The following is a 94880-nucleotide window of genomic DNA, read 5'->3' as shown; positions in this document are numbered from 1 at the left end:
GCCAACCGCTCCGCAGGAGCGATCACGACCTCCATCAGACCCTCGTTCCCTCGTGCACCGTGCGGTGCTCCACCGCGACGACGTCCCCCACCTCGACCGAGCGGTACGCCGCGTCGATCACGGCGAGCGTCGCGCGCGCCTCCTCGATGCCGTAGTCCGGCCGGTCCCCGGCCAGCAGCGCGTCGACCACGTGCCGCAGGTACGCCGCCGCGGCGACCTGCCCGGCGTCGGCCGCGATCGCCGTGCGCCCGCCCGGCCCGAACCGCGAGACCGCCGGGGCGTCGTCGTCGGCGACCGCGTGGCCGTGCGAGCCGAGCATCCGCACGGACGACGTCGTCGGCGTGCCGCCGGGCGCGAACGGGACGCGGCCGAGCGTGATCGTCGCGGTGACGCCGCGCTCCATCTCGAGCGTGACGACCGCCGTGTCCTCGACGTCGGCCGCGCGGTGCGGCTCGAGGAAGAGCGCCCCCGCGAACGCGTGCACCTCGACGGTGCGCAGGCCCGTGAGGTGGTGCGCGGCGTCGGCGCAGTAGCCGAGGAAGTTGAGCAGCTCCCCGCCCCCCGAGAGCGCGCGGTCGACCACGAGCTCGGGCCGCTCGACCGACGTCGCGAAGTGCGCGCCGGACGCGAGGAGCTCGAGGTCGAGGTGGCGCGGGAGGCCCACGTGCCCGGCGTCGACCCACGCGCGCAGGCGACGCAGCGCGGGCGCGTGCGTGCGGTTCACGACGGCGCACGTGCGGCCCGTGCGGGCGGCGACCTCGGCGAGGCGGTCGGCGTCGGCGAGGGTCGTCGCGACGGGCTTGTCGACGAGCACGTCGAGGCCGGCCTCGACGAGCGCGGTCGCGAGGCGTGCGTGCCGCGTCGGCTCGGAGCACACGACGACGAGGTCGACGGGCGACCCGAGCGCGTCCCCGACGGACGCGACGTCCGCGACCTCGGCCCACGCGACCCCGGCGCGCTCGGCGACGGCGCGCGAGTCGTCGCGCACCCAGCCGGGCGCGCCCGCCTCCTCGACGACGCCGACGAGCTCGACCCGCTCGTCCGCGGCGAGGATCCGCAGGTAGTCGGCGGCGTGGCGCACGGCCGAGGCGAACGCGACGCGCAGCGCGGCGGTCATGCCACCACCTCGGCGGGCAGGGGCTCCGCGTAGCCGGGCACGTCGGCGACGCGCTCGCGGCGCCCGGAGAGGAGCGAGCGCTGCGCGGCGAGCGCCGTCGCGAGCGCGGCGCGGACCTGGACCGTCGTGACGACCTGCGCCGCGTCGCCGCGCACGACGTCGAGCCAGTGCGCGAGCTGGAGGCCGAGCGCCCCCTCGACGGACACGGGCGGCGCGGTCGTCGCGTCGGAGTGCAGCCCGTCCTCCTCCGTGGTGGAGTGCGCCAGCGTGCCCTCGGTGCCCACGAGCACCACGCGCCGCACGAGCTCGCCGCGGCTGCGCAGCGCGTAGCAGAGCTCGAGCGTCGCGAGCGCGCCCGACGCGGTGCGCAGCTGCACGTGGAACGAGTCCGGCGACTCCATCTCGGGCGAGAACGTGCGGAAGCCGCGCGCGAAGACCTCGACGGGCTCGTCGTCGAGCAGCCACGTCGCGGCGTCCATGATGTGCGTGCCGTTGTGCACCGGGTGACCGCCGGAGAGCTCCGGGTCGAGCTGCCAGCCGCGCCACCCGCCCGGCCACGCGTGGCCGGTGTACCAGGAGATGTGCGCGAGGCGCGGGGTGCCGATCTCGCCGCGCCGCGCGGCCGCGGCGAGCGCGGTCACCGCGGGCTGGAAGCGGACCGTCTGCCCGACGACGAGCGTCGTGCCGCGGCCCTCGGTCGCGGCGACCATGGCGTCGAGCTGGGGGAGCGAGAGCGCGGCGGGCTTCTCGACCTGCACATGCTTGCCGGCCTCGCCCGCGGCGATCGTGTCGGGCGCGTGCGTCGGCGTGGCCGTCACGACGTCGACGGCGGACACCGCGTCGTCGGCGAGCGCGTCGTCGAGGCGGGTCGTCGCCCGCGCGCCGGGGACGAGCGCGGCGAGCGCCCGGGTCCGTGCGAGGTCGTGCCCGACGACCCAGCGCACGTCCGCCCCGGGGAGGGCGGCGAGCGCCGTGAGGTGCTCGCGCGCGAACGCGCCGATGCCGACGACCGCGACGCCGACGGCCGGGCGGGTCTCGCGGGGCGCCGGGCGGTCCGCCGGGAGGGGAGGTCTCACGCCGTGGTCACCCCGAGCGCTCGGTCGATGGGCTGGTAGTGCGACGCGACGGCGGCGCGGAACGCCTCGACGTCGCCCGCCTCCGCGGCGTCGAGCATCGCGCCGTGCGCGCGCGCCGTCTGGTCGAGGTCCGCGGCGACGGAGATCCCGAGCTTCGGGATGACGGCGGTGTGGACGTCCCAGAACGCGGCGACGAGCTGCCCGACGAGCGAGTTGTCGAGGCGGGAGAGCAGGCCCGTGTGGAACGCGCGGTCCTGCGTCGCGAACGACAGGCCGTCGGCGGCGGCGTCGACCATCTCGTCCACGAGGGCGTGGAGGTCCGGGTTGGAGGTGCCGGCGAGGCTCGCGACGATCCGCTCGGCCATCGACAGGTCGAGCGCCTGGCGCACCTCGACGACGTCGCGCAGCGCGCGCAGGTCGTCGCCGGGGGACAGGACGCCGCGGAAGACGAGCGCCTCGACGAGCGCGTCGAGCGACATGTTGCCCACGAAGGTCCCGTGGCCGTGCCGCACCTCCACGATGTCGAGGGTCGAGAGGGTGCGGATCGCCTCGCGCACGCTGGAGCGCGAGACGCCCAGGTGCTCGCACAGCTCGGCCTCGGTCGGCAGCGGGTCGCCCGGCCGCAGGCCCTCCCCGAGGATGAAGTCCTTGATCCGGTCGGCCGTCGTCGTGCGCCGCGGTGCGCTCGAGCCGTTGGTGCTCGTCGTGGAGGCGTCGAGCGTCGCGAAGCTCCTCCGCCGTGGTGTCGCCATCTTGACCCCTTCGGTTTCTGGTCCTAGTGTCATGCTACACAACGTCAGACATCAGACATCTTCTCTCTGAAGAGTCGTCGTCTTTCCTGTCAGGAGAACCAATGAAGCTTCATGTCAGCTCGCCTCCCGGTCGCAGGGGTGTTGCCGCCCTGGCCGCAGGCGTCGTCCTCGCCCTCGGCCTCGCGGCCTGCTCCACGGGCGGCGCCACGCAGGACGAGGAGACCCAGGGCAGCGCGGCCCAGGGCGAGATCGACCCCGACGGGGTGATCGAAGCCGGCATCTCGTACGCCCTCTCTGGTGGTTTCGACCCGATGACGACCAGCGGTGCCGTGACAGTAGCCGCCAACTGGCACGTCTTCGAAGGCCTCACGGAGATCGACCCCGCGACGCGCGACGTGTACGCCGCGCTGGGCACCGACCTGCCGGAGCAGGTCGACGACACGCACTACGAGGTCGACATCCGCGAGGGAGCACTCTTCCACGACGGCACGCCCGTCACCGTCGACGACGTCGTCTACAGCTTCGAGCGCGTGCTCGACCCGGAGAACGCGTCCCTCTACGCGGGGTTCATCGACTTCCTCGAGTCCGTGACGCCGGTCGACGAGGACACGGTGTCGATCAACCTCAAGTACCCGTTCAGCCTCGTGCCCGAGCGCCTCGCGGTCGTCAAGATCGTGCCGCAGGCCCTCGTCGAGGCCGACTACGAGGGCTTCAACGCCCTCCCCGTCGGCACCGGCCCGTTCACGATGACGGGCGCCACCCCCGAGGACAAGATCACCTTCGAGCGCTTCGACGACTACAACGGCCGTCGCCCCGCGCTCGCCAAGGGCATGGTCTGGAACCTGCTGTCCGACCCGGCCGCGCGCGTCACCGCCATGAGCTCCGGCACCGTCAGCGCGATCGAGGACGTCCCCTACATCGACGTCCCGACGCTCGAGGGCACCGTCGACGTCGAGTCCGTCCAGTCGTTCGGCACGCTCTTCATGATGTTCAACACGGACCTCGCGCCGTTCGACGACGTCCGCGTCCGCCAGGCGTTCTTCCACGCGCTCGACATGGACAAGATCATCGAGAACGGCCTGCTCGGCAACGGCGCCAAGGCGACGAGCTTCCTCCCGGAGAGCCACCCGAACTACCACGAGGCCTCCACGCAGTACGACTACGACCCCGAGAAGGCCAAGGCGCTGCTCGCCGAGGCCGGCGTGTCCGACCTGTCGATCACGCTGCTCACGACCGACACCGGCTGGGTCGCCGACATCGCGCCGCTCATCAAGGAGAACCTCGACGCGATCGGCGTCGACACCACGCTCGACATCGGCCAGTCCGCGGGCCAGTACTCCAAGGTCGACAACGGCGACCTGCAGGTGATGGTCGCCCCCGGTGACCCGTCGGTCTTCGGCAACGACCCCGACCTGCTCATGCGCTGGTGGTTCGGCGACAACGTGTGGTCCCAGTCCCGCTACCGCTGGAACGACGACCCGAAGTTCGCCGAGCTCCAGACGATCCTCGACTCGGCCGTCCGCACCTCGGGCGACGAGCAGCAGGAGCTGTGGAACCAGGCGTACGACCTGATCTCCGAGGAGGTGCCGCTGTACCCGCTGCTGCACCGCAAGCTGCCCACCGCGTGGGACAGCTCGCAGATCCAGGGCTTCAAGCCCCTGCCCGTCACGGGGCTGTCCTTCCTCGACGCCGGCGTGGTCAAGTAGCCGGACCGCAGTAGCCCGACCACCGGTCCCCTCGCCACGCCCCTGGCGAGGGGACCGGTCCCCAGAACGGAAGCCGTCATGCACCGCACCACCGCCACCCCGGGAGGACACCCGTGAGCGCGATCCTGCGCCTCGTCGGTCGCCGCCTCCTGCAGCTGCCGATCATGATCCTCGGCATCACGTTCCTCGTGTTCGTCGTGATGTCGTTCTCGAACGTCGACCCGGCCATCACGGCGCTGGGCGAGAGTGCGTCGGTGGAGGCGCGCGAGGCGTACCGCGAGGCGAACGGTCTCAACGACCCGCTCCTCGTCCGGTACGTCGCCTTCCTGGGCGGTCTGCTGCAGGGCGACCTCGGCACGTTCAGCGCGCGCCAGATCCCCGTCTTCGACGAGATCGCGCGCGCCCTGCCCATCACGCTCCAGCTCACGTTCCTCGGCCTCGCGGTCGCGGTGGTGTTCGCGCTGGTCCTCGGCGTCCTGGCGGCGCTCTTCCGTGACCGCTGGCCCGACAAGGCGATCCGCGTGGTCTCCGTGGCCTCGCTCGCGACGCCGTCGTTCTGGCTCGCCGTCCTCCTCATCCAGGCCGTCACGCTCGGCCTCGGGTGGCTCCCGGCGAGCGGCCCCCTGCCCGAGCCGTCGGAGGACCTCGGCGGGTACCTCGCGCGCATGGCGCTGCCCGCTCTCGCGCTCGCCGTGCCGGTCGTCGGCCAGCTCACGCGCGTGGTCCGCACGTCCGTCGTCGAGGAGCTCGACAAGGACTACGTGCGCACGGCGATCGGAGCCGGCGTCCCGCGCCACACCGTCATCGGGCGCAACGTGCTGCGCAACGCGCTCATCACGCCCATCACGGTGCTCGGCCTGCGCATCGGCTACCTCATCGGCGGCGCCGTCGTCATCGAGGTCATCTTCGCGCTGCCCGGCATGGGCACGCTCATCCTCAACGGGGTCACGAACAACGAGCCCAACCTCGTGCAGGGCGTGACCCTCACCGTGGCCCTCGCCTTCGTGCTCATCAACATCGTGGTCGACATGCTCTACGTGCTCGTCAACCCGCGGATCAGGACGGTGTGACGTGCGACGCCAGCTCACCGAACGACTCTCCCGCCCCGGCCTGCGCCTGCGCGCCCTGCCGCTGGGCTCCAAGATCGCCCTCGCCTTCGTCGCGCTGGTCGCGCTCGCCGCGGTCTTCGCGCCGCTCGTCGCGACCCACGACCCGCTCACGACGGGGACCCCGGTCCAGCCGCCGAGCGCCGAGAACTGGTTCGGCACCGACCGCCAGGGCCGCGACATCTTCGCGCGCGTCGTCTACGGCGCCCGCTACTCGCTCGTCATCGGCCTCGGCGCCACGGCGATCGCCCTCGCGGTCGCGGCCGTGCTCGGCTCGATCGCCGCGACGGCGAACAAGAAGGTCTCCGAGACGCTCATGCGCGTCCTCGACATCATCATGGCGTTCCCCGGGATCGCGCTGGCGGCGGTGCTCGTCTCCGTCTTCGGCCGCTCGCTCCCGGTGCTCGTCCTCACCATCGCGTTCCTCTACGTGCCGCAGCTCTCGCGCGTCGTGCGGGCCAACGTGCTCGACCAGTACGGCGAGGACTACGTCGCGGCGACGCGCGTCATGGGCGCGCGGACGTCGTGGATCCTCGCGAAGCACGTCGCGCGCAACTGCGCCGCGCCGGTGCTCGTGTTCACCACGGTCCTCGTCGCCGACGCGATCGTCCTCGAGGCGTCGCTGTCCTTCATCCAGGCGGGCGTCCCGGACCCCGAGCCGTCGTGGGGCAACGTCATCGCCGCGGGCCGCGACCTCGTCATGGGCGGCTACTGGTGGGCCACGTTCTTCCCGGGCCTCGCGATCATGCTCACCGTCCTGTGCCTCAACATCCTGTCCGAGGGCATGACGGACGCGATGGTCGCCGCCCCCCGCGCGACCCGCGCCACGCCGGCGAAGGCCGCCGCGACGGACCCCACGGCCGTCGCCGTCTCCGCCGAGCTCACGGCCCTGGACGCCGACGAGCCCGTCGAGACCGCCGACGAGGCGCGCCTCGTCGAGTCGGAGCCCGTCGTGCAGGACGTCGAGCCCGAGGTCGAGCACGTCGGCCGGGCGATCCCGCTCGCGGAGCGCCTCGCCGTGCTGCGCGGGACCGAGAGCGCGCGCGCCGACCGCCACGTGTACACGGGCGACGCCGAGCCGCTCCTCGAGGTGCGCAACCTGTCCATCCGGTTCCCCGCGCGCCACGGCGACGTCGCGGTCGTCGACGACGTGTCGTTCTCGGTGCGTCCCGGCGAGACGATGGCGCTCGTCGGCGAGTCCGGCTGCGGCAAGTCGATCACGTCGCTCGCCGTCATGGGCCTGCTCGACTCGTCCGCCCAGATCAGCGGCGAGATCCTCTACGGCGGCAAGAACCTGCTCGCCATGGGCAACCGCGAGCGCGCGTCGCTGCGCGGCACGGACATCGCGATGATCTACCAGGACGCGCTGAGCTCGCTCAACCCGTCGATGCTCATCCGCGCCCAGATGAAGCAGCTCACGCGCCGCGGCGGCACCCGCACGGCCGAGGAGCTCCTCGAGCTCGTGGGCCTCGACCCCGAGCGCACCCTCAAGAGCTACCCGCACGAGCTCTCGGGCGGCCAGCGCCAGCGCGTGCTCATCGCCATGGCGCTCACGCGCGACCCGAAGCTCATCATCGCGGACGAGCCGACGACGGCCCTCGACGTCACCGTCCAGGCCCAGGTCGTCGCGCTGCTCGACGAGCTGCGCGAGAAGCTCGGGTTCGCGATGGTCTTCGTCAGCCACGACCTCGCGCTCGTCGCGGAGATCGCGCACCGCATCACGGTCATGTACGCGGGCCAGGTCGTCGAGCAGGCGCCCACGGGCGAGCTGCTCGCCGACCCGCGCCACGAGTACACGCAGGGCCTGCTGGGCGCGGTGCTGTCGATCGAGCAGCGCTCGACCCGACTGCACCAGATCCCCGGCACCGTCCCGTCGCCGCGCGACTTCCCGACGGGCGACCGGTTCGCGCCGCGCTCGTCGCAGCCCGACCGCGGCCTCGACGTGCGGCCCGTCCTGCGGGCCGTGGACGACGACGGCCAGCACCTCGTCGCGATGCCGCCGGCCGAGCCGGTCGGCGCCGGCACCGCTCCGATCACCACGGGAGGGACGCGATGAGCGCCACCGACACGACCCCGCGCACCGGGGACGGCGCCGCGGGCGACCGCGAGACGCCCGTCGTCGAGCTGCGGAACGTGCACGTCGTCTTCACGTCCCGCACGGGCTCGCTGTTCCGCGCGAACCGCGTGCACGCGGTGAACGACGTCAGCGTCCAGGTGCGGCGCGGCAGCACGCTCGGCATCGTCGGCGAGTCCGGCTCGGGCAAGTCGACCATGGCGAAGGTGCTCGTCGGCCTCCAGGCGCCGACGGAGGGCGAGATCCGCTTCCGCGGCACGGCGGTCTCGAAGTACACGGCCGACGTGCGCCGCCGGGTCGGCCGCGTCGTGTCCGTCGTCTTCCAGGACCCCGCGACCGCGCTCAACGCGCGCATGCGGATCCGGGACGCGCTGCGCGACCCGCTCGACGTGCACCGCGTGGGCGACGCGGCGTCCCGTGAGGCACGCGTGCGCGAGCTCGTGCACCTCGTGGGCCTGCCGGAGTCGGCCCTCGACGCGCTCCCGGGCCAGCTCTCGGGCGGCCAGCGCCAGCGCGTCGCCATCGCCCGGGCGCTCGCGCTCGAGCCCGACGTGATCGTCGCCGACGAGCCGACGTCCGCCCTCGACGTGTCGGTCCGCGCCCAGATCCTCAACCTGCTCGCCGACCTCAAGGCCGAGCTCGACCTGGGGATGGTCTTCATCTCGCACGACATCCAGACCGTGCGGCACGTGTCCGACGAGATCGTCGTCATGCAGGGCGGCCGGATCGTCGAGTCGGGCCCCGCCGCGCGCGTGCTGGACGACCCGCAGGACGACTACACCCGCACGCTGCTCGCCGCGGCGCCCGCGCTGCTGTGAGCGGCGCGCCCCTCGCGGGGGCGGGACCCACCCAGACCCACACACCGCTGAACCCAGAACCGGAGCACCTCGTGACCAGCCCCACCTTCCGCGGGATCGTCCCGCCCGTCCTCACCCCGCTCACGACCGAGGGCGAGGTCGACGTCGCGTCGCTCGAGCGCCTCGTGGACCACCTCGTCACCGAGGGCGTGCACGGCCTGTTCGTGCTCGGGTCGACCGGCGAGGTCGCCTACCTGACCGACGAGCAGCGCGACCTCGTGGTGCGCACGGTCGTGCGCGCCGCCGACGGCCGCGTGCCCGTCATGGGCGGGGCGATCGACCTCACGACGGCGCGCGTCGTCGAGCGCGCGAAGGCCCTCGTGGCGGCCGGGGCGGACGCGGTCGTCGCGACGGCGCCCGTGTACGCGCTCAACGACCTCGACGAGATCGAGCGCCACCTGCGCGCGGTCGCCGCCGCCGTGGACGTCCCGCTGTTCGCGTACGACATCCCGGTCCGCGTGCGCACCAAGCTCCCGGCCGACCTCCTCGTGCGCCTCGGCGTCGAGGGCGTCCTCGCGGGCGTCAAGGACTCCTCGGGCGACGACGTCGGCTTCCGCCGCCTCGTCGCCGCGAACGCGGCCGCGGGCTCGCCGCTCGCGCTGTTCACGGGGCACGAGGTCGTCGTGGACGGCATGCTGCTGCTCGGCGCCGACGGCGTCGTCCCGGGCCTCGCGAACGTCGACGCGGGCGGCTACGTGCGCCTGTGGGACCTCGCCCAGGCCGGCAAGTGGGACGACGCGAAGCTCGAGCAGGACCGCATCGCGGCGCTCTTCGAGATCGTGTTCCAGGCGAAGGGCCGCTCGGGCGACGCCGCGGGCGTCGGGGCGTTCAAGATCGCTGCGCGCGCGCAGGGGCTCATCGACACCCCGACGCTCGCGTTCCCGGTCGAGGCGCTCGACGCCGACGTCGCGGCCCGCGTCGAGGAGATCACGCGTGCCGCAGGGCTCCTGGGTGACTGACGTCGTCGTCGGGGTCGACCTCGGCGGCACGAAGACCGCCGCCGCGACCGTCGGCCCCGACGGCGCGCTCGGCCCGGTGCGCACGGTGCCTACGCCCGGCCCGGCCGGTCCGGACGCCGTGCTCGACGCCGTGGCGGGCCTCGTGCGCGAGGTCGTCGCCGCCGTGCCGGTACGGGCCGGGCACGTCGCGCGCCTGCGCGGGCTCGGCGTCGGCACGGCCGGCGTGATCGACGTCGGCCGCGGGGTCGTCGTCTCGGCGACCGACACCCTCCCCGGCTGGCCGGGGACCGACGTCGCGGGCGGGCTGCGCCGCCGGCTCGCCGACCTCGCCGTCCCGGACGCGACCGGGGATCCGGCCCCCCTGCCCGTGTTCGTCGAGAACGACGTCGACGCGCACGCCGCGGGCGAGGTCTGGCTCGGCGCGGCCGCGGGCGCGCGCAGCGCGCTGCTCGTCGCGGTCGGGACGGGGATCGGGGGCGCCGTCGTGCTCGACGGCCGTCCCCTGCGCGGTGCGCACCACGTCGCCGGCGAGCTGGGCCACGCGCCCGTGCCGGGCGCCGAGCTCATGCGCTGCACGTGCGGGCGCGAGGGTCACGTCGAGGCGATCGGCGCGGGCCCCGCGATCCACCGCCGCTACCTCGCGCTCGGCGGCGACGCCGCGAGCCCGGACACGCGCGACGTCGTCGCGCGCGCCGTCGCGGGCGACGAGCTCGCGGTCTCGGTCGTGCGCGACGCCGCCCAGGCCGTGGGCCGGGCGGTCGCGGCCGTCGTCACGGTGCTCGACCCGGAGGTCGTCGTGGTCGGCGGCGGCATGGCGGGCGCGGGGGACCTGTGGTGGTCCGCGCTCGAGGACACGCTGCGCGCCGAGGTCGTCGACGTGCTCGCCGACCTGCCGCTGCGACCCGCCGCGCTGGGGAACGCGGCGGCCGTGGTCGGCGCGGCGCGCGGCGCGTGGAACCTGGTGGAGGACGTCACGACCGTCGGAGGGACGCGATGAGCACCGAGCACGAGACCCGGACCTGGACGCGCGAGAGCGTGCTCGACGCGATGCGCGGGCGCCTCACCGTGTCCTGCCAGGCGTACCCGGGCGAGCCGCTGCGCGACCCGCGCACGACCGCGCAGATGGCGCGCGCCGTCGTCGCCGGTGGAGCGGCGGCCGTGCGCGCGCAGGGCCTGGAGGACGTCGCGGCGGTCGTCGCCGCGGTGGACGTCCCGGTCGTCGGGCTCTGGAAGGACGGTGACGGCGGGGTCTTCATCACGCCGACGCTGGAGCACGCGCGCGCTGTCGCGGACGCGGGCGCGCACGTCGTCGCGCTCGACGGCACGCGCCGCGCGCGCCCCGACGGGCTGACCCTCGCGGAGACCGTCGCGCGCCTGCGCGAGACGACCGACGTGCTCGTCATGGCCGACTGCGGGTCGCTCGACGACGCGCTCGCCGCGCAGGACGCGGGCGTCGACCTGCTCGGCACGACCCTCGCGGGCTACACGGGCGAGCGCCCGAAGACCGAGGGCCCGGACCTCGAGCTCGTGGACGAGGTGGTCGCGGCGTGCTCGCTGCCCGTCGTCGTCGAGGGCCGCGTGCACACCCCGGCCCACGCCGCCGAGGCCATGGCGCGCGGTGCGTTCAGCGTGTGCGTGGGCACGGCCATCACGCACCCGACGACGATCACGTCGTGGTTCGTGGGCGCGGTCGAGCCCGGGGGCCGCTGACCGGCGTCACGCGCGTCCGCGGCGTCCGAGCACGCCGCGGACGTACGCGGCCTGGCCCGCGTGCTCCAGGCTGTCGACGGCGACGCTCACGAGCCGCACGCCCAGCGTCACCGGCGGGTCCCACGCGTCGTCCACGACGCGGTCGAGGTCGTCGTCCGTGAGCGCGGCGAGCACGTCCTGCGACTCGACCTGGACGGCGTGCGCGTAGCCGAGCAGGAGGTCGTCGCTCGCGCGCACGCGCCCCACGTCGGCCGCCGACTGCCCGTAGCCCGTCGCGTCGTCGTCGAACGGCAGGCCGAACCGCGCGGCCCAGCCGTCGCGCGTCCACACCTGCTCGCGCCCGACGGCGGCCGCGACCTGCGCGTCCTGGCCGCGGGCCAGGTGCCACGCGAGCCACGCGATCGAGTTGGCACCCGGGTCGAGGCGGGCGGCGAGCGCCTCCTCGCCGAGCCCGTCGACCGCGCGCGTCACGGTCGGGCCGATCCGTCCGAACAGGTCCTCCAGCAGCGTGCGGGCGTCCACGTGTCCCCCTCCGTCGTCGGTCACCTCCCGGCAGCCTCCGACGAGCCGCGCGCGGACGCGACCCGAACGGGGTCACCCGAGCGTGACGACGACCGTGCCCGCCTTGTGCTCGTGCTCCACGTGCCGGTGCGCGTCGGCCACGCGGTCGAGCGGGTACGCCCGGTCGACGACGGCCCGCAGCGTGCCCGCCGCGCCGCGCGCGAGCGCGTCGTGCAGGGTCGCGCGCTGGAGGTCGGTCGGCCGCAGCCCGGTGAACGCGACACGACCGCGCCGCCCGTGCGCGCGGCGTGCGGTCCACAGCGTGCGCCACAGGATGCCTGCCGAGGGCACGGTCGTGAGGTACACGCCGTCGTCCGCGAGCAGGTGCCGGCACCGCCGGTACGACGACGCGCCCGCGACGTCGAAGACGACGTCGTAGCGCGGCCGTCCCGGGTCGTCCGTCTCCGGCGCGGTCACGTCCCGCACGGTCCGGTCCACGACCTCGGCCGCGCCGAGCGCCCGGGCCAGGTCGAGGCCGCGCGGGCCGGTCACGGCGGTGACGTGCGCGCCCGCGTGCGCGGCGACCTGGACCGCGGCCGTCCCGACGCACCCCGACGCGCCGACGACGAGCACGCGCGTCCCCGGGCGCACCGTGGCGTGGTCGGTGAGGAACGGCAGCGCGGTGAGCGGCCCCGCCGCGAGGACCGCGGCCTCGACGTCGGTGAGCGCGTCGGGCGTCGGGACGACGGCGCTCGCGTCGGGCACGAGGACGAGCTCGGCGTGCGCCCCGGCGCCCATGCGCGTGAGCGCCGTGACCCGGTCGCCGACGGCGAACCGCGTGACCTCCTCGCCGACCGCGACGACCTCGCCCGCGACCTCGCCGCCGAGCACGGGGGAGCGCGGCCGGCGCAGCCCGAACGCGAGGCGCGCGAACCACGGCGAGCCCGCGCGCGCCGCGACCCCCGCCGCGGCGAGCGTGCTCGCGCGGTTGCGCACGAGCAGGTCGTGCGGCCCGGGCACCGGGTCGGGGAGCGTCGAGACGCGCACGACGTCGGGCCCGCCGTAGACCGGGGCCGTCGCCGCCCTCATCGGGTCGCCCTCCGCCTGCGCGGTCCGCGCCCGTCGGTGGCCTTGTCGGTGGCCCCGCCGACGTCACCGGCGGCGGGGCCGGCGGGGGCGTCGGTGTCGTCGTCGGGGTAGGCGAACACCTCGTCGAGCGTCGTGCCGAGCGCGCGGGCGATGAGGAACGCCGTCTCGAGCGACGGCGAGTAGCGTCCCTGCTCGATCGCGATGACGGTCTGGCGCGTGACGCCCACGCGCTCCGCGAGCTCCGCCTGCGTCATCTCGCCGCGCGCGAAGCGCAGCGCCCGGATCACGTTCGTGACGCGCGTCGGCTTGCCGCCCACGTCACACCCCCCGCCGGTAGGCCACGAGCGTGACGACGGACGAGACCACGGCCATGACGACGAACCCGAGGTAGATCGTGTTCGCGATCCAGAACGTGTCCGCGTCGGCGAGCGCGAGGACGAGCGCGCCGAGCGCCCCGCCGACGACGCCCCACTGGCCGGCGAGCGTGCCGCGGCGCGCGAGGTCGCGGTCGCGCTCGTCGGTGCGGAGGCTCTCGCTGGGGCGGGCGATCTCGACCAGGATGCGCACGACGATCCCGGCGACGACGGCGCCCGCGACCGACCACAGCAGAGGGCCGACGTAGGCGACGTCGGCGAGCGGGCCGCCGTCGGCCCGGGACAGCACGACCCCGACGTACGCGGCGTACACGACGACGCTCACGACGAGGTAGACCCACGTGCCCTTCTCCTCGTAGGACATGGCCGCTCCCGTCTCGACGTGACCTCGAAGTCAAAGATTGCTGACATCACGACGGTAAAGAAGAACGGACATCGTGTCAAGAGTTCTTGACATATATTCCTCGGCGCGGGACGGTTCACCGCCGTCCCGCTCGGGGAGCCGTCAGGGCCACGACCAGGGTGGTGGCCGCCCTCGTCGCGGACGTGGTCGTCCGGCGCCGTCGCCGCGCCCGTCCCGGTCGGCAGGCGGCTAGCGTTGTCCCGTCCCCGCGCGCCGCACCGGGCGCGCGGCGCCGTGCCAGCCGGAGGTGCCGATGGAGTTCCCGTTCAGCCTCACCGAGGAGCAGATCCTCTCGCTCATCGTCGTGGGCACGGTCGCGGTCGTCGCGATCGTCGTCGTGAACGCGCTCGCGCCCAAGGCCGGCGTCGCGGCGCCCCTGGTCCTCGTGGCCGTCGGCGTCGTCGTGAGCTTCGTGCCCGTCGTCCCCGAGATCGAGATCGAGCCCGAGTGGATCCTCGCCGGGATCCTGCCGCCGTTGCTCTACTCGGCCGCCGTGAGCCTGCCGACGATGGACTTCCGGCGCGACTTCACGGCGATCAGCGGGCTCTCGGTCGTGCTCGTGGTGCTCAGCACGGTGCTGCTCGGGTACCTCTTCACGTGGCTCATCCCCGGCATCCCGCTCGCCGCCGGGTTCGCGCTCGGCGCGATCGTCAGCCCCACCGACGCCGTCGCGACGTCGATCGTCAAACGGCTCGGCGCCTCACCGCGCGTCGTCACGCTGCTCGAGGGCGAGAGCCTGCTCAACGACGCGTCCGCGCTCGTGCTCCTCCGCTCGGCCATCGCCGCGATCGGCGTGTCGCTCGCGCACGACGGGGACCACGTGCCGGTGTCGCTCTGGGCGGTCGCGGGCGACTTCGTCTTCGCGGTGGTCGTCGCGGTCGCGATCGGGTTCGTCGTCGGCTTCGTCGGCCTGTTCGTCCGGCGGCGCCTCGCCAACCCGGCGCTCAGCACCGCGGTCTCGTTCGTCGCGCCGTTCCTCGCGTACCTGCCGTCCGAGGAGCTCGGCGCGTCGGGCCTCGTCGCCGTCGTCACGGCGGGACTCGTCACCGGCAACGGCGCGGCCAAGTACCTGCGACCCCAGCACCGGCTCGCCGAGGAGTCGAACTGGCGCACGGTCGAGCTGCTGCTCGAGGGCGCCGTGTTCCTCCTCATGGGCCTCGAGCTGTTCGCCCTCGTCACCGACGTCCGCGAGGCGGACGGGAGCCTGTGGCGCGCGGCAGGCATCGCGGCCCTCGCCGCCGTCGTCATCCTCGCGGTCCGCTCGGCCTACGTCACCACGCTCCTGCGGTCGCTCGCGCGGCGCGCACGGCGCGGCGAGTCGCTGCGCGGCGTCATCGCGGGCATGCAGGAGAAGCTCGACGCGAAGTACGGCCCGCCGCAGGCGCCGCTCGCCGCGGTCGACCCGTCGGGGCAGCGTCAGGACGTCGCGCGCACCGGCGGGCCGGGGGCGGTGCCGGAGGCCCGCGTCGGGCGCATCCGCCTCTCGCTGCGCCGCCGCGCCGCGGACATCGACTACCTCACGGCCGAACGGCTCGGGTGGCGCGAGGGCACGCTCCTCGTCTGGGCCGGGATGCGTGGCGTCGTCACGCTCGCCGCGGCCCAGACCCTCCCGCTCGACACGCCGCAGCGCTCGTTCCTCGTGCTCGTCGCGTTCGGCGTGGCCGCCGGGACGCTCGTCGTCCAGGGCGGGACGCTGCCGTGGGTCGTGCGCCGCCTCGGGCTCTCGGGCGGTCACTCGCGCGCCGACGAGGACCGCGGCGCCGTGCGCGCCGAGCTCGACGCCGCCGCGGTCGCCGTCATCGACGCGCCCGACCTGCGGCGCCCCGACGGCACGCCCTACGACGGCGACGTCGTCGCCCGCGTGCGCCGCGACGTCGTGCGCGAGCTCGAGAACCGCGACACCGACGCCGCGACGTCGGCCGACCTGTTCGCGCAGTACAAGGAGCTGCGCCTGCGCGCGATCGCCGCGCAGCGCGCCACGCTGCTCGAGGCCCGCACGTCCGGCGCCTACAGCTCGCAGGCGCTGCGCCACGCGCTCGACCTGCTCGACGCCGAGCAGATCGACCTCGAGATCCGCCGCGGCCCGTACGTCCCGGGCGACGACGACTGAGTCACCGGTGGTCGAGCGGGGGCGAGCTCAGGCAGAAGGGGTGGCCCTCCGGGTCGGCGTAGACGCGGAACAGGTCGTCGGGGTGGCCTTCCTCCGCCGGGGTGCCCGTCAGCGGGCGTGCCCCGCACGCGAGCGCGTGCTCGTGCGCCGCCGCGAGGTCCGGCACGTCCAGGTCGACGTGGACCCGGGCGCCGCCCGGCCACGGCGGCACGGCCGCGTCGGAGCGCTGGAACGCCAGGCGTGACGCGCCGCCCGGGACCTGGAGCGAGAGCCAGTCGTCGCCCTCCGGGTCGACCTCCTCGTGGCCGGGCGTGTACTCCCAGCCGGTGAGGCCGCGGTAGAACTCGGCGAGCCCGCGCGGGTCGCGCGCGTCGACCGTGACGTTGCGCAGGCGCAGGGGCCGCGGGTCGTGCACCGTCAGCCGACCTGCTCGCGCAGCCACGCGACGTCCGCGGGGACGTCCGCGTGCGTCTCGCACACGACCGACGTCCCGGCGGCGTGCACGACGCCGAGCAGGAGGTCAGGGTCGATCGAGCCCGAGGTCAGGCCCGCGTGCCGGTCCGCGCCGGAGCCCGCGGCGTCGCGGCTGTTGTTGAGGTGCACGAGGTCCACGCGGCCCGTGATCGCGCGGACCTGCTCGACCGCCGTCGTGAGGTCGATGCCGCCCGCCCACGCGTGGCACGTGTCGAGGCAGAACCCGACGTTCGCGGCGCCGTCGGACTGCTGGATCGCCGCCCACAGGCCCTCGATGCGGTCGAGGCGGCGCGCCATCGAGAAGTCGCCGCCCGCGGTGTTCTCGACGAAGACGGTGACGTCGGTCTCCAGGGCGTCGATCGCCTTGCGCCAGTTGTCGAACCCCTTCGCCGGGTCGTCCTTCGCGGTGACGTGCCCGCCGTGGACCACGACGCCGACCGCGCCGACCGCCGCCGCGCCGTCGACGATCTGCTGCAGCAGCTTGCGGCTCGGGATGCGGATGCGGTTGTTCGTGCTCGCCACGTTGATGACGTACGGCGCGTGCACGACGAGCTCGAGGCCCGCCGCCGCGGCGGCGTCCTTCAGGGCCTCCGCGCCGCCCGGGAACGTGAACTCCGGTCCCTTCCAGGACTGCGGGTCGCCGAGGAAGATCTGGGCGACGTCCGCACCGATGCTCGCGGCCTGCGCGATGACGTCCGACTGGTCGAGGTGGGCTCCGATCCGCATGGGACCAACCTACGCGGCCCCGCCCACGCCGCGTCGCGGACGGCCACGTCGCGCCGCCGACGATCACGCCGGGTCACCAGCCGGTGCTGCCCCGGCGGATGACGTCGCGACGCAGGTCGAGCAGCGCGGCGCGGGCCCGGCGACGGCGGTCGGCCGGGTCGATCGTGAGCTCGTCGCCCGCGTTCGCGCGACGTCGCGGCTCGCCGTGCGTGTTGAGCTCGCCCGCGCCGTGCTCCGGGCTCGGGGTGCGCGAGGCGACGGCGCCGACGGTCGGGCCCGTCACGGGGGTGCTGGGCGCGGGGGCGGAGAAGAGCGGGCGGTGGTCCGGCACGGTGGCCTCCTCGGCCGCGGTCGCGCACGGCGACCGCGGAGGTCGGGACGGATGTGGTGCGCCGGGCCCGGGGCCCGGCGCACCTCCATCGTGCGACCGCGACGTTTCCCCGTGCCGTCCGCGGCGTTTCGGTCGTGTTGCGCCCACCCGCCCCGCGCCGAACACGGGGTTGCTGTCGTTATCGGGGCGATAACGACAGCAACCCCGTGCTCGACCGCGAGGAAGGTCGTGCTCGGGTCAGGAGGGTCCGCGGCCGCGGCACGCGGCGACCGTCTCGCCCTCGACGTCGACCGACGCCGCCCAGTGCCACGCCGGGGGCAGCGCGGCGAGCGCGGCCGCGGGGACGTGCACGGCGTCGAGACCCGACCCGTCCGGCGTCGGCGGCACGACCTCCCACGAGATCGCGCCGTCCGCCGTCCGCTCGACGCGGAACGGCGACCGGTACGCGCCCAGGTCGCTCCCGTCCCAGGTCTCGAGCCGCAGGACGAGCGCCGCGTCGAGCGGGCCGTCGACGGCGGTGCCCGGCGCGACGTCGAGCGCGAACGAGGCGTCGAGGCCGGGCTCGTCGGACGCGCCCGCGGGGAGCGGCGACGGGCGGGTCACGCCCCACCGGGTCACCGTGCCGGGCATCGTCCAACCGGTCAGGTGCACGTCGTCCACCGTCAGCGGCGAGCCCGCGGTCGTGGTCGGGGTGCACGACGACGTCCAGACCTCGCCGCTCGTGACCGTCGCCGGGCCGAGGACGAACACCGCGCTGCCGACCGAGAGCACGGTGGCCGCGCCCGTGACGGCGCGCGACGGCGTCGGGCCGCCCGGACCGGTGCCCGGGCCGAGGAACGGGACGGGCGGGCGCACGCGCTGCAGAACGACGGTGTCGCACAGCGAGTCGGCGAACGTGCGCCGCTGCGGGTGCCACAGCGGCCGGAGGAACCCGAGGTAGAGCAGCGCGTCGAGGACGTGCGCGAGGTCGCGCAGCACGGTGCGCACCAGGCCGGCGGGGCGCTCGGTCGTGGCGTGCACGACGACGATCCCCACCGTCCGCTTGCCCGGCGACGCACCGGTCCACGCCTGCAGCGCGAGGAGGGCGGCGGTGGTGCCGAGCGCCCACCACGTGCCTCCGGGGACGGGCTGCTCCGTGGTGACGCCGAACGTGATCACCGGGATCCAGGCCACCTCGTAGGCCGGGCCGACGGCGACGAACAGCACGGCCGCGACGATCGCCGTGTCGAGCAGCGACGCGACGACGCGGCGCGACCAGCTCGCGTACACGTCGCGTGGCACGGGCGGCTCGAGGCCGGGCAGGCTCGGGTCGAGGTCTCCGGCTCCGACGCCGTGCGTCGGCCCCCTGCCGGTCGGGGCGTCGATGGCCACGCGCCGATCCAAGCACACCCCGCCGAGAACGGGGTTGCTGTCGTTATCGGGGCGATAACGACGGCAACCCCGTGGTCGACCGCGAGGAAGGTCGTGCTCGCCGGGTCAGCGGAAGGCGTGCCGCCTGCCCGCGACGACGGTCGCGAGCACCGGGACCATGAGCGCGAGCGAGACCCACGGGAGACCGGCCGGCCCGGCGACGGCGAGCGCCGCCCCGCCGACCGCCCCGCCGAGCGCGACGGACGTGTTCCACACGGTCACGAGCGCAGACTGAGCGACGTCGGCCCCGTCGCCCGCGGCCCGCGCCGCGGCGGTCGTGTAGAGCGTCCCGGCGCCGCCGAACGCGAAGCCCCACGCCGCGACGGCGAGCACGACGACCACCGTCGACGTCGGCGCGAGGCCGAGCGCGAGCATGGCGAGCGCGAACACGACGACGGACCCGAGCGTCAGCGCGCGCAGTCGCCGGTCGATGAGCGCGCCGACGAGCACGAGCGCCCCCGCCGAGGCGGCGCCGAGGACGAGGAGCAGCGCGCTCGTGCGCGACTCCTGGCCGAGGTGCGCGAGGTGCACGGCCACGTACGTGTACAGCGACGTGTTGGCGAGCACGTTGAGCCCGGTGACCAGCAGCACGGGCCGCAGCCCCGGGCGGGGGAGCACGGCGCGGATCGTGAGGCGGTCGTCGCGCGAGGTGCCCGCCGCGGACGGCACGCCGAGCCGGACCCACGCGAGCAGGGCGAGCGCGACGAGCGAGAGGAGGCCGAACGTCCAGCGCCACCCGAGCGCGGCACCGAGCACGGCGCCCGCGGGGACGCCGAGCGTGAGCGCGAGCGGCCCGCCGGCCATGGCGATCGTCATCGCGCGCCCGACGCGCTCGGCGGGCACGATGCGCCGCACGTACCCGGGCAGCAGCGCCCACGTGAGACCGGCGACGAGACCCGCGCCGAACCGCGCGACGAGCGTCAGGGTGAACGACGACGACACCGCCGTGACCGTGTTCGCGACGACGAACCCCGTGATCGTCACGAGGAGCAGCGTGCGGCGGTCCCACCGCGCGGTGGCCCGCGTGAGCGGGATCGCGGCGACGATCGCGCCGACCGCGAACGCGGTGACGGTCTGCCCGGCCGCGCCGGCCCCGACGCCGAGGTCGGCGGCCATCGCGGGCAGCACGCCCGCGGGCAGGATCTCGGTGAGCAGCGTGAGGAAGCCCGACGCCGCGAGCGCGAGCAGCGCGCCGACGGGCAGCGTGCGTCGCAGGCGGGACCGGGTGTGCGGAGCGCCGGACGAGGGCGTGCCGGGGTCCGGGACGGAGGCGGTGACGTCGTGCGTGGGTGTGCTCGTCGTGGACATGGGGTTAGCATCGATGTCTGACATTGATGTGAAGGTCAAGCACCCCGCTGAGATGAGGTGGATCACGTGCGGATCGGCGAGCTGTCCCGGCGCACCGGGACCCCGACGCGGCTCCTGCGCTACTACGAGGAGCAGGGCCTGCTGACCCCCGAGCGGGCCGAGAACGGGTACCGCGAGTACGGCGAGCACCTCGTCGACCGCGTGCTCCAGATCCGCGGGCTGCTGGAGGTCGGCTTCACGACGCGGATCATCAAGGAGTTCCTGCCCTGCCTCGGGAACGCCCCGGAGATCCACCTGCACAACGCCTACCCGGACAAGATCGCCCTCCTCGAGACCGAGCTCGCGCGCCTCGAGGACCGCATCCGCATCCTCGAGAAGAACCGCGACGCCATCGCCGACTACCTCGAGCGCATCCGCCCCTTCGCGCAGCGCCCCGAGGACCGCGTCCCCGCCCGCGCTGCCATGAGCGCGGGTACCGCTTCCCCGCCGAACACGGGGTTGCTGTCGTCATCCCCGCGATAACGACAGCAACCCCGTGCTCGACGGCGCACAAGCCCGTTCTCGGCGGGCATGGCGGGGCGGCAGTGGCTCCGCGGGCGGCGGGGCGGCAGTGGCGGGGCGGTGGCTCGGCGGGGCGGCGCCCTACGCTGACGCGCATGGACCTCGCACGCTCCGTCCCGCTGTTCGTGCTCGCCGCGCTGCTGGAGATCGGCGGGGCGTGGCTCGTGTGGCAGGGGCTGCGCGAGCACCGCGGCTGGCTGTGGATCGGCGCGGGCGTCGTCGCGCTGGGGCTGTACGGCGTCGTCGCGACGCTCCAGCCGGACGCGCACTTCGGCCGCATCCTCGCTGCGTACGGCGGGGTGTTCGTCGCGGGGTCGCTCGCGTGGGGCATGGTCGTGGACGGCTTCCGCCCCGACCGGTGGGACGTCGCGGGTGCGCTGCTGTGCCTCGCCGGCGTCGCCGTCATCATGTACGCGCCGCGCGCGGAGTAGACGTCGTTCGAGCCGCGCGCCGTCGTCGAGCACGACGTTCCTCGCCGTCGAGCACGGGGTTGGTGACGTGATCGGCGGGATGACGACACCAACCCCGTGCTCGGCGGGTGAGAGCGGTCAGCGCAGCGGGTCGAAGGGGCGGATCTCGTCCGGGGTCTCGCCCGTGGTGACCAGGTGCGCGAGCGCGCGGCCGGTCGCGGGGCCCAGGACCATGCCCCACATGCCGTGGCCGCCCGCGACGTACACGCCGCGCGTGCGGGTCGCGCCGACGAGCGGGAGGCCGTCAGGCGTGACGGGCCGCGAGCCGACCCACTCGTCGTGGCGGTCGTCGAGGTCGACGCCCTGGAAGAGGTGCCGCACGGACGCGAGGATCGCCTCGATGCGCCGGGGCTGGAGCGGCTCGTCCGGGCCGCGGAACTCCATGGTCCCCGCGATGCGGAAGCGGCCCTGGTACGGCGTGCACGCGACGCGACGCGCGGGCAGGTAGATCGGCGTGTCGACGGGCTCGTCGGTCTTCACCGTGAACGAGTAGCCGCGCCCCGCCTGCACGCGCGTGCGCACGCCGAGCGGCGCGGCGAGCGAGGGCAGCCACGCACCGGTCGCGAGCACGACGGCGTCGCCCCGCAGCACGACGCCCTCCTCGCGGTCGGCGGGGGAGCCGGCCCGGCGCGGCGCCCCGGCGTGCGGCCCGACGCCGTCGGTCACCCCGGGCCCGTCGCTCGCCCCGGCGCCCACGAGGGCGGGGTGCCGGGCGGCGTCGGGGTGCACTGCGCGCGCGAAGACGCACGCGCCGAGGCGGCCGGGCTCGACGTCGAGCACGTCGAGGCCGGTGAGGATGGTGCCGCCGCGGGCGCGCACGGAGTCGGCGAGCGCGTGGACGTACGGTCCGGGCTCGAGGAAGCGCTGGCCCTCGAGGGCGTAGACGGTGGAGACGCGGTCGGTGAGCTGGTAGGCGCGCTCCCCGGCCTCGACGCGCCGGACCGGGACGGTCTGCCCGGCGGCCGCGACGTGCTCGAGCTCGCGCAGGAAGGGTCGGGCCTCGCGCGCGTGCTCGAACGCGACGGTGAACGGCCCGGGCGTCGTGCCGGCCTCGACGCCGTGACCGAGGCTCCCGCCGGCGGCGAGCTCGTCGAACGCGTCGAGCGCGACGCGGTCGATCGGGGTGAGCGCCGCCATCGCGCGGTCCCAGCGGCGCTGCGTCGCGTGCGCCATGAAGCGCGCGAAGAACGACCACAGGCGCGGGTCGAACCGGACCGGGACGTGGAGGGGCGCGGCCGGGTCGAGGAGCGCGCGCGGACCGTAGGTCCACAGCGACGGGTCGGCCAGGGGCATCGCCATGCCGGGCGTGAGCCACCCGGCGTTGCCCCACGACGAGCCGGCGGCGACGCCCTCGCGGTCGACGACGGTGACCTCGACGCCCTGCTCCTGCAGGTGCCACGCGGTGGCGAGGCCGACCATGCCGGCGCCGACGACGACGGCGGTCCGGGGTGCGGGGTGCCGGTCCGACGCGGACCGGCCGGGACGGGGACGAGAGGTGGTGCTCACGCCGGGCTCCTTCGACCGACGCCCGCCCCGCGGGTGGCGGGGCGGGCGCGTGGCTGGTGTGCGGCGGGATGGTGCCGCACACCTTCAGCGTGGTCGATCCTTCGGTGTGCGGCAAGATGTGACGCAGGATCGTCGTCGACGGCCGCCATTGACGACGACTCTTCGAACCGCGACCGGAGGAGACCCGCCGTGCCGAAGGATCTTCGACCCGCCGTCCTGGACGACGTCGACCGCCGCATCCTCGACGTCCTCGTCACCGACGCGCGGGCGACGAACGCGGCGATCGCCGCCCGTGTCGGGATCGCCGCCTCGACGTGCCACGCGCGCGTGCGCTCGCTCGTGGACCGCGGCGTGATCCGCGGCTTCCGCGCCGACGTCGACCCGGCGGCGCTCGGTCGCGGGCTCGAGGCGCTCATCGCGATCCGCCTCCAGGCGGGCGCGCGCAAGGGCCTCGAGGCGTTCCGGGACTACCTGCTCACGCTGCCCGACGTCGAGGGCGTGTTCTTCGTGACCGGCGACCGCGACTTCCTGCTGCACGTGGCCGTCGCGGACTCGGACGCGCTGCGCGACCTGGTCTCCAAGACGCTGAGCGTCCGGCCGGAGGTCGCGGGGACGAGCACGACGGTGATCTTCGAGCACGCGCGACCCTGACGGCGCGTGTCCCGGAGCGGCCGGGTCCACGGTCCCGCCCTCGCTGCGACGGGACGCGTGCCGGGGCACGGCGCTGTGAGCACCCCGGTGAACCGTGCTTCACTTCTTCGTGGGAGCCGCCCCGAGGCGGCCCGTGCGACGACCACGGAGGCACCGTGCCCTATCGCGAGACCCCCGCCACGCGGGCCGCCCGCGAGCGCAAGCGCGAGGCGCTGCTCGACGCGGCGCGCACGATCGTGGCGGAGCGCGGGTTCGCGGGCGCGAGCGTCCAGGCGCTCGCCTCGCGCGCGGGGGTCAGCACGGGCGGCGTCTACTCGTACTTCCCCACCAAGGCCGACCTGCTCGTCGCCGTGTTCCGGCAGGCCGTCGACGTCGAGCTCGACGCGGTCCGCGCGGCCGCCGCCCCCCAGGGCGACGACCCGCCCGACGGCAGCACGGTCGCCCGCCTGTCCCGCGCCGTCGACACGTTCGCACGCCGCGCCCTGCGCGGCCCGACCCTCGCGTGGGCGCTCCTGCTCGAGCCGGTCGACCCTGCCGTCGACGTGGCGCGGCTCGAGTACCGCCGCGCGTACGCCGCGACGTTCGCCGACGTCGTGCGCGACGGCGTCGCGGCGGGCGAGCTCCCCGAGCAGGACGTGGACGTCGTCGCGTCGGCGCTCGTCGGCGCGATCGGCGAGGCGCTCACCGGTCCGCTGTCCCCGCTCGCCGCCGGGGGAGAGGACGGCGACGGAGCGCCCGTCGACCCCGACGCGCGCGACGCCGTCGTCGCGACGATCCTGCGCGTGTGCCTGGGTGCCGTGGGCGCCCGGGTGCCGGCGCGCGAACCGACCTGACCGAGGCACCGCCCGCACGAGTACCGCCCGCAGCGCCGCAGGAGGACGCCGTGACGACCACCGGACCGCGACCCGCGCCGCACGTGACGCACCGCGTGACGAACCAGCCGCCCGAGCGCGTGGGCGTGAACGAGTACCTCGACCACCCCGTGCTGCGCGAGGCGGTGCGCGCGTACGGGGGAGCGTGGGGCGAGGAGCGGCTCGTCGAGGTCGGGGCGCTCGTCGGCACCGAGCGCTTCCAGCGCGCGGCCGAGCTCGCGAACGTGCACCCGCCGGTGCTGCGCACGCACGACCGCCGTGGGAACCGCGTCGACGAGGTCGAGTACCACCCGGCGTACCACGAGGTGCTCGGGGCGGCCGTCGCGCACGGCGCGCACACGAGCGCGTGGGCGGAGCCCGGGCCGGGCGCGAACGTCGTGCGCGGTGCGCTGTTCTCGCTGTTCGCGCAGGTCGAGCCGGGCCACGCGTGCCCCGTGTCGATGACGCACGCCGCCGTCGCGTCGCTGCGGCGCGCGCCGGCGCTCGCGGCGGTCTGGGAGCCGCGCCTGCTCTCCCGCGGGTACGACGGCGCCCTCGCGGCGCCGGGCAGCAAGCCCGGCGTGCTCGTCGGCATGGCCATGACGGAGAAGCAGGGCGGCTCGGACGTGCGCGCGAACGCGACGACGGCCGCGCCCGCCGGGGCGGACGGCACCTTCCTGCTCACGGGGCACAAGTGGTTCTGCTCGGCGCCGATGTCCGACGCGTTCCTCGTGCTCGCCCAGGTCCCGGGCGGGCCGGGCGGGACCGCGCGGGGCGGCGACGCCGCGCCGTCGTGCTTCCTCGTGCCGCGCGTGCTGGAGGACGGCACGCGCAACGTCTTTCGCGTCCAGCGCCTCAAGGACAAGGTGGGCAACCGGTCGAACGCGTCGTCGGAGATCGAGCTCGACGGCACCGTCGGGTTCCTCGTCGGGGAGCCCGGGCGCGGCGTGCGGACGATCATCGAGATGGTGTCGCGCACGCGGCTCGACTGCGTGCACGGCACGGCGGCGGGCATGCGCCAGGCGGTCGCCGAGGCGCTGTGGCACGCGCGCCACCGCAGCGCGTTCGGCGCGGCGCTCGTGGACCAGCCCGCGATGACCGCGGTGCTCGCCGACCTCGCGCTCGAGTCCGAGGCCGCGACGCTCACGTCGGTGCGCCTCGCCGCCGCGCACGACGGCGAGTCCGAGCACGACCGCGAGTTCCGCCGCCTCGCGACCGCCGTGAGCAAGTACTGGGTGTGCAAGCGCGGCCCGCACCACGCGTACGAGGCGATGGAGTGCCTGGGCGGCAACGGGTACACCGAGGCGTTCCCCCTCGCGCGCCGCTACCGCGAGCAGCCGGTCATGGCGATCTGGGAGGGGTCGGGCAACGTCATCGCGCTCGACGTGCTGCGCGCCATGGGCCGCGAGCCCGCGTCCGTCGCGGCGTTCGAGGCGGAGCTCGCCACGACGGCGGGCGCGCACCCGGTCCTCGACGCGCACGTCGCGCGCACGCGCCGTCTGCTCGCGGAGGTCGCGGGGGCCGACGCCGGGGCGCAGCAGGCGCAGGCCCGTCGCGTCGTGGAGTCGCTCGCCCTCGCGCTCCAGGCGTCGCTCGTGGTGCGGCACGCGCCGTCGGCCACGGCCGACGCGTTCGTCGCCGCACGGCTCGGCGACGACCGCGGCCACGGGTACGGCGTCCTGCCGGGCGGCACCGACGCGCGCGCGATCCTGGCCCGGCACACCGGGACGCCGTGAGCGGCTGGGCCCGGGACGACCGCGGCACCCGCCCGGGGGCGGGCGCCGCGGGAGACGGCCTCAGACGCGCCAGGCGAAGAGCCCGGTCGGGTCGTACGCCGAGCGCACCGCGGCGAGACGCGCCGCCGTCTCGGGCGACCACGCCCGCGCGAGCGCCTCGTCCGTCCACGGGCCGGGCAGGAAGTTGATGTTCGTCTCGCTCGCCGCCCACGGCTGCGACCACTGCGTGAACGACGCCGCGGCCTCGACCATGTCGGGGAGGCGCGGGGGGTTCACGCCGACGAGGCTGAACAGGTAGCCGGCCGTGCGGCCGCCCGCGGCCGACCCGCCCTCGACGTCGCGCGCGCCCGCCCCGCCGAGGTGCCGGATCTCCGCGGCGACGAACGGCGAGCCGCTGCCGGGGCCGAGGTCGGCGAGGAAACGGTCGAGGAACGCGCCGTCGACGTCGCGCAGCCCCGCGCCGAACACCCACGACGGGGACGCGTCCTCGGGGTCGGAGTGGATCGAGGCGACGGCCGTCGTGGGGATCTCGCCGAGGGCGTCGGCCAGGACCGGCGCGAGCGCCCGCAGCGGTGCGGCGAGGCGCTCGCCCTCGGCAGCGTCGCCCGGGTACGCGAAGCGCAGGTTGAGCACGGTCTGCCCGCGCAGGTGCTCGGGGATGAACGGGAGGTCGGGCAGGGCGAGCACGACGGCCGAGGTCGTGACGTCGTCGGGCGCCGACGCGGTCCACTCGACCCACCCCCGCAGGACGTCCTCGACGTGCTCGGCGGCGAACGTGAGCGCGCCCGCGTACAGGGTCCGCAGGGGCGCGAGCTCGACGTCGACGCGCGTCACGATCCCGAACCCGCCCTTGCCGCCGCGCAGCGCCCAGAACAGGTCCGGCTCGGACCCGGCGTTCGCCTCGACGACCGAGCCGTCGGCGAGCACGACCCGGAAGCCGCGCACCCAGTCCGCCGTCAGGCCGTGGCTGCGGACGAGCGGACCGAACCCGCCGCCCAGCGTGTACCCGACGACGCCGACGCCCGTCGACGAGCCCGTGACCGGCGCGAGCCCGTGCTCGCCAGCCGCCTCGACGACCGTCTTCCAGCGGGTGCCGGCGGAGATCCGCGCGATCCGCGTCCCCGGGTCGATCTCGACGCCCGCGAGGTCGCTCGTGCCGAGCACGAGCCCGTCGGACACGTCCGACGCCGCGCCGTGGCCCGTCGCGTGGGCCCGCACGCGCAGGCCCCGGGCCGTGGCGAACCGGACGGCCTCGGCGACGTCGGCCTCGGTCGCCGCGAGCACCGCGACGTCCGGGTCGTGCGTGACGAGCGTGCTGTGCGGGGCGACGGCCTCACCCGCTGTCGGGCCGCCGTCGGGCAGGTCGTCGCGCGCGAGGACGCGACCGGTGACGCGGTCGCGCAGCGCGGCGACGTCGGTGCTCGAGATCGTGGTGGGCGAGGTGGTCATGGTGCAGGTTCCCTTCGTCGCGAAGCGCGTCCGGACGTCCGGTGCGGTCACCGACATGACGACGCGCGGGCGTGGTGTGTGACACGAGCCCCGGGGGTAGGGAGGGGCGTGGCGCGTGTTCCTGCCATGTCCCGCGACGACGCGACCCGCACCGACCGTGCGGTCGACCGCCGACCGTCGGTCAGCCGCGGAGCGCGTCCAGGAGCCGCTGGACCGAGGAGCCGAGGTTCCAGCGCTCGGCGAGGTCGGCGAGCGCGTCGGGGTCGGCCGGGCCGGCCGGCAGCGCGTCACGGACCTCGCCGACCGGGGCGTCGCGTGCCACCTGCACGACGAGCGGCGCGACCTCGAGGTAGCCGGCCGCCTCCGTGAGCCGACGCCGCTGCGTCGCGGTGAGGCCGGGGTCGCCCTCGTCGCGCGCCGCGAGCACGCGGGCGAGGCTCCCGTACCGCGCGAGGAGCGCGGCCGCCGTCTTCTCCCCGATGCCCGGGACGCCCGGCAGGCCGTCGCTCGGGTCGCCGCGCAGGACGGCCATGTCCGCGTACGCGGCCCCCGAGGGCACGCCGTACCGCTCGGCGAGGCGCGCCTGGTCGACGACGTCGAGGTTCTTCACGCCCTTGGTCGGGTAGAGCACGCGCACGCCCGCCGCGTCGTCGACGAGCTGGAACAGGTCGCGGTCGCCCGTGACGACCTCGACCGCGGCGCGCCCGGACGGGTCCGGCCCCTGGCCGGCCGCCGCGCGCCGCGCGACCTCACGTGCCGTGAGCGTGCCGATGACGTCGTCGGCCTCGTAGCCCGCGGCCCCGACGCGCGTGATGCCGAGCGCGGCGAGCACGTCGACGATCACGGGCACCTGCGCGACGAGCTTCTCCGGGACCTCCTCGACGCCCGTCGAGCCCGGGACCTTCTCGGCGACGCGGTGCTCCTTGTACGACGGGATCGCCTCGACGCGGAACGCCGGCCGCCAGTCGACATCCCAGCACGCGACGAGGCGCGTGGGCCGCCGGTCGGCGACGAGCGTCGCGATCATGTCGAGCAGGCCGCGCACCGCGTTGACCGGCGTGCCGTCGGGGGCCCGGATCGAGTCCGGCACCCCGAAGAACGCGCGGAAGTACAGGCTCGCGGTGTCGAGGAGCATGAGCTCCCCGCCCGTCGGGCCGAGGTTGCCGGAGCGGGCGCCGTCGTCCGTGCTCTGCGTCATGGCGCCATCCTGCCGCACGGCCCTGACACGGGCAGGTGCGCGGCCGCGGGGGCGACGGCGAGATCGGCAGCCCCCTGCTGGATCGGCGGTCGAGACTGCCGAACCCGACCGGGGCTGCCGATCTCGCGCGCTACATCAGCAGGTCAGCGCGTCGTACGGCGCGACGACCCGGGTGCCGTCCACGACGACGGCCGCCTCGCCCGCGACCTCGCGCGTCCCGAACGGCGTCTCGAGCACGACGTCGAGCGGGGCGTCCCCGTCGTTGTCGGCACGGACGGTGACGTACGCGGTGCCGGCGAGGCACCGGGTCGCCGCGGTCGCGGTGACCGGGACGTCCCGCACCGGCACGCCGCCCACGCTGATCTCCGCGGCGCCGCCGAACTCGTTGCCCGCGATCGAGCTCAGGCCCACGAGCCGCAGGTACCGGCCCGTGCCCGTGAGGTCGACGGTCTGGGGCGCGAGCGTCGCGGTGAACGACCCGGTCGCCACGGGCTCGCCCCACTCGACGCCGTCGGCCGAGACGTAGACCTCGTACGCGGCGATGCGGCCGTTCGCCGCGTTCTGGCGGGTCGTGTACTGCAGGCCCGTCACGTCGTACTGCGCCCCGAGGTCGAGCGTGATGTGGTGCGGGTAGGGCGCCGACCCGTTGGCCCACCTCGTGTGCCAGAACGTGTCCGGGTCCCCGTCGATCGCGTTCGTCGCCGGCGCCTGCTCGCCCACGGTCTCCTCGCTGGACACGTCGTGGACGGACAGCAGCGACCGGTCGATCGGGTTCGCGAGCGGCCGCAGGTCGGACTCGACGTCGAGCGTGGTCGAGACCTCGCGCTCGCCCTGGCGCGCCGTGAACACGCGCTCGCCCGCGTACGTCGCCGCCGGGACGGGGACGTACCCGGTGAAGGTGCCGTCCGCGAGCGCGCGGACGGTGAACCGCACCGCGCCGTCGACGAGCACCTCGACGTGGCCGGGCTCGAACCCGGCGAGGGCGAACGGCTCCCAGCGGCCCGCGGCGACGCTCCCCCCGTCGCCGAGCGACACGGTCGGGTCGCCGGGCTCGACCGTCGGGTCCGGCGGCAGCGCGTGGGCCGGGTCGGTGTCGACGGTCACGGGGCCGCGCTCGCCGCGCGACGTGACGAGCTCGCACGCGTCGTCCGCGTCGAACGCCGCCGTGACGGTCGCGGTGTACACGCCCGAGGGGTGCAGCGCGTCGCGCGGCGCGTCGGTCGTGAACGTCACCGGCAGGGTGCGCGCCGGGCAGACGAGCTCCGCGGTGAGCGGCTCGGTGAGCGCGCTGCGGGACGCGGGGTCGCCGTCGTCCGCGGTGAGGTCGGGCTCGACCCGGGCGCCGTCGGCGGCGAGCTTGGTGCCCGGCGCGGCGACGTAGCCGACCGGCCAGGCCGCCGTCGCGCCCGTGCGGGCGTCGAGGTCGGCGGACGCGCTCGTCGCGGCCCACGTGGTGCGGGGCGACTCGTAGTAGCCGCGCCCCTGGACCGTGAGGTGCGCGCCGTAGTCGCCGAGGCGCTGCATGAACGAGTCGACGTCCTTGTCCTCGCGTGCCGTCCACCCCGTCTCGAGGACGGACGCCGCGCGCGGCAGGAGGAGGTACTCGAGCTGGTCGCCGCCGCGGACGGTCTCCGACCACAGCGGCGCCTCGACGCCGAGGACGGACTCCTCGTCGATGCCGCCCGGCACCGTCGTCGTCGGCTCCCAGTCGTAGTACCGGTCGGCGTCGCACGTGCCGCCGCACGCCCAGCTCAGGCCGATCGGCGTCGCGGACGTGTACTTCTGGTTGCGCGACGCGTGCCGCGGCGCGACCGTTGCGGCATGATCCGGTTCCTGCTGAGCTTCGCGATCAACGTGGTCCTCGCCGCCGTGGGCCTCCTCGTGGCGTCGAGCCTCTTCGACGGCGTCACCGTTCACGCCTCCGGCTTCGTGGTCGCCGTCCTGGTGCTCGCGGTGGCCCAGGCGGTCCTCGCGCCCTTCGTCTTCAACGTGGCGCGCAAGTACGCCTCCGCGATCCTCGGCGGGATCGGTCTCGTGTCGACGTTCCTCGCGCTGTGGGTCGCCACGCTCGTCGGCGACTCGATCGAGATCACGGGCGCCGGGACGTGGGTCGGGGCGACCGTCGTCGTCTGGGTGATCGGCGCCCTGGGCGGCTGGTTCCTCGGGTGGCTCGTCCTCAAGCGCTGGTGGGACCGACGTCAGGAGCAGCGCACGATCCGCCAGGCGACGGCGAAGGGCTGACCGGGGCGCGACCACGGCGCTCGCCGCGGTGGCGCAGGAGCGCGTCGACGCGCTCGACGCAGTCCGGCCCGCTCATGGCCTCGGCCACGACGAGCCGCGCGAGCTCGCGCAGCGGGACGTTGCGGTCGTTCGAGGCCTGCGTGAGCCGCGCGAACGCCTCCTCGGGGTGCACGCCGTACGCGACGGCGAGGACGCCCTTGGCCTGCTCGATCGTGCCGCGCGTCGCCGCGGCCGCGGCGATGTCCCGGCGCGCGCGCTCGTGCGCGTGCTCGGCCACGGCGCGCGTGACGTCCACGAAGCAGCCGACGACCGCGACGACCGCGCCCGTCGCGGAGTCCCGGCGCCCCTTGCCGGCCATGACGAGGACGCGCTCGGCGCCCCGCGCGTCGACGACCCGGTGCACGCTCGAGAACGGCGCGCCGGTGGTCCGTGCCCGCTCGAGGGCCCGGCGCACGCGGTCGCGGTCGTCGGGGTGCTCGTGCGCGTGGACGAGGGCCGTCGTGGGCACGACCTCACCGGGCGCGAAGCCGTGGAGGCGGTAGGTCTCGGGCGACCACCACCAGGTGCCGGCCGGGAGGTCGAGGCGGAACTCGCCGACCTGCGGGTGCGCGCCCTGGGCGAGCTGCTGCTCGATCGTGGGGTCGTCGATGGACATGGTGCTCTCCACATCGTCGTGCGTGGCGAGCCAGGTCCAGACTCGGGGTGCCGAGCCTACCCGCGAAACCCGGGAGACCGGGCCACGCGGTCCGGTGGCGGTGCGTCCGGCGCCGCCATAGCGTCGAACCGCTCGCGCGTCGAGCGGCCCTGACCGGAACGAACCGTGGAGAGAGGCTGACCGTGGCAACGCTGACCGTGTGGAAGTTCGACACCCCAGAGGGAGCGCAACGCGCCGAGGACGCGCTGCTCGCGCTCCAGAAGCAGGAGCTCGTCCAGGTCCAGGACGCGGCCGTCGTGTCCTGGGAGGAGGGCCGCAAGAAGCCGCGGACGCGCCAGGGCACCAGCACGACGGCGGTCGGGGCGCTGGGCGGGACGTTCTGGGGCCTGCTGTTCGGCCTGCTGTTCTTCGTCCCGCTGCTCGGCGCGGCGATCGGTGCCGCGTCCGGCGCGATCGCGGGGGCGCTGACCGACGTGGGGATCAACGACGACTTCATCGACTCCGTGCGGAGCAAGGTCACGCCGGGCACGTCGGCGCTGTTCGTGCTCACGTCGGGGGCGGTGGTCGACCGTGTGCACGACGCGCTGCAGGGGCAGGGCATCCACGGCGAGCTCCTCCAGACGAACCTCTCCGCCGAGGAGGAGGCGAAGCTGCGCGCGGCGTTCGACGAGAACGCCTGAGCCGTCCGCCCGGCGACGCGGTCGGTCCTACTCGACGCCGTCCTCGTGCCGCCGCTCGACCTCCTCGGCCGCCTCGCGCGCCGCCCGTCGGTTGGCACGACGGCGGCGCGAGGCGCGGTCCGAGGGCTCCGCCTCCGCGTCGTCGGGCGAGCCCCCGTCCCGCGGCGCCCCGTCCCGCGGCCCGCGGCCCGGGTCGTGGAGCATGTGGGACTCGATGAGCTCGTGCCGCTGGAGGTAGGTGTTCGCGACGGCCTGGATCGTCGCGGCGACGGGCAGGGCGAGGAACGCGCCGAGCGCCCCGAAGACGGCGCCGAAGGCGAGCACGACGACGAAGCTCACCGCCGGGTTCATCTCCAGCGCGCGCGCTGAGACCTTGGGGGAGAAGTACAGGTTCTCGAGCTGCTGGTACCCGATGATGAACCCCAGCACGCCGAGCGCCTGCGGGAGCCCCTGGGACGTGAGCGCGACCGCGACGGGAAGCGCGCCGCCGAGGTAGGTGCCGATCGTCGGGACGAACTGCGACACGACGCCCGTGAACACCGCGAGCGGCAGGGCGTAGGGCGTCTGGAGGATCGCCAGGAACACGAAGGTGAGGACGCTCGACAGCGCGGCGAGCACGATGCGCGAGGTGATGAAGTCGGACACCTTGACCTGCGTGATCTCCCAGAGCCGCAGGACCTCCTCCTGGCGGTTCGGCGTGAGCCAGCGGCACACGGCCGCGCGGAACGCCGGCCCGGCGGCGAGGAGGTAGTAGGTGACGAGCAGGATCGTCAGGCTCGCGAAGATGCCGCCGAGGATCGTCGTGCCGACGAGCAGCGCGCCCGACGCCACGTCCTCCCCGAACTGGTCGAACGCCTGCCGCAGCAGGTCGTCGGAGTCCGGGATGACCACGTCGAACCGCTCCGCGACGGACACCTGGACGCTCGCGTAGAGGTCCGGGAGCGTCTGCACGAGCTGGACGAGCTGCTGGACGAAGAGGTTGCCGAAGAGCGCGAGCACGACGAGCGCGACGACGATCGAGCCCAGGAGCGCCACGGCCGCCGCCGCACCGCGCCGCCAGCCGTGGCGCACGAGCCACACGACGACCGGCTCCAGGGCGAGCGCGAGGAAGAACGCGATGAGGATGTTGACGCCCAGTCCCTGCAGCGCGCGCATCGCGTCCCACGCGAAGAGACCGACGAACACGGCGACCACGGCCATGGCGAGGGCCCGCGGCACCCACCGCGGCGGTCGCCGCGAGTCGTGCTGGACCGGGCGCGTGCCGCTGTCCGGCACCCCCGACCAGGGGTCGTCCGAGCGGGTCGGCGTCGTCATGGCACGAACCTAGCGGCGCGCTCGGGGCGGCCCGGACCGGCACGCCGGACCCTTCCGGATGCCGAACCGTGCCGCCGGTGCCACGATCGACGCGCACCCTCGTCCGGTCGTCGCCGACGGTTTCTCAGGAGGACTCGCATGGCACGCTCGTCGCAGGTCACGGCATGGGTCGGCTGGGTCTGGTTCGCGGGGATCGTCCTCGTCACCATCGGGTTCTTCAACGCGATCAGCGGGCTCGTCGCGGTCTTCTCCCCGAAGAGCCTCGTGGGCGTGAGCGACGCGGGGATCGTCGTCCTCGACGTCTCGACCTGGGGCTGGATCCACCTCCTCATCGGCGTCCTGCTCGTGCTCACGGGCTTCGCGCTCCTCGCGGGCAAGGGATGGGCGCGGATGGTCGCGATCGTCCTCGTCGTCCTCAACGCGATCGCCCAGTTCACGACGCTCCAGGTCACGCCGTGGTGGTCGCTCGTCACGATCGTGCTCGACGTCTTCGTCCTCTGGGCGCTCGTCGTGCACGGCGACGAGGCCGAGCGCGCGGCCCGCGAGGTCTGACACCCGCAGCACCGAGGGCACCCGGGCCCGACCAGGGCCCGGCCCGCCGGCAGACAGGAGCAGCGCATGGCAGGATCCACGTTCGGCCCCGTCGAGATCGTCGCGGTCGCCTTCCCGTCCGACCGGGTCCCCGTCGACGTGCGCGCCGCCGTCCTCGACGTCCTGGTCGAGGGCACGGTCACGCTGCTCGACCTCGTCGTCGTGCGGCAGTCCGAGTCCGGGGACGTCGAGATCCTCGAGGTGTCCGACCTCGGCGACGTCGTGGAGCTGACCGACGTCGAGCTCCCGGGCGCCGGCCTGGCGGGGCAGGAGGACCTCGAGCACGTCGCCGGGGTGCTCGCACCCGGGACGACGGCGCTCGTGCTCGTCGTCGAGCACACGTGGGCGCGCGGCGTGGTGGCCGCGACGCGCGCGGCCGACGGGATCGTCGTGCTCAGCGAGCGCATCCCGGCCGAGGTCGTCAACGAGGTCGCGGACCTCGCCCTCGCCGAGGGCTGACGGCCCGTCGCACACCAGCACCGGTGCCCCGCACGACCGCGGGCGCCGACAGACCCTCAGGAGGAACCATGCCCATCCGTCGCATCGGGCGCCCGGGCCTCATCGGCACCGCAGCCCGTACCGCGGTGATCGCCGGGACCGCCCAGGCGACCGCCGGGGCGGTCTCGCGCCGGCAGAACGCCAAGGCGCAGCAGTCGTGGGACGCCCAGCAGGCGCAGGCCGCGCAGGAGCAGGCACGCATCGAGGCGGCCGCCCAGCAGGCCGCCGCCCAGCAGGCGGCCGCGGCACCGGCCGCGCCCGCCGCCCAGGAGGACCTGCTCGGCCAGCTCGAGCGCCTCGGCCAGCTCCACGCCTCCGGCGTGCTCACCGACGCCGAGTTCGCGGCCGCCAAGGCCAAGCTGCTCGGCTGAGCGGGGAGGAGAGCGCGATGGCCACGTTCACCGTCTGGAGGTTCGACTCGCCCGAGGGCGCCGACACCGCGTCCCGGATCCTGCACGACGCCGCGTCGGAGCACGCGGTGCGGATCATCGACACCGCGGTCGTGTCGTGGCCCGAGGGTGCGGCCAAGCCGACGACGCGCCACGGGCACCAGGACGAGTGGCGCGGCACCGGCTGGGGCGCGTTCTGGGGCCTGCTGCTCGGGTCGCTGTTCTTCGCGCCCGTGCTCGGGGCCGCCGCCGGCGCCGCGATCGGCGCGTCGAGCAAGGCGATGGCCGCCGTCGGGATCGACAAGGACCAGCTCGACCGGATCCGCGAGGGCGTCACGCCGGGCACGTCCGCGCTGTTCGTCGTCACGGAGGACGGCGACCTCGACCGCGTGGGCGAGCGGTTCCACGGCGTGCACGGGACCCTCGTCGCGACCAACCTCACCGAGGCCGAGCGCAGCGCGCTCCTCGAGACCTTCGGCTGACGAGACCTCCGGGTGCCGCGGCGCCCGGAGGCTCAGTCGTCGAGGCGCGCGGGGAGCCCGAAGAGCGGGAACCAGGACGCCGTGTCGAGGAAGGCGTTGATCGCCGTGACACGGCCGTCCTCGGTCTCGATCACCTGCAGCGCCCACGGCTCGTGCCCACCGCCCGCGGCGGGGCGGTACTGGCCGAACCCGAACGTGCCGTTGACCGCGACGGGGATCATGCGCGAGCCCGCGCACTCGTGGCCCGGTCCTGTCATCCACGCGACGATGTCGTCCGTCCCGCGCATCCACAGCGGGTACGGCGGCATGGACAGCGTGGCGTCCTCGTGGAGGATCGCGACGAGCGCATCCATGTCGTACCGCTCGAACGCGTCGAGGTAGCGCTCGAGCAGCGCCTTCTCCTCGTCGCCGAGGCCCTCGTTCGACGCGACCGGCGCGGGCTCGGCGTCGGACCCGAGGCCCGAGCTGTCCCAGTGCGCGCGCGCCGCGAGGGTGGCGCGCGCCCGCTGGAGCGCGCTGTTCACCGACGCGACCGACGTGTCGAGGAGCTCCGCGACCTCGCTCGCCTGCCAGCGCAGCACCTCGCGCAGGAGGAGCACCGCGCGCTGGCGGGGCGGCAGGAACTGCAGCGCGGCGACGAACGCGAGGCGGACGCTCTCGCGGCCCACGGCGACCTGCGCCGGGTCGCCGTCGTGCGGCAGCACCCGGTCGTCCGGGACGGGCTCGACCCACGTCTCCTCGGGCAGCACCTGGCCCAGGTTCTCGGCCTCCGGCGCCTGCGGACCGCCCAGCCCCATCGGCCGCTCACGCCGCTTGCGCGCGCCGAGCGCGTCGAAGCACACGTTCGTCGCGATGCGGTACAGCCACGACCGCAGCGACGACCGGCCCTCGAAGCGGTCGTACGAGCGCCACGCGCGCAGGAACGTCTCCTGCGTGGCGTCGTCCGCCTCGAACGCGGAGCCGAGCATCCGGTAGCAGTAGCCCGTGATCTCGCGACGGAAGCCGTCGAGGACCGCGTCGAGGTCGGCGCGGTCGGGCAGGGGAGCGGGGCCGGTCGCGGTGGCGTCCGCGCGCACGCTCGGGGGGCTGGCGAGGTCGGTCATGGTGCTGCCTCTCAGGACTCGATGGTGTCGACGTTCGCGAGGGGTCACGGGATCGCACGGGCCCAGGGGGAGTGGCCCACCTCACACACGCTACCTCCGGCCTCCGACACAGCACAGGGGCGGCCGCGCGAGGCCGGGCGCGCGGGCCGGGAGGCGCGCTCAGTCGGCGAGGTCGAGCTCGAACCACACGGTCTTGCGGAAGCCCTGCGGGTCCTCGCCGTCGGCGTCCAGGTCGACGCCCCAGCGCGCGGCGCAGCGCTCCAGGAACTGCACGCCCCGACCCCCGGTCTCGTGCGGCCGCGGGGACCGCAGCACGGGGAGCGCCGTCGAGCCGTCGCGCACGCCGACGCGCAGGACGCGGTGCGCGACCTCGACCTGCACCTCGACCGGTGCGGTGCCGTGCTGCACCGCGTTCGTCAGCACCTCGCTCGTGAGCAGCATCGCGATGCGGCGCACGGCCGGCGCGACGTCGCAGCTCTCGAGGAGGTCGTCGACCCACCGCCGTGAGGGGCCGATCGCCGTCGACGCGTGCTCGACCGCGCGGGCGAGGACGGCCGGGCGCCCCGGGCCCGGCGGCCGCGGGGCCGTGTGGCGCACGCGCAGCGCGAGGACGGCCACGTCGTCGCGCTGGCCCGACACGAGCCGGCGCACGAGCGCGTCGGGGAGCGCGGACGTCGCCGTGCTCGACAGCTCGGCCAGCGCCTCGCGGAGCCCGGCGAGCCGGTCCGCGTACGGGCTGCCCCGGCGCTCGACGAGCCCGTCGGTGTACAGGAGCAGCGTGTCGCCGTGCGCGAGACGCGCGCGGTGGTCGTGGCGCGGCGTGCTCGGGAGCACGCCGAGCATGAGGTCGGGCGGCGCGTCGAGCGTGTCGATGGTGCCGTCCGCGCGCAGGACGAGCGGCGACGGGTGACCCGCGTTCGACCACGTGACGTCGAACCCGCGCGGCGTGCGGTCCAGCCGCACGACGACGGCCGTCGCGGTCGAGTGCAGCGCGAGCCCCCGGTTGGCGCGGTCGAGGAGACGCAGCAGGACGGCGGGCGGCTCGTCCTGGCACCACGCGAACGTCCGCAGCATCGAGCGGAGCTGGCCCATCTGCGCGGCCGCGCCCATGTCGTGGCCGGTGACGTCGCCGATCATGAGGACGCACGCGTCGTCGTCGAGCACGACCGCGTCGTACCAGTCGCCACCGACCTGGTCCGTGCGCGTCGCGGACGCGTACGTCGCGGCGAGCTCCGCGGTGCGGACCGAGGGCAGCTCCGTGAGCATCGCGGCCTGGAGCGTCGCCGCGACCCGGTGCCGCTCCTCCAGGAGCCGGACGCGGTCGAGCGCGTGCGCCACGTACGACGCGATGGCCGTCTCCGTCTTCACGGCGTCCTCGTCGAACTCGCGCGCCGTGTCCCACGCGAGCGCGACGACGCCGACGAGCCGGTCCTCCGCGAGCACCGGGAGGAACGAGCGGGCCTGGACCTCGTGGTTCACGATGAGCGCGGCGGCGTCGGGCAGGCGCTCCGCGTACTGCGCGTGGTCGCGGAAGAACAGGGGCTCGCGGGTCCGCGCCGCGATGGCGCTCGCGCGGTCGGCGTCCAGGCGCATGCGGCGGAAGGACGCGGGGATGCCGGGCTCGAGGTGGTCGAGCGTCGTGTACTCGAGCCGGGTGCCGCTCGCGTCGAGCGTGGCGAGCCCGGCGTACCGCGCGCCGATCACGGCGCCCACGGCCGCGAGCCGCTCGGCGACGTCGCGCACCGACGTCGCGGCGGCGAACGACTCCGAGAGCTCCAGCAGGAGGCGCGAGCGGCGGTTGGCGGCGAGCGCGACGCGCTGCATGCGCCGGGCCCGCGCGCGGGCGAGGCGGAGCCGGAGCTCCGACGTGCACGCGGCGGCCAGGTCGGCGAGCGTCGCGAGGTCCTCGTCCGACCACGGGCGGGGCTCGCCGTCGAACGCGCACAGGGAGCCGACGGCGTGACCGTGCGGGTCGAAGATCGGGAACCCGGCGTAGGAGACGACGCCCACGTCGTCGACCGCGCGCAGGGACGCGAGGTGCGGCTCCGCGCGGGCGTCCGCCACGACGAGCGGGCGCGCGTCGCTCGTCACGAACTGGCAGAACGTGTGGGTGAGGGGCGTGCGGCGCTCCGACTGGTACGGCTCGGGGAGGCCCTGGGCGCCGGGGAGCACGGCCTCCTCGTCGAGGACGAGCGTGACCAGCGCCGACGACACCCCGAGCTGGCGGCGCACGAGCCGGGCGAAGCGGTCGAACGACTCGTCGGCCGTCGCCTCGGCGAGGCCCGCCTGCGCGAGCTCGCTCATCGCCTGGGCGTCGGTCATGATCCAGTATCACCAGGACGAGGCCGGTCAAACAGTGCAAGCGGCCCCTTCCGGGTACCCCGGCGGGTGAAATCGGGACGGACGGAACGTGGGGCGGGGGACGTGCGTGCCACCGCTCGTGAGACGAGACCACGACCGCGGGTCCACCGCAGGCGGCGCGGGTCCGGTCAGGCGCCGCCGCGCGACCTGAGGTCGCCGAGCGCGTGCTCGGCGCCGTGCGCGTCGAGGTAGGTGCCACCGCGGACCGCGGGGACGAGCGTGCCGCCAGGCCCCGCCGTGAAGCGGTGGACGAGCGGGTGCCCGGTCGGCACGTCGAGGTCCTGGACCTCCTCGGGCGTGAGGTCGTCGACGAGCACGGACAGCGCGCGCAGCGAGTTGCCGTGCCCGACGACGAGCACCGCCTCGCCGTGCGCGACCCGCGCACGGGTGGCCGCCCAGAAGGGACGCAGGCGCTCGACGACGTCCGCGAGCGACTCGGCGTCCGGGCGCAGCGCGGCGCGCGCGTCGTCGGGCAGGCGCAGGAGGGTGTCGTCGACCAGCGCGCGTGCGGGGTCGTCGTCGGCGAGCGGCGGCGGCCGGTGCAGGTACGAGCGGCGGTAGCGCCAGTACGCGGCCTCGCCGTAGTCGCGGCGGACGACGTCGCGCGGCTTGTCGGTGAACGCGCCGTAGTGCCGCTCGACGAGGCGCCACTCGACCGCGAGCGGCGGCGGTCCGGGCAGCGCGTCGGCGACGATCGCGGCCGTCGTCGACGCGCGCACGAGCGGGGACGTCACGACGCGCCGGGGCGCGAGGGCCGGCTCGCGCGCGACCGCGTCGGCGAGGAGCCGTGCGGCGTGGCCGGCCTCGGCGACCCCGACGTCCGAGAGCGGGACGTCGAGCAGGCCGGTGAAGCGGTCGTCCGCGTTGAACGTGCTCTGCCCGTGCCGGACGAGCACGAGCGCGCCCGGCCCGCCGTCCCGACCGCCGGAGGGTCCCCGGGGCGCGCCCGGCGAGGGCTCCGACGGCGCCACGCGTCAGACCTCGAGGAGCCCGCGCTGGTGCGCGAGCGACACGGCCTCGGCGCGCCCGGACGCGCCAAGCTTGGCGAGGACGTTCGACACGTGCACGCTCACGGTCTTCGCGGAGATGAACAGGCGCTCGCCGATCTGGCGGTTGGTCAGGCCCTGGGCCACGAGCAGCAGGACCTCCTCCTCGCGCTCGGTGAGGACCGCCGTCGTGGACCGCCGGACGCCCGGCAGGTCGAGGCGCCCGCGCCGGCCCAGCGCGCGCACGGCCTCGGCGAGCGGCGCCGCGCCCATGACCTCGGCCTCCTCGAGCGCCTGGCCCGCCTCGATCTCGGCCGCGTTGCGGTCGCCCGCGCCGAGCAGCGCCTGGGCCCACCGGAAGCGCGAGCGCGCGACCTCGTAGCGGTAGCCGTAGTCGAAGAGACGCGTCGTCTCCTCCCACAGGGCTGGGTCGTCCTCGCCGGTGAGCCGCGAGTGCTCGGCGGCGGCGCGCGCGAGCCACGCGCGCCCCTCGGGCCCGAGCCGGCCGCCGCGCGGGCGGCCGCGCTCCGCGGTCGTGCGGGCGGCGTCGAGCAGCTCGGCGCCGCGCGCGACGAGCTCGGCGACCGCGGCCGACCCCGAGGCGCCCTGCAGGCGCGCCGCGTCCGCGGCGTCGGCGAGCGCGGCCAGCGCGAGCGCGGAGATCCAGATGCGGCCGAGGAAGTAGTCGCTCCACGTGCGGCCCAGGTGGTCCACGAGCTCGACGGCGAGCGCGACGGCCTCCTCGTGGCGGCCGGACCACGTCAGCGCGTCGATCGAGCACCCGCCCGAGATGAGCGCGATCTGCCCGTCCCGGAACCAGTCGCGGCGCAGGGCCGTGCCGCGCGCGAGCGCGTCGGCGTCGCCGCGTGCGACGGCCGCGTAGAGCTGCACGCACGACAGCTGCGGTGCGGACCCCTCCGGCATGGTCTCGCCCGCGGTGTCCGTGGGCGTGAGGTCGCCGAGCACGTAGCGCACGAGGTCGCGGAAGAGGCGCAGCTCGACGCCGTACGCGCTCCACCCGAGCCCCGTCGCCCGCGCCCGGTCGAGGCCGTCGTACGTGACCTGGAGCGCCTCGTCGATGCGACCGGCGTAGTACCGGTTGGCCGCGATGTTGTACCAGCAGCGCAGCTCGGTGAGGATGTCGCCCGCCTCGACGGCGCGCTCGCGCGCCTGGGCGAGCAGGACGGCGGCACGGTCGTCGTCGGCGACCTCGAGGATCGCCATCGTCGTCAGCACGTCGGCCTCGACGTCCGGGGCGTCGAGGCGGTGCGCGACGTCGATCGCCTCGGCCGCGACCTCGGCGGCGAGCTCGTCGAGGTCCGCGTTCATCGCGGCGCGCGCCCGCATCGCGAGGGTCCACGCGCGGTCGAGCGACGGCGGCTCGACCGGCAGGACGGCGAGCGCGGCCTCGGTGTGCGCGAGGGTCTCCTCGACCTCCTCCGTGCCGAGCAGGTAGCGGGACAGCACGTGGCGCAGCGACGCCTGGCGCAGCGGGTCGTCCGCGGTGCCCTCGACGACGCGGCGCGCGAGCGCGACGGCGCGGTCCGGCTCGCCCGCGCGGCTCGCCGCCCCGGCCGCGGCGAGCGCGACGGTGACGCGGTCCTCGCCGAGCAGGGTCTCGGCGTCGGGCACGGCCTGCCACAGCGCGAGGACCTGCTCGAGGTGGCGCAGCTCCTCCGCGGGCGCGAGCACGCGCGCGGCCTTGCGGGCGGCGGCGCGCGACGCCGTGAGCGCGGCCGGGAGGTCGTGGGCCGCGAGCGCGTGGTGCGCGCGCAGCGCGGGCGAGCCGAGCGCCGGGTCGGCGGTGAGCGCCTCGAGGTACGCGCGGTGCACGCCGACGCGCTCGCCCGGCAGCAGGTCGGACGCGACGGCCTCGGCGAGCAGCGCGTGCCGGAACACGACGACGTCGCGCGCGCCGTCGCCCTCGACGGCGAGGACGTGGTGCGCGATCGCCTCGCGCAGCGCCGCGTCGAACGACCGCCCGGACGGCCCGCCCACGTCGGCGGGCGAGGCCCCGCCCGCCGCGGCGTCGTGCGCGAGCGCGGCGCGCAGGAGCGGCTCGCTCACCTGCCGACCGGACACGGACGCGACGCGCACGAGGTGCTGCACCGCGGGGTCGAGCACCTCGAGGCGTGCGCGCAGCACGTCCGCGAGCGACCAGGGCAGCTCGTCGCCGAGGCCGGACTCGACGAGCTCCTCGGCGAAGTACGCGTTGCCCTCCGAGCGCGTCCGGACGGACTCGAACGCATCCCTCGGCAGCGGCGCGCCCGCGAGCGCGGTGGTGAACTCGCGCAGCTCGGCCTCGGTGAACGGCGCGAGCTGCACGTGCTCGACGCGCGGGTGGCGCAGCAGCTCGGCGAGCACGGGCCGCAGCGGGTGACGGCGGTGCAGGTCGTCCGCGCGGTAGCTCGCGACGACGAGCACGTGCTCGGCACGCAGGCGCGCGACGACGAAGCGCAGCACGTCGCGGCTCGACGGGTCCGCCCAGTGCAGGTCCTCGACGACGAGGACGAGCGGGGACTCGGGGGTGCCGGACGCGGCGAGCGCCGCGGCGACGCTCTCGAAGAGCTGGAGCCGCTCGCCCTGGCTCTGCTCGTCGTCCGCGGGGGCGCCCGCGTCGAGCAGGCGCGCGAGGGCAGGACGTGCCGCGACCGTCTCGTCGACGGCAGGGTGCTGGGCGCGCAGCGTCGTGAGCGCCTCGGAGAACGGGAGGTAGGGGAGGCCGACCTCGCCGAGGTCGACGCAGTGGCTCCACACGACGGTCGCACCCGCCTCGGCGGCGAGCTCCGCCGCCCGGGTGAGGAGCCGGGTCTTGCCGACGCCCGCGTCGGCGCCCACGAGCACGACGCCCGGCTCGCCGCGGCGCGCGCGCTCGACCGCCGCCGCGAGCACGTCGAGCTCGGCGGCGCGAGCCACGAAGGGCGCGCGCGAGGAGGGTCGGGGCACGCCCCCCATCCTCGCAGCGGGGACCGACACGTGACCACCGGATAGACGCCCGGACGCGACGACGCCGTCGACGAGGGTCTCGTCGACGGCGTCGGGCGGCGCGGTCATCGTGCTGCGCGGTCGTGGCGCTGGCGGCGCCCGCGCCACCAGTGCAGCAGCGTGGGCTCGTCGTGCCGGAAGTCCTCGCGCAGGCGCTGCGCGCGGTAGGTGAGATCCGCCTCGAAGGTCGGATCGAGCTGAGCGCTCATGGTGGTGTCCCCCGTTCCTGCAGGCACCCTGCCTGTCCGAGACTCACGTTCGTCCTGAGCCGGCGCGCCCCGCATCGGTCGACCGCGCACGGTTGGCGGGCGGGTGCCTTAGGCGGGAGCCCGTTGTCGGCATGAGGCGTCTGAGGTGGGTGCCCACGCCTGAGGCACCCGCGGTCGTGTCGGACGGTCCGGCTACGGTCCTGGGCCCGAGGAGGCCCGCGACGGGAGCGGGTCCGCACCGAGGAGGAGGTACCGGCGTGACGATGTCGGTCGACGTGGTCACCATCGACACGACGGACGTGGCCGTGCTGTCCGCGTGGTGGGCGGAGCAGACCGGGAGCAGGGTCCGGCCGGGCGCGACGACGTCGTTCGCGATGATCGACGACGCCTCGGGCGTGCGGATCGGGTTCCGGTACGTCGCGGACCCCACGCCGGGCAAGAACCGCGCGCACCTCGACCTCGTGACGGACGACTACGAAGCGGAGTCCGTGCGTCTCCAGGCGGCGGGCGCGACGCTCGTCGGCCGGTACGTCGTCGACCACTACGCGTGGTCGACGTTCACCGACCCCGAGGGCAACGAGTTCTGCCTCTCGGCCCGCCGCGACTGAGCCCCGCGCTCGTCACGCGGTCAGAGCTCGACGGGGTCGCGCGCGATCGGGCACGTCATGCAGTGGCCGCCGCCGCGCCCGCGCCCGAGCTCGGCGCCGACGATCGTCACGACCTCGACGCCGGCCTTGCGCAGCAGCGTGTTGGTGTGGGTGTTGCGGTCGTAGGCGAACACGACGCCCGGCTCGACGGCCACCACGTTGTTGCCGCTGTCCCACTGCTGCCGCTCGCCGGCGTACCAGCCCCCGCCGGGCTCGACGGTGCGCAGCCGCGGCAGCCCGAGGGCGTCGGCGACGACGTCCACGAACGGGGCCGACTCCTCGGTGACCTCGACGCCGCCGTCGTCCGCGGGGCGCAGCGAGAACGTGTGGATGCCGTCGACGATGTCCGGGTAGAGCGTCACGAGGTCGCGGTCGGCGAACGTGAACACCGTGTCGAGGTGCATGGCCGCCCGGAGCTTCGGCATCCCGGCGACCACGACGCGCGTGGCCGCCCCCTCCTCGAACAGCCGCGCCGCGAGCTGCGTGATCGCCTGGCGCGACGTGCGCTCGCTCATGCCGACGAGCACGGCGCCGTTGCCGATCGGCATGACGTCGCCGCCCTCGAGCGTCGCCTGCCCCCACGAGCGCTCCGGGTCGCCCCACCACACGGTGCTGCCCGTGAAGTCCGGGTGGAACTCGTAGACCGCCTTCATCAGCAGCGTCTCGTCGTGCCGTGCGGGCCAGAACAGCGGGTTGAGGGTCACGCCGCCGTAGATCCAGCACGTCGTGTCGCGCGTGTAGATCGTGTTGGGCAGCGGGGGCATGAGGTACTCGTTGACGCCCAGGGACTCGCGCGCGAGCGCGAGGTACCCGGAGCGGAAGTCGGCGGGCAGGTCGCGCGTCGACAGCCCGCCCACGAGGTGCTCGGTGAGGGTCGCGTCGTCGAGGGACTCGAGGAACGCGCGCGTGTCGTCGAGCAGGCCGAGACCGACCTCGTTCGCGACGATCTTGCGGTCGAGCAGCCACTCCTTGGCGCCCGGCACCCGGAGGGTCTCGACGAGCAGGTCGTGGAGCTCCACGACCTCGACCCCGCGGTCGCGCAGCTTGAGCACGAAGTCCTGGTGGTCCCGCTTGGCGTTCTGCACCCACAGGACGTCGTCGAACAGCAGCGCGTCGTTGTTGCTCGGGGTCAGGCGCTCGTGCCCCAGCCCCGGCCGGCACACGAGCACCTTGCGGAGCGTGCCGACCTCCGAGTGGACGCCGTACGTCACCTGCGACATGGATGTCTCCTCCGGGATGGGTGGCTCAGATCTGGACCGCGCCCGTCGCGAGGAGCACGGCTCCGACGACCGCGAAGACGGCGACCCCGACGAACGTCGCGAGCCCCGGCGCGGTGAACAGAGGCGCGCGCTGCTCGCGGCGGGCGGCGACGTACAGCAGCGTGGCGGGAGCGAGCAGCAGGCACGCGAGGAACCAGAACACGTAGCCGGCCGCCCACAGGAGGAACAGCGTGTACACCGTCGAGATCACCGCGACGACGAGCTCGCGGTGGCGGACCCGCGGCGCGACGTCGTCGTAGCCGTCGCGCCGCAGCGCGATCTTCAGCGCGTAGGCGCTCGCGAGCGCGAACGGCGCGAGGGCGAGGGCCGCGGTGAGGTCGAGCGTGAAGTCGAGCGCGTCGTCGACGAACTGCACCGCGAAGAGGATGACGGTGACCATGATCGACGTCCACAGGACCGCGTTCTCCGGGACCCCGCGGTCGTTCGTGCGACCGAGGGCGCTCGGCAGGTCCTTGTCGCTCGCGGCGGCGAACACGACGTCGGCGGCGAGGAGCTGCCACGCGAGGTACGCGCCGAGCACGGACACGATGAGCCCGACGCGGATGAGCGTGCCGCCCCACGGCCCGACCGCCGCCTCGAGCACGCCGCCCACGGACGGCTGGTTGAGGCCGGCGATCTCGGACTGCGGGAGGATGCCGTAGGACAGGATCGAGATGCTCGCGAACAGGGCGAGCACCGAGAGGAACCCGAGCACGGTCGCGCGCCCGACGTCCTTGCGCCGCTTCGCGTAGCGCGAGTAGACGCTCGCGCCCTCGATGCCGAGGAACACGAACACCGTGACGAGCATGGTGCCCTGGACCTGGAGGAACAGCGGCTCGCCGCCCGCGACGTCGTACCCGCCGGTGAGGTTGCCGACGAACACGTCGGCGTCGAGGAAGAAGATCGCGAGCACGAGGAACAGCGCGAGCGGCACGAGCTTGGCGACCGTGACGACCGCGTTGATCGCCGCCGCCTCCTTGACCCCGCGGCGGATGAGGAGGAAGAACCCCCACACGGCGACGGCCGAGATCGCGAAGGCGGGCCACGTGTCGCCCTGCCCGAGCGTGGGCTCCAGCTCCGGGAAGAGCTGGGACAGGGTGGTCATGATGAGCACCCAGTAGAAGGCGTTGCCCGCGCAGGCCGACGCCCAGAAGCCGACCGCGGAGAGGAAGCCGGGGTAGACGCCAAAGCCCGCTCGCGCGTAGACGTAGACGCCGTTGTCGAGCTCGGGCTTGCGGACGGCGAGGGTCTGGAAGACGAACGCGAGCGTGAGCATGCCCAGGCCCGCGACCGTCCACGCGATGGTCGCGCCCCAGACGCCGGTCTGCGCGGCGAAGCGCGCGGGGAGCTGGAACACGCCCGCGCCGACCATGGAGCCGACGACCATCGCGGTCAGCGCCGGCAGGGCGAGCTTGGTGACGCGTGCTTCTTCTGCGGTGCCGCTCATCGTGCCCCCAGAAGGCGTCGCGCGGTCGGCTGGGTGCCTCGCGCTGCCCGACGCCGTGCTGGACCACGCCTATCACACGCGGGCGCGGAGCGCAGGAGGAAGCGGTCGCGGACGCGCGGCGTGACCCAGGTCACTCCTCCCGTTGCCAATGACCGTGGCCCGGCGCAGACTGGACGGAGTACCGGACCCGCTGTGGGGGTGACCCTCGTGACCGACACCTACGACATGCTGCCGATGCTGGGCCGTGGCAAGCACCGGAACCCGAAGAAGGGCGCGTGCTTCATGGAGCTCGCGTCCTATCTCGCGGGGGAGCGGTGGAGCGACCATCCGCGGTGCACGCACCCGCTGCTCGCGATGCTCGCGCGCGCCGTGAACGACCTCACGGTCGACCCGGAGCGTCCCAAGCTCGCGCCGCTCATCCCGTCCGTGATCGGGCTGACGAGCGACGACCCGCACTGGGACGTGCGCATCGCGCTGCGCGCCGCGGTGACGGCGCTCCCCATCGCCCCGGCGGACCGCCAGCAGACGCTCGCCGTCGCGATCATCGGCGCGGAGAAGATGCTCGACGTGCTCGACGACCGCCCCGCGGGGACGCTGAGCGCCGAGTCGGCCGACGCGCTCGCGAGCTGCCCGCGCACCGCGCGCTGGGCGCAGCGGTTCTGCGAGGGCGCGAGGCTGCGGCCGAACCGGTTCGTGCGCGACGCCGCGCCGAGCATCATCTCCGCGGCGGTGCAGGGCATCGCCGAGGCGTGCGTGCCGGACCCGGACGAGCGCCTGCGGGCCCTGCTCTCGGCGACGATCGACGACTGCCGCGCGTGGGCCGCGGCCGAGCCCGCACCGGCTCTCGACCCCGAGGCGTGGGCGCCCGTCGTCCGTGCCGCCGGGGCGGCGCGGTGACGACGGAGCGCGCGCCCAGCGTCTACGGCGACGGTCTCGACGACCCGGTGCTGGCGGCCGCCCTCGCGTCGGCCGTCGACGTCGACGTGCCGCCGAGCGGCACGGGTTGCGCCGACTGCGACGAGCTGGGCGGCTGGTGGGTGCACCTGCGCCGCTGCGCGACGTGCGGCCACGTGGCGTGCTGCGACACGTCGCCGGCCCAGCACGCGACCGCGCACTACCGCGCGACCGGGCACCGCGTCATGCGGTCGTTCGAGCCGGGCGAGGACTGGTTCTGGGACTACGGGACGGAGCAGGTGCTGGAGGGCCCGCACCTCGCCGCGCCGCTCTCGCGACCGCCGGAGCAGACGTCGCCGGGCCCTGCGGACCGCGTGCCCGCCGACTGGACGTCGCTCATCCACCGCTGACCGCATGTCCACGAGCGGCGCCGGACGCGCTCGGCGCACGTCGGCCGCCCGCGTCGCCGTGCTGGTCGGCGTGCTCGGCGGCGCGCTCGCGCCGGGTGCGTGCGACGCGGAGCCCGAGCCGGAGGCCATGGTCGAGGTCGGCGACGCGGTGTTCGTCGTGGAGCTCGCGACGAGCGTCGCGGAGCAGAAGGAGGGCCTCGCCGGGCGCACGGACGTGCCGGCCGGGACGGGCATGCTCTTCCCGTTCCCCGAGCGCGCCGAGCACCAGATGTGGATGGCCGGCATGGAGGTGCCGGTCGACGTCGCGTGGATCGACGGCGACCGCGTGGTCGGCGTCGTGACGCTCGTCCCGTGCACCGAGCACGACCAGACGACGTGCCCGCGGTGGACCGCGCCCGCCCCGGCGACCGCCCTGCTCGAGGTGCCCGCGGGCGCGCTGCGCGACGTCGAACCGGGCGACGAGATCGAGGTGCGCGAGACCGCGTGAGCGGTGTTGCGTGCTGTCACCTGTTGTCTTTTTCTGGTGGAAGTTGTTTGATTCTGGGGAGACGTCGTGCGGTGCGCCAAGGAGGGCGACCGCCGGAGCACAGGTGCCCGGCTCGCCGCCGCGTCCGAGCAGTCCCTGGATTCACTCGACGAGGAGGAAGCACGGATGCAGTCCATGACAGCGGTAGCACCACCACGGGGCAGACCGGCGAGGATCGTCGCGGCGGCGCTCGCGACCGCGCTCACGGTCCCCCTGGCCGTGGCGACGGCGATCGGGGCGACCGCGTCCCCGTCCGCGACGACCGCGACGCAGGAGGGCGCCGCGCAGGACGTCGCGGCCCAGGACCTCGCGCTCGACAACGGCCTCAAGGGCGAGTACTTCCTGTCCGGCGGCCCCTCCTGGCCGCTCACCGACCTCAAGGCGACGATCCCCGACCAGCGGATCGAGTTCCCCGACCTGGTCCCCACGTTCGCCAGCCTCACGGGGCGCGGCGAGCGGACGGCGGCGCGCTGGACCGGCAAGATCACGCCCGACTACAGCGAGGCGTACACGTTCTCCGCGATCGGCGACAACGGCTTCCGGCTGTGGATCGACGACCAGGTCGTCATCGACCACTGGGTCGACGACTGGGACGTCGAGCAGACGTCCGCGCCCGTCGAGCTCGAGGCGGGCCGCGAGTACGCGTTCCGCATGGAGATGTTCCAGAACACCGGCGGGTCGCACCTGCGCCTGCGGTGGCAGAGCCCGTCGCAGGAGCGCGAGATCGTGCCGACCGACGCGTTCACCTACCCGGACGACTTCGTCGTCTTCCCCGCGCAGGCGACGGTCGAGACCGACGGCACGAGCCTCAACGTGACGTTCGACGGCGCCGTGGGCGGCGTCGACGAGAGCCTCGTCGAGCACCTCACGGTGCAGGTCGACCAGCTCACGTGGCCCGTCGCGCAGGTCGCGGCGCAGGGCGACGTCCTCGGCGTCACGCTCGCCGAGCCCGTCGACCGCGCGTCGACCGTGCGCCTCGTCTACGACGGCGAGGGCGACCTGGCCGTGGGCGGCGAGGCGGTCGGCTCGCTCAACCTGCCGGTGACGAACGGGTCGGACTTCCGCATCCAGACCCCGTGGGCCGACGACTTCGACCCGACGAACCCGCTGCCGGAGTACCCGCGCCCGCAGCTCACGCGCGACGCGTGGCAGAACCTCAACGGCGTCTGGCAGTTCGAGGCGGCGGAGTCCGACGACGCCGTGCCGACCGGCCGCGACCTCGAGGAGGAGATCGTCGTGCCCTACGCGGTCGAGTCCGCGCTGTCTGGCATCGAGCGGCGCGAGGACGACATGTTCTACCGTCGCACGTTCGAGGTGCCGCAGGACTGGGCCGTGGGCGGCGCCAACCGGCTGCGCCTCAACTTCGGCGCGGTCGACTACGTGGCGACCGTGTACGTCAACGGCGAGGAGGTCGGCACCCACCGCGGCGGCTACGACGCGTTCTCGTTCGACGTCACCGACGCGCTCGTCGAGGGCACCGAGCAGGAGCTCGTGGTGCGCGTCGTCGACACGACGGACGGCAGCAACCAGGCCGTCGGCAAGCAGACGCTCAACCCGGGCGGCATCTTCTACACCCCGACGTCGGGCATCTGGCAGACGGTGTGGATGGAGCCGGTCCCGGCGGCGGCGATCGACGCCGTCGTCACGACGCCCGACGTCGAGGCGGGCGTCCTCGCGGTGACCGCGCAGTCGGCCTCCGCGTCCGACGCCGCCGAGGTCACCGCCGTCGTGCGGGACGCGGACGGGAACGAGGTCGGCACGGCGACCGGCGCGGCGAACGAGCTCCTCGCGGTCGAGATCCCGGACGCGCACCTGTGGTCGCCCGACGACCCGTACCTCTACGACGTCGACGTCACGCTGACCGACGGCGGCTCGACCGACACGGTCGCGTCGTACGCGGGCATGCGCTCGATCGAGGTCTCCGAGGTCGACGGCGTGCAGCGCATCCTGCTCAACGGCGAGAAGACCTTCCTCATGTCGACGCTCGACCAGGGCTACTGGCCGGACGGCATCTACACGCCGGCGTCCGACGAGGCGTACGCGTTCGACCTCCAGGCCCACAAGGACCTCGGGTTCAACACCGTGCGCAAGCACATCAAGGTCGAGCCGGCGCGCTGGTACTACCACGCCGACACGCTGGGCCTCATGGTCTGGCAGGACATCCCGAGCGGCTGGTTCGCGAACGGTGACACCGACCCGCTGTCGCGCGTCTTCTGGGAGCAGGAGATGAAGACGATCATCGACCAGCACCGCTCGGTGCCGTCGATCGTCGGATGGGTCACGTTCAACGAGGGCTGGGGCGAGTGGGACCTCGCGGAGACGGCGCGGATCGGGAACACGATCAGCGCCTACGACCCGAGCCGCATCCTCAACACGCACTCCGGCTACAACTGCTGCGCGTCGAAGGGCGACTCGAAGACGGGCGACATCATCGACTGGCACCAGTACACCGGCCCGGCCCTGCCGAAGCCGGACGCCACGCGCGCCGCGATCGACGGCGAGCACGGCGGCTTCTCGATGAGCGTCCCGGGCCACATGTGGCCGGGCGTGTCCGCCAACCCGTACGGCGGCGTCCCGGACAGCGAGGCGCTGACGAACGCGTACGTCGAGAACACGGAACGCCTCGTGCGGCCGGCGCAGTGCTACCTGTCCGGCTCGGTGTACACCGAGATCTCCGACGTCGAGAACGAGCTCAACGGCTTCTGGACGTACGACCGCCGCGTCCTGAAGATGGACGCCGCGCGCGTCAAGGACGTCAACGAGCGCGTCGTCGCGGCCGCGAAGCAGGGCTCCGCGCCGGTCGACCCGGGCACGCCCGGCCTGACCGGCACGGGTCGGTGGCTGTTCGACGAGGGCGAGGGCACCACGGCGGCCGACAGCGTGGGCGACCACGCGGCGTCGGGCACCGGGGAGTGGGTGACCGGGCACGACGGCACCGGCACCGCGATCCACCTCGACGGCGAGGACGACCACTTCGCGACCGAGGGCCCCGTCGTCGACACGACGGGCTCGTACACGGTCTCGGCGTGGGTCCAGCTCGACGAGCTGCCGGGCAACTGGTCGACGATCGTCGGCCAGGACTCCGTCATGGGCGGCAGCGCGTTCTACCTCCAGTACGGCGGCGGCGGCCGGTGGGCGTTCTCCTACCTGGACGAGCCGCGCGCCGAGTACGTCGTGGAGCCGGTGCTGGGCGAGTGGTACCACGTGGTGGGCGTCCGCGACGCGGCCGACCAGAAGCTCAAGCTCTACGTCAACGGCGAGCTCGTCGGGCAGTCCGACGTGTGCGGCGGCACCACGCCGTCCGGCCCGCTGACGATCGGGCGCGGGCAGTGGGGCGGCAACCCCACGGACTACTGGCCGGGCACGATCGACGACGTGCGCGTGTTCGACCGCGCGCTGTCCGACGCGGAGGTCGCCCAGGTGTACGAGGGCGACGACGGCGAGGAGCCGGCGCTCGACGTGACGGTCACCGCCGACACCCGCTGCCTCGCGGGCAAGGCCTACGTGGCCGTGCGCGCGACGAACGGCGAGGACGTCCCCGTGGACGTCACGCTCGCGACGCCGTTCGGCACCAAGGAGGTCGCTGGCGTCGCGCCGGGGGCCAACGCGTACCAGTCGTTCGCGGTCCGCGCCCCGTCCGCGGAGGCGGGCGAGGCGACCGTCACGGCGACGGCGACGGTCGACGGCGAGCAGGTCGGCACGGAGGTCACCGCGGCCTACGACGCGGTCACCTGCGGCTGACGCACCCGCACCGGGGCCGCCCCTCGCCCACCCGGGCGAGGGGCGGCCCTCACGCGGTGACGACCCGCGCCGCCGCGGCGGGCGCGGGTTCGACCGGGCCGGGGTCCTCGGGTCCCGTCCGGAGCACGACGAGGGCGACGTCGTCCTCGCCCGGGCCCGGGAGCATCCGCTCGAGCGCCGCCTCGACCACCTGCTCGATCGAGCGGGTGTGCGTCCCCTCGAGAGCGCGCGCCAGGTCGGCGATGTCGTCGCGCAGGTTGTGCCCCCGGCGCTCCACGAGCCCGTCCGTGTAGAGCACGAGCGTGTCGTCGGCGTGGAGCTCGACCGTGTGCTCGGTGCGCGGCCGGGCCGGCGCGAGGCCGAGCGGGAGGTCGTTGGGGCGCGTCAGGGTGTCGACGGTGCCGTCGGACCGCACGACCATGGGGGGCAGGTGACCGGCGCTCGACCACCGCACCGTCCGCGCGCCGCGGCGCCGCTCCTCCTCGCTCTGCTCGATGCGCGCGACGAGCACCGTCGCGACGGCGGCGCCGCCCAGCGCGAGCCCGCGCACCGCGGCGTCGACGCGCTCGAGCACGCGCCCCGGCGACTCCTGGCTGTCGTAGCCGATCGCGCGCACGAGCCCGCGGAGCTGGCCCATCGTCACCGCGGCGGACAGGTCGTGCCCCACGACGTCGCCGATGACGAGCGTCGTCGCGCCGTCGGGCGTCACGAACGCGTCGTACCAGTCCCCGCCGATGTCCCGGTCGAGCGCGGCCGGCTGGTAGTGCACCGCGACCTCGAGGTGGTCGGGCGTGGGCGGCTCGGTGAGCACCGCCTGCTGGAGCGCGAGCGCGACCTCGCGCATCTGCGCGATCTGCTCCTCCGAGCGCTGCGCGCGCTGGCGCAGCGCGTCCAGGGTCGTCCGCAGGCGGACCGCGTCGCGCAGCGCGGCGCCCACCGTCGAGGCGAGACCCGTGAGGTAGCGCGCGTACGCGCGGTCCCAGGGCCGCAGGCTGCTCGCCTGGAGGACGAGGATCCCCGCGACGCCGCCGCGCACCGCGTCGCGCAGCGGCTTGACGACGAGCCCCGCCGAGACGACGCGCTGCCGCGTGCGGAACACGCGGTCGACGAGCATGGTCTCGGTCTCGCCGGCCTCCGGCCCGGTCGAGGCGAGCACGACCGGGCGCGAGCCGCGCACGTCGTAGAACGCGGCGCGCGCGACGTCCGCGCTCTCGTCGAGCACCTCGAGGACGGGGCGCGCGAACGAGCGCAGGTCCGTGAACGTCGTCGGCAGCGCGGTCTGGAGCTCGCCGAGCGTGCGCAGGCGGCGCTGGTTGACGACCTCGAGCGTCGTCTCCGTGGAGATGTCGAGCACGCCCACGATGCGCCCGTCGTCGTCGCGCAGCGGGCTGTAGGAGAACGTGAAGAACGTCTCCTCCTCATGGCCCGAGCGGTTCATCACGAGGCGCAGGTCGCGGTACGACGCGACCTCCCCCGTGGACAGCACGCTCTCGAAAAGCGGTCCGACGACGTCCCAGATCTCGTGCCAGACGACCTCCGCAGGCGCCCCGAGCGCGCCGGCCTGCTTGGCCGTGCCGAGCATCTCCTCGTAGCCGTCGTTGAAGATCAGCGTGAGGTCCGGACCCCAGACGAGCATGACCGGGAAGCGCGTGGAGAAGCACAGCCGGACGACGTGCCGCAGCGCGTGCGGCCACTCCTCGGGCGGGCCGAGCGGCGTCTGCTCCCAGGCGATCTCGCGCGCCTGCCTGCCCACGGAGCAGTGCGCCGTCGCCTCGAGAAACCACTCCGCGTCCATCCGCGCATCGTAGAAGAACCGCGGCCACCCGCCCGCTGGGAGGGTCAGCTGGTCGGCGCGGCCACGTTCACGAGCCACCCGACGCCGAACCGGTCCCGGAGCATGCCGAACTCGTCGCCCCACGGCGCGGTCTCCATCAAGGTGAGCTCCTGCGCGTCCTCGGAGAGCGCCGCGAACCAGGCGCGCAGGCGCTCGCGGTCCCCGGTCTCGCCGGACAGCGCGACCGACGCACGGTCGGTGAGCGTCGTCCCGGGCGGCACGTCCGAGGCCATGAGCGTTCCCACGCCCTCGATCGTGAGCTGCGCGTGCAGGACCTTCGTCGCGAGCGCCGGGTCGTCCACGGGGCCCACGGAGTCGTACGTCCTGATGTCCGGCGTCGTGCCGAACACGCGCCCGTAGAACTCGACGGCCTCGCGGGCGTCGCCGTCGAAGTTGAGGTAGGGGCTGAGCTGCGTGGCCATGACGGCCTCCTCGTCGTCGGGACGTGACCTCTGTGACGACGGTCGGGCCGCGCGGAACTGAGCGGTCGGGCGGGGTCGGGCCGCGCGGTGCCCCGGGCTACCGGTCGGACCGCGACCGCTGGCGGCGGGCCCGGGCCTGCGCGTCGCGGTAGACGCGCAACCGCTCGACCTGGAGCTCGCCGAGCGTCGGCGCGTCCACCTCGTCGGCGAAGGCCCCGGCGAGCTGGCGCAGGATGTCCGTCTCGATGTCGTCGAGCTCGGCGAGGCGGCGGCGGTCGCCCGGGCTCAGCAGCGGCCAGGTCTCGGTGTACGTCGGTGCGTGCTCGCTCACCTCCCCATGGTCGGCGCTGCGCGGCGGTCTCGCAGGTCGACCGGCCTGCGGTACGAGCACGGGGACCTGCTCCCGGAGCCCCGCCGCGCCGTCGGCGCGTGGTCGGTGCCCACCTCGCCGTCGGCTAGCGTGCGTCCGTGACGTACCGATGCGACGGTCCGGCGCGTTGAGCACCGCGCCGCTCGACCTGAGCGCCTTCGACTCCGCGCGCCGTGACCTCCCGCGGGTCGCCCTGCCCGACCCGCTGCGGAGGGAGCGTTCCACCCGTCTCGTCGCGGTCGTGGGCTGCGTGCTCGCCGCGCTCGTCGGCGTCGTGCTGCTGGTCCTCGGGCCGCAGGGCTGGAACAGGCTGACCTTCCTGCTGGTGTCCGCGGGTGCCGTGGGAGTGCCCACGGGCGTCGTGACCCTGTGGCAGGTCAGCCGGTCGGCCGCGGCACGGATCAGCCGGTTCGCCGACGACAACGGGTGGACCTTCGACGCCCTGAAGGCCTCACCGGGTCACGCCGGGAGCACCTTCCGGATGGGCACCCGGCAGGAGCGCCGCATGGTGGTCACGAGCGAGGTCCACGGCTACCCGGTCGAGCTCGGCAACCTGCGGTACTACGTGACCCCGTACCGAGCGCTCCCCGTCCTGCCGGGCTACGTGGCCGTCCGGCTGCCGGCCCGGCTCCCGCACGTCGTCATGACGTCGAGGAGCGTCCTGCGTCTGCGGGTCGGCTTCCACCCGCGCCCCGAGGACCGGCTCGAGCTGGGACCCGACACCGCGTTGCGGGTGTACGCACGCGCCGAGACCGCGCACGTCGTGCGGGGGATGCTCACGGCGGACGCGCTCGGAGCCCTCACGCGGCTGAGCCACCGGTACTGCATCGAGATCGTGGGCGACGCGATGTTCCTGCACGCGCGGTGGCCCGTGTCGACCGGCTCGGGCCGTCGGTGGCGCCGGACCTTCGCCGACGTCGCGGCGCTCTGCGACCTGCTCGACGCGTCGCCGGTCTGGTCGGTGCTGCGTCGCCAGCCGAGGCGCGCTCTGTCGTCGCTGCCGAGGCTGCGGTCGGGCTTCGACGAGGCGCGCGTCCGCAAGATCACGCTGCTGTCCTTCGGAGCCCTCATGGTCGTGGTGAGCGTGGTCGTCGTCGCGACGTGGCCCTGGTGACCCTCGTGACCTCGTGACCTCGTGACCCCCGCCGACGGTCCGAGCCCCCGGGGTCCTTCGCGCTACGCCGAGCCCGTGGGCGGCGCGGTCACGGCAGCCAGCGCGTCGAGCGCCGCGAACGGGTCGTCGGGTCGCGCGGGGTCCGGGCTCGTCGGCACGAGGACGACGCTCGACACCCCGTGCGAACCCAGCTCGGCGAGCCGCGCGCGCACGGCGTCGGGCGTGCCGACGACGGCGAGCGCGTCGACCCACGCGCCGGGCATCGCGGCGCCGAACGCGTCCGGCGATCCGCTCGTGTCGCGCAGCGCGCGGAAGTCGGCGGCGAACGGCAGCGGGTCGATCTGGGCGGCCCAGTCGGGCTCGCCCAGGACGCCGAGCGACGGCCGGACGGCGGCGCGCGCCGTGGCCGCGTCGTCGTGCACGGCGCCCGTCGAGAACGCGACGACTCGGTGCGCGGGCGGGGCGGCGGCACCGGCCGACGTGCGCCCGGCGTCGATCGCGGCGCGCGCGACGGCGAGGTACTCCGGGGTGACGGGCATGTCGAGGATCGTCCCGTCGGCGACGCGCCCCGAGACCTCGAGCGAGCGCGGTCCGCGCACGCCGGTGAGCACGGGCGGCGGCGACGCGGGCGGGGCGTGCAGCGCGACGTCGTCGGCCGTCACGTAGCGCCCCGCGACGGTGACGCGCTCGCCGCGCAGCAGGGCCCGCACGGCCGAGGTGGTCTCCGCGAGCATCGCGAGGGGGCTCGCCGGCCAGACGCCGATCTGCCGCATCCAGGCCGGCATGCCGTGACCGATCCCGAGGTGCAGGCGACCCGGGTGCAGGGCCGCGAGCGTCGCGGCCTCCATCGCGGTGGTCGACGGCGCGCGCGTCGCGGCCGGCAGGATCCCGATGCCCACCGTCAGCCGCCGCGTCGTCGCGAGGACCGTCGCGGCCTGCGCGATCCCGCCGTGGAACGCGAGGTCCTCGACGACCCACAGCTCGTCGAGACCCACCTCCTCGGCACGGCGCGCGAACGGCACGATGCGGTCGGCGGGCAGGTCGCGCGGGAGGACCACGCCGAGCGCGGGGGTCGAGGTCGCCATGCCGAGACCGTACCCTGACAGCGCTCTCACCAGGCACGACGGCGCGACCGGGCGCCGAGGAGGTGCCGGGGCCGGCGGCAAAGCCGTGGCCCGGCGCGGCCGCCCCGACCTACGGTCGAGGCATGACCACCCTGGACGACGCCGCCCTCGCCGACCTCGACGCCCGCCTGCGCGCCGCGGCCGACGCCGACGCGTTCTCGGGCGTCGTCCGGATCGAGCGCGACGGCGCGGAAGTCTTCGAGCGTGCGTACGGCCTCGCGTCGCGACGCTGGGGCGTGCCCGTGCGACCGAGCACCCGGTTCGACGTCGCCTCCGTGACCAAGCTCTTCACGGCGGTCGCGGTGCTCCAGGTCGTCGGCGACGGCCGCCTCGGGCTCGACGACCGCGTCCACGACCACGTGGACCTCGCGGGCACGACGATCCCGCGCGAGGTGACGATCCGGCACCTGCTCACCCACACGTCCGGCATCGCCGACGACGCGGACGAGGAGGCGGGCGAGTCGTACGAGGCGCTGTGGGTGGACCGGCCGAGCTACTCGGTGACGCGGACGGCGGACTTCCTGCCGGGGTTCGTCCACAAGGAGCCGAACTTCCCGCCCGGCGAGGGCTGCCGGTACTGCAACGTCGGCTTCGTGCTCGCGGGGCTCGCGCTGGAGGCCGTCACCGGGACCACGTACCGCGACCACGTCCGCGAGCACGTGTTCGCGCGGGCGGGCATGGACCGCTCCGGGTTCTTCCGCATGGACGAGGCCGAGCCGGACGTCGCGGAGGGCTGGGAGCCCGTCCGCGCCGACGCGGCCGACCCCGGCCGCGTCACCGGGTGGCGGCAGAACATCTACTCGTACCCGCCCGTCGGCTCGCCCGACGGCGGCGCGCACGTCACCGCGCGCGACCTCACCCGGTTCTGGGCTGCGGTGCGCGCGGGCGAGCTCCTCCCGCCCGACCTCACGCGCGCGTTCCTCACCCCGCAGGTCAAGCACGACGACGCCGACACCGACGAGACCGACGACAAGGACGCGCCGTCGGCCGAGCGCGCGGCGAGCGTGCACTACGGGTTCGGGCTCGAGTTCGAGCTCTACGCCGACGGGTCGGTGCGGTCGGCGTACAAGGAGGGCATCAACACGGGCGTGAGCGCGATGCTGCGCCACTACCCGGCCGCAGGCGCGGGGGTGGCCGGCGGCGTGGACGACGGCGCGGCGGCGCTGCCGCCCGCCGCCGCGCCGGGCGTCACGGTCGCCGTCCTGGCGAACGACGAGTCCGGCGCGTGGCCGCCCGTCCGGTGGATCGACGCGCTCGTGCGGGGCTGACGGCGCGATCCCCGCGCGGTCCTCGTCGCGCCGAACCTCGGTGCGACGACGCTCCCCGACGCTCCCACGAGACCTCCACACGGTCTCAGGCTCCTCGCCGCTCCACGCCTACGGTCGCTCGCCTAGGCTCGTGAGCCGTGCCCTCAGAACTGCTCGCCCTCCCCGCTGCCTCGGCGGCGGAGCCCGCGCTCGACGGCGTCGCCGGGTGGGCGGTCGGCCTCATGGAGACGCTGGGCCCCGTCGGCGCCGCGATCGCGATCGCGCTCGAGAACCTGTTCCCACCGCTGCCGAGCGAGATCATCCTGCCGCTCGCCGGCTTCACGGCGAGCCAGGGCAGCTTCGGCCTCGTCGAGGCGATCCTGTGGACGACGGCGGGGTCGGTCGTCGGCGCGCTCGCGCTCTACGCGGTCGGCGCGGTAGTCGGACGCGAGCGCACGCGCTGGATCGCGGAGCGGCTCCCGCTCGTCAAGGTCGAGGACGTGGACCGCACCGAGCAGTTCTTCCTCCGCCACGGCGGCGCGACGGTCTTCTTCGGCCGCTTCATCCCCATCTTCCGCAGCCTCATCTCGATCCCGGCCGGGGTCGAGCGCATGCCGCTGTGGAAGTTCGCCGCGCTGTCCGCCACGGGCAGCGCCGTGTGGAACACGATCTTCGTCTACGCCGGGTACGCGCTCGGCGAGCGCTGGCACGTCGTGGAGCAGTACGCGGGCGTCCTGCAGAAGGTCGTGATCGCGGTCGTCGCCGCGGCGGTCGTGTGGTTCGTCGTGACGCGCGTGTGGCGCTGGGTCAACGACGACGCCGGCCCGGCCCACGCGCGCACGGGCCGCGGGGCGTCGGCTCGCGACGAGGGCTGAGACCCGGCGTCGTCGTCCCGGTGACCCCGCGCCCGCACGTCGGTGGACACGCCCGGCGACGTGGCGCTGACGGAGGGGCGGTGTGCGGGTTCGTAGCCTGACGAGATGGACCTGAGCCCCCGCGACACGCCGCTGGACGTCCACACGCTCGACGAGCTGCGCCGCCGCACGTCGGTGAAGTGGCGCGCGTTCGACCCGGACGTGCTGCCGCTCTTCGTCGCGGAGATGGACGTCTCACCGTGCGAGGCGGTGGTGGACGCCGTGACCGCGGCCCTGCGCGCGGGCGACACCGGGTACGACGTCGGCACGACGTACGCCGAGGCGTACGCGCGGTTCGCCGAACGCCGGTGGGGCTGGGCCCTCGACGCGACGACGTCGCGCACGCTGCCCGACGTCATGATCGCGGTCGTCGAGGTGCTGCGCGTGCTCACCGGGCCGGGTGACGCGGTCGTCGTGAACCCGCCCGTCTACCCGCCGTTCTACGGTTTCACGTGGAACGAGGGGCGCCGCGTCGTCGAGGCGCCGCTCGGCGCCGACGGGCGGCTCGACCTCGACGCGCTCGAGCGCGCGTTCGCCGACGCGACCGGCGTCGCCGCGAACGATCGCGGACCCGGCAGCGGGCGCCGCGCCGTCTGGCTCGTGTGCAACCCGCAGAACCCCACCGGCACGACGCACACGCCCGCCGAGCTCGAGGCGGCGCTCGCGCTCGCGGCGCGCTACGGGGTGCGCGTCGTCGCCGACGAGATCCACGCGCCGCTCACCCGGCCCGGGCTCGACGGCCGACCTACGACGACCCACACGCCGCTCCTCGCCGTCCCGGGCGCGGAGACCGCCGTCGCGATCGTCTCGGCGTCCAAGGCGTGGAACCTCCCGGGTCTCAAGGCCGCTGCGGCCGTCGCCGGGCCGGGGGCCGTGGACGACCTGCGCCGCATCCCCGAGGAGGCGAGCCACGGCGTCCAGCACGTCGCCGTGCTCGCGCACGTGGCGGCGCTCGAGCACGGCGAGGCGTGGCTCGACGCCGTGCTCGCGGGCGTCGAGCGCAACGCGTGGCTGCTCGCGGACCTGCTCGCCGAGCACCTGCCCGACGCCCGGTACCGACCCGGCGACGCGACGTACCTCGCGTGGATCGACGCGCGCGGCCTTCCCGGCGACGCGGGCCGCGACCCGCGCGCCTGGTTCCTGGACCGGGCGCGCGTCGCCCTGGAGGACGGGCGCCGGTTCGGGTCGGGAGGGGAGGGGCACGTGCGGCTCAACCTGGCGACGAACGTCGACGTCCTCGCCGAGGCCGTCGCGCGCATGGGCGCGTCCCTGCGCGGGTAGCGCGCCGGTCCGGCCGGTCAGCGGTCGAGCGCCCGGTCGACCAGGCGGCCCACGGGGCCGGTGAGGAGGAGCAGCAGGAGCCAGAGCAGCCCGCCCGCGGGGACGAGCAGGGCGAGCAGCAGCGCGACGACGAGGAGCCCGGTCGGCACGAGCGAGTGGCGCACCCGGACGGAGCCGCGGACGTCGGCCCGCTCCAGCCCGGGGTGCCGTGACACGATCCACGCCATCGTCCCGAGGCACGTCGACACCACGACCATGGTCCCGACGTAGACCGCCACGGACGTCGGGTCGTCGTCCGACACGTCGGCGACGAGCTGCGCGGAGAACGGGAAGAACGCGATGCCGGCGATCCACACGAGGTTCACGACGAGGAGCGCGGGCGAGTAGTCCTGCAGCGACTCGAACAGCCGGTGGTGCACGACCCAGAACCGGCCGATCACCGCGAACGTGACGGCGAACGCGAGGAACGACGACCAGTGCTCCGCGAACACCTCGCGCACGGACGAGACGTCCTCGGTCGCCGCGAGGTCGACGAGCGGCAGGACGAGCAGCGTGATGGCGATCGCCACCGCCGCGTCGGTGAAGCTCACGACGCGGTCCAGTCCTCGTTGCGTCCGCGTGGTCGTCATCGCTCGGGGATCTCGTCCGGAACGTCTCCGACGAGGCTACGCGGAAGACCCGCCCCGCACCTGCCGGGCATGGGCAGCGCTCCCCATCGCGGCACGCGCGGGTGCCGCGTAGCGTCGGCGTGCGACCGTCCGTGACGAGGCTGTCGACGCGCGCGCGAGGGGACGCGCGGCTGCGAGAGGAGGCGGCATGAGCGGGATGTGGGGCGCCGACGTCCGAGCCCTGCGCGCGCTCGCCTCCGGGCTGCGGGCCGGCGCCGACACGCTGCGGACCCACCGCGCGCAGGTGACGTCCGTCGTCGACGCGGCCACCCGGTGGGAGGGCCCCGACGCCGCGGAGTTCCGCCGCGAGTGGGCCTCGACCCTCGGCCCGTCGCTCGCGAGCACCGCGAGCCTCCTCGACGCGGCGGCCGACCAGCTCGCCGCCGACGCCGACCAGCAGGAGTCCGCGAGCAACGACACGGGCGGCGGCCCCGGCGGCACCGGGGGGCCCGGGGCCGGTCCCGGCGGTGGTGCGCCGTCGCCCGTCGCGACGCCCACGCCCGGCGAGTGGGGGGCGATGGACGCCGCCGAGCGCGCCGAGTGGCTCGCGAACGCGAGCGACGCGCAGGTCGCGGCGCTCTACGCGCAGATGGTGCGCCTCGGCGTCGACCCGGACTCGCCGGGATTCGCCGACCTCGCCGTCGCGCACTGGACGCGCGTCGCCGCGGGGGAGGCGGGGTTCGACTTCGCCGACTGGGACCCGTCCGCCGGGGCGTCGGCCAACCGGGAGATCATCGAGGACGTCTACACGTACTACGGCGAGCTCTACCTCGACAACCCGTGGATGCAGTGGGCGGGGATGGCCGCGATGATCGGGCCGTCCTTCGCCGCCGGGTTCTTCGACCTCGACCAGATGCGGCAGGTCGCACAGGCCGTCGCCGCCGGGGCGGAGCACCTCCCGCCGGGCGTCGACCGGGCGGCGCTCGAGGCGATCGCGGAGATGTCCGACGCCGAGCTCGCGTTCTACGAGAACCAGTTCCTGTCGATGCAGCGCGAGATCTTCGTCGACCAGGCCGTCATGCACGAGGCGTACCTGTCCGGCGGCCTGGAGGAGATGGAGCGGCTGCTCGAGGCGGGCGTCATCGACGACGCCGCGTACCAGGCGTGGGCCGACGTCGAGGCCGGCCGCGCGGGCGACGCGCAGGCGCTCGCGGACGGCAACACCGCCCTGCTGTGGCGCGAGCAGAACCAGATCATCGCCGACGACTGGCAGACCATGCGCGACCACCCGGTCACGGGCGAGGCATTCACGTACCTCATGACGCTCGTGGGCGAGCCGTCCATCGAGGGCGCGGGGACGTACGCGCAGCACGACCCGTTCACGGTGCGCGTGGAGACGCCCGGCCCCGAGAGCATCGGTATCCCGTTCACCGGCATCTCGTTCGACAACCCCGTGCAGGGCACCGTGACGGTCGGGACGCCGTTCCCCGGGGGCAACATCGCCGACCAGGCGACGCGCTGGGACTACATCGCGAACGACACGCTCCCCGCGTACCAGGAGCTCATCACCCAGCAGCCGGACCGTGCGGCGGAGATCATCGGCACGGACGTGTCGGAGCGGATCGACGAGTACCGCCTCACCAACCCCGCACGCATCGGGCGCATCCTTGACAGACTGACCGAGTGGGACGTGGACGTGGACCAGTGAGCCCGGCCGGTGGGCGCGGGCGACGACGGGCGGCGGCGCGGGCCGCCGTCGTCCCCCTCCTGCTCGCCGGGTCGCTCGCGCTGACCGCGTGCTCGGTCTCGTTCGGCGGCCCGGACGACCCGGCCACGGGTGGGACGAGCACGGCGACGGGCGGGACGCCGTCGGGCGGCGGGACCGGGACGACGATCGACGACATCGAGAGGGGCGAGACCGTGCGCTGGGACGTGAGCAGGCCGATCACCGCGGAGTCGGTGGGGCTGGGCGAGTCGATGGCCGTCGTGCAGGTGCCCGGCGGCGCCGCCGAGGTCGAGCTGGTCCTCCCCGACGGCACGTGGACGACGACGGCCGAGGAGCTGACGATCCAGCCCCGCCGCGGCTACGTGAGCACGATCAACGTGTTCCGCACCCTCTCCGGCGCGCAGGCGGTGCACGACCAGCTCGTCGCCGACGCCGAGGTCCTCGGCTTCCCTCGCTCGCAGGTCGACCGGTGGCTCGACGAGCTGCCCGCGTCGCTCGACGCCTCGCGCGCGGGGGGCACGCGCGAGCGCACCGGCATCAACGGGTCGAACGGCGACGTCGTGACGTCCGTCCAGATCAGCCACGAGCCCGGGCCCGGCGGCGACGAGAGCATCCGCCTCTGGTACGCCGTCAGCCCGGTCACCCCGGACTGACGCCGCCGCCGGGAGGCGCCGGACGTGAAGAAGCCGGGGACGAACGGGGCCGGTTCGCCCCGGACGTCCGGCACGTCCGGGGCGTCGGGTAGCGTCCCTCCCGTCCCGAACGGCACGGAGCAGGGGAGCAGCGAGTGAGCATCGGCGCGCACGACCACGGCCGGACGACCAGGCGAGGCCGGCGGGCTGCCCGCTGGATGACCGCCGCGGCGCTCGCCCCCGTCCTGGCCCTGCCCCTCGCGGCGTGCACGCCCGACCGCCCGGAGGCGCAGGACGCCGCGGCCGCGCTGGCGCGGGGCATCGAGGCGGGTGACGTGACCGGCCTCGAGTTCCGCAACGGCGCGGCGAAGGACGTGCAGGGCCACCTCGAGGCGGTGCTCGAGCCGCTCTCGGCGTACGAGCGGACGGTCGAGGTCACGACGGTCGACGTCGTGGAGGAGGGCGACGACGCCGGGGACCGCGCGACGGCGACCCTCGCCTACCGCTGGGACGTGGGCGGCGACCAGGCGTGGGAGTACACGACGACGGCGGAGCTGACGTTCGCCGAGGCCGGCAAGGGCGAGGACGGGCCCGGGGCGTGGGACGTCGTGTGGGAGCCGGACGTGCTCGTCCCCGAGCTCGGCCAGGGTGACCGGCTCGCGGTGAGCCGCGTGCCCGCGCAGCGCGCCGGCATCCTCGGTGCCGACGACGTCCCGATCGTCCAGGACCGGCCGGTCCTGCGCATCGGTGTCGACAAGACGCTCGTCGCCTCCGGCGCGTGGGACCGTGCCGCGCGCGAGCTCGCCGCCGTCGTCGGGCTGGACCCCGAGGAGTACGCGCAGCGCGTCGCGGCCGCGGGGGAGAAGGCCTTCGTCGAGGCGATCACGGTCCGGACGCAGGACACGGCGGGGATCGACGTCGAGGCAGCGCGCGCCGTCGCCGGGGTGCGCGTGGTCGACGACGAGCTGCCCCTCGCCCCGACGCGCGAGTTCGCGCGGCCCATCCTCGGGCGCGTGGGCGACGCGACGGCGGAGATCGTCGAGGAGTCCGAGGGCGCGATCGCCGCGGGCGACGAGGTGGGGCTCTCGGGCCTCCAGCGCCAGTACGACGAGCAGCTGCGGGGCGTCCCCGGCCTGTCGGTCGAGATCGTGCCGAGCGAGAGCGACGCGGAGGGGGAGCCGACCGAGGTGTTCTCGGTCGACCCCGTGGACGGCACGCCGCTGCGCACGACCCTGCGGCCCGACATGCAGGTCGCCGCGGAGGCGGTGCTCGCCGGGCAGGGGCCGAGCGCGATCGTCGCGATCCAGCCGTCGACGGGCGAGGTGCTCGCGGCGGCGAGCTCGACGGCGGGGGAGGGCCTGTCCACCGCGACGACCGGCCAGTACGCGCCCGGGTCCACGTTCAAGGTCGCGACGACGCTCGCGATGCTGCGTGCCGGGCTCACGCCCGAGACGACCGTCGCGTGCCCGCCGACGATCACCGTGGACGGGCGCGAGTTCCAGAACGTCCCCGGCTACCCGACTTCCGCGCTGGGCGACGTCCCGCTGCGGACCGCGTTCGCGAACTCGTGCAACACCGCGATGATCGGGCAGCGCGACACCGTGACGCAGCAGGCGCTGCACGACGCCGCCGCGTCGCTCGGGCTGGGCGTCGAGTCCGACCTGGGGGCGCCGGCGTTCTTCGGCGACGTCCCGACGGACTCGCAGGGGACGGAGCACGCCGCGTCGATGATCGGCCAGGGCAAGGTCCAGGCGTCGCCGCTCGCGATGGCGACGGTCGCGGCGAGCGTCGCGGCCGGGCGCACGGTCTCGCCGGTCCTCGTGCACCCGGACGTGCAGACCGTCGCCGACGAGGAGCCTGCCGGGACGCTCACGGAGGAGGAGGCCGCGACGCTGCGCGGGCTCATGCGCGCCGTCGTCACCGACGGATCCGCCGCGATCCTCGCCGACCTCCCGGGCGAGGTCGGAGCCAAGACGGGGACCGCGCAGTACGGCGACGGGAGCCAGTCGCACGCGTGGATGATCGCGATCCAGGGCGACCTCGCGGTCGCGGTGTTCGTCGAGACGGGCGAGGGCGGCGCGGTCACGGCCGGCCCGCTCATGCACGCATTCCTCGACATGCCGAACTCCTGACGGCCGCGGACGCGGCGCCCGGACCCGCGCGCCGGGCCGGGGAATAGGCGGCGGGGACGGCAGGTTGTGCATCAACGGGTATGATCGGTTGCCGCGGGCGTCCGTCTGCCCGCGTCCAGCGAGAACCCACCGTTCCGGGAGAAGCCTTCGTGCTCGTCAGCGTGCCTGCCTGGCAGCTCACCCAGCGCCGCGACGTCGACCTGCGTCGAGTCGCCAGCGCGCTGTGTCGCTGACCCCACGTCGCCGCTGACGCCCTCCCGCCTCCGCACCCCGTCACCGTTCCCCGGGTCGCTCGCCGACCCGAGCCGCTGACGCGCGTGGCGCACCCGTACCGACACGACCGCAGCTCACCCGCGTGACCTGACGGCCCGGCCCGGGTGCGCACCACCGCCGGGCACACCTCGCGACGACGTCCCGAGCCCCTCTCCCGAGAGCGGGCGCTCGTGCGCCCGCGTCACCCCGAAAGGTCCCCCGTGTCCTCGACCCCCTCGTCGGCCCCCACGTCGGCCGACCAGCACCAGGTGAACCGGGCCCCGGCCGCGGCGCCCGCGAAGAAGAAGCGCCGGTTCCCGTCGTTCAGCGTCCAGATCCTGCTCGGCCTCGCGGTCGGCGTCGCCCTCGGTGCCGTCGCGCTCGCGATGGGCCCGCAGGACGCGGACGGCGAGGTCCCGAACGGCCTGACGACGACCCTCGACACGATCGGCTCGTCGTTCGTCACGCTGCTCAAGGCCGTCGTGCCGCCGCTGATCTTCACCGCGATCGTCGCGTCGATCGCGAACCTGCGGACCGTCACCAACGCCGCGCGCCTCGCCGGCCAGACGCTCCTGTGGTTCGCCATCACCGCCGCGATCTCCGTGGCCGTCGGCATCGGCCTGGGCCTGCTCTTCCAGCCGGGCAACCGCGCGTCCGTCTCGCTCGACGCCGCGTCCGAGCCGGGCCGCACCGGCACGTGGCTCGACTTCCTCAACGGCCTCATCCCGGGCAACGTGCTGGGCCTCGGCGCGAGCACGCAGGTCGAGGTGACCGACGGCGGCGCGTCCGCGAGCACGTCGGTGAGCTTCAACGTGCTGCAGATCCTCGTCGTCGCGCTCGTCATCGGCATCGCGGCGCTGAAGTCGGGCAAGAAGGCCGACCCGTTCCTCGCCTTCAACCGCTCCGCGCTCGCGATCGTGCAGAAGGTGCTGTGGTGGATCATCCGCCTCGCGCCGATCGGCACCGCCGGCCTCATCGGCTACGCCATCGCGGCGTACGGCTGGACGTCGCTCGCGTCGCTCGCGTGGTTCGCCGTCGCGATCTACGTCGGCCTCGCGGTCGTGCTGTTCGTCGTCTACCCGGTCCTGCTGCGCACCAACGGCCTGAAGATCTCGAGCTACTTCAAGGGCGCCTGGCCCGCGATCCAGCTCGCGTTCGTCTCGCGCTCCTCGATCGGCACGCTGCCCGTGACGCAGCGCGTCACCGAGCGCAACCTCGGCGTCCCGAGCGAGTACGCGTCGTTCGCCGTGCCGCTGGCCGCGACCACCAAGATGGACGGCTGCGCCTCGATCTACCCGGCCATCTCGGCGATCTTCGTCGCGCAGATCTTCGGCATCGACCTGTCGGTCACCGACTACCTGCTCATCGCGTTCGTGTCCGTCGTCGGCTCCGCCGCGACCGCGGGCCTCACCGGCGCGATCGTCATGCTGACCCTCACGCTCTCGACCGTGGGCCTGCCGCTCGCGGGCGTCGGCCTGCTGCTGGCGATCGACCCGATCCTCGACATGGGCCGCACCGCGGTGAACGTCGCGGGCCAGGCGCTCGTCCCGACGATCGTCGCCAAGCGCGAGGGCATCCTCGACGTCGAGCAGTACGAGGCCGCCAGCGCGGAGGACCTCTTCGTGGACGAGGACGACGACGCGTCGTCCGAGGAGACCACCGGGGCCACGGCGACGGACGAGACCGCCGGGACGACGCCGTCGGGCACCAAGGAGCCCGTGGGCGCCACCGCCTGACGCCGACCCGGCGATCGCCGTCGAGCACGACGTTGCTGCCGTCGTCCCCCGGGATGACGGCAGCAATGTCGTTCTCGGCTCAGGGCTGGGTGCGCCCCTCGCGGAGCACGGCGAGGCGCGAGCGGTACTCCTGCTCGTCGATCTCGCCGCGCGCGTAGCGCTCGCCGAGGACCGCGACGGGGTCGGGGCCGGCGGTGCGCCACGCGCCGGGTCCGCCCGGGCCCCAGCCGCGGCGCGCGCGGCGGGCGACGAGGACGATCACGGACGCGAAGAGCAGGAACCACAGCAGGGGGAAGACGAACCACCACGGCCCGGGCCCCCAGCCGGCGTGCGCCACGTGCGCGACGGCCTCCGTGGGGACCACGGCGGCTCCGGTGAGTGCGGTGAGCATGACGACCTCCGGTGTCGGTGCGCCCCGCCGCGGGCGGGGACGGCCGCGATCCGGCCGCACCTCCAGGCTTCCCGGCGCGCGGCGTCGCGTCGTCAACCCGGCGTGCCGACCCGCCTCGTCCCGGGGTGCCGGTCCGACAGGGTGGTGGATCGTGGGACGGCACGCCGCACGACCCGTCGCGCGCCGACGGCCGGCCGGGGCCCGAGCGCTGGTCGCGGCGGCGGAGGGGTCCGGTCACGAGGCAGACTCTCCCGGGGACGGGTCCGGCGCCGCGGACACGGCCCCCGACGTCCCGGACACCACGGCGCACGCGCGGTGGCTCGGCGGCCAGCTCGGCGAGATCACCGCGCCCGGCTCGACGCCCGCACCCTGACGCCCGAGGAGATCGCCCGTGCACGTCACCGCCTCTGGTGAGCGAGACGCCCGCCCGCTGCTGTTCCTGCACGGCGGCGGGGTGGCCGGATGGATGTGGGGACCCACGACGGAACGCCTCCCGGACGACGTCCGGCTGCTGGTGCCCGACCTCCCCGGTCATGGGCGCAGCTCCGGCGAGGACTACGTCTCGCACTCCCGGACGGTCGACGACCTGGCCGGGATCGTCGAGGCCGCCACGGACCGACCCGTCACCGTGGTGGGGTTCTCGCTCGGGGCGCAGCTCGCGGTGCTGCTCGGCTCACGCCGCCCGGACCTCGTGGAGAAGGTCGTGGCCGTCAGCGCGCAGGCGGTGCCGACGAGGGCTCCCGGAGCGACCCTGGGCCTCCTCCGGCTGGCGGCGCCCCTGGCCAGGTACGAGTGGTTCGCCCGGGCGCAGGCCCGCGAGCTGCGGATCCCGCCCTCCCTCCAGGACGACTACCTGCGCACCTCCCGGGCCGTCTCGGTGCGGACGCTGTCGACCGCGGTGGGGGAGAACATCCGCTTCACCCCGCCGGACGGGTGGGCGCGGTTCCCCGGCGACGCGCTCGTGCTGGTGGGCGGGCGCGAGCGCCGCGTCATGCGGGACTCCGCCCGCACCCTCGCCGCCCTGCTCCCGGGCACCGGTCTGGAGGTCGTCGACGGGTGCGGCCACACCATCCCGCTCGAACGACCCGACTGGTTCGCGCGACGGCTCCGGGACTGGGTGACGCGGGAGCGGTGACCGGTCTCGTGCGGGCGGGTCAGCCGGCCCAGCCGGGCCGCACGAGGCCGGACTCGTAGGCCGCGACGACGAGCTGGGCGCGGTCGCGCGCGCCGACCTTCGCCATGACGCGCGACACGTGCGTCTTCACGGTCGACTCGGACAGGTAGAGCGTCCCGGCGATCTCCTCGTTCGACAGCCCGCCCGCGACCTCGACGAGCACCTCGCGCTCGCGCGGCGTGAGGTCGCCGACGCCCGGAACGGGCCCGACGGTGCGCGTCGCGTCCGCGACCCGGGACAGCAGGCGCCGGGTCACCGTGGGCGACAGCAGCGCGTCGCCGCGGGCCGCGACGCGCACCGCGCGCACGAGGTCGACGGGCTCGGTGTCCTTGACGAGGAACCCGCTCGCGCCGCCGCGGATCGCGTCCGTCACGTACTCGTCGAGCTCGAACGTCGTGACGACCACGACGTGCACGTGCGACGCCGCGCGGTCGGCGACGATGCGCCGGGTCGCCTCCAGCCCGTCGAGCCCGGGCATGCGGATGTCCATGAGCACCACGTCGGGCAGGTGCTCGAGCGCGAGGCGGACGGCGTCGTCGCCGGTCGCGGCCTCGGCGACGACGCGCATGTCGTCCTCGGAGTCGATGAGCGCACGGAACCCGCCGCGCACGAGCGCCTGGTCGTCGGCCAGCACGACGTCGATCATGGTGCCTCCTCGGCCCGGTGCGGCGCCTCCTCGGGCCGTCCGGTCGTGCCCGGCGCGGGCGTCGTGCCCGGCCAGGGAAAGACTGCCCGCACCCGGAAGCCGCGTCCAGACCCTGCCGCGTCCGGCACGGGCCCGGCGTCGAGCGTGCCGCGCACGCTCTCGACCCGTTCGCGCATGCCGCGCAGCCCGTACCCCGGCTCGGCGCCGGACGACGCGGCGGCGCCGTCGTCCGTCACGGTCACCGTCACGGCGCCCTCCGGGCCGGGCCGCGCCCGCACCCGGACCTCCGCGCGCGTCGCGTCGAGCGCATGGCGCCGCACGTTCGTCAGCGACTCCTGCACGACGCGGTAGACGACGCCCGCGAGCCGGTCGGGCAGGTCGGCTGCGGCGTCGTCCACGTCGAGCACGACCGCGACGCCGCCCGCCTCCGCCTGCTGCACGAGCCGCGGCAGGGCCGCGAGGTCCCACGTCGGGGCGAGCGGGGCGCCGTCCCCGCCGTCGCCCCGCACCACGCCGAGCACCGCGCGCACCTCGTCGAGCGCCTCGGCGCTCGTCGTGCGGATCGCTGCGAGCGCGCTGCGCGCCTGGTCGGGGTCGCGGTCCAGCAGGTGCAGCCCGACGCCGGCCTGCACGGTGATCGCGGACAGCGAGTGCGCGAGCACGTCGTGCACCTCGCGCGCGATCCGCAGGCGCTCGTCCGCGACGGCGGTGCGCTCCCGCTCGGCGCGCGCGACCCGGTCGGCCTCGCGCGCCGCCGCGATGCGGGCCGCCCGGTCGCGGACCGCCCCGGCGACGAGGAGCACGACGACGGTCCACGCCGTCCCGCCGAGCAGCGTCGCGCGCGGCGGCGAGTCCGGGCGCAGGGCCGCCGCCGCGACGACGGCGCCCGCGAGCAGCACGGCGCCGCCCCACGCCACGCGCCGCGCGCGCTCCGCCGGCCCGGTGAGGAGCACGCCCACGAGCACGCCGACCGGCCCCGCGAGGACCGGCCCCCACGCGTACCCGGCGACGAGGAAGACCCCGGCCGCACCGACCGACACGACGACGGCGACCGCCGGACGCGGGACGAGGAGCACGAGCACGAGCGGGGACACGAGGAGCAGGCCGACCGCGGCGAGGTCGAGCGGTCGCGCCGACGGCTGCCCGTGCGTCGCGCCGACCGTCCCGACGAGCGAGACCACCGCGAGCACCACGGCGAGGAACACCCGGGGGCGGCGACGGTCGAGCGGGCCCATGCGACGCACGCTACGCCGCGGCGGGCCGGGCCGCGTCCGACCGGGGTGCCGTACGTCGTCGTCCTCAGGTGTCACACGCGTCCGCCGGCCGGTGTCTCATGCGCGTCCACCACCCCACACGGACCCATCAGGAGGAGACATGACGACACGAGTGCCGCCCACCGAGGTCACCGGGCTGTACGGCTCCGTGGTCAAGCGTGCGACCCGCGCGATGCTCGGGCACGTACCCGACTCGATCGGCGTGCTGTGGCACCACCCCGCGGTCTTCAAGGACCTCATGGGCGTGGGGCGGAGGTCGGAGAAGTGGGACCGCCTGGACCCGGACCTCGCGACGTACGCGGTGATGGCGTCGGCCGCGACGGTCGGGTGCGAGTTCTGCCTCGACCTGCACTACTTCCGGTCGCACGACGAGGGTCTCGACGAGGTCAAAGCCCGCGAGGTCCCGCGCTGGCGCGAGTCCGCCGTGTTCACGCCCGTCGAGCGACGCGTCATGGAGTACGCGGAGGCGATGAGCCAGACCCCGCCCGCCGTCACGGACGAGCTGTCCGAGGCGCTGCTCGCGGACCTCGGTCCGGCGGGTCTCGTCGAGCTCTCCGCGCGCGTCGGGCTGATGAACGCCACGGCGCGGTCCAACGTCGCTCTCGGCATCCGGTCCGAGCAGTTCGCCGCGTCCTGCGGCCTGCCGCCGCTGCCCGCCCGCTCCGCGGGCGCCGTAGGGTCGGACGCATGACGGACGACCCGTTCGTCCGCCACCGCAGCCTGCTCTTCACCGTCGCCTACGAGCTGCTCGGCTCGGCGGCCGACGCGGAGGACGTCGTGCAGGAGACGTGGCTGCGGTGGGCGGACGTCGACCACGCCGAGGTGCGCGACCCGCGCGCGTACCTCGTGCGGATCGTCACGCGGCAGTCGCTCAACCGGCTCCGGACCCTCGCGCGCCGCCGCGAGGACTACGTGGGGGAGTGGCTGCCGGAGCCCCTGCTCACGACGCCGGACGTCGCGGAGGACGTCGAGCTCGCCGAGAGCGTCTCGATGGCGATGCTCACCGTGCTCGAGACGCTCGGGCCCACGGAGCGCGCGGTGTTCGTCCTGCGCGAGGTGTTCGACGTGCCGTTCGACGAGATCGCCGAGGCCGTCGGCAAGTCGCCGGCTGCGGTGCGGCAGGTCGCGCACCGGGCGCGGGGCCACGTCGCCGCGCGCCGCCCCCGCGTCGCGGTCGACCGCACGGAGCAGCAGCGCGTCGTCGAGCGGTTCCTCGACGCGGTCCTCTCGGGCGACCTCCAGGGGCTCCTCGACGTGCTCGCACCCGACGTCGTCGCCGTCGCCGACGGCGGTGGTCTGGCCCGGGCGGCACGCAGGCCCGTCGTGGGTGCCCGGCGCGTCGCGACGGCACTCCTGGCCGGGCTGCGCACGTCCCCGGGCGCGGTCACGGTCGAGCCCGTGTGGATCAACGGCTCGCCCGGGTTGCGCCTCGCGCTCGACGGCGAGCTGGCGACCGCGGTCGCGGTGACGGTCGAGGACGGCCGGATCACGCGCCTGTTCGCGGTGGCGAACCCGCACAAGCTCGGCGGGGTCGAGGAGGCGGCCGCGCTGGCGCGGTGAGCGGCCCGGCCGTCGTGCCTCAGGCGTCGCCGCGCGCCGCCGCGAGCACGACCGGGTCCGCGCAGCCGCGCGCGAACCCGGCGATGCGCCGGTCGATGTCCCGGCCGAGCACCCACGACCCGACGCGCTCGGCGACCGGGGCGAGCCAGCGGGGTCGGCAGCGGAAGCTGTACCGCCACGTCGCGCGCGTGCCGCCGCCGGACGGGTCGGGCGCGAACCGCCAGCCGCCCGCGAGGTTCTCGAAGAACCACGAGCCGCGCACCATGCGCATCCCGACGTTGGTCGGCGGGTTGTAGGAGACGTACTCGCTCACCATCGACAGGCCGCTGCGGTGCCGGGTGAACGTGCGCACGCCCTTCGCGGGCGCGGTCGCGCCGTCCAGGAAGCGCTGGTGCCGCACGAACGGGTCCCAGCGCAGCCGGACGTCACCGGTCGTCTGCGAGACCGCGAACGCGGTCGCGGGGTCGACGGGGACCACGAGCGAGGACTCGACGACGGGCATGGTCGGATGCTCCCACGCGCCGCCTCGCCCCGCGCGCACGAGACCTCCGGGAACGCGCGAGCGGCCCGTCCCTCGACGAGGGACGGGCCGCCCGGACCGCGGCGCGGGGCTCAGGACGCGAACGCGTACCCGGCCTCCTCGCACTGCGCGCGGAAGGCGTCGAGGGACTCCTGGAGACCGGCGGTGGAGATGGTCTCACCCTGGACGGCGGCCTCGAACGGCGCCTTGATGCCGTTGAGGTTCTCCTGGAGCTCGGGGTCCGCGAAGTTCTGGACGGCGACGAGGCGCTCGCGCGTCGTGTAGATCGCGGCGGCGGCCTCCTCGTCCTCGGGGGTCTGGAGGAGCGGCGTCGTCTCGGCGACGAGGCGCTCGGCGGAGTACTCGCCGCTGTAGAACGTGTTGCACGTGGTCGTCACGGCGACGACGGTGGGCGTCACCTCGGGGGCCGCCTCGGTCGTGGTCGTGGTCTCGGGGGTCGCCGCGTCGTCGCTCGCCGGGTCGGTCGGCGAGGCGCAGGACGCCAGCAGGAGGGCACAGGAGAGCGCCGCGGTAGCGGCAAGAAACTTACGCATGCTAACGATTGCACACCGTCCCGCACGGGCGGCGCAAGAAAATAGGGCGGGGCACGGTGCCCGACCCGCGAGAACTCGCCGATCACCCGAGAACCTTGTGCGCAGCGTCACAACGTCCGGGAACCGCCGCGTGCTCAGGGGACGTCGAGCACGACCTTGCCCCGGACGTGGCCCTCGGCGACGCGGCGCAACGCGCTCGCGGCCTCCGCGAGCGGGTACCGGGCGGAGATCTCGGCCCGCAGGCGCCCGTCCTCCGCGAGCGCGAGCACCTCGTCCAGCGCGCCCTTCGCGTCGACCTTGTCCACGATCCCCGCGGCGCGCGATTCCTGCGACCCGACGATCGTCACCGCGCTCGGCGGGTCGTCGGGGGAGGCGGGCGCGAGGGCCTCGCCGAGCAGCGCGACCGTCGCGGCGACCGTCTCGGGCGTGCCCACGAGGTCGACGACGACGCTCACCTCGTCGAGGCCGTCCGGCAGCGCGCGCACGGCGTCCACGAGCCCAGGTCCGTAGGCGACGGGCGTGGCGCCGAGCCCGCGCAGGTAGTCGTGGTTCGCGGGCGACGCGGTGCCCACGACGCGCGCGCCGAGCGCGGTCGCGATCTGCACCGCCGCCGAGCCGACCCCGCCGGCCGCGCCGTGCAGCAGCACGACGTCGCCCTCGCCGACGTCGGCCTGGACGAGCGCGGAGAACGCCGTCGCCGCGGCCACGGGCAGCACGGCCGCCTGCTCCGGCGCGACGGACGCCGGCGTGCGCCGCACGTGGTCGGCACGCACGAGGGAGAGCTCGCGCTGCGCCCCCGTCCCGTGCCAGACGACCTCGTCGCCGGGGGCGAGGTCGGGGACGTCGGGTCCTACGGCGTCGACCACGCCCGCGGCCTCGAACCCCAGCACGCCGGGCACGCGGCCTCCGAACGCCCCGGCGAGCCTCTTGACGTCCGCCGGGTTGACCCCGACGACGCGGTTGGCGACGCGCACCTGGCCGGGGCCGGGCGCGGCCACCGTCTCGTCCTGGACCCGGAGGGACTCCGGGCCGCCGAAGGCCTCGAAGACCACGACCGTGCTCATGCAGACCCCCTGTGGTCTCGCCGTGGGACGTCGGTCGCGCGCCGCGGGGGCGAGACCGGGCGGCGGGCCCGGGGCGGCCGGGCGGGTTCCACTCTTCCATCCGGCGCCCGTCGCTGTCATGCTCCGGGCACGGGCAGGAGTCCCCACGCGGGGCGGTTTCACCCTGTCCACGACGTCGGGGGGAGCGGCATGACGGCAGGTCCGGACGACGCAGCAGGAGCCGGTGACGCGACAGGTCGCGGCGCCGCGGGGCGCGACGCGGCCGTGCGCGAGCGCCTGCTCGCGGTGCGCGCGGAGGCGACGGGACGGCTGCGCGCGCTGCGCGCCGAGGTCGAGGGGATCGTCGAGGCCTCGCGCGACTCCAACGCGGACGACGAGCACGACCCCGACGGCGCGACCATCGCGTTCGAGCGCGCCCAGGTCGACGCGCTCGCGCGCGACGCCGCGGCACGGGTCGAGGAGGTCGACGCCGCGCTCGCGCGTCTCGACGCCGGCACCTACGGCGTCTGCGCGTCGTGCGGGCGACCCATCGCGGAGGGCCGGCTCGAGGCGCGCCCGACGGCGCTGACGTGCGTCGCGTGCGCCGCCGTGCGGTGACGACGGCGCGCGGCGTCAGCGGTCGGAGAGGAAGTCGCCGCCGATCCCGGCCTTGGTCTCGAGCAGGTCGCCGGTGTCGCCCACGACGACCCAGTTGGGCCCTGCGAGTGCGGCCTGCTCCTCCTCCGAGGGCTCGACGGGCAGGAGGCGGAGGAACTCGGCCTCCTCCACCCCGCCGGCGAACACCGCGAGGAGCGTCGTGTCGTCGCACGTGCCGAGCTCGACGTCGGGCGTCCCCGAGTCCTCGGGCACGAAGGACAGGCAGGTCAGGCCCGCGGTCGTGGCGGCCTCGTGGAGCGCGTCGAGCGAGTCGTACTCGACGTCCTTCTCCCCGGGGCCGGGTCCGGAGCACGCGGCGACGGTGCCGACGGCGGCGAGGAGGGCGAGGGCCGGGCCGGTCACGGCGCGGCGACGGCGGGTTGCGGGTCCGGTGCGCATGACTCGATGGTCCGTCGCCGTCCCGGATCGTGCCACGCGAGCCGGGACGACGACGAGCGGGCGGGAGGTCAGTCGCGGAAGCGCTCGCCCCGCTCGACGACGCGGCCGGCGCCGCGGCCGCCGTCCGCCGCCGGGTCCCACGTGTAGACCTCGGTGCCCGTGACGAGCACGTGCTCGGCGCGGGCGTTGACGTCGAGGGGGTCGCCCGACCAGACGACGACGTCGCCGTCCAGGCCCGGCGCGAGCGCGCCGACGCGGTCGTCGAGGCCGAGGAACGCGGCCGGGTTGACCGTGAGCGCGCGCAGCGCGGTGTCGCGGTCGAGGCCCTCCTTCACCGCGAGCGACGCCTGGTGCACGAGGAAGTTGATCGGCACCACGGGGTGGTCGGTCGTGATCGCGACGCGCACGCCCGCGCGGGCGAGCGCCCCGAGGTTCGCGATGTCGCGGTTGCGCAGCTCGATCTTGGAGCGCGACGTGAACAGCGGGCCGAAGATCACCGGGACGTCGCGCTCGGCGAGCACGTCCGCGACGGCGGCGCCGTCCGTCCCGTGGTTGACGACCAGCTTGTAGCCGAACTCGTCCGCGAGGCGCAGCGCCGTGGCGATGTCGTCCGCGCGGTGCGTGTGCTGGTCCCAGTAGAGCTCGCCCGCGAGGACGCGCGCGAGGGTCTCCTTGGCGAGGTCGCGGTCGAACGGCTCGCCCTTGGCCTCGGCCGCGTCGCGCTTGGCGGCGTAGTTCTGCGCCTCGACGAACGCGGCGCGGATGACCTTCGCGACCCCGAGGCGCGTGGACGGCGTCTTCTTCTGGTCCCCGTAGACGCGCTTGGGGTTCTCGCCGAGCGCCGACTTCACGGAGACCGACTCGCGGATCACCTGCTCGTCGACGGTGCGGCCGCCCCACGTCTTGATCGCGACCGTCTGGCCGCCGATCGGGTTGCCGGAGCCCGGCTTGACGACGGCGCTCGTCACGCCGCCGACGAGCGCGTCGCGGAAGCCCTCGTCCTCGACGTTGATCGCGTCGATCGCGCGCAGCGCCGCGCCGTTCGGGTCGGTCATCTCGTTCGTGTCGTTGCCGGCCCAGCCCTCGGCCTCCTCCATGACGCCCATGTGGGCGTGCGCCTCGACGAACCCGGGCAGCACCCAGCGGCCGCGCGCGTCGAGGGTCGGGACGCCGTCGGGCACGACGACGTCCGCGCCGACGGCCGTGATGATCCCGTCCTCGACGAGGACGGTCCCGTTCTCGATCGGGTCGGAGGCCACGGGCACGACGTAGCCGTTCACGACGGCGACGCTGCGGCGGGCGGTGCGGGGGAGGGCGCGGGCGGGGTTCGGTGAGGTCGTCATAGGCCCATCATCGCCCCGGGCAAGCGTCGCCGTGCGCACCGCGTGAGGGGCGCGGCCCGCACTCGTGTACCCTGGAGGTCGCGCTCGCGTCGTGGGACCCCGTTCCGCGGCGCCTCTTCGGTCCTCAGCATCGGAGCACGGACCGCGCGCACCGGGCAGCAGACGCTGCCACCGACGATTCTCCGCCCCACGGTGTGGCGGAGCGAGAGCAGACAGCATCCTTTCTTCCACCCTTGTCCATCCCGGGCCGCGTGACGACCTCGGGACCGCCTCCGCGGTCACGACCGTCCCCGCACCCGACCTCGTGCTGCGCCGCGCCGACGACGACCTGTGGGTCGCGACGGCGGACGGCGAGTACGCAGGTCTGGTCACCCGGCGTCCCGACGGCTTCCAGGTCCACGACCGCTTCTCGCGCCCCGTGACCGTCGTCGCCGTCCTCGATCACGCGCGGCGCCACCTGGCCGCCCCGCCCGGCCGCCCGGCAGACCGCCGGGACGGCCCCCACACCCGTCGGCGCCCTGCGGGGCGCGGCATCCGGACCCGCGCTCGCGGGACCGTCGTTTCAACGAGAGAAGACAGCACCATGGCTACTGGCACCGTGAAGTGGTTCAACGCCGAGAAGGGCTTCGGCTTCATCGCCCCCTCGGACGGCACCGCCGACGTGTTCGCCCACTACAGCGAGATCCAGTCGAGCGGCTACCGCTCGCTCGAGGAGAACCAGAGCGTCTCGTTCGACGTCACGCAGGGCCCCAAGGGCCCGCAGGCCGCGAACATCCAGGCTCTGTGATCTCCCGCCCGCCCGGCGCGCAGTGCCGGCGCGGGTGACGGAACACCCCTGAAGGGCCGCGCCTCGGCGCGGCCCTTCGGCGTCCCCGGACCGCACGGCGCCCGCTCGTCCTGCGGGAACGGCGACCCCGGGCGCACTAGGCTCACGAGCGCACCACCGCACCGCGCGCGAAGGAGCCCGCATGCACGTCGTCGTCGGTCTGTTCCGGCTGTTCCTCGTCGTCCTCGCCCTCGTCGGGACGCGCGCCATCTGGCGCGACGGCGACATCGAGGGCCTCGTCTACTTCACCAACCAGACCGGGTTCCTCATCGCGATCGTGTTCGCGTGGGCCGGCGTCGCGTCGCTCCTGCGCCGGCGGCAGCCGCCCGGGTGGCTCAAGGGCGCCGTCACCCTGTTCGCGGCGATCACCGGGCTCGTCGCCAACCTCGTGCTCGCGCCCGAGGACCCCGACGCCCCGGCCGTCTTCCTCGGCCTCACGGACGGCCAGATCGAGCACGAGCTCCTGCCCGTCGCCGTCTTCGTCGACTTCCTGCTGCTCGACGCGCACCGCCGCCTCCGCGGACTCGACGCCGCGCGCTGGCTGCTGTACCCGCTCGCGTACTTCGCGTTCACCACGATCCGCGGGTTCGTCAGCCCCGGCAGCGCGTACCCGTACGGGTTCGTCGACCTCGACGCGCTCGGGTGGACGGGGCTGCTCGTCAACGTCGTGCTCTACGGGGCGGGCTTCTTCGTCCTCGGGCTGCTGATCGTCGGGATCGACCGGCTCCTGCCGACCGGCCCCCTGATCGGCCGGTACCCGGAGCGCTCGCCCGCCGCCCGGTCCGAGACGCCCGAGGCGGCGGGCGCGGGGGGCGCCGACGCGTCGCGCTAGGGTGGCCGACGTGCTCTCCCCGGTCGTCGGTCCGCTGCGCGTCGCGCGCGCCGCGCTCGCGGCGACCCTCGTCCTCGCGCTGAGCGCGCTCGCGCACCGCGTCGCCGGCGGCGCCCTCCCGGACCCGCTCGTCCTCGCCGCGCTCGCGGCGTTCACGCTCGCGGGCACGACGGCGGCCGCGCGCGTGCGCTTCACGCCCGCCCGGCTCGTCGCGCTCCTCGGCGGCGCCCAGCTCGCGCTGCACGAGGCGCTCGCCGTCCTCGCGCCCGGGTCGTCGTGCACGCCGTCGGCGGCCACGTCGGGTCACGGCGGGCACGTCGCTGCGGTCGGCGAGGTCGTGTGCGCGGCTCCTGCCGCGGTGCCGGCCCTGAGCGCAGGGTCCGCCGTCGCGCACCCGGAGCACCTCGCGACATCGGGCACCGCGGGCGCGTGGATGGTGGCCGCGCACGCGGTCGCGACCGTCGTCCTGGCCCTCGTGCTCGCGCACGGGGAGCGGGCGCTCGAGCGGTTCCTCGCCTGGGTGACGCCGCGCACCGCGCCCGCCCCCGTGCCGGTCCTCGCGCCGACGGGGCCGCGCCGCGCGGTCCCCGAGGACGCGCCGCGCCCGCCCGCCGCGTGGCAGCCCCGCACCGCCCCGACGCGTGGGCCGCCGTCGCCCGCCGGCCCGTCGGGAGCACCGCTGCTGCGCCCCCTCGCCGCGTCCTGACGCGGCACCCGACGAGGCCGACCCGGCGACGGCCGGGACGCGGGGCACCACCCGCGCGGCACCGCCGCGCCTCGGACGGAAGAATTTCATGACGCTCTCCCTGCGCCGACCCACCTCGGCCCTGCCCGCTCTGCTCGCCCTCGTCGCCGCGCTGGCCCTCGGACTGGCCGCCGTGCTCACGACGCTCACCGCCGGCCCGGCGTCCGCCCACGACCGGCTCCTCACGTCCGACCCCGCCGACGGCGCGCAGCTCGACACGCCCCCGGCAGCGATCACCCTGACGTTCAACACCGAGCCGCTCCCCGTCGAGCCGCAGGTCGTGGTCACGGACTCCGCGGGGACGGTCGTCACCCAGGGCGCACCGGCGATCGACGGCACGACGGCGACGCTCGCGCTCGACCCGGCCGTCGCGCTCGGCGGCGACACGTACTCGGTCGCGTGGCGCGTCGTCTCGTCCGACGGCCACCCGATCGAGGGCACGTTCGCGTTCACCGTCGCGGCCCCGCCGGAGGCGCCCGCGACCGAGGAGCCCGCGACCGACGACGCGACGCCCGAGGAGACCGCGACTGCCGAGCCCTCCACGGACGCGAGCGACGCCGACGCCTCCGCCGGGTCCGACACGCCCACCGAGGACGCGGCGGCCGAGGGCGACGGCTCGTCGTCGCTCGTCCCCGTGCTCGCGGGGCTCGGGGCGCTCGTCGTCGCGGCGGCCGTGGTCGTCGTGCTCGTCCTGCGCCGTCGGGGCGCCGGGACCGACGACGCGGCGCACGACCCCGAGGACTGACGGTGCCGGCGCACGCCGCCCGTCCCCGCACGGGGAGGGCGGCGCCGGACCCTGTCGCGACGCAGCGGGCTCCCGCTAGGGTGCGTCCGTGACGTCGCCCGGAGCGGGGGTGCTCCGCGGCGTGCGGGTGCTGCTGCTCGCCGCCGCGGTCGTCGGGCTGTCCGTCGTCGCGCACGGTATGGCCGGAGGGGCGGACCCCGGAGCGGTCCCGCTGGGCGTGCTCGCCGTCCTCACCGCCGTCGCGGTGCGACCCCTCACGCGGCGCCAGGTCGGGCTGCCGCGGCTGCTGGGACTGCTCGGTGCGGGCCAGTTCGTGCTGCACGTCGTGTTCGAGCGCTGCGCCGCGCTGTCCCCGTCCGGTGCGGCCCCGCACGCGCACGCCGCGTCGCCCCTGACGATGCTCGGCGCGCACGCGGTGGCCACGCTCGCCGTCGCGGTCGTCCTGCGCTACGGCGACGCCGTCCTGTGGCGCCTGTGGACCTGGCTCACCGGGTGCCGGGTCCCCGGCAGCCCGCGGAGCGTCGTCGTCCGCACGGCCGCACCGGTCCTCGGCGTGCTGCCTGCGGTGCGCGACCTGCTCGTGCGCGGCGCCGCGCCCGGGCGAGGTCCCCCGCTCGCGGCCTGACCCCTCGGACGCCCTCCCGGACACCTCCGCGGCGTCCCGCTCCGGCGCGCGCCCGCGCGTCCGTGCCTCCTCGCCGCCGGCCGGCTCCGCCGACACCGCGGCGCGGCACGCCGTCGTGCCCGCGGCCGGAGCCCCGACCTCCTTCTCCCCGAAAGGCACCACCATGCGAAAGACCCTGCGCGCCGTCGGCGCCGCCTCCCTGACCGCCGGACTCGTCGTCGTCGGCGCGGGCGCCGCGAGCGCCCACGTGACCGTCACCCCGGACACGACCGAGGCGGGCGCCTACGCCCTGCTCACCTTCGGCGTCCCGCACGGGTGCGGCGACTCGCCGACCACCACGGTCTCGATCCAGGTCCCCGAGCAGGTCGTCACCGTGACCCCGACGGTCAACCCGGGCTGGGACGTCGAGAAGGTCATGGAGGACCTCGCCGAGCCCGTGGACGACGGGCACGGCGGCCAGTACACCGAGCGCGTCGCCGAGGTCGTCTACACGGCGAGGACCCCGCTGCCCGACGGCTACCGCGACGCCCTCGTGCTCTCGCTCAAGCTGCCCGACGCGGCGGGCGAGACCCTCGTGTTCCCGACCGTCCAGGAGTGCGCCGAGGGCGAGAGCGCCTGGGTGCAGGTCCCGGCGGACGGCGAGGACGGGCACGACCTCGAGCTCCCCGCGCCGCTGTTCACGCTGACGGCCGCCGAGGGCGACGGGCCCGACGACGCGGCCGAGCCCGTCGCGGACGGATCTGGCTCGGACGGGTCGGAGGACGCCGCCGCGGGTGCGTCGGGTGACGCCGTGTCCGCGGGCGCGGCCGCCGGCCCGGCCCCGGCGCTCACGTGGACGGCGCTCGTGCTCGCGGCGGCCGGCCTCGTGCTCGGCGCGCTCGGGTTCGTGCGCTCGCGCCCGCGGGCCTGACCCGTGGGCCGCCCCTCGGTGCTGCGCCGGGTGGTGGCCGTCGTCGTCGGTGCCGCGGCCGCGGTCCTGCTCGCGATCCTCGCGAGCGGCCCGGCCGCGGCCCACGCCGTCCTCGTGGGCACCGACCCGCAGGACGGCACCGTCCTCGACGCGCCCCCCGACGCGCTGACCATCACCTTCAACGAGCCGGTCCAGGTCGTCCCCGGCGGCACGACCGTGCTCGCGGCCGACGGCTCGCCCGTCGACGTGGACGTCGCCGCGGTGGACGACGCGCTCGTCGTCACCCCGGCCGCGACGCTCGACGACGGCACCTACGTCGTGAGCTGGCGCGTGGTGTCCCTCGACACCCACCCCGTGGCGGGCGCCTTCACGTTCTCGGTCGGCGCGCCGAGCGCGACGTCCGTCGAGGCACGTGTGGCCGAGCCGACGGCGGCGCTCGTCGCCGTGCGCGCGCTCGACCAGGCGGCGGTCTACGCCGGGACGTTCCTCGTCGCGGGGCTCGCCGCGTTCGAGCTCCTCGTGCTGCACGCCTCCCCGGGCGCCGCCCCCGTGCTGCGGCACCGGCTGCAGCGCGTGCGAGGCGGGGCGTCCGCGGTCGCGGCGATGGGGCTCGTCCTCGCGGTCCCGCTCACCCCGGCGTGGCAGGCAGGCGCCGGACTGGGCGCGCTCGCCGACCCGGCGACGTGGGCGGCGGGGCTCGCGACCGACTCGACGCTCGCCGGCGCGCTCGGCCTCACCGGCCTCCTCGCCGCGACGCTGCTCGCCCCGCGTGCGGCGCGCGAGACCCGGGCTGCGTGGCCCGCCGGCGTCGTGCTCGGCGCGTCCGCGCTCGCGCTCGCCTCGCTCGTGCTCGTCGGGCACACGCGCACGTACGGTCCGCCGTGGCTCGTCGTCACGGCGGACGCGCTCCACGTCGTGGCCGGGGCGGTGTGGCTCGGGGGCGTGCTCGGTCTCGCGCTCGTCCTCGCGCCGTCCGCGCACGTCGACCCCCGGCGCGCGGCGATCACCGTCGCCCGGTTCTCGGCGCTCGGCGCGTGGGTCGTCCTCGCGCTCGCGGTCACCGGGACCGTCCTCGGGTGGCGCATCCTCGGCGCCCTCGACGCGCTCGTCTCGACGACGTACGGCCGGTCCCTGCTCGTCAAGGTCGGTCTCGCGGTGTGCCTCGTCGTCCTGGCCGCCTGGAACCGCTACCGGCTCGTGCCGGCGGTCCGGGAACGCGGACCGGCGGGCGGGCCGACCGGCGCGACCGCGCGCCGTCGTCTCGGCCGGACGGTCACTGCCGAGGCCGTGCTGCTCGCGGTCGTGCTCGCCGTCACCGGTCTCCTCGTCTCGCGCAGCCCCGTCGTCGTGACGGACGCGGACACCGGAGAGCCTGCGGCACCGGCCGTCGAGGTGGTCGATGAGCTCGGTGACGGGACGCTCCGTGCGCGGGTCACCCCCGGGCAGGTCGGCGTCAACGCGCTCGAGATCGAGCTGCTCGACGCCGACGGGCAGCCCCTCGAGCCCGTCGCCGTGCCCGAGCTGACGACGACCCTCGCCGACCCGGCGCTCGGTCCGTTCGCCCGACCGCTCACGCGGACCGGGACGGGCACCTACGAGGCGACGCTCGACCTGCCGATGGCCGGCGACTGGACCCTCCACGTGAGCGTCCGGACGTCCAAGTACGAGAACCCGATCGCCGAGATCCCCGTGGAGGTGTCCTCATGACCGGTCCCCGGCGGGCCCGCAGGGCCCGGTTCGGCACGCGCGCCACCCTCGTGGGCGTCGCCGTCGGCGCGCTCGCCGCGCTGACGGCCGTCCCCGCGGCGGCGCACGTCCTCATCGAGACGGTGGACCCCCACGGCGACGGGACGTCGACGCTCACGTTCACGTTCGACCACGGGTGCGACGGCGAGCCGACCGACGCCCTGCGGCTCACGCTGCCCGAGGGCGTCGAGGCGCTCGCGGCCGGCCAGCCCGACGGCTGGGACTCCGACGTGTCCGACGACGCGGTGGTGTGGACGGGCGAGCCTGTGCCCGACGGCGAGCGGGCCGCCTTCACGCTCGACGTCCGGGTCACGGGTGCCGTGGGGCAGGCGTTCGTCTTCCCCGCCGTCCAGGAGTGCCCGTCGGGTGCGTCCTACGCGTGGACGGACACCGACCCGTCCGGCGCGCGTCCCGCACCCACGTTCGTCGCGACGGCGGCGTCCCTCGCTCCCGCGGTCCCCTCGGGCCCGGCGGTCGACGGGTCGCCGACGCGGACGGGCCCGCTCCTCGCAGCGGTCGCGCTGGGTGTGGTCGCCGTCGGGGGTGCCGGCGGGTGGGCGGCGCAGCGGCACGCACGGCGGACGTAGCGGCCGACGCGGGCGAGCGCGACGGCGCGGGCCATCGTAGTGTGATCCACATCACGCTATGTGAGCGTCCCGAACAGGCGCGCGGCGCCTCTTGCTCTGGTGGGGGACGTCGCCGCGACGGGTCACGCGGCGACACCTGGACCGGTGGCGGTCCGCGACGAGAGCTTCGCTGGGGGGAGCTCTCGCGGCGGATCGCCACCGGTTCCTCCGTCTCCGGGCAGGTGCGCCGGCAGCGCGCCCTCAGCAGTCGAGCGCCGGGTACGCGGCCGTGACCAGGTGCCGCTCCCCGTCGACGGCGACCTCGACCCCCGCGACCCCGCCGTCCGTGCGCGCCGCGCGCGCCGGGAAGGACTGGTACGCCGACCGGCCGGGCGTGAGACCCGTGACCGCGCGAGACCCGAGGTCGGTCGTGAGCGTCACGTCGAGCGGGGACGTGCCGTGGTTGTCCGCCCGGACGGCGACGTGCGCGCGGCCCGCGAGGCACCGGCTCTGCGCGTCCACCGCGACGAACGGCGCGGCCGCGCGCTCGGAGAGCGTCACCCAGCGGTGGACGCGCGTCGTCGCGCCGTCGCCCGCCGTGACGCGGACCTCGAGCACGGTCGCGCCGCGGTGCACGGGCACGAGGACCGAGCCGTCGGGGCCCGGGGCGAGCTCGCGCCCGTCGAGACGCGCGGACACGGTCGCGCCCGGGGACGACGGCACGAGGCGCGCCGTGTACCGGTCGACGTCGTCCGCGACGGGCGTGACGTGGAAGGCGCCGGAGCCGACGCCCGGCAGCCCCACGGAGAACGCGGCCTCCGCGAGCCCCGCGTCGCGGTCCCCGCGCCGCTCGACGACGGCCGTCCAGGTGCGCACGGCGCCCGACGGCGCGGTCACGCGGACCTCGACCGTCGTCCCGCCCTCGGCGAGCGGGACCACGGCCCCGCCACCCGGCAGCGGCTCGCCCCCCAGGACCGCGACCTCGGCGTCCGGGTGGGTCGCCGCGGCGTGGACCGCGACCGCCGTCGCGGACGGGCCGACCGCCCACGTCCCCTCCGCGACGGGGACGGCGTTGCCCAGCGCCAGCGTGCTCAGCGAGGCGTCGTCGTCGGCCACGGGAGCGCCCACGGCCGCGACCGGGGCGGACGCGACGGGCGCCCCGAGCGACCCGCTCGCGTCGCGCGGCACGACGACCGCGCGCACCGCGCGGCCCGTCACCGCGGCCGGGACGTCGACGCGCGCCCCGGTCGCGAACGGCTCCCACGCGTCGCCGGCCGCGACGTACCAGCGGACGACGGAGCCGTCCTGCGCGTCGCCGTCGGCGTCGGCGTACGACCACGTGGCCTCGACGGCGCCGGGCGTCGCCGTCGCGACCGCTCCCGACGCGACGGGAGGCGTCGCGTCGCGTACGGAACGCGACGACGGCCTCGGCACCGCTCTTACCGTCAGGGCGAGCGAGCGCGCGGCGTCGTCGCGCACGACCGTGTTGCCGCGGACGTCGAGCCCCGCGACGGACTTCGCCTGGAGGAGCGTCACGTCGCCCACGACGAACGTGTTGTCCTCGACGACGACGCCCGCGTGCGCGGTCACGGCCGAGTCGCCGCCCCGGACGTCGGGTCGAACCAGATCACCGGCGACTGCGCGCGCGTGAACGTGTTCCCCCGGATCGTCAGGTCGCGCACGACGCTCGACTCGTACCAGGACCGGGCGTCCGCCGAGACGTAGATGCTCGCCATGCCCATCTGGTCGAACGTGTTGTCCTCGACGAGGACCGGCTTGCGCGTCGTGACGAGGATGCCGCGCGTCGGCACGGACTCGAAGTGGTTGCCGCGGATCTCCACCGCGGGCGTGTACGTGACGTTCTCCGCCACGACCGCGCCCGGCGCGATCCCGGCCGGGAGGTCGCGGTCGAGCGTGACGGTCATGCGCGTGAGGTCGTGCGACGTGTCCGTGCCGGTCGGGCCGTCCACGGTGACGACCGTCGCGGTGCCGCCCTGGACGTCGGTCATCGTCGCCTTGTCGACGAGCGCGAGCTCGTCACCCGCGTAGAACTGGGGGAAGCCCGCGGTCTCGCCGTGGCGGTAGGCGAACGTCGCGGTGCGCGGGCCATCGACGGACACGAGCTCGACGTACGTCCCGTGGACGTTGATCGGGTCGTCGTGCGCGAACCCGAAGTCGCTGTCCGTGATCGTCACGGTGCCGCGCCCGCCCGAGACCTGCACGAGGTCGGCCGACGCGGCGCTCGTGCGCCACGAGTCGGCCGCGGCGCGGAACCGCACGCGGTCGATCGTGAGGTCCTCGGTGAGCTGCGCGACGACGCCGAACCCGTGCAGGTGGCCGAACGTCGCGTCGCGCACGGTCGTGCGCTCGCTCTCCCAGACGAACCCGGCGGGCGTGTCCCGGTGCGTGCGGCGCATCTGGAACACGCGCCCGACCGGGGCGGACGCGGCCGACGCCGCGTAGACGAACCGCAGCCGCCCGTCGCCGAGGTCGGTGATCGCGGACACCCCGGCGAACGGGTTCGTCGACGCGCCGTCCCACGAGCCGCGCGAGCTGCGCCCGGTCGCGAGGTCCACGACCTGCTGGTACCCGAACGCACCCTGGTCCGTCCAGTACGGCACGCCCGTGTACGGGCTGGTCTCGCCCGACCAGCGGACCGTCGTCCCGTCGACGGCGTAGACGTAGCCGTCGGGCACGCGGAGGTCGCGATACGTCTGACCATTGGTCGTCCCGGCTGCGACCACGGTGAGGTCGAGCGTGCGCGGCGCCACCCACTCCGCCGTGAAGTCCTCGAACACGACGTCGCGCGAGCGGATCGACGCGAAGATCGTCTGCTCGCCGTGCATCACGAGGCGCGACCCCTCGCCGTCGACGACGACGTCGTCCATGTCCTCGACGAGGATCGCGATCCGCTTGTCCTTGTAGCGCTGGTCGGCGCCGACGGTGTTCGACACGTAGAGCTCGCGCACCGGGGCGCGGTCCGGGTAGAGCTGGTACGTGCCCGTCGGGAAGACGACGCGCGTCGGGCCGCCCAGGTCCTTCGCGTGGTCGAGCGCCGCGGCGACCGCGGGCGTCGAGTCCAGCGCGCCCGACGGGTCGGCGCCGAAGTCGGTGACGTCGACGACGGCGCGTGCGCCGTCCCCGGCGGCGGGGGTCGCGGCGGGGACGACGGCGGGGCTCGCGACGGCGGGGCTCGCGGCGGCCGGGCCCGTGACGAGGACGAGCGCCAGCAGGGACGCGAGCAGGGCGGAGGCCGCGCCGCGCGCGCGGCCGACCCCCCGGGACGTGGACGGGCGCATCAGACTCTCCTCGCCGAGATCTGGGTGCGCCTGTGCCGGCAGGCGACGGTGATTCGTCGGATGATACGCCATCCTTCGACGGTGTCCCACGCCCGTCCGGAGCGGCGGGAACAACCGAGACCTGAGAACTGTTCTCGACAGCGGGTCTCGACGAGCGTCCCGACGGGAAGGACGGCACCGACCGGTGCCGCTCCCGCCGCCCGCCCCACCCGGGACACCTCACCACCACCAGGGGGCCGCCGCCGTCCGCGGCGCAGGTCCTCGTCCGAGGGGAGAAGCACCGATGGCCACCCGCACCGAACTCCGTCCCGTGATCACGCTCCGGTCCACCGCCGGGACCGGGTTCACGTACACGACCCGCAAGAACCGCCGCAACGACCCCGACCGGATCGTCCTGCGCAAGTTCGACCCCGTCGTGCGCCGCCACGTCGACTTCCGCGAGGCGCGCTGACCCCGCGCCCGGCACCCGTCCGCGAGCCCGCGACGGGCCCCCGGAGCCACGACCCCGACCCGGTGACCGCGGCCGCCCCGCGCGGCGCGTCCCGGCGCAGCAAGGAGACCACCATGAAGAAGACCATCCACCCCGTCTACGGGCCCGTCGTCTACCGCGACAAGTCCGCCGACCTCGCCTTCCTGACCCGCTCGACCCTCGCGGGCGACCACCCGCAGGGCCCGGGCGTCCCGCGCGAGACGATCGCCTGGGCCGACGGCAACACGTACCCCGTCGTCGACGTCGAGATCTCGAGCGCGAGCCACCCGTTCTACACGGGCAACCAGCGCGTCGTGGACACCGCCGGTCGCGTGGAGAAGTTCCGCCAGCGCTACGGCGTCCGCGGTGCGCAGGGCGGGGGTGCGCGATGAAGGTCCGTGCGTCCGTGCGCTCGCTGAAGTCCCGACCCGGCGCGAAGGTCGTGCGCCGGCACGGCAGGGTGCTCGTCGTCAACAAGCTCGACCCGCGCGGGAAGTCGCGTCAGGGCTGAGCCGCCGCGCAGCGGCAGGTGAAGAGGGAGGGTCCGTCCGCGGGCCCTCCCTCTGTCGCGTCCGGGGCCCGGACGCCGCCTCGGCCGGGGAGGGCGGCGGGCCGCTAAATGAGAATGAGTCGCATTACTGTTACTGTGCCCCCAGGCGGACCGTCCGCCCCTCCCTGCCTGGAAAGGAGTGGTCGGCGCGCGCCCAGGCCCGCGCCGACCGACACGCCCATGACGCTCACCGCACGACACCGCACGCGGTCCCTCGCCGCCGTCGGACTCGTCCTCCCGCTCGCGCTCCTGGCCGCCTGCTCGACCGGCGGCACCGACGCGCAGCCCGGTTCCGGCGACGCGGCCGCCGCCGAGGAGCCCGCGGCCGCGCCCCGCGAGGAGGCGACGGCCGTCCCGCGCCTCGCCGTCACCTACGACGGCGGCGTCCAGGTGCTCGACGCGACGACGCTCGAGGTCGTCGGCGACCTCGCGCTCGACGGCTTCGCCCGCCTCAACCCCGCGGGCGACGGGCGGCACCTGCTCGTCTCGACGACGGGCGGCTTCCGGGTGCTCGACGCCGGCACGTGGGCCGAGCCCCACGGCGACCACGCGCACCACTACACCGCCGACCCGGCCCTCACGGACGTGACCTACGCGGCCGAGAAGCCGGGGCACGTCGTGGTCCACGACGGCCGCACCGCGCTGTTCGACGACGGCACCGGGGACGTGACCGTGCTCGACTCCGCCGCGGTGGCCGACCCGCACGGCCTCGACGACGCGCGCACGCTCACCACCCCGAGCCCGCACCACGGCGTCGCCGTCGAGCTCGGCGACGGCTCGCTCGTCGTCTCCGAGGGCACCGAGGATGCGCGCACGGGCGTGCGCCTCCTCGACGCCGCGGGCGAGGAGGTCGCGTCGAGCGACGAGTGCCCCGGCGTGCACGGCGAGGCCGTCGCCGCGGACGAGGCCGTCGTGGTCGGCTGCGAGGACGGCGTGCTCGTCGTCGCGGACGGCACGATCACCAAGGTCGCGAGCCCGGACGCCTACGGGCGCATCGGCAACCAGGCGGGCAGCGAGGCGTCGCCGGTCGTCCTGGGCGACTACAAGTCGGACCCGGACGCGGACCTGGAGCGGCCGACGCGGGTCTCGCTCGTCGACACGCGCGACGCGAGCCTGCGCCTCGTCGACCTGCCCGCGAGCTACACGTTCCGCTCGCTCGGCCGCGGCGACGCGGGCGAGGCGCTCGTGCTCGGCACCGACGGGTCGCTGCACGTCGTCGACCCGGGGACGGGCACGCTCGTGCGGTCGATCCCGGTGCTCGACGCGTGGGAGGAGCCCGCGGAGTGGCAGGCCCCGCGCCCCGCGCTGCTCGTCCAGGACGGCCTCGCGTACGTCACCGACCCCGCCGGCCGGGCGGTCCACGCGGTCGACTACGTCGCGGGCGAGGTGTGGAGGAGCGCGGTGCTCGACGTCGTCCCGAACGAGCTCCAGGGCGTCACCGGCCGGGCGGCCGACCCGGGCGCGCACGACGGCCACGACCACGGCGAGCACGCGCCCGACGAGCACGACGGCGACGCGCACGCGGGTCACGACCACGACCCCGCGGAGGGCTGAGCGCAGACACGCGGGCGCCGAGAGCCGCGAGAAGTCGCGTGAAACTCCGCGTGTTCCCTAGTGTTGTCCCCGGTGCACGGCCTCGCGGCTGGCACACTGAGACCGTGACGACGGGTGGTGACCACCGCGCGTCGTGAACCGAAGAAGGGATTCGCATGTCGCTCAACAAGTCCGAGCTCGTCTCGGCCATCGCCAGCAAGGCCGACCTGTCGAAGGCGGACGCCGAGAAGGCCCTCAACGCCTTCCAGGAGGTGCTCATCGAGTCGCTCGGCAAGGGCGAGGCCGTCAAGGTCACGGGCCTCCTGTCCGTCGAGCGCGTCGAGCGTGCCGCCCGCACGGGCCGCAACCCCCGTACGGGCGAGGAGATCTCGATCCCGGCCGGTTACGGCGTGAAGATCAGCGCCGGCAGCCTGCTCAAGAAGGCCGTCGCCAAGTGACGTCCCGCTGACCGCCCGTCGTCGGCGCGGTCAGCGGCACGAAGGCCCGGGACCCCTGAGGGTCCCGGGCCTTCGTCGTGCTCGGGGTCGTGCTGCGGTCGTGCTCAGGCGTGGACGACGTGCGCGAGCACGCCGTGGCTCGTCAGGCGCGTGCCGATCGCCTGGTCGACCTCGGCGAACGCCTTGTTCGAGCGGGCGATGCCGATCGCGCCGGCCATCGCGCCGTGGCCCGTGGGGCGGTCGATGCGCGCGACGAGCTGGTCGCCGTGGACCATGAAGTCCACCGTGAAGACGAGGTGCTGGGCCTTGCCGGCGAACGCGCCGAGCCAGAACGTCTTCGTCCTCGAGCCGCGCTCCGCGGCCCACTGGCCCGTGGGGCGGACGGTGACGGCGAAGCCCTGCTCCTGGAGCGCGGCGTGCAGGTGCTGCTTGGCGACCTCCGGGTCACCCGAGAGGAAGTAGTCGACCGTGGCCATGGTGGCTCCTCGTGCGTCGTGGCGGCGGCGAGGCGGACGCCCGGCCCTGCGGGATGCTACCGGCCGCGACGGCGCGTGCCGCCCGGTCCCGCGCCCTCGCCGTGGCAGCATCCTCCGCGTGAGCGAGAGCACCGACGTCGCCCCCGAGCACCGGACCTCCCGCCGGGACGCCCCCGCGCACGGCCACGGCCCGGCGGCGCCGGCGACGCGGCGCGTGCGCCTCGTCCTCGCGGCGCTCCTCGTGCCCGCGCTCCTCGCGACGCTCGCCGGTCTGGCCGCGCTGTGGCCCGCCGCGTCCGACGTCCCGGACCGCGTGCCCGTCGCCGCCGAGGGCAGCACGATCCTGCGCGCGACGGTCGTCGGGCCCGTCGACGAGGCGGCGAGCCTCGTGCCGGCGCGCCTCGACGCGGGCTCGCGGGCGGCGGGCGAGGACGTGGGCGGCGAGGAGATCACCGTCAACGCCCCGCCGGAGTACGTCGCCTACGGGTTCGACGAGGGCGACCGGCTCCGCGTCCTGTACATCGCCGAGGCTGCGGGCGCGGGCGGCAGCCCGTACGTGTTCCTCGACTTCGAGCGCGGCCTGCCCATCGGCCTCCTCGCGGCCGCGTACGCCGTCGTCGTGCTCGCCGTCGCCCGCTGGCGCGGGCTCGCGGCGCTCGCGGGCCTCGCGGGTGCGTTCGTCGTCATCACGGCGTTCACGCTCCCCGCGCTCCTCACCGGGCAGAACGCGCTGGGCGTCGCGCTCGTGACGTCGTCGCTCGTCATGTTCGTCGTGCTGTACGTCGCCCACGGTTTCACCGCACGCACGTCGACCGCGCTGCTCGGCACGCTCGTGGGGCTCGCGATCACCGCCCTGCTGGGGTGGTGGGGGTCTGGCGCGGCGAACATCACGGGCCTCACGTCGGAGGAGTCGCTGTGGGTCCCGCAGTACGCGCCGTCGCTCGACATCCAGGGCGTCGTGCTGTGCGGGATCGTGCTCGCCGGCATGGGCGTGCTCAACGACGTGACGATCACCCAGGCGTCCGCGGTGTGGGAGCTGCGCGCCGTCGCGCCGCTCGCGACCCGGCGCGAGCTGTTCGCGCGCGCGATGCGCATCGGGCGCGACCACATCGCCTCGACCGTCTACACCATCGCGTTCGCGTACGTCGGCGCGGCCCTGCCGCTGCTCATGGCGGTCTACCTGTCCGACCAGGGCCTCGCGACGAGCCTCACCTCGGGCGAGATCGCGGAGGAGGTCGTGCGCACGCTCGTCGGGTCGATCGGCCTCGTGCTCGCCATCCCCGTCACCACCGGCATCGCGGCGCTCACCGTGCCCGGGGCGGGAGCGGCGGGGTCGGTCGCCGTGGGTAGGGTCGAGGTCGCCGCGCGCTGACCAGCGCGGGCGACGGCACGACGAGAGGACGACGACGGTGACTCCGAGCGACGTGGCGGTGCTGGGACCCGGGGGCGTGGGCGGCCTGGTCGGCGCGCTCCTCGTGCGGTCCGGTGCCGCGGTGACCTTCCTCGCGAGCGACGCGACGGCCGCCGCGCTCGCCGAGCACGGCGTCCACGTGCGCAGTCGGCAGGTCGGCGACCTCCACGTCCCGGCCCGCGCGGCCACGCGCCTCGACGCCCCCGTCGACGTCGTCCTCGTCGCGGTCAAGCAGACGACGCTCGACGAGGCGCTGGACCGGGTGCCGCCCGAGACGCTCGGCGACGGCGTCGTCGTCCCGTTCCTCAACGGGCTCGACCACCTGGGCACGCTGCGCGCGCGCTACGGGACGCAGCGCGTCCTGCCCGCGACGATCCGGGTCGAGTCCACGCGCGTCGCGCCCGGGGAGATCGAGCACACGAGCACGTTCGTCGACGTCGACCTCGCCCCGGGCGGCGTCGCGCCGGAGCGCGTCGAGGCGGTGCGCGCCCTCCTGGAGGACGCCGGCGTGCGCACCACCGTCCACGCGGACGAGACCGCGCTCCTGTGGTCCAAGCTCGCCTTCCTCGCCCCGTTCGCGCTCCTCACGACGGCGCACCGGGCCACGATCGGGGAGGTGCGCACGACCCACCGCGCCGAGCTCGAGGCGCTCGTGCGCGAGGTCGCGGCCGTCGCGACGGCGAGCGGGGCGCCGTCGGACCCGGAGCGGACGCTCGCCTTCTACGACCGCTTCGGGCCCGAGGCGAAGTCGTCGATGCTGCGCGACGCCGAGGCGGGTCGGCCGCTGGAGACCGACGCGATCGGCGGAGCCGTCGTCCGCGCCGCCGATCGCGCTGGGGTCGACGCCCCGCTGACGCGCGCGCTCGTCGAGCGCCTCGGCGGCTGACGGCACCGGACCGGCACGGTCAGGCTTCCGGGGCGGGAACGGCGTGCTCGGCCGCCCGGCTCACGCCCTCCCACGCCGCCCACGTCGCCCGGCGCTGCGCCGTGACGTCGTGCGCGAGGTCGTAGACCATGCTGCCGAGCAGGAGGCGCAGGGGCGGGTCGTCGCTGTCGACGAGCGTGAGCACGGCCTGGGCGGCGAGGCGCGGGTCGCTGTCGACCGAGCCGTCCGCCCACTGCTTCTCGAGCTCCGCGCGCAGGGGCGCGTACGCGTCGAGCGGGGTCGTGCTCGCCATGCTCGTGTAGAGGTCGGTCCAGTACCCGCCGGGCTGGACGACGGTCACCCTGACGCCGAAGGGCGCGGCCTCCGTCGCGAGGGCCTCGCTCATGCCCTCGAGCGCGAACTTGCTCGCGCTGTACAGGCCGGTGCCGGGGAAGCCGGCGAGCGCGGCGACGCTCGACATCTGGAGCAGGTGGCCCGAGCCCTGGCGCCGCAGGTGCGGCAGGACCGCCTGGCTGACCCACAGCGCGCCGAAGACGTTGACCTCGAGCTGGGCCCGCGCCTCGGCCTCGGTGAACTCCTCGACCATGCCCATGGACAGGGTGCCGGCGTTGTTCACGACGACGTCGGGCCGCCCGACCCGCTCGACGGCCGTGTCGATGGCGGCCACGACGGCGTCGCGGTCGGTGACGTCGAGGGGGAGCGCGAGCACGCGGTCGCGGTGCTCCGGGGCGAACGCCTCGACGGACGCGGTGCGCGACGCGGCGACCACGACGTCGCCGCGGTCGAGCGCCGCGACCGCGATCGCGTGGCCGATGCCGCGGCTCGCGCCGGTGACGAACCAGGTGCGGGGGGTTCCGGGGGTGTGTCGCACGGTGAGACCTCTCGTTGATGAGACGAGACGGTTCGTCTCGTTGTGATGACCGTAGGGCAAGCCGCGGCCCAGCGTCAAGACGGAACGGTCCGTCTCGTCGCGGTAGGGTGGCGCCCATGGCTCCTACCCCCGACCCCTCGCGGCGCAGTGCGGCCTCGCGGCGCGCCGTCCTCGACGCCGCGCTCGAGCTCGTCCAGGAGGTCCCCTACGCGCGGCTCAGCATCGAGGGCATCGCCGCCCGCGCGCGCGTCGGCAAGCAGACCATCTACCGGTGGTGGCCCTCGAAGGCCGCGATCCTCCTCGACGCGTTCCTCGCCCTGAGCGAGGGGGACGACGGCCAGGCCCCCGTGCTGCCGGACACCGGCGACCTCGTCGCGGACCTCCGCCTCGTCCTGCGCGCGACCGTCGCGGAGCTCACCGACCCGCGGCTCGACGCCCCGATGCGGGCGCTCGCCGCGGAGGCCGTGCACGACGCGACGGTGGCCGAGCTGTACCGCGACCGCCTCGACGGACCCCTCCGGGACGCCAAGCGGCAGCGGCTGCGGAGCGCGCAGGAGGCCGGACAGCTCGCGGCGGACGTCGACCTCGACGTCGCGGTCGACCTCGTCTGGGGGCCCGTGCTCAGCCGGTGGCTCCACCGCAGCGGACCGCTGACCGAGGAGTTCGCGGACCAGGTCCTCGACGCGGCGCTCGACGGCCTGCGCGCGCGCCCCGGCCGCTGACCGCCGCCCGCGACCTTCACCGGACCGCCACGCGACCCCCGGGGGACGCGTCCCCAGCCGGCTCACAGGTTCGCCAGGATGTGCGGCATGAGAGAGCCGTGGGTCGACGTCGCGCTGGCGCGGCTGCCCGAGACGCGTTCCTGCCCCGCGTGCGCCGCACCGCTGCGGTCCTCGCGCTGCGACCGGTGCCTGCTCGACCTCACCGGGCCCCTCGCGTTCGAGGTCGCCGCCGCGTCGAACGACGCCGCCGACGCGCTCGCCCGCCGCCAGGTCGCGCTCGACGCCCTGCGCGCGAGCCAGCCGGCCGCCGCCGCGTGGGCCGCGCGCGCCGCGG

General features: G+C 75.2%; 96 protein-coding genes and 1 pseudogene. 55 read left to right on the top strand and 42 right to left on the bottom strand.

The genetic code is table 11. The features are described 5' to 3' along the window. Positions 1 to 34 precede the first annotated feature (34 nt). From GJV82_RS07670 to GJV82_RS07660, 3 genes are read right to left on the bottom strand one after another with little or no spacing between them, the layout of a single operon-like run. On the bottom strand, positions 35 to 1117 hold the full coding sequence (locus GJV82_RS07670; RefSeq protein WP_155098808.1) for a Gfo/Idh/MocA family protein: 1083 nt from the start codon (positions 1115 to 1117) through the stop codon (positions 35 to 37). Then, a complete protein-coding gene (locus tag GJV82_RS07665) occupies positions 1114 to 2193 on the bottom strand; it encodes a Gfo/Idh/MocA family protein (RefSeq protein ID WP_115941605.1) in 1080 nt (359 codons plus the stop codon). The genes GJV82_RS07670 and GJV82_RS07665 overlap by 4 nt, the downstream gene beginning before the upstream one ends. After that, on the bottom strand, positions 2190 to 2945 hold the full coding sequence (locus GJV82_RS07660) for a FadR/GntR family transcriptional regulator (RefSeq protein WP_115941606.1): 756 nt from the start codon (positions 2943 to 2945) through the stop codon (positions 2190 to 2192). The genes GJV82_RS07665 and GJV82_RS07660 overlap by 4 nt, the downstream gene beginning before the upstream one ends. Positions 2946 to 3046: 101 nt before the next feature. Here GJV82_RS07660 and GJV82_RS07655 point away from each other — a divergent pair, with 101 nt between their 5' ends. The 7 genes from GJV82_RS07655 (at position 3047) to GJV82_RS07625 (ending at position 11357) form a co-directional block, all read left to right on the top strand. Then, a complete protein-coding gene (locus GJV82_RS07655) occupies positions 3047 to 4651 on the top strand; it encodes an ABC transporter substrate-binding protein (RefSeq protein ID WP_115941607.1) in 1605 nt (534 codons plus the stop codon). Between the two features lie 113 nt (positions 4652 to 4764). Beyond that, positions 4765 to 5721: an ABC transporter permease gene (locus tag GJV82_RS07650; RefSeq protein WP_318657405.1), complete on the top strand. Its 957-nt coding sequence runs from the start codon at positions 4765 to 4767 to the stop codon at positions 5719 to 5721. 1 nt (position 5722) lies between these two features. After that, the gene (locus GJV82_RS07645) at positions 5723 to 7813 is read left to right on the top strand and encodes a dipeptide/oligopeptide/nickel ABC transporter permease/ATP-binding protein (RefSeq protein ID WP_318657404.1); all 2091 of its coding nucleotides are present in this window, start codon (positions 5723 to 5725) and stop codon (positions 7811 to 7813) included. Further along, positions 7810 to 8649: an ABC transporter ATP-binding protein gene (locus GJV82_RS07640; protein ID WP_115941609.1), complete on the top strand. Its 840-nt coding sequence runs from the start codon at positions 7810 to 7812 to the stop codon at positions 8647 to 8649. The genes GJV82_RS07645 and GJV82_RS07640 overlap by 4 nt, the downstream gene beginning before the upstream one ends. Before the next feature lie 71 nt (positions 8650 to 8720). Continuing rightward, a complete protein-coding gene (locus GJV82_RS07635) occupies positions 8721 to 9647 on the top strand; it encodes a dihydrodipicolinate synthase family protein (protein WP_024840018.1) in 927 nt (308 codons plus the stop codon). Next, entirely contained in the window at positions 9640 to 10644 is a 1005-nt protein-coding gene (locus GJV82_RS07630) for an ROK family protein (protein ID WP_196217203.1), read from the top strand. Before GJV82_RS07635 ends, GJV82_RS07630 begins: the two co-directional genes overlap by 8 nt. Next, positions 10641 to 11357, top strand: coding sequence for an N-acetylmannosamine-6-phosphate 2-epimerase (locus tag GJV82_RS07625; RefSeq protein WP_155098806.1), 717 nt, complete (start codon positions 10641 to 10643; stop codon positions 11355 to 11357). The genes GJV82_RS07630 and GJV82_RS07625 overlap by 4 nt, the downstream gene beginning before the upstream one ends. A 6-nt stretch (positions 11358 to 11363) precedes the next feature. Here GJV82_RS07625 and GJV82_RS07620 read toward each other — a convergent pair whose 3' ends face one another. The 4 genes and pseudogenes from GJV82_RS07620 to GJV82_RS07605 form a co-directional block, all read right to left on the bottom strand. Next, positions 11364 to 11903: a mycothiol transferase gene (locus tag GJV82_RS07620; RefSeq protein ID WP_231492813.1), complete on the bottom strand. Its 540-nt coding sequence runs from the start codon at positions 11901 to 11903 to the stop codon at positions 11364 to 11366. 48 nt (positions 11904 to 11951) lie between these two features. After that, on the bottom strand, positions 11952 to 12947 hold the full coding sequence (locus GJV82_RS07615; RefSeq protein WP_155098805.1) for an NAD(P)-dependent alcohol dehydrogenase: 996 nt from the start codon (positions 12945 to 12947) through the stop codon (positions 11952 to 11954). A gap of 98 nt (positions 12948 to 13045) precedes the next feature. Then, positions 13046 to 13264, bottom strand: a pseudogene (locus tag GJV82_RS19980) (helix-turn-helix transcriptional regulator); the annotation flags it as partial. 1 nt (position 13265) lies between these two features. Further along, positions 13266 to 13685 carry a hypothetical protein gene (locus GJV82_RS07605; protein WP_115941614.1) on the bottom strand — a complete coding sequence of 140 codons (420 nt, stop codon included), beginning with the start codon at positions 13683 to 13685 and terminating at the stop codon, positions 13266 to 13268. A gap of 292 nt (positions 13686 to 13977) precedes the next feature. Here GJV82_RS07605 and GJV82_RS07600 point away from each other — a divergent pair, with 292 nt between their 5' ends. Further along, positions 13978 to 15834 carry a cation:proton antiporter gene (locus tag GJV82_RS07600; RefSeq protein WP_155098804.1) on the top strand — a complete coding sequence of 619 codons (1857 nt, stop codon included), beginning with the start codon at positions 13978 to 13980 and terminating at the stop codon, positions 15832 to 15834. Position 15835: 1 nt separating this feature from the next. Here GJV82_RS07600 and GJV82_RS07595 read toward each other — a convergent pair whose 3' ends face one another. From GJV82_RS07595 to GJV82_RS07575, 5 genes are all read right to left on the bottom strand, one after another. Beyond that, the gene (locus tag GJV82_RS07595; RefSeq protein WP_318657403.1) at positions 15836 to 16276 is read right to left on the bottom strand and encodes a VOC family protein; all 441 of its coding nucleotides are present in this window, start codon (positions 16274 to 16276) and stop codon (positions 15836 to 15838) included. Then, positions 16252 to 17034 (bottom strand): deoxyribonuclease IV, encoded by a 783-nt coding sequence (locus GJV82_RS07590; protein ID WP_155098803.1) that lies wholly within the window; start codon positions 17032 to 17034, stop codon positions 16252 to 16254. Before GJV82_RS07590 ends, GJV82_RS07595 begins: the two co-directional genes overlap by 25 nt. Positions 17035 to 17107: 73 nt before the next feature. Further along, on the bottom strand, positions 17108 to 17365 hold the full coding sequence (locus GJV82_RS07585; RefSeq protein ID WP_115941616.1) for a hypothetical protein: 258 nt from the start codon (positions 17363 to 17365) through the stop codon (positions 17108 to 17110). Between the two features lie 237 nt (positions 17366 to 17602). Continuing rightward, on the bottom strand, positions 17603 to 18736 hold the full coding sequence (locus tag GJV82_RS07580; RefSeq protein WP_196217202.1) for an RDD family protein: 1134 nt from the start codon (positions 18734 to 18736) through the stop codon (positions 17603 to 17605). Between the two features lie 105 nt (positions 18737 to 18841). Further along, a complete protein-coding gene (locus GJV82_RS07575) occupies positions 18842 to 20083 on the bottom strand; it encodes an MFS transporter (RefSeq protein ID WP_155098801.1) in 1242 nt (413 codons plus the stop codon). A 66-nt stretch (positions 20084 to 20149) separates the two neighbouring features. Between GJV82_RS07575 and GJV82_RS07570 the strand changes: the two genes are divergently transcribed. Further along, positions 20150 to 20605, top strand: a complete 456-nt coding sequence (locus GJV82_RS07570) for a MerR family transcriptional regulator (RefSeq protein ID WP_318657402.1) — start codon at positions 20150 to 20152, stop codon at positions 20603 to 20605. A gap of 134 nt (positions 20606 to 20739) precedes the next feature. Beyond that, entirely contained in the window at positions 20740 to 21075 is a 336-nt protein-coding gene (locus GJV82_RS07565) for a YnfA family protein (RefSeq protein ID WP_024840005.1), read from the top strand. A 117-nt stretch (positions 21076 to 21192) separates the two neighbouring features. Here GJV82_RS07565 and GJV82_RS07560 read toward each other — a convergent pair whose 3' ends face one another. Beyond that, the gene (locus GJV82_RS07560; RefSeq protein WP_155098800.1) at positions 21193 to 22620 is read right to left on the bottom strand and encodes an NAD(P)/FAD-dependent oxidoreductase; all 1428 of its coding nucleotides are present in this window, start codon (positions 22618 to 22620) and stop codon (positions 21193 to 21195) included. A gap of 189 nt (positions 22621 to 22809) precedes the next feature. Between GJV82_RS07560 and GJV82_RS07555 the strand changes: the two genes are divergently transcribed. From GJV82_RS07555 to GJV82_RS07545, 3 genes are all read left to right on the top strand, one after another. Continuing rightward, complete coding sequence (locus tag GJV82_RS07555) at positions 22810 to 23271, top strand: Lrp/AsnC family transcriptional regulator (RefSeq protein WP_024840003.1); 462 nt, start codon at positions 22810 to 22812, stop codon at positions 23269 to 23271. A 155-nt stretch (positions 23272 to 23426) separates the two neighbouring features. Then, on the top strand, positions 23427 to 24104 hold the full coding sequence (locus GJV82_RS07550; protein ID WP_162290131.1) for a TetR/AcrR family transcriptional regulator: 678 nt from the start codon (positions 23427 to 23429) through the stop codon (positions 24102 to 24104). Positions 24105 to 24154: 50 nt separating this feature from the next. Further along, entirely contained in the window at positions 24155 to 25858 is a 1704-nt protein-coding gene (locus GJV82_RS07545) for an acyl-CoA dehydrogenase family protein (RefSeq protein WP_318657401.1), read from the top strand. Positions 25859 to 25918: 60 nt separating this feature from the next. Here the strand turns inward: GJV82_RS07545 and GJV82_RS07540 are convergent, their stop codons facing one another. From GJV82_RS07540 to GJV82_RS07530, 3 genes are all read right to left on the bottom strand, one after another. After that, positions 25919 to 27307 carry an FAD-binding oxidoreductase gene (locus GJV82_RS07540; protein WP_155098799.1) on the bottom strand — a complete coding sequence of 463 codons (1389 nt, stop codon included), beginning with the start codon at positions 27305 to 27307 and terminating at the stop codon, positions 25919 to 25921. A gap of 181 nt (positions 27308 to 27488) precedes the next feature. After that, a complete protein-coding gene (locus GJV82_RS07535) occupies positions 27489 to 28505 on the bottom strand; it encodes a 5'-3' exonuclease (RefSeq protein WP_225873182.1) in 1017 nt (338 codons plus the stop codon). Positions 28506 to 28640: 135 nt separating this feature from the next. After that, on the bottom strand, positions 28641 to 30422 hold the full coding sequence (locus tag GJV82_RS07530) for a discoidin domain-containing protein (protein WP_155098798.1): 1782 nt from the start codon (positions 30420 to 30422) through the stop codon (positions 28641 to 28643). On the opposite strand from GJV82_RS07530, the gene GJV82_RS07525 reads away from it, so the two are divergent. Beyond that, a complete protein-coding gene (locus GJV82_RS07525) occupies positions 30327 to 30746 on the top strand; it encodes a phage holin family protein (protein WP_024839997.1) in 420 nt (139 codons plus the stop codon). The two genes, GJV82_RS07530 and GJV82_RS07525, sit on opposite strands and share 96 nt — an antisense overlap. Here GJV82_RS07525 and GJV82_RS07520 read toward each other — a convergent pair. Further along, the gene (locus GJV82_RS07520) at positions 30682 to 31401 is read right to left on the bottom strand and encodes a PAS and ANTAR domain-containing protein (protein ID WP_155098797.1); all 720 of its coding nucleotides are present in this window, start codon (positions 31399 to 31401) and stop codon (positions 30682 to 30684) included. The two genes, GJV82_RS07525 and GJV82_RS07520, sit on opposite strands and share 65 nt — an antisense overlap. 182 nt (positions 31402 to 31583) lie before the next feature. On the opposite strand from GJV82_RS07520, the gene GJV82_RS07515 reads away from it, so the two are divergent. Further along, the gene (locus tag GJV82_RS07515; protein ID WP_318657400.1) at positions 31584 to 32081 is read left to right on the top strand and encodes a DUF1269 domain-containing protein; all 498 of its coding nucleotides are present in this window, start codon (positions 31584 to 31586) and stop codon (positions 32079 to 32081) included. Between the two features lie 27 nt (positions 32082 to 32108). Here GJV82_RS07515 and GJV82_RS07510 read toward each other — a convergent pair whose 3' ends face one another. Further along, positions 32109 to 33395, bottom strand: coding sequence for an AI-2E family transporter (locus GJV82_RS07510; RefSeq protein ID WP_225873181.1), 1287 nt, complete (start codon positions 33393 to 33395; stop codon positions 32109 to 32111). 138 nt (positions 33396 to 33533) lie between these two features. Between GJV82_RS07510 and GJV82_RS07505 the strand changes: the two genes are divergently transcribed. From GJV82_RS07505 to GJV82_RS07490, 4 genes are all read left to right on the top strand, one after another. Beyond that, entirely contained in the window at positions 33534 to 33947 is a 414-nt protein-coding gene (locus GJV82_RS07505) for a DUF7144 family membrane protein (protein WP_024839993.1), read from the top strand. 66 nt (positions 33948 to 34013) lie between these two features. Continuing rightward, entirely contained in the window at positions 34014 to 34445 is a 432-nt protein-coding gene (locus GJV82_RS07500; RefSeq protein WP_024839992.1) for a DUF6325 family protein, read from the top strand. A 68-nt stretch (positions 34446 to 34513) separates the two neighbouring features. Then, positions 34514 to 34855 (top strand): SHOCT domain-containing protein, encoded by a 342-nt coding sequence (locus GJV82_RS07495; protein ID WP_155098796.1) that lies wholly within the window; start codon positions 34514 to 34516, stop codon positions 34853 to 34855. Between the two features lie 17 nt (positions 34856 to 34872). Then, positions 34873 to 35355 carry a DUF1269 domain-containing protein gene (locus GJV82_RS07490; RefSeq protein ID WP_024839990.1) on the top strand — a complete coding sequence of 161 codons (483 nt, stop codon included), beginning with the start codon at positions 34873 to 34875 and terminating at the stop codon, positions 35353 to 35355. A gap of 32 nt (positions 35356 to 35387) precedes the next feature. Here GJV82_RS07490 and GJV82_RS07485 read toward each other — a convergent pair whose 3' ends face one another. The 5 genes from GJV82_RS07485 to GJV82_RS07465 all read right to left on the bottom strand — a co-directional run bounded on the left by GJV82_RS07485 (position 35388) and on the right by GJV82_RS07465 (position 42999). Continuing rightward, positions 35388 to 36458: a sigma-70 family RNA polymerase sigma factor gene (locus GJV82_RS07485; protein ID WP_155098795.1), complete on the bottom strand. Its 1071-nt coding sequence runs from the start codon at positions 36456 to 36458 to the stop codon at positions 35388 to 35390. 159 nt (positions 36459 to 36617) lie between these two features. Then, positions 36618 to 38780, bottom strand: a complete 2163-nt coding sequence (locus tag GJV82_RS07480) for a SpoIIE family protein phosphatase (protein WP_225873180.1) — start codon at positions 38778 to 38780, stop codon at positions 36618 to 36620. 167 nt (positions 38781 to 38947) lie between these two features. Further along, on the bottom strand, positions 38948 to 39790 hold the full coding sequence (locus GJV82_RS07475; RefSeq protein WP_318657399.1) for a 2,3-bisphosphoglycerate-dependent phosphoglycerate mutase: 843 nt from the start codon (positions 39788 to 39790) through the stop codon (positions 38948 to 38950). A gap of 3 nt (positions 39791 to 39793) precedes the next feature. Continuing rightward, positions 39794 to 42760, bottom strand: a complete 2967-nt coding sequence (locus tag GJV82_RS20710; RefSeq protein ID WP_155098813.1) for a helix-turn-helix transcriptional regulator — start codon at positions 42758 to 42760, stop codon at positions 39794 to 39796. A 95-nt stretch (positions 42761 to 42855) separates the two neighbouring features. Beyond that, on the bottom strand, positions 42856 to 42999 hold the full coding sequence (locus GJV82_RS07465; protein ID WP_155098794.1) for a hypothetical protein: 144 nt from the start codon (positions 42997 to 42999) through the stop codon (positions 42856 to 42858). A 263-nt stretch (positions 43000 to 43262) separates the two neighbouring features. Here GJV82_RS07465 and GJV82_RS07460 point away from each other — a divergent pair, with 263 nt between their 5' ends. Continuing rightward, positions 43263 to 43607 carry a VOC family protein gene (locus tag GJV82_RS07460; RefSeq protein ID WP_225873186.1) on the top strand — a complete coding sequence of 115 codons (345 nt, stop codon included), beginning with the start codon at positions 43263 to 43265 and terminating at the stop codon, positions 43605 to 43607. Positions 43608 to 43627: 20 nt separating this feature from the next. Here the strand turns inward: GJV82_RS07460 and GJV82_RS07455 are convergent, their stop codons facing one another. Together GJV82_RS07455 and GJV82_RS07450 are read right to left on the bottom strand one after the other, a co-directional pair. Then, a complete protein-coding gene (locus GJV82_RS07455) occupies positions 43628 to 44866 on the bottom strand; it encodes an arginine deiminase (RefSeq protein WP_024839984.1) in 1239 nt (412 codons plus the stop codon). Positions 44867 to 44891: 25 nt separating this feature from the next. Continuing rightward, entirely contained in the window at positions 44892 to 46352 is a 1461-nt protein-coding gene (locus tag GJV82_RS07450; RefSeq protein WP_115941650.1) for a basic amino acid/polyamine antiporter, read from the bottom strand. Positions 46353 to 46550: 198 nt separating this feature from the next. On the opposite strand from GJV82_RS07450, the gene GJV82_RS07445 reads away from it, so the two are divergent. From GJV82_RS07445 to GJV82_RS07430, 4 genes are all read left to right on the top strand, one after another. After that, positions 46551 to 47249, top strand: coding sequence for a hypothetical protein (locus GJV82_RS07445; protein WP_318657397.1), 699 nt, complete (start codon positions 46551 to 46553; stop codon positions 47247 to 47249). 50 nt (positions 47250 to 47299) lie between these two features. Next, the gene (locus tag GJV82_RS07440; protein ID WP_115943469.1) at positions 47300 to 47656 is read left to right on the top strand and encodes a UBP-type zinc finger domain-containing protein; all 357 of its coding nucleotides are present in this window, start codon (positions 47300 to 47302) and stop codon (positions 47654 to 47656) included. A 4-nt stretch (positions 47657 to 47660) separates the two neighbouring features. After that, a complete protein-coding gene (locus tag GJV82_RS07435) occupies positions 47661 to 48143 on the top strand; it encodes a DUF192 domain-containing protein (protein WP_225873179.1) in 483 nt (160 codons plus the stop codon). A gap of 165 nt (positions 48144 to 48308) precedes the next feature. Next, the gene (locus GJV82_RS07430) at positions 48309 to 51923 is read left to right on the top strand and encodes a LamG-like jellyroll fold domain-containing protein (protein WP_225873178.1); all 3615 of its coding nucleotides are present in this window, start codon (positions 48309 to 48311) and stop codon (positions 51921 to 51923) included. A 49-nt stretch (positions 51924 to 51972) separates the two neighbouring features. Here GJV82_RS07430 and GJV82_RS07425 read toward each other — a convergent pair whose 3' ends face one another. From GJV82_RS07425 to GJV82_RS07415, 3 genes are all read right to left on the bottom strand, one after another. Continuing rightward, positions 51973 to 53718, bottom strand: coding sequence for a SpoIIE family protein phosphatase (locus GJV82_RS07425; RefSeq protein WP_115941651.1), 1746 nt, complete (start codon positions 53716 to 53718; stop codon positions 51973 to 51975). Positions 53719 to 53762: 44 nt separating this feature from the next. Then, positions 53763 to 54179: a VOC family protein gene (locus GJV82_RS07420; protein WP_155098792.1), complete on the bottom strand. Its 417-nt coding sequence runs from the start codon at positions 54177 to 54179 to the stop codon at positions 53763 to 53765. 97 nt (positions 54180 to 54276) lie between these two features. After that, positions 54277 to 54510: a hypothetical protein gene (locus GJV82_RS07415; protein ID WP_024839976.1), complete on the bottom strand. Its 234-nt coding sequence runs from the start codon at positions 54508 to 54510 to the stop codon at positions 54277 to 54279. A gap of 166 nt (positions 54511 to 54676) precedes the next feature. On the opposite strand from GJV82_RS07415, the gene GJV82_RS07410 reads away from it, so the two are divergent. Further along, positions 54677 to 55663, top strand: a complete 987-nt coding sequence (locus GJV82_RS07410) for a hypothetical protein (protein WP_155098791.1) — start codon at positions 54677 to 54679, stop codon at positions 55661 to 55663. 62 nt (positions 55664 to 55725) lie between these two features. On the opposite strand, the gene GJV82_RS07405 is transcribed toward GJV82_RS07410, so the two are convergent. Next, positions 55726 to 56748, bottom strand: a complete 1023-nt coding sequence (locus GJV82_RS07405; RefSeq protein WP_155098790.1) for an LLM class flavin-dependent oxidoreductase — start codon at positions 56746 to 56748, stop codon at positions 55726 to 55728. 122 nt (positions 56749 to 56870) lie between these two features. Between GJV82_RS07405 and GJV82_RS07400 the strand changes: the two genes are divergently transcribed. The 3 genes from GJV82_RS07400 (at position 56871) to GJV82_RS07390 (ending at position 60229) form a co-directional block, all read left to right on the top strand. Next, complete coding sequence (locus tag GJV82_RS07400) at positions 56871 to 58055, top strand: serine hydrolase domain-containing protein (RefSeq protein WP_155098789.1); 1185 nt, start codon at positions 56871 to 56873, stop codon at positions 58053 to 58055. Positions 58056 to 58276: 221 nt separating this feature from the next. After that, the gene (locus tag GJV82_RS07395) at positions 58277 to 58909 is read left to right on the top strand and encodes a DedA family protein (protein ID WP_115943471.1); all 633 of its coding nucleotides are present in this window, start codon (positions 58277 to 58279) and stop codon (positions 58907 to 58909) included. A 105-nt stretch (positions 58910 to 59014) separates the two neighbouring features. Next, on the top strand, positions 59015 to 60229 hold the full coding sequence (locus GJV82_RS07390; RefSeq protein ID WP_155098788.1) for a MalY/PatB family protein: 1215 nt from the start codon (positions 59015 to 59017) through the stop codon (positions 60227 to 60229). 17 nt (positions 60230 to 60246) lie between these two features. Here the strand turns inward: GJV82_RS07390 and GJV82_RS07385 are convergent, their stop codons facing one another. Beyond that, entirely contained in the window at positions 60247 to 60858 is a 612-nt protein-coding gene (locus GJV82_RS07385) for a TMEM175 family protein (protein WP_024839964.1), read from the bottom strand. Between the two features lie 187 nt (positions 60859 to 61045). On the opposite strand from GJV82_RS07385, the gene GJV82_RS07380 reads away from it, so the two are divergent. The 5 genes from GJV82_RS07380 (at position 61046) to GJV82_RS07365 (ending at position 67315) form a co-directional block, all read left to right on the top strand. Further along, positions 61046 to 62545 (top strand): WXG100 family type VII secretion target, encoded by a 1500-nt coding sequence (locus tag GJV82_RS07380; RefSeq protein WP_155098787.1) that lies wholly within the window; start codon positions 61046 to 61048, stop codon positions 62543 to 62545. Continuing rightward, positions 62542 to 63216, top strand: a complete 675-nt coding sequence (locus tag GJV82_RS07375) for a hypothetical protein (RefSeq protein WP_196217204.1) — start codon at positions 62542 to 62544, stop codon at positions 63214 to 63216. Before GJV82_RS07380 ends, GJV82_RS07375 begins: the two co-directional genes overlap by 4 nt. 197 nt (positions 63217 to 63413) lie before the next feature. Next, positions 63414 to 65327 carry a penicillin-binding transpeptidase domain-containing protein gene (locus GJV82_RS07370; protein ID WP_155098785.1) on the top strand — a complete coding sequence of 638 codons (1914 nt, stop codon included), beginning with the start codon at positions 63414 to 63416 and terminating at the stop codon, positions 65325 to 65327. Between the two features lie 80 nt (positions 65328 to 65407). After that, positions 65408 to 65560 (top strand): putative leader peptide, encoded by a 153-nt coding sequence (locus GJV82_RS20870; RefSeq protein WP_376739815.1) that lies wholly within the window; start codon positions 65408 to 65410, stop codon positions 65558 to 65560. 240 nt (positions 65561 to 65800) lie between these two features. Beyond that, complete coding sequence (locus GJV82_RS07365; RefSeq protein ID WP_404812942.1) at positions 65801 to 67315, top strand: dicarboxylate/amino acid:cation symporter; 1515 nt, start codon at positions 65801 to 65803, stop codon at positions 67313 to 67315. A 79-nt stretch (positions 67316 to 67394) separates the two neighbouring features. On the opposite strand, the gene GJV82_RS07360 is transcribed toward GJV82_RS07365, so the two are convergent. After that, positions 67395 to 67706, bottom strand: a complete 312-nt coding sequence (locus GJV82_RS07360; protein WP_115941661.1) for an SHOCT domain-containing protein — start codon at positions 67704 to 67706, stop codon at positions 67395 to 67397. Positions 67707 to 67857: 151 nt separating this feature from the next. Between GJV82_RS07360 and GJV82_RS07355 the strand changes: the two genes are divergently transcribed. Both GJV82_RS07355 and GJV82_RS07350 read left to right on the top strand, forming a co-directional pair. Continuing rightward, positions 67858 to 68079 (top strand): hypothetical protein, encoded by a 222-nt coding sequence (locus tag GJV82_RS07355; protein WP_115941662.1) that lies wholly within the window; start codon positions 67858 to 67860, stop codon positions 68077 to 68079. A gap of 18 nt (positions 68080 to 68097) precedes the next feature. After that, positions 68098 to 68841: an alpha/beta fold hydrolase gene (locus tag GJV82_RS07350; protein ID WP_318657396.1), complete on the top strand. Its 744-nt coding sequence runs from the start codon at positions 68098 to 68100 to the stop codon at positions 68839 to 68841. A gap of 19 nt (positions 68842 to 68860) precedes the next feature. Here the strand turns inward: GJV82_RS07350 and GJV82_RS07345 are convergent, their stop codons facing one another. Continuing rightward, positions 68861 to 69526, bottom strand: coding sequence for a response regulator (locus tag GJV82_RS07345; protein WP_024839955.1), 666 nt, complete (start codon positions 69524 to 69526; stop codon positions 68861 to 68863). Beyond that, positions 69523 to 70761, bottom strand: a complete 1239-nt coding sequence (locus tag GJV82_RS07340) for a sensor histidine kinase (protein WP_155098784.1) — start codon at positions 70759 to 70761, stop codon at positions 69523 to 69525. Before GJV82_RS07340 ends, GJV82_RS07345 begins: the two co-directional genes overlap by 4 nt. A gap of 139 nt (positions 70762 to 70900) precedes the next feature. On the opposite strand from GJV82_RS07340, the gene GJV82_RS07335 reads away from it, so the two are divergent. After that, the gene (locus GJV82_RS07335) at positions 70901 to 71491 is read left to right on the top strand and encodes a carboxymuconolactone decarboxylase family protein (RefSeq protein ID WP_024839953.1); all 591 of its coding nucleotides are present in this window, start codon (positions 70901 to 70903) and stop codon (positions 71489 to 71491) included. Next, positions 71488 to 72360, top strand: coding sequence for an RNA polymerase sigma-70 factor (locus GJV82_RS07330; RefSeq protein WP_024839952.1), 873 nt, complete (start codon positions 71488 to 71490; stop codon positions 72358 to 72360). The genes GJV82_RS07335 and GJV82_RS07330 overlap by 4 nt, the downstream gene beginning before the upstream one ends. A gap of 19 nt (positions 72361 to 72379) precedes the next feature. Here the strand turns inward: GJV82_RS07330 and GJV82_RS07325 are convergent, their stop codons facing one another. The 3 genes from GJV82_RS07325 to GJV82_RS07315 all read right to left on the bottom strand — a co-directional run bounded on the left by GJV82_RS07325 (position 72380) and on the right by GJV82_RS07315 (position 74498). Continuing rightward, positions 72380 to 72862 carry an SRPBCC family protein gene (locus GJV82_RS07325; protein ID WP_155098783.1) on the bottom strand — a complete coding sequence of 161 codons (483 nt, stop codon included), beginning with the start codon at positions 72860 to 72862 and terminating at the stop codon, positions 72380 to 72382. Between the two features lie 110 nt (positions 72863 to 72972). Continuing rightward, positions 72973 to 73434, bottom strand: coding sequence for a hypothetical protein (locus GJV82_RS07320; RefSeq protein ID WP_151192042.1), 462 nt, complete (start codon positions 73432 to 73434; stop codon positions 72973 to 72975). A gap of 134 nt (positions 73435 to 73568) precedes the next feature. Then, complete coding sequence (locus tag GJV82_RS07315) at positions 73569 to 74498, bottom strand: quinone oxidoreductase family protein (protein WP_155098782.1); 930 nt, start codon at positions 74496 to 74498, stop codon at positions 73569 to 73571. 189 nt (positions 74499 to 74687) lie between these two features. On the opposite strand from GJV82_RS07315, the gene GJV82_RS07310 reads away from it, so the two are divergent. Further along, a complete protein-coding gene (locus GJV82_RS07310; protein WP_081772243.1) occupies positions 74688 to 75095 on the top strand; it encodes a TraR/DksA family transcriptional regulator in 408 nt (135 codons plus the stop codon). Between the two features lie 15 nt (positions 75096 to 75110). Here the strand turns inward: GJV82_RS07310 and GJV82_RS07305 are convergent, their stop codons facing one another. Beyond that, positions 75111 to 75533, bottom strand: a complete 423-nt coding sequence (locus GJV82_RS07305; RefSeq protein WP_143314287.1) for a hypothetical protein — start codon at positions 75531 to 75533, stop codon at positions 75111 to 75113. 68 nt (positions 75534 to 75601) lie between these two features. Continuing rightward, positions 75602 to 76876 carry an amidohydrolase gene (locus GJV82_RS07300; protein WP_155098781.1) on the bottom strand — a complete coding sequence of 425 codons (1275 nt, stop codon included), beginning with the start codon at positions 76874 to 76876 and terminating at the stop codon, positions 75602 to 75604. Positions 76877 to 77459: 583 nt separating this feature from the next. On the opposite strand from GJV82_RS07300, the gene GJV82_RS07295 reads away from it, so the two are divergent. From GJV82_RS07295 to GJV82_RS07260, 8 genes are all read left to right on the top strand, one after another. Continuing rightward, the gene (locus GJV82_RS07295) at positions 77460 to 77663 is read left to right on the top strand and encodes a cold-shock protein (RefSeq protein WP_024839945.1); all 204 of its coding nucleotides are present in this window, start codon (positions 77460 to 77462) and stop codon (positions 77661 to 77663) included. A 181-nt stretch (positions 77664 to 77844) separates the two neighbouring features. Next, on the top strand, positions 77845 to 78534 hold the full coding sequence (locus tag GJV82_RS07290) for a Pr6Pr family membrane protein (protein ID WP_196217201.1): 690 nt from the start codon (positions 77845 to 77847) through the stop codon (positions 78532 to 78534). Between the two features lie 10 nt (positions 78535 to 78544). Next, complete coding sequence (locus GJV82_RS07285) at positions 78545 to 79240, top strand: hypothetical protein (RefSeq protein WP_155098780.1); 696 nt, start codon at positions 78545 to 78547, stop codon at positions 79238 to 79240. A gap of 88 nt (positions 79241 to 79328) precedes the next feature. Further along, entirely contained in the window at positions 79329 to 80024 is a 696-nt protein-coding gene (locus GJV82_RS07280; protein ID WP_155098779.1) for a copper resistance CopC family protein, read from the top strand. Between the two features lie 88 nt (positions 80025 to 80112). Then, positions 80113 to 80649: a hypothetical protein gene (locus tag GJV82_RS07275; RefSeq protein WP_155098778.1), complete on the top strand. Its 537-nt coding sequence runs from the start codon at positions 80113 to 80115 to the stop codon at positions 80647 to 80649. A 163-nt stretch (positions 80650 to 80812) separates the two neighbouring features. Then, positions 80813 to 81559 carry a YcnI family copper-binding membrane protein gene (locus GJV82_RS07270; RefSeq protein ID WP_115941672.1) on the top strand — a complete coding sequence of 249 codons (747 nt, stop codon included), beginning with the start codon at positions 80813 to 80815 and terminating at the stop codon, positions 81557 to 81559. Positions 81560 to 81562: 3 nt separating this feature from the next. After that, positions 81563 to 83266 carry a copper resistance CopC/CopD family protein gene (locus tag GJV82_RS07265; protein WP_155098777.1) on the top strand — a complete coding sequence of 568 codons (1704 nt, stop codon included), beginning with the start codon at positions 81563 to 81565 and terminating at the stop codon, positions 83264 to 83266. Continuing rightward, positions 83263 to 83892, top strand: coding sequence for a DUF1775 domain-containing protein (locus GJV82_RS07260; RefSeq protein ID WP_155098776.1), 630 nt, complete (start codon positions 83263 to 83265; stop codon positions 83890 to 83892). Before GJV82_RS07265 ends, GJV82_RS07260 begins: the two co-directional genes overlap by 4 nt. Positions 83893 to 84132: 240 nt before the next feature. On the opposite strand, the gene GJV82_RS07255 is transcribed toward GJV82_RS07260, so the two are convergent. Both GJV82_RS07255 and GJV82_RS07250 read right to left on the bottom strand, forming a co-directional pair. Further along, positions 84133 to 85461 carry a hypothetical protein gene (locus tag GJV82_RS07255; RefSeq protein WP_155098775.1) on the bottom strand — a complete coding sequence of 443 codons (1329 nt, stop codon included), beginning with the start codon at positions 85459 to 85461 and terminating at the stop codon, positions 84133 to 84135. Further along, positions 85458 to 87170 carry a glycosyl hydrolase family 28-related protein gene (locus tag GJV82_RS07250; RefSeq protein WP_196217200.1) on the bottom strand — a complete coding sequence of 571 codons (1713 nt, stop codon included), beginning with the start codon at positions 87168 to 87170 and terminating at the stop codon, positions 85458 to 85460. The genes GJV82_RS07255 and GJV82_RS07250 overlap by 4 nt, the downstream gene beginning before the upstream one ends. A 283-nt stretch (positions 87171 to 87453) precedes the next feature. On the opposite strand from GJV82_RS07250, the gene rpmG reads away from it, so the two are divergent. The 5 genes from rpmG (at position 87454) to GJV82_RS07225 (ending at position 90180) form a co-directional block, all read left to right on the top strand. Continuing rightward, positions 87454 to 87621, top strand: a complete 168-nt coding sequence (gene rpmG, locus GJV82_RS07245) for a 50S ribosomal protein L33 (protein ID WP_024839937.1) — start codon at positions 87454 to 87456, stop codon at positions 87619 to 87621. A 113-nt stretch (positions 87622 to 87734) separates the two neighbouring features. Continuing rightward, a complete protein-coding gene (locus tag GJV82_RS07240) occupies positions 87735 to 88031 on the top strand; it encodes a type B 50S ribosomal protein L31 (RefSeq protein WP_155098773.1) in 297 nt (98 codons plus the stop codon). Then, positions 88028 to 88150 (top strand): 50S ribosomal protein L36, encoded by a 123-nt coding sequence (gene rpmJ, locus GJV82_RS07235; protein ID WP_024839935.1) that lies wholly within the window; start codon positions 88028 to 88030, stop codon positions 88148 to 88150. The genes GJV82_RS07240 and rpmJ overlap by 4 nt, the downstream gene beginning before the upstream one ends. A 219-nt stretch (positions 88151 to 88369) precedes the next feature. Continuing rightward, positions 88370 to 89743, top strand: a complete 1374-nt coding sequence (gene aztD, locus GJV82_RS07230; protein WP_115941676.1) for a zinc metallochaperone AztD — start codon at positions 88370 to 88372, stop codon at positions 89741 to 89743. A gap of 155 nt (positions 89744 to 89898) precedes the next feature. Next, positions 89899 to 90180, top strand: a complete 282-nt coding sequence (locus GJV82_RS07225; protein ID WP_021482680.1) for an HU family DNA-binding protein — start codon at positions 89899 to 89901, stop codon at positions 90178 to 90180. Between the two features lie 104 nt (positions 90181 to 90284). Here GJV82_RS07225 and GJV82_RS07220 read toward each other — a convergent pair whose 3' ends face one another. Continuing rightward, on the bottom strand, positions 90285 to 90656 hold the full coding sequence (locus GJV82_RS07220; protein ID WP_155098772.1) for a hypothetical protein: 372 nt from the start codon (positions 90654 to 90656) through the stop codon (positions 90285 to 90287). A gap of 118 nt (positions 90657 to 90774) precedes the next feature. Between GJV82_RS07220 and GJV82_RS07215 the strand changes: the two genes are divergently transcribed. Further along, entirely contained in the window at positions 90775 to 92028 is a 1254-nt protein-coding gene (locus GJV82_RS07215; protein ID WP_312028565.1) for a YibE/F family protein, read from the top strand. 37 nt (positions 92029 to 92065) lie between these two features. Beyond that, positions 92066 to 92953: a ketopantoate reductase family protein gene (locus tag GJV82_RS07210; RefSeq protein ID WP_034603699.1), complete on the top strand. Its 888-nt coding sequence runs from the start codon at positions 92066 to 92068 to the stop codon at positions 92951 to 92953. A 19-nt stretch (positions 92954 to 92972) separates the two neighbouring features. Here the strand turns inward: GJV82_RS07210 and GJV82_RS07205 are convergent, their stop codons facing one another. Further along, entirely contained in the window at positions 92973 to 93824 is an 852-nt protein-coding gene (locus GJV82_RS07205) for an SDR family NAD(P)-dependent oxidoreductase (RefSeq protein WP_318657393.1), read from the bottom strand. A 116-nt stretch (positions 93825 to 93940) separates the two neighbouring features. On the opposite strand from GJV82_RS07205, the gene GJV82_RS07200 reads away from it, so the two are divergent. Continuing rightward, complete coding sequence (locus tag GJV82_RS07200; RefSeq protein ID WP_024839929.1) at positions 93941 to 94546, top strand: TetR/AcrR family transcriptional regulator; 606 nt, start codon at positions 93941 to 93943, stop codon at positions 94544 to 94546. Positions 94547 to 94633: 87 nt separating this feature from the next. After that, a partial coding sequence (locus GJV82_RS07195; protein ID WP_155098769.1) for a hypothetical protein occupies positions 94634 to 94880 on the top strand: 247 nt, incomplete at its 3' end.

The sequence above is a fragment of the Cellulosimicrobium composti genome (assembly GCF_009711085.1).
GTDB classification, from domain to species: Bacteria; Actinomycetota; Actinomycetes; order Actinomycetales; family Cellulomonadaceae; genus Cellulosimicrobium; species Cellulosimicrobium composti.
The sequence above is the reverse complement of the archived record's forward strand: the minus strand, read 5'-3'. Positions and strand labels throughout refer to the sequence as shown.

Bases quoted from the DNA above. Each gene is read 5' to 3' on its own strand.
- GJV82_RS07670 (WP_155098808.1), bottom strand. From the start codon at position 1,117: ATGACCGCCGCGCTGCGCGTCGCGTTCGCCTCGGCCGTGCGCCACGCC.
- GJV82_RS07660 (WP_115941606.1), bottom strand. From the start codon at position 2,945: ATGGCGACACCACGGCGGAGGAGCTTCGCGACGCTCGACGCCTCCACG.
- GJV82_RS07655 (WP_115941607.1), top strand. From the start codon at position 3,047: ATGAAGCTTCATGTCAGCTCGCCTCCCGGTCGCAGGGGTGTTGCCGCC.
- GJV82_RS07640 (WP_115941609.1), top strand. From the start codon at position 7,810: ATGAGCGCCACCGACACGACCCCGCGCACCGGGGACGGCGCCGCGGGC.
- GJV82_RS07625 (WP_155098806.1), top strand. From the start codon at position 10,641: ATGAGCACCGAGCACGAGACCCGGACCTGGACGCGCGAGAGCGTGCTC.
- GJV82_RS07615 (WP_155098805.1), bottom strand. From the start codon at position 12,947: ATGAGGGCGGCGACGGCCCCGGTCTACGGCGGGCCCGACGTCGTGCGC.
- GJV82_RS07605 (WP_115941614.1), bottom strand. From the start codon at position 13,685: ATGTCCTACGAGGAGAAGGGCACGTGGGTCTACCTCGTCGTGAGCGTC.
- GJV82_RS07600 (WP_155098804.1), top strand. From the start codon at position 13,978: ATGGAGTTCCCGTTCAGCCTCACCGAGGAGCAGATCCTCTCGCTCATC.
- GJV82_RS07590 (WP_155098803.1), bottom strand. From the start codon at position 17,034: ATGCGGATCGGAGCCCACCTCGACCAGTCGGACGTCATCGCGCAGGCC.
- GJV82_RS07575 (WP_155098801.1), bottom strand. From the start codon at position 20,083: ATGTCCACGACGAGCACACCCACGCACGACGTCACCGCCTCCGTCCCG.
- GJV82_RS07565 (WP_024840005.1), top strand. From the start codon at position 20,740: ATGGACCTCGCACGCTCCGTCCCGCTGTTCGTGCTCGCCGCGCTGCTG.
- GJV82_RS07540 (WP_155098799.1), bottom strand. From the start codon at position 27,307: ATGACCACCTCGCCCACCACGATCTCGAGCACCGACGTCGCCGCGCTG.
- GJV82_RS07535 (WP_225873182.1), bottom strand. From the start codon at position 28,505: ATGACGCAGAGCACGGACGACGGCGCCCGCTCCGGCAACCTCGGCCCG.
- GJV82_RS07525 (WP_024839997.1), top strand. From the start codon at position 30,327: ATGATCCGGTTCCTGCTGAGCTTCGCGATCAACGTGGTCCTCGCCGCC.
- GJV82_RS07520 (WP_155098797.1), bottom strand. From the start codon at position 31,401: ATGTCCATCGACGACCCCACGATCGAGCAGCAGCTCGCCCAGGGCGCG.
- GJV82_RS07510 (WP_225873181.1), bottom strand. From the start codon at position 33,395: ATGACGACGCCGACCCGCTCGGACGACCCCTGGTCGGGGGTGCCGGAC.
- GJV82_RS07505 (WP_024839993.1), top strand. From the start codon at position 33,534: ATGGCACGCTCGTCGCAGGTCACGGCATGGGTCGGCTGGGTCTGGTTC.
- GJV82_RS07500 (WP_024839992.1), top strand. From the start codon at position 34,014: ATGGCAGGATCCACGTTCGGCCCCGTCGAGATCGTCGCGGTCGCCTTC.
- GJV82_RS07495 (WP_155098796.1), top strand. From the start codon at position 34,514: ATGCCCATCCGTCGCATCGGGCGCCCGGGCCTCATCGGCACCGCAGCC.
- GJV82_RS07490 (WP_024839990.1), top strand. From the start codon at position 34,873: ATGGCCACGTTCACCGTCTGGAGGTTCGACTCGCCCGAGGGCGCCGAC.
- GJV82_RS07485 (WP_155098795.1), bottom strand. From the start codon at position 36,458: ATGACCGACCTCGCCAGCCCCCCGAGCGTGCGCGCGGACGCCACCGCG.
- GJV82_RS07480 (WP_225873180.1), bottom strand. From the start codon at position 38,780: ATGACCGACGCCCAGGCGATGAGCGAGCTCGCGCAGGCGGGCCTCGCC.
- GJV82_RS20710 (WP_155098813.1), bottom strand. From the start codon at position 42,760: ATGGGGGGCGTGCCCCGACCCTCCTCGCGCGCGCCCTTCGTGGCTCGC.
- GJV82_RS07465 (WP_155098794.1), bottom strand. From the start codon at position 42,999: ATGAGCGCTCAGCTCGATCCGACCTTCGAGGCGGATCTCACCTACCGC.
- GJV82_RS07460 (WP_225873186.1), top strand. From the start codon at position 43,263: ATGTCGGTCGACGTGGTCACCATCGACACGACGGACGTGGCCGTGCTG.
- GJV82_RS07455 (WP_024839984.1), bottom strand. From the start codon at position 44,866: ATGTCGCAGGTGACGTACGGCGTCCACTCGGAGGTCGGCACGCTCCGC.
- GJV82_RS07450 (WP_115941650.1), bottom strand. From the start codon at position 46,352: ATGAGCGGCACCGCAGAAGAAGCACGCGTCACCAAGCTCGCCCTGCCG.
- GJV82_RS07435 (WP_225873179.1), top strand. From the start codon at position 47,661: ATGTCCACGAGCGGCGCCGGACGCGCTCGGCGCACGTCGGCCGCCCGC.
- GJV82_RS07430 (WP_225873178.1), top strand. From the start codon at position 48,309: ATGCAGTCCATGACAGCGGTAGCACCACCACGGGGCAGACCGGCGAGG.
- GJV82_RS07425 (WP_115941651.1), bottom strand. From the start codon at position 53,718: ATGGACGCGGAGTGGTTTCTCGAGGCGACGGCGCACTGCTCCGTGGGC.
- GJV82_RS07420 (WP_155098792.1), bottom strand. From the start codon at position 54,179: ATGGCCACGCAGCTCAGCCCCTACCTCAACTTCGACGGCGACGCCCGC.
- GJV82_RS07405 (WP_155098790.1), bottom strand. From the start codon at position 56,748: ATGGCGACCTCGACCCCCGCGCTCGGCGTGGTCCTCCCGCGCGACCTG.
- GJV82_RS07400 (WP_155098789.1), top strand. From the start codon at position 56,871: ATGACCACCCTGGACGACGCCGCCCTCGCCGACCTCGACGCCCGCCTG.
- GJV82_RS07395 (WP_115943471.1), top strand. From the start codon at position 58,277: ATGGAGACGCTGGGCCCCGTCGGCGCCGCGATCGCGATCGCGCTCGAG.
- GJV82_RS07390 (WP_155098788.1), top strand. From the start codon at position 59,015: ATGGACCTGAGCCCCCGCGACACGCCGCTGGACGTCCACACGCTCGAC.
- GJV82_RS07385 (WP_024839964.1), bottom strand. From the start codon at position 60,858: ATGACGACCACGCGGACGCAACGAGGACTGGACCGCGTCGTGAGCTTC.
- GJV82_RS07380 (WP_155098787.1), top strand. From the start codon at position 61,046: ATGAGCGGGATGTGGGGCGCCGACGTCCGAGCCCTGCGCGCGCTCGCC.
- GJV82_RS07370 (WP_155098785.1), top strand. From the start codon at position 63,414: ATGACCGCCGCGGCGCTCGCCCCCGTCCTGGCCCTGCCCCTCGCGGCG.
- GJV82_RS20870 (WP_376739815.1), top strand. From the start codon at position 65,408: ATGATCGGTTGCCGCGGGCGTCCGTCTGCCCGCGTCCAGCGAGAACCC.
- GJV82_RS07360 (WP_115941661.1), bottom strand. From the start codon at position 67,706: ATGCTCACCGCACTCACCGGAGCCGCCGTGGTCCCCACGGAGGCCGTC.
- GJV82_RS07345 (WP_024839955.1), bottom strand. From the start codon at position 69,526: ATGATCGACGTCGTGCTGGCCGACGACCAGGCGCTCGTGCGCGGCGGG.
- GJV82_RS07340 (WP_155098784.1), bottom strand. From the start codon at position 70,761: ATGGGCCCGCTCGACCGTCGCCGCCCCCGGGTGTTCCTCGCCGTGGTG.
- GJV82_RS07335 (WP_024839953.1), top strand. From the start codon at position 70,901: ATGACGACACGAGTGCCGCCCACCGAGGTCACCGGGCTGTACGGCTCC.
- GJV82_RS07330 (WP_024839952.1), top strand. From the start codon at position 71,488: ATGACGGACGACCCGTTCGTCCGCCACCGCAGCCTGCTCTTCACCGTC.
- GJV82_RS07325 (WP_155098783.1), bottom strand. From the start codon at position 72,862: ATGCCCGTCGTCGAGTCCTCGCTCGTGGTCCCCGTCGACCCCGCGACC.
- GJV82_RS07320 (WP_151192042.1), bottom strand. From the start codon at position 73,434: ATGCGTAAGTTTCTTGCCGCTACCGCGGCGCTCTCCTGTGCCCTCCTG.
- GJV82_RS07315 (WP_155098782.1), bottom strand. From the start codon at position 74,498: ATGAGCACGGTCGTGGTCTTCGAGGCCTTCGGCGGCCCGGAGTCCCTC.
- GJV82_RS07310 (WP_081772243.1), top strand. From the start codon at position 74,688: ATGACGGCAGGTCCGGACGACGCAGCAGGAGCCGGTGACGCGACAGGT.
- GJV82_RS07305 (WP_143314287.1), bottom strand. From the start codon at position 75,533: ATGCGCACCGGACCCGCAACCCGCCGTCGCCGCGCCGTGACCGGCCCG.
- GJV82_RS07300 (WP_155098781.1), bottom strand. From the start codon at position 76,876: ATGACGACCTCACCGAACCCCGCCCGCGCCCTCCCCCGCACCGCCCGC.
- GJV82_RS07295 (WP_024839945.1), top strand. From the start codon at position 77,460: ATGGCTACTGGCACCGTGAAGTGGTTCAACGCCGAGAAGGGCTTCGGC.
- GJV82_RS07290 (WP_196217201.1), top strand. From the start codon at position 77,845: ATGCACGTCGTCGTCGGTCTGTTCCGGCTGTTCCTCGTCGTCCTCGCC.
- GJV82_RS07280 (WP_155098779.1), top strand. From the start codon at position 79,329: ATGACGCTCTCCCTGCGCCGACCCACCTCGGCCCTGCCCGCTCTGCTC.
- GJV82_RS07270 (WP_115941672.1), top strand. From the start codon at position 80,813: ATGCGAAAGACCCTGCGCGCCGTCGGCGCCGCCTCCCTGACCGCCGGA.
- GJV82_RS07260 (WP_155098776.1), top strand. From the start codon at position 83,263: ATGACCGGTCCCCGGCGGGCCCGCAGGGCCCGGTTCGGCACGCGCGCC.
- GJV82_RS07250 (WP_196217200.1), bottom strand. From the start codon at position 87,170: ATGCGCCCGTCCACGTCCCGGGGGGTCGGCCGCGCGCGCGGCGCGGCC.
- rpmG (WP_024839937.1), top strand. From the start codon at position 87,454: ATGGCCACCCGCACCGAACTCCGTCCCGTGATCACGCTCCGGTCCACC.
- GJV82_RS07240 (WP_155098773.1), top strand. From the start codon at position 87,735: ATGAAGAAGACCATCCACCCCGTCTACGGGCCCGTCGTCTACCGCGAC.
- rpmJ (WP_024839935.1), top strand. From the start codon at position 88,028: ATGAAGGTCCGTGCGTCCGTGCGCTCGCTGAAGTCCCGACCCGGCGCG.
- aztD (WP_115941676.1), top strand. From the start codon at position 88,370: ATGACGCTCACCGCACGACACCGCACGCGGTCCCTCGCCGCCGTCGGA.
- GJV82_RS07225 (WP_021482680.1), top strand. From the start codon at position 89,899: ATGTCGCTCAACAAGTCCGAGCTCGTCTCGGCCATCGCCAGCAAGGCC.
- GJV82_RS07220 (WP_155098772.1), bottom strand. From the start codon at position 90,656: ATGGCCACGGTCGACTACTTCCTCTCGGGTGACCCGGAGGTCGCCAAG.
- GJV82_RS07200 (WP_024839929.1), top strand. From the start codon at position 93,941: ATGGCTCCTACCCCCGACCCCTCGCGGCGCAGTGCGGCCTCGCGGCGC.